The following is a 115,343-nucleotide window of genomic DNA, read 5'->3' as shown; positions in this document are numbered from 1 at the left end:
CGCGGCGTTTCGCCGGGCCTGCGATGACGATGAAGTGAAAGTCATCGTGTTGCGCGGCGCCGGCAAGCATTTCTCCGCCGGGCATGACATCGGCACCCCGGGCCGCGACGTCGACAATAGCTTCGATCGCGCCAGCCTGTGGTACGACCATGTGAACAAACCGGGCGGCGAGTTTCTCTATGCTCGCGAGCAGGAAGTCTATCTGGGCATGTGCCGGCGCTGGCGCGAGATGCCCAAGCCGACCATCGCCATGGTCCAAGGCGCGTGTATTGCCGGTGGGCTGATGTTGGCCTGGGTCTGCGACCTGATCGTTGCCAGCGAGGATTCGTACTTCGCCGATCCGGTGGTGCGCATGGGCATTCCCGGGGTCGAGTATTTCGCCCACGTGCATGAATTGAACCCGCGCATCGCCAAGGAATTCCTGTTCCTCGGCGAGCGCATGCCGGCACCGCGTGCCTATCAGATGGGCATGCTCAATCGTGTGGTGCCGCGCGACGAGCTGGAACAACAGACCCTCGACATCGCCGGGCGCATTGCCCAGATGCCGCGCCTGGGCCTGCAACTGAGCAAGCAAGCGGTGAACAACGCCGAAGACCTGATGGGCAAGCGCGCGACCATGGACATGGTGTTCGGCCTGCATCACTTCGCCCATGCCCACAACGAACTGGTGTCCGGTGACCGCCTCGGCGGCTACGACGCCAAGGCCATGGCCAGTTCCCAGCGCAAAACGGGCGAGGCGTGAGCATGGCGATTTCGTTGAATACCCGCCTGACCGAGCTGCTCGGTTGCCGCTACCCGATCATCCAGACCGCCATGGGCTGGGTCGCCGACCCGAAGCTGGTGGCGGCCACGGGCAATGCCGGTGGTTTCGGTTTTCTCGCCGGGGCGACCATCGAACCGCAGCAGATGGAAGCGGCGATCCTCGAAACCCGGCGCCTGACCGATCAGCCGTTCGGGGTGAACTTCCACATGTACCAGGCCAATGCCGGCGAGATCGTCGAGCTGGTGTTGCGCCACAAAGTCCGTGCGGTCAGCTACAGCCGTTCGCCGGGCAAGCAAATGATCAGCCGCCTGAAAGATGCCGGCGTGGTGTGCATTCCCACGGTCGGCGCACTCAAGCATGCGCAGAAAGCCGTGGAAATGGGCGCCGATGCGGTGACGGTGCAGGGCGGCGAGGGCGGGGGGCATACCGGTTCCGTGCCGACCTTGATGCTGCTCGATCAAGTGGTCAATGCGGTTTCGGTGCCCGTGGTGGCGGCCGGTGGTTTCAAAGACGGTAAAGGCCTTGTGTCGGCCCTGGCCTACGGTGCCGAAGGCATCGCCATGGGCACGCGTTTCCTGATGTGCGCCGACAGCCCGGTGCCGCAGGCGACGTTGGCGCGTTACCTGGCGGTCAAGGACCCGGCGGCGATCATCATCAGCCGCGCCATCGACGGCATGCCGCAACGGATGATCCGCAACGAATTGCTCAACCAGCTGGAAAACAGCGGCGGTCTCAAGCGCCTGTTGCTGGCCTTGCAGAGTGGTCTGGCCTACCGCCGCCATACGGGCATGAGCCTGACGCAACTGCTGACCAGCGCGCTGAAGATGCGCGGCAGCGGAGAGCTGACCGCCGCGCAAAGCATCATGGCCGCCAACGCGCCGATGGTGATCCAGAAAGCCATGGTCGACGGGCAACCGGCCGCGGGCGTGTTGCCCGCCGGGCAGATCGCCGCATCCATCGACAGCTTGCCCAGCTGCGCCCAATTGATTGAACAGATCGTCCGCGACGCCGAAGCGCGCCTGGGCGAGCTGTGCCGCCGTGTGTCGTGAAGGGGCCATGCATTGTGAAGGAAGGAAACCATGAAACCATTTAGCGTCAGCATCGATAACGGCATTGCCGAACTGGTGTTCAACCGGCCACCGGTCAACGCCTTCAACAACCAGGGCTGGGCTGATATCGCCAGCGAGATCGAGGGGCTGGGCCGCAACAACGATGTGCGGGTGATCCTGATCCGTGCCGAAGGTCGCGGCTTCTGCGCCGGGGTCGATATCAAGGAACTGGCCGCCGACGGCAACCTGATCGTCGCGGTGAACAAGGGCAACTACGACAGCTTCAAGGCCATCCACCGCAACCCGAAACCGGTGATCGTGGCCGTGCACGGCTTCGTGCTGGGCGGCGGCATCGGCATCTGCGGCGCTGCCGACATCATCGTCGCGTCCGAGTGCGCCACCTTCGGCGTGCCGGAAGTGGATCGCGGGGCCATGGGTGGCGGCGCGCATTTGCAGCGCCTGTTCCCGGTGCAGAAGGTCCGCCACATGTACTTCACCGGCGAGCCGATCGACGCCGCCGAGGCTTACCGTCTGGGCGCCGTGGAGCGGGTGGTCAAGCGTGAAGACTTGCGTGAAACCGCGTTGCAGATCGCCCGCACCATTGCCGCCAAGAGCCCGGGGATGATCAGCCTGGCCAAGGAAGCGCTGACCGGCATCGAAGACGGCAATCTGGAAGACAAATACCGCTGGGAGCAGGGCTTCACCCTCGAAGCCTACCGCTCACTGGACTCTCAGGAAGCACGCGACTCGTTCGTCGAGAAACGCGATGCCCGATTCAACGGCTGAAGGCATATCCATGGACCTGACCTATACCCCGGCCCAGCAGGCCTTTCGCGTTGAGGCGCGGACCTGGCTGGCGGCCAATGTACCGAGTGAACCGCTGCAATCGTTCGACACCGAACAGGGCTTTGCCGAGCACCGCGCCTGGGAAGCCAAACTCAACGAAGGCCGTTGGGGCATGGTCACCTGGCCGACCGAACTCGGCGGGCGCGGCTGCGACCTGATTGAATGGCTGATTTTCGAAGAGGAATACTACCGTTCCGGGGCGCCGGCACGGGTCAACCAGAACGGTATCTTCCTGCTCGGCCCGACCCTGATGGAGTACGGCAGCGAAGAGCAGAAAGCGCGATTCCTGCCGCGCATGGCCACCGGCGAAGACATCTGGGCCCAGGCCTGGTCCGAGCCGGGTGCCGGTTCCGACATGGCGGCGATCCGCTCCAAGGCGGAACGGGTGGGCGACCACTACGTGATCAATGGCCAGAAGACCTGGTCGACCCGCGCGGTGTGGGCCGATTGGGTGTTCGGTATTTTCCGCACCGATCCACAGTCCCAGCGCCATCACGGCCTGACCTTCATCCTGCTGCCGCTCAATACACCGGGCATCACTGTGCGGCCGATTCCGCAGCTCAACGGCTTGCCGGGCTTTGCCGAGATCTTCTTCGACGACGTCAAGGTGCCGGTGGAGAACGCCCTCGGCGGTGAAGGCATGGGTTGGCACGTGGCGATGTCCACCGCCGGTTTCGAACGCGGTTTGTTGCTGCGCTCGCCTGCGCGCTTCCAGGAAACCGCCAAGCGTCTGGTGCAGTTGTACCAGGCCAACCGCGAGCAGGCCGACCGCGACCCGGCTATCGGAGAGGCGGTGATGCGTGCCTGGCTCGATGCCGAGGCCTACACCCTGAGCACCTACATGACCGCCTCGCAATTGGTGCAGGGCGGCAAGATCGGGCCGGAGTCGTCGACCAACAAGATCTTCTGGTCCGAACTCGACCAGCGCATGCACGACACCGCCATGAGCATTCTTGGCCTGCGTGGCGAGCTGTTGCCGCAAGCCCCGGCCGCCGGTGACGTCGGCCATTGGCTGGAAGGTTTCCTGTTTGCCCAGGCCGGGCCGATCTACGCCGGCACCAACGAGATCCAGCGCAACATCATTGCCGAACGCATGCTCGGCATGCCGCGTGCCTGAGGAATAGACCATGGACTTTAGTTTCAGCCGCGACCAACTGCTGTTTCAGGACAACGTCCGCAGCTTCCTCATCAACGAAGTCACCCCGGAACGCATTCGCGAACTGTGGCAGAGCGATAGCGGGCGCAGTGAGCGACTCTGGGCGCAACTGGTGGAGCTGGGCCTGACCGCGCTGACCGTGCCCGAGGCGCAGGACGGCATGGGCATGAATGAATTGGATTTCGTGCTGATTGCCCAGGAATGCGGTTACGCCGGCCTGCCCGAACCGCTGGTGGACACCATGCTGGTGGGCGTGCCGTTGCTCGCCGCCCTCGATGAGCAACACATGGCGCTCAAGCAATACTGGTTGGCGCGGGTCGCCGAGGGCAGTGCACGGCTGGCCGTTTCCGAACCGGGTAACCCGCTGGTCAGCGATGCCCATGTTGCCGATCTGCTGTTGCTGGCCCATGGTGATGAAGTGCATGCACTGGAGCGCGATGCCGTGCGCCTGACCCGCAACGAGTCGGTCGACCCGAGCCGTCAACTGTTCCAGGTCGAATGGACGCCGACTCCCGCTACTTGCGTAGCCAGCGGCGAACAAGGCCGGCGCTTGTGGGCTGCCGCCTTCAACCGTGGCGCCCTCGCCAGCGGCGCGCAATTGCTGGGGCTGGCCAAACGCATGGTCGACCTGGCGGTGGACTACACCTTTGAGCGCAAGCAGTTCGGCAAGCCGGTCGGCTCGTTCCAGGCGGTCAAGCATTTGATGGCCAACGTCGCGGTACAGATCGAGTTCGCCAAAGGCCCGCTGTACCGCGCCGCTTATGCGCTGGCCGAGCAGCAACCGGGGCAGGACGTGCTGGTGTCCCACGCCAAGCTGGCAACGGCGGAAGCGGCCATGCTCGCGGCGAAGAACACCATCCAGGCCCACGGCGCCATGGGTTACACCTGGGAAGTCGACCTGCATCTGTTCATGAAACGCGCCTGGGCGCTGGACAAGGTCTGGGGCGATCGCGGCCGTCACAAAGGGCGGATTCGCGCGGCGCTGTTCGAGGGTAACCCGGCGCTGGGTGCGGGCAGTACGTTTTAACCCGTCAGTAAGGGTGACGCCCCCCCTGTGGGAGCGAGCCTGCTCGCGAAGGCGGCAGCACATTCAACATTTTTGTCGACTGAACTGACGCATTCGCGAGCAGGCTCGCTCCCACAGGTTATCGGCGCCTGATCTTAATTTTTATACCGAGGTAGACCATGCCTGAAGCCTATATCGTCGACGCCCTGCGCACCCCTACCGGGCGGCGCAAGGGTGGTCTGAGCCAGATCCACGCCGCCGACCTGGGCGCCCACGTATTACGCGCACTGGTCGAGCGCAATGACATTCCCGACGAGGATTACGACGACGTGATCTTCGGCTGTGTCGACACCATCGGCCCGCTGGCCGGTGACATCGCCCGCACCAGTTGGCTGGCGGCCGGCCTGTCGCAATCGGTGCCGGGCACCACCATCGATCGTCAGTGCGGTTCGTCCCAGCAAGCGGTGCACTTCGCCGCCCAGGCGGTGATGAGCGGCACCCAGGACGTGGTCATCGCCGGTGGCGTGCAGACCATGACCCAGATCCCGATTTCCTCGGCGATGATTGCCGCCGAGCCGTTGGGCTTCACCGATCCGTTCAGCGGCTCCGAAGGCTGGGTGCGGCGCTACGGCGCGCAACCGCCGACGCAGTTCCGTTCGGCGCAGATGATCGCCGAAAAGTGGGACCTGTCCCGGGCGCAGCTCGAAGCCTATTCGTTGGAGTCCCATCGACGGGCTCTGCAGGCCATCGAGCAAGGTCGCTTCAATCGCGAGATCGTGCCGTTGGCCGGTGTGCTGCACGATGAAACGCCGCGCCAGACCAGCCTGGAAAAAATGGCCGAGCTGGAATTCCTGTTCGGCTGCGACCGGGTCACCGCCGCGGTGTCGAGCCAGACCTGCGACGCGGCCAGCGCGATGCTGATCGTCTCGGAGGCGGCGCTCAAGCGTTACGGCCTGACGCCTCGGGCACGCATCCATCACCTGAGCGTGCGCGCCGAAGACCCGATCTGGATGCTCACCGCGCCGATCCCGGCCACGGCTTATGCACTCAAGCGCGCCGGGATGAAGCTGCAAGACATCGACCGTGTGGAGATCAACGAAGCCTTCGCTTCAGTGGCCATGGCCTGGCTGAAAGAGACCGGCTATCCGCACGAACAGACCAACGTCAACGGCGGCGCGATTGCCCTCGGCCATCCGCTGGGCGCCACCGGCACCCGTTTGATGTGCACCTTGCTGCATGAACTGGAGCGAAGTGGCGGTCGCTTTGGTATGCAGACCATGTGCGAAGGCGGTGGGCAGGCCAACGTGACCATCATCGAACGTTTGTAAACCAGGATGTACACCGATTCTGCAGGAGCGAGCCTGCTCGCGATGGACTCAAGAACGACGCGGTTATTCAGATACCCCGCGTATTCGTTAACGACCATCGCGAGCAGGCTCGCTCCTACAGGAAATTGTGTCGACCAGTAAAGAATTTGAAGGATGTAGAACATGAAAATCTGTGAAAACCGCGTCGTGATCATCACCGGTGCCGGCAGTGGTCTGGGCCGCGCCTACGCGATGGCCTTCGCCACCGAAGGCGCGAAGGTGGTGGTCAACGACATCAACCGCGAAGCGGCCCTGGCCGTGGTCGGCGAAATCCTCGGCCAGGGCGGCAGTGCCGTGGCCAACAGCGACGACATCACCCGTTATGACTCGGCGGGGCTGATCGTGCGCCAGGCCATCGAAACCTTTGGCGACCTGAACGTGGTGGTCAATAACGCCGGCATCTGCCGCGACCGCATGTTCGCCAGCCTCAGCGAAGCCGACTGGGACGCCGTGGTGGCCGTGCACCTCAAGGGCCACTTCTGCATTTCCAGCCACGCCGTGAAGTACTGGCGTGAGCAGGCCAAGGGCGGTGCCAGGGTCAATGCGCGGATCATCAACACCAGTTCCGGCGCCGGTTTGCAGGGTTCCATTGGCCAGTCCAACTACGCGGCGGCCAAGGGCGGTATTGCCTCGCTGACGCTGGTGCAGGCGGCCGAATTGCGCCGTTACGGGATCACCGCCAACGCCCTGGCACCGGCCGCACGGACCGGGATGACCGAGCAGGTGTTCGCCGACACCATGAAAAAGCCTGAAGAGGGCTTCGATTACTTCGCCCCGGAAAACGTCGCGCCGCTGGTAGTGTGGCTGGGTTCCGAGGCGTCCGCCGAGGTGACAGGGCAGATGTTCGAAGTCGAGGGCGGCAAGTTGTCGATCGCCGATGGCTGGCGCCGTGGCCCGCAACTGGATCGCCAGGGCCGCTGGGCGGTTGGCGAGATGGGCGATGCCGTCGCGCAACTGCTGACGCAAGCGGTCCCGGCGGCCAAAGTGTACGGCAGCTGAAAAAGACCGGTCTCGGGAGGGCGGCACGCGGCTATAATCGGCCCCTGATGCCGATCACCTGTAGGAGCGAGCCTGCTCGCGATGGACTTCGGCGCAACGCGTTCATCCAGACAGGACGCGTTTTCGTTAACGTCCATCGCGAGCAGGCTCGCTCCTACAGATGTACATGAACCACGTTCCCACACGAGACCTGCCATGACCATTTCCCTGTACGACGCTTCCGTGCCTGTTTTCCAGCAAATGCTCAACGCCCTGAGCGATGTTCTGAAAAAGGCCGAGGCTCACGCCACCGAAAAAAACATCGACCCTAACGCCTTCCTGCAAGCGCGCCTGTTCCCGGACATGTTCCCGCTGGTGCGTCAGGTGCAGATTGCCGTTGATTTCGCCAAGGGTGTTTCTTCGCGTCTGGCTGAAGTTGAAGTGCCGAAGTACGACGACACCGAAACCACTTTCGCCGAACTGCAAGCGCTGCTGAGCAAAGTTCTGGCTTACATCGGCGAGTTCACGCCGGAGCAGATCAACGGCAAGGAAGGCATCGAGATCGTCACTCGTCCGGGCACGCCTAAAGAGAAGCGCTTCAGTGGCCAAGCCTACCTGCTGACCTACGGCCTGCCGCAGTTCTTCTTCCATGTCACCACCACTTATGCACTGCTGCGCCACAATGGCGTGGAAGTGGGCAAGCGCGACTACATGGGCGCGTTCTAAACCGTCCGGGTACAAAAAAGCCCCCGCAACCTCAGGCTGCGGGGGCTTTTTCATGTGCCAGCATTCTTCACTTCACCGCAAACCTCTGTGGGAGCGAGCCTGCTCGCGAATGCGGTGTATCAGTCAACGGTTACGTTGAGGCTGACGGCCCCTTCGCGAGCAGGCTCGCTCCCACAAGTTTTGCGGTGTTAGTCAGGTCGCGTGTTGGGCCTTCTGCTCTTCACCCAGGCAAGCCGCCGCGGTGAACAGCACATCGGTGGAGGAGTTCAGCGCGGTTTCCGCCGAGTCCTGCAACACGCCGATGATGAAACCGACCGCCACCACCTGCATGGCGATTTCGCTCGGGATGCCGAACAGGCTGCAGGCCAGCGGAATCAGCAACAGCGAACCACCGGCTACACCCGAAGCGCCACAGGCGCAGATTGCTGCGACGACGCTCAGCAGGATCGCGGTCGGAATGTCCACGGCGATGCCCAGGGTGTGTACGGCCGCCAGGGTCAGCACGGTGATGGTGATCGCCGCGCCGGCCATGTTGATGGTCGCGCCCAGCGGGATCGATACCGAGTAGGTGTCTTCATGCAGGCCCAGGCGCTTGCTCAGTTCCAGGTTGACCGGAATGTTCGCCGCCGAACTGCGGGTGAAGAATGCGGTGATGCCGCTTTCGCGCAGGCAGGTCAGCACCAGCGGGTAGGGGTTGCGGCGCAGTTTCCAGAAGACAATGATCGGGTTCATCACCAGTGCCACGAACAGCATGCAGCCCAGCAGCACGGCCAGCAGGTGCGCGTAGCCGATCAAGGCGCCGAAGCCGGAGGTGGCGAGGGTCGAGGCCACCAGGCCGAAGATGCCCAGCGGGGCGAAGCTGATCACCAGGCGCACGATCACGGTCACGCCGTTGGATAGGTCGCCCAGTACTTCGCGGGTGGTGTCGCCAGCATGACGGATGGCGATGCCCATGCCGATGGCCCACGCCAGAATGCCGATGAAGTTGGCGTTCATCAGCGCGCTGACCGGATTGTCGACCACGCTCAGCAACAGGCTTTGCAGCACTTCGCCAATCCCGCCTGGTGCAGTGACCGCGACGTCCTGAGTCGACAGCACAAGGCTCGACGGGAACGTCATGCTGGCAACCACCGCGACCACGGCGGCGGCGAAAGTGCCCAGCAGATACAAAAACAGAATCGGCCGGATGTGGGTTTCCTGGCCGTGCTTGTGGTTGGCAATCGACGCCATGACCAGTACGAACACCAGAATCGGCGCGACGGCTTTCAGCGCGGAGACAAACACTTTACCGATGAACGCCGTGGACTTCGCCACGTCGGGGGCAAACAGGGCCAGGGCAATACCGGCGATCAGGCCGATCACGATCTGCGTGACCAGGCTCAAGCGTTTAAGGCGGTGCAATAGAGAAGGGGATGAAGCAGTCATAAAACAGCGTCTCTGATTTTTTATTAATGCATGGTTTCGCAGGTTTGCGGCAACAAACAGGGCAGGCCGCAGGCAGGAAACCGAGAAGGAAACACAGGGATCAATGTCTTTTAAGGTGTTGAACGTCGCATTTCTTGTGGGAGCGAGCTTGCTCGCGATGACGGTGGCACAGTCCATAGTTGCGTTGTCTGACAGTCCGCCATCGTCGGAACACCGCCCGGAGCAAGCTCGCTCCCACAGGTTTTGCCCTTAAATAATCGGCATTAACCACAGGGTGTACTTTTTCAGGGCGCGGACTTTATCACAGCGCAGGTACGATCCTTCAGGCCTGTGACGAACTGACGCCCTGGTCTTCAACGCGAATTGCAGGTTCGTGCAACCGCATCCGAAAACACTCTGTTAAGATTCGCCATCCTCATTTTCATGTCTGCCAGTGGGCCTTCGGGCTATCGCTGGTGTCGTCGTTTCTGGAGTTGTGCATGCGGTTGTTGCCCATTCTTCTGTTGTCTGCCGCCGGTTTCACGGTGCTGACCACGGAATTCATCATCGTTGGCCTGTTGCCGGCTATCGCCAGGGACCTGGAGGTCAGCATCCCGCAGGCCGGTTTGCTGGTGACCTTGTTCGCTTTCACCGTGGCCGCGTTCGGGCCGTTCCTCACGGCCTGGTTCGCCCGCTTCGAACGGCGCAAGCTGTTCATCTCGGTGCTGATCCTGTTTGGCCTGGCCAATACGCTGGCGGCGCTGGCGCCGAACATCTGGGTGATGGCGTTTGCCCGGTTGATCCCGGCGCTGGGGCTGCCGGTGTTCTGGGCGCTGGCCAGCGAGACGGCGGTGGACATCGTCGGGCCGGATTACGCCGGTCGCGCCATTGCCAAGATCGGTTTCGGCATTGTCTGCGCCACGGTGTTCGGCATTCCCGTGGGCACGCTGATTTCCGATGCGTTCGGCTGGCGCAGTGCCTTTGCGATTCTGGCGGTCATCGCCTTTGCCAAGGCGTTGCTGCTGTTTATCTATCTGCCCAGGACCAATCTGCACCAGCATCAGGTGAGCTTCCTGTCGCAGTTCAAGATCCTGCGCAGCCCGCTGATGCTCGGTCATGTGCTGCTGTCGGTGATCGTGTTCAGCGGCATGTTCACGGCCTATACCTATCTGGCCGACATCCTCGAGCGTCTGGCCGGCTTCAACGGTACCGTGGTCGGCTGGTGCCTGATGGGCTTCGGCGCGGTCGGGTTGATCGGCAACTCCCTGGGCGGCCGGGCAGTGGATCGGCATCCGCTGATGGCGTCGATGATGTTCTGCGCGTTCATGATTGCTGGCCTGGTGGCGCTGGTGCCGAACATCCATTCGCCGCTCGGTCTGGCGGCGGCGATGGGCATCTGGGGCGTGACTCAGGCGGCGTTGTTCCTGGTCAGCCATGTGCGCCTGATGAAAGCCGCGCCCGAAGCGCCGGCATTTGCCGCGTCGCTGAACATCGCCGGGGCCAACCTCGGCATCGGCCTGGGCGCGATGATCGGTGGCCGGGTGATCGACAGCGTCGGTCTGCAAGGCCTTGGCTTTGCTGCCGCCGCTTTCATCCTCGCTTCGATCCTGCTGGCCATCGCCCTGATGACGTTCAAGCCGCGCGAAGCGGTTACAGCGCTGTAAACAGCTCGCGTCGGGCACCTTCGGTAATGGCGACAATGCCGGGGTGCTTGACCTTGCGCTCCACTGAGATGGCATAGAACGACTCGCTCACCGCGTCGGTCTGGCCGATCACTTGCACGCCATACTGGCGTTGCACTTCATCGGCAATCACGCTCGGGCCGATGAAGATCCCGCTGCCGGATTGGCCGAAGGCCTGCATCAGGGCGCTGTCGTCGAACTCGCCGACAATCTGCGGCTGGATCTGCTGCTCGGCGAACCAGCGCTGCAAACGGCTGCGCACCACAGTTTCCGGACCTGGAATCAGCAGCGGCGCACCGTGCAGGTTGCGCGGGAAGTCCTGACCGAAACGGGCCGCCAGCTCAGGGGTAGCGAAGAAGCTGATCCCGCACTCACCCAGTTTCTGGCTGTAGCCCTTGATGTCCAGGTGCGACGGCATCGGGCTGTCGGAGATCACCAGGTCCAGGCGCTGGATCGCCAGGTCGGCCAACAAACGTTCAAGCTTGTCTTCGCGGCAGGTGATGCGCAGCGGTTCGCTCAACTCCATCGTCGGCGCAAGCAGGCGATAGACGATGGACTTGGGCACCACGTCGGCCACCCCGACGCGAAACAGAATCTGCTGCTCATTGGGTTGTGCCCGCAGCATCAGTTCCAGTTCACCGCCCAGCTGAAACATTTGCTCGGCGTAGGGCAGTGCCTGGCGTCCGGCCTCGGTCAGTTCGAGTTGCCGTCCGACGCGCCGAAACAACTCGATGCCAAAGGTCTGTTCCAGCAATGAAATCTGCCCGCTGATGGTTTGCGGCGTGAGGTTCAGTTGTTCGCAGGCGCGCACGATGCTGCCGGTCTTGGCCACCACCCAGAAGTAATGCAGTTGTCGGTAATTCAACATAGGTACGTAGTCCCTGTAGGAGCTGCCGAAGGCTGCGATCTTTTGATTTAAAGATCGCAGCCTTCGGCAGCTCCTACATAAAAGCAAGAAGGTCTGGATTCGTAAAAGCCGAAGTATAACCGCTGAAAATACGAATTTTCCTGAAGTGTTTGCTTCCCTAGAATGCATCGCTATCAACGGGCCATCGTTTAGGTCCCGTTCGTTCTATCGAGGGAGCATCATGAAAATTAAAGCCACGGCGCTGTTGATCACATCTTTACTGGTACTGGCCGGTTGCGACCAGGCCGAGAAAAGCGCCCAACAGTTGATGGGCAAGGCCGCCGAAAGCGCCAAACAGGCGATTGACGATACCCACAAGGCCGCCGAACAGGCGCTCAGCGATGCCACCGGCGGGTTGATCAGCAAAAAAGAATCATCGGAAAAAGAATCGGAAAAATCCGAATCTTCCTCCCAGGAAATCTAAACCGTATTACAACGAGTCAGGACTGACCCATGGACTACCTTTTACAACTTGCCGCCAGCCCCACTGCCTGGGTTGCCCTGGCCACCCTGGTGGTGATGGAAATCGTGCTCGGCATCGATAACCTGATCTTCATCTCGATCCTGACCAACAAGCTGCCCGAGCAACACCGGCAGAAGGCGCGGCGCATCGGTATCGGCATGGCGCTGATCCTGCGATTGGGCCTGCTGAGCACCATCGCGTTCATCGTCCAGTTGACCGCTCCGGTGATCGAGATTCTCGGCCACGCGTTTTCCTGGAAAGACATGATCCTGATCGCCGGTGGCCTGTTCCTGTTGTGGAAGGCGACCACCGAGATCCATCACAGCATGGACCCGGCCCCGGATGATCCGACGTCGAAGACATCCACCGTGACCCTGGGCTTTGCTGCGGCGATCGGCCAGATCCTGATGCTGGACATGGTGTTTTCCATCGACAGCATCATTACCGCTGTCGGCATGACCGAGCATTTGCCGATCATGATCATCGCGGTAGTGGTGTCGGTGCTGGTGATGTTGTTTGCGGCTGATCCGCTGGCCAAGTTCATCAACGACAACCCGACGGTGGTGATGCTGGCCCTGGGCTTCCTGATCATGATCGGCATGACGTTGATCGCCGAAGGCTTCGGCGCCCATGTACCGAAAGGCTACGTCTATGCGGCCATGGCATTCTCGGCTTCGATCGAGGTGTTGAACATGATGTCCCGCCGGGCCCGGCAGAAGCAGGTCAACGCTGACGCTTGACGGTAGATGAATGCGAAACGGCCGCCTGAACCCAGGCGGCCGTTTTCGTTTGTGTGAGGAAAGTCAGTGAGCGTTGGCGTGTTGGCTTCGCGTCTGGTCCGCCTCTGGCGCCGTGACGGGCGGGGCAGGGTGATGGTGGCGGCGAGTGATGCGCAGCACGCCCCACAGCATGGCGGCGGCTACCGCCAGCCAGCCGCAAATCAACATCACAATGATCATGGTCAGGCTCATCTGTGCCTCCTCTTTGCCCTGCTGCGGGCACACGCGCTTCGCTGTCGTCTCTTTAGCAATCAGTCTAGCCCTTGATGCATTTCAGACTATTGACCGAAAGTCGGCAGTCACCAACCAGTTCGCTCTATCGAATGCACTCGACTACCGTTTAGAGCTATACCCGGGCAGCGCGGCGACCTATGATCGACGACCGAGCCGGGAATGGGATTGCCTGGCGTCTGAACCTGAACAAGAGAGAGCTGATGGTGCGGGTATTTTCTCGAATTTTGTCGGCCATGCTGATGGCCGGTTGCGTGGCAAGTCTGGCGGGCTGCGCCGGGAGTGTTGCGCCCGAGATCAAGCGTTTGCCGGAGCGTGTCGAGCTCAGCGGCCGATTCTACCGGGGCGATGCGTATCAAAGCGGGCCGCAGGTGCTGGCCAGCATGCTGTCCCAGCAGGGCATCGTGATTACTCCAGGCTTGCTCGAAAAGCCCTTGCATTTGCCGGGGGGCGAAGCGCAGTTGCAACAGAACATGCAGAACCTGGCCCGTGAGTACGGGATGGTGGTTTATCCCCTCGACAGCAACCTTACGGCCCTGTTGACGCAGGTCGCCGCCGGTTATTCGGTGATGGTGCGCTTCACCGAGGGCTCGGCGATGTGGGCCGAACCGCGTTACGCCATTCTGGCCGGCTACAACCGCCAGAAGCAGACGGTCCTGTTGCGCGCGGGGATGGATCGCCGCGAACTGATGAGCTTCAGCGCCTTCGAGTCGGCATTCAAGGACGCCGGTGGCTGGGCCGTGCTGATCCAGAATCCCACGCAAATCCCGGCTCAGGTCGATCAGCAGCGTTGGCTCAAGGCCGCCAACGATCTGGCTCAGGCCGGGCAGGAGCAGGCTGCCGCCAAGGCGAAAAAGGCCTTGGCCGCACACTGAGTCCGTTGGTCACCCGGCGGGCACCATCGCTCGCCGCCAGCCTCTGATCTTCAAAGGCCCGGATCATTGTTCCGGGCCGAGATCAGGAGGCACCCATGGCTCACTCCACAACGCCCGTCGGTCCGCACTCGTCTGAACATTCCTCTGGCGATGAGCTGGGTTTCGATCCCGATTCCCCGGACCTTGCCGATCCTCAGGTCGACCCGATCGGGCCCGCCAAGGCACCGAGGGATGTGAAGCCGGGTGACAACCCCAAGGCTCCGGCCAAGCCCTACGATCCACTGGGTGATCTGAAACCTTAGGTCCAATGGAGGTGTGTATGTCTACCGATTCCAGTTTTGACGACAAAGGTCCGGAAACCGTCCCCACGACCCCCGAGCAAAGCACCGATCCGGTGATGGATCCGGACAGCCCGTTGAGGGATCCCCTGGCACGGCCAACGGTGGCGCCCACTGAAAAGCCGAAGGGTTGGAGAGATCCAAGTACCGGCGACGGCATCCCGGATGACGACCAGATGCCGCTGCCCAATGACTGAATAACCGGGTTCACCTGTAGGAGCTGCCGAAGGCTGCGATCTTTTGATCTTTTAAATGCAAGATCAAAAGATCGCAGCCTTCGGCAGCTCCTACAGATTGAAGTGCCAAAAAAAAAGCCCCGAGTGATCGGGGCTTTTTCATGTGTTTGCAGCAAGGTTACTTCGACGCTTCAACCACGCCGGTCTGCCGCTGCTTGAGGTTTTTGTCTGCCTTGTACTGCAAGGCTACGGAAGGCACCTCCGCGCTCTTTCCGCTCTCTACCCAATTACGCATGCGCGTGGCATCGGCAAAATGGGTGTACTTGCCATAGGCGTCAAGGATCACCAGGGCCACAGGGCGGTTGCTCATTCGGGTCACCAGCACCAGGCAGTGGCCTGCTTCGTTGGTGAAACCGGTTTTTGTCAGCTGGATGTCCCAGTCCGGCTTGCGGACCAAATGGTCGGTGTTGCGGAAACCCAGGCTGTAGTTCGGTTTGCGGAACGAAACGGTCTTTTCCTTGGTTGTACTCAGCTCGGTCAGCAACGGGTACTTGTGCGCAGCGATCAACAGCTTGCTCAGGTCGCGAGCGGTCGACACGTTGCGCGGAGAGAGACCGGTCGGCTCGACGAAATGCGTGTTGGTCATGCCCAGTGCCCGGGCCTTGGCGTTCATGGCCGCGATGAACGCGGCATAGCCACCCGGATAGTGGTGCGCCAGAGTCGCGGCGGCGCGGTTTTCCGAGGACATCAGGGCAATCAGCAGCATTTCCCGGCGCGGCAGTTCGCTGCGCAGCTTGACCCGGGAGTACACGCCTTTCATTTCCGGTGTGTCGCTGATGTTGACGTCGATGTATTCGTCCATGTTCTGTCGGGATTCAACCACGACCAGGCCAGTCATCAACTTGCTGACGGAAGCGATCGGCACCACCACGTCAGGATTGCTGGCATAGATGACTTTGTTGGTCTGCATGTCCAGCAGCAGGGAGCTGCCGGAAGCGAGCTTGAGTGTCTTCGTATCTCGTGGCGCTGCGGTGGTCTCGTCAGCACTGGCGAGGGGCGTGAGGAAAGTCCCTGTAACTGCAAAAAATAGGCTCAGGATGGAAAGACGGATTTTCACGCTGGCAGACTCACAAAGTGTTGATAAGCCGTTTTGTAACGGGCTATTTCTTAAAAAGCGCGACATTCTGGAGTATGGCTGAATAACTGTCGATGGTTGTTCAAACAACAGGCGAAAGTCCTGAGAAACATGAAAAAAATGTCATTTTCCGTCGGGTGGTCGAGCGTGTTTCACAGGCAAAAAAAACCCCGCCAAGGGCGGGGCTCTTCGATTCGCTGTCAGCGTCTGCGGTGAAACTCAGCTGTGCAGGGTTTCAGCGGCGTACAGGGTGTTTTCCAGCAGGCAGGCACGGGTCATCGGGCCAACGCCGCCCGGCACTGGAGTGATCCAGCCGGCGCGGGGCAGGGCGGTTTCGTAGATCACGTCACCGACCAGCTTGCCATCGTCCTGACGGTTGATGCCGACATCGATCACGATCGCGCCTTCCTTGATCCATTCGCCCTTGACCAGGCCCGGCTTGCCGGCGGCGACGACGACCAGGTCCGCACGGCCGACATGACCGGCCAGGTCCTTGGTAAAGCGGTGGGTGACGGTCACGGTGCAACCGGCCAGCAGCAACTCCATCGCCATCGGGCGGCCAACGATATTGGACGCACCGACGACCACGGCATTCATCCCGTAAAGATCGACCCCGGTGCTTTCCAGCAGGGTCATGATGCCTTTGGGGGTGCATGGGCGCAGCAGCGGGATACGCTGGGCCAGGCGACCGACGTTATAAGGATGGAAGCCGTCGACGTCTTTGTCCGGACGAATGCGCTCCAGCAGTCTGGAGGCGTCCAGGTGTTCGGGAAGCGGAAGCTGGAGCAGAACGCCGTCGATCGCGGGATCGTCGTTCAGGCGATCGATCAGCTCGGTCAGCGCTTCTTGAGTGGTTTCGGAAGGCAGGTCATAAGCTTGGGACAGAAAGCCGACCTCTTCACAGTCTTTACGCTTGTGCGAGACATAAACCTGAGAGGCAGGATCGCTACCGACCAGGATCACCGCGAGGCCGGGCGTGCGCAGGCCTTGCTGGCGACGCTCGGTGACACGTTGGGCGATCTGCTGGCGCAGGCTGGCGGCGATCGATTTGCCGTCGATTAGTTGTGCAGTCATTGCGCGTGATTAACCATCGAGAGGGGAAAAAAAGAGAACGCATTCTCGCATGTCATGCGGTGAGGGCAAAGGCGCTTGGTCTGCAAATTCCCCTAACTCCTTTAATTAAATGAATTTTTTTTAAAAAGGATTTGACGACCTTCGGGTGGCTCTATACTATTCGTCGCACTTGTCGGGCACAGCCTAGCACTGGTTAAGAAGGTTGAGCGGGATTACGGTCCTGCGAGACTGGAAAGCACTTAGTTTGTAGTCCTCCAAGGGTACAGCTAACAAGGCGCCCGTAGCTCAGCTGGATAGAGCATCCGCCTTCTAAGCGGATGGTCGCAGGTTCGAGTCCTGCCGGGTGCGCCATTAGGCAGCTTTGGCACAAGTAACGCGATATGGTGGGCGTAGCTCAGTTGGTAGAGCACGGGATTGTGACTCCCGTTGTCGTGGGTTCGATCCCCATCGTCCACCCCATATTTCGAAAGGCGCCAGATTAACAGTCTGGCGCCTTTGCTTTAAAGGCTTCACCCGCGGATGTGGTGGAATTGGTAGACACACTGGATTTAGGTTCCAGCGCCGCGAGGCGTAAGAGTTCGAGTCTCTTCATCCGCACCAATTAAAGCTTCACTCAGGCTGTTGGCCTGGCTGGAGCTTGATAAAGAAGTTTGTTTGGCTTCTTTAACAGGCAATATGGTGGGCGTAGCTCAGTTGGTAGAGCACGGGATTGTGACTCCCGTTGTCGTGGGTTCGATCCCCATCGTCCACCCCATATTTCGAAAGGCGCCAGATTGAAAAGTCTGGCGCCTTTTTTGTTTCGGCGGCCGCCGGTTCCGGGTCGCAGGGGCGGGGCGTTTCGTCGTATTTATGTTTCTCGATGATGCCGTCCTGCCCGCCGGCCTTGCTTGCGAGATCGGCTGTCAGGGAGATGATTGGCTGCCTTCTCTATATATGGAAAGGTTGGCGCAGAGCCCTGGCGTGATTGGTTGTATTTGCCATCGGGGCGAGGTGCATTCGTGCATTCGCACCTATAAATTGCCTGCTGCGTTTTTACCCGTTTTCAGTAGGGTGACTTCTTGAGTTTGACCCACTAGAATGCATGCCCTTGATTCTGGGGTCGGAAACGGCCGGCTAACGTCTGTGCAACGAGGAATATCCATGCAAGTTTCTGTTGAAAATACTACTGCTCTTGAGCGCCGCATGAGCGTCACCGTGCCGGCTGAGCGCATCGAGAGCCAGGTCAACAAGCGTCTGCAGCAGACCGCCCAAAAGGCCAAGATTGCTGGCTTCCGTCCAGGCAAAGTGCCAATGAGCGAAATCAAGCGCCGTTTCGGTGCTGACGCTCGCCAGGAAGCTGTAGGCGACGTGATCCAGTCTTCCTTCTATGAAGCTGTGGTTGAGCAGAAGCTGAACCCGGCTGGTCAGCCTTCGATCGAACCAAAATCCCTGGAAGCGGGCAAGGACCTGGAATACGTAGCCGTATTCGAAGTGTTCCCTGAGTTCACCGTTGCCGGTTTTGACGGTATCACCGTCGAGCGTCTGAGCGCTGACGTGACTGACGCCGATCTGGACAAGATGCTGGAAATCCTGCGCAAGCAGAACACCCGTTTCGAAGTGGCCGATCGCGCTGCCCAGAACGAAGATCAGTTGAACATCGATTTCGTCGGCAAGGTCGACGGTGAAGTGTTCGCTGGCGGTTCCGCCAAGGGTACCCAGCTGGTTCTGGGTTCCGGCCGCATGATCCCAGGTTTCGAAGATGGTCTGGTTGGCGCCAAGGCCGGTGAAGAACGCGTTCTGAACCTGACTTTCCCAGAGGATTATCAGAACCTGGACCTGGCTGGCAAAACCGCCGAGTTCACCGTAACCGTCAACACCGTTTCCGAGCCAAAGCTGCCAGAACTGACTGAAGAGTTCTTCGCTCAATTCGGCATCAAGGAAACCGGTCTGGAAGGCTTCCGTGCCGAAGTTCGCAAGAACATGGAGCGCGAGCTGCGTCAGGCAATCAAATCCAAGGTCAAGAATCAGGTAATGGACGGTCTGCTGGCCACCAACCCGATCGAAGTGCCAAAGGCGCTGCTGTCCAACGAAGTTGACCGTCTGCGCGTGCAGGCCGTCCAGCAGTTCGGCGGCAACATCAAGCCTGACCAACTGCCGGCCGAGCTGTTCGAAGAGCAAGCCAAGCGTCGCGTGGTGCTGGGCCTGATCGTGGCTGAAGTGGTCAAGCAATTCGACCTCAAGCCAGACGAAACCCGCGTTCGCGAGATGATTCAGGAAATGGCTTCGGCCTACCAGGAGCCTGAGCAAGTTGTGTCCTGGTACTACAAAAACGACCAGCAACTGAACGAAGTTCGTTCGGTTGTGCTGGAAGAGCAAGTTGTGGATACTGTTCTGCAGAAAGCTAGCGTGACCGACAAATCGGTCTCTTACGAAGAAGCAGTCAAGCCGGTAGAAGCACCACAAGCCGACTGATCACTTTTGCGGTAAGAAGCAAACACCATAAGCCAGCCTTCGTGCTGGCTTATGCGTATTCAAGACATAACTATTTGGGAGTGACTGCAGAGCATGTTCCGTAATTCGTATATTCAGCAGAACTCTGATATCCAGGCCGCAGGCGGCCTGGTCCCGATGGTTGTCGAGCAGTCCGCTCGTGGCGAGCGCGCCTACGACATCTACTCGCGCCTGCTCAAGGAGCGAGTGATCTTTCTGGTTGGCCCGGTAGAGGACTACATGGCCAACCTGATCTGTGCGCAACTGCTGTTCCTTGAAGCGGAAAACCCGGACAAGGACATCCATCTCTATATCAACTCCCCGGGCGGTTCGGTGACGGCGGGCATGTCGATCTACGACACCATGCAGTTCATCAAGCCCAATGTGTCGACCACCTGTATCGGTCAGGCGTGCAGCATGGGCGCGTTCCTGCTGACGGCGGGTGCCCAGGGCAAGCGTTACTGCCTGCCGAACTCGCGTGTGATGATTCACCAGCCACTGGGCGGTTTCCAGGGCCAGGCGTCGGATATCGAAATCCACGCCAAGGAAATCCTCTTCATTCGTGAGCGTCTCAACACGCTGATGGCCAAGCACAGCGGGCGCACGCTTGAAGAAATCGAGCGCGATACCAACCGCGACAATTTCATGAGTGCGGAAGCCGCACGTGAGTACGGGTTGATCGACGAAGTGATCAGTCAGCGCCCTGCTTAAAATAAGCAGCTCAAAATAAGGTTGGTCGGCGGGTCCGATCACCTGCGGGCTTGAAAAAGCCCGCAATAGCCTTCATCTTGTGTTGCAAGCCTATCGGATTTGGATCGAACGAATGACTGACACCCGCAACGGCGAGGACAACGGCAAGCTGCTCTATTGCTCCTTCTGTGGCAAAAGCCAGCATGAAGTGCGCAAATTGATTGCCGGCCCCTCGGTCTTTATCTGCGACGAGTGCGTCGACCTGTGCAATGACATCATCCGCGAGGAGGTGCAGGAAGCACAGGCCGAAAGCAGCGCGCATAAATTGCCTTCGCCTAAAGAAATCAGCGGCATCCTTGATCAGTATGTGATTGGTCAGGAGCGTGCGAAAAAGGTTCTGGCCGTAGCGGTGTACAACCACTACAAGCGCCTGAATCAGCGTGACAAAAAGAATGACGACGTCGAACTCGGCAAGAGCAACATCCTGCTGATCGGCCCGACAGGCTCGGGTAAGACCCTGCTTGCCGAAACCCTGGCCCGCTTGCTGAACGTTCCGTTCACCATCGCCGACGCAACCACCCTCACCGAGGCGGGTTACGTGGGTGAAGATGTCGAGAACATCATTCAGAAGCTGCTGCAGAAATGCGATTACGATGTGGAAAAAGCCCAGATGGGCATTGTCTACATCGATGAAATCGACAAGATTTCGCGCAAATCCGACAACCCGTCGATCACCCGGGACGTTTCCGGTGAAGGCGTGCAGCAGGCCCTGCTCAAGTTGATCGAAGGCACGGTCGCTTCCGTTCCGCCTCAAGGTGGTCGCAAGCATCCGCAGCAGGAATTCCTTCAGGTCGACACCCGTAACATCCTGTTCATCTGCGGCGGTGCGTTCTCCGGTCTGGAAAAGGTTATTCAAAACCGTTCCACCAAGGGCGGTATCGGGTTCAACGCAGAAGTGCGCAGCAAGGAAGAGGGCAAGAAAGTCGGTGAGTCCCTGCGTGAAGTCGAGCCTGACGATCTGGTCAAGTTCGGTCTGATCCCGGAATTCGTCGGTCGTCTGCCGGTACTTGCGACGCTGGACGAGCTTGACGAGGCTGCGTTGATGCAGATCCTCACCGAGCCGAAAAATGCTCTGACCAAGCAGTATGCCAAGCTGTTCGAGATGGAAGGCGTTGATCTGGAATTCCGTTCCGACGCTCTGAAATCGGTCGCCAAGCGTGCCCTGGAGCGTAAAACCGGTGCCCGTGGCCTGCGTTCGATTCTCGAAGGTGTATTGCTCGACACTATGTATGAAATCCCCTCGCAATCCGAGGTGAGCAAAGTAGTGATCGATGAAAGCGTGATAGAAGGCAAGTCCAAGCCACTGTATATCTATGAAAACAGTGAGCCGACCGCCAAGGCCGCGCCAGACGCCTAAGCGTCACGCAGCTTGAACAAAGAAGGGGCCTTCGGGCCCCTTTTCTTTTAGTGCGTTATAACACTGTCTTTGCGCTTGTTTTTTTTCAAGGCAGCCCCCATCTTGGTTTCAAGCTTACTTCCATCTGTTTACGGCCTTACGGCCGCCGTAGAGGCGAAATCATGAAGACCACCATCGAATTGCCTCTCCTGCCATTGCGTGATGTCGTGGTTTATCCGCACATGGTTATCCCGCTGTTCGTGGGGCGCGAGAAATCCATCGAAGCCCTCGAGGCTGCGATGACGGGTGACAAGCAGATTCTTCTGCTGGCCCAGAGAAACCCGGCTGACGACGATCCTGGTGAAGATGCCCTGTATCGCGTTGGTACGATTGCCACCGTTCTGCAGCTGCTGAAGCTGCCTGACGGCACGGTCAAGGTCCTGGTCGAAGGTGAGCAGCGGGGCGCCGTTGAGCGCTTCAGCGAAGTGGACGGCCACTGCCGTGCCGAAGTCTCCCTGATCGACGAAGTTGACGCACCAGAGCGCGAGTCGGAAGTGTTCGTTCGCAGCCTGCTGTCGCAGTTCGAACAATACGTGCAGTTGGGCAAGAAAGTCCCGGCTGAAGTCCTCTCGTCGCTCAACAGCATCGATGAGCCAGGCCGCCTGGTGGACACCATGGCCGCGCACATGGCCCTGAAGATCGAGCAGAAGCAGGAAATCCTCGAAATCATCGATCTGTCGGCCCGGGTCGAGCACGTTCTGGCGTTGCTCGATGCCGAGATCGATCTGTTGCAAGTCGAAAAACGCATCCGCGGCCGCGTCAAGAAACAAATGGAGCGCAGCCAGCGCGAGTACTACCTGAATGAGCAGATGAAGGCCATTCAGAAAGAGCTCGGCGACAGTGATGAAGGTCACAATGAAGTCGAAGAGCTGAAAAAGCGTATCGATGCCGCCGGCCTGCCCAAAGATGCCCTGGCCAAGGCGACGGCCGAACTGAACAAGCTCAAGCAGATGTCACCGATGTCCGCGGAAGCGACCGTGGTGCGTTCGTACATCGACTGGCTGGTTCAGGTGCCGTGGAAGGCCCAGAGCAAGGTGCGCCTGGATCTGGCGCGTGCCGAAGACATTCTGGATGCCGACCACTATGGCCTCGAAGAAGTCAAAGAACGTATCCTCGAATACCTCGCCGTGCAAAAGCGCGTGAAGAAGATTCGTGGTCCCGTGCTGTGCCTGGTCGGTCCTCCCGGGGTGGGTAAAACGTCCCTGGCGGAGTCGATTGCGCATGCCACCAACCGCAAGTTCGTGCGCATGGCCCTCGGTGGTGTGCGTGACGAGGCGGAAATTCGTGGTCATCGCCGTACTTACATCGGTTCGATGCCAGGAAGATTGATTCAAAAGATGACAAAAGTGGGCGTGCGCAACCCGCTGTTCCTGCTCGATGAAATCGACAAAATGGGCAGCGACATGCGCGGCGATCCGGCGTCGGCGTTGCTGGAAGTGCTCGATCCTGAGCAGAACCACAACTTCAACGATCACTATCTGGAAGTCGATTACGACCTGTCCGATGTGATGTTCCTGTGCACCTCGAACTCGATGAACATTCCGCCGGCGCTGCTCGACCGGATGGAGGTGATCCGTCTGCCGGGCTACACCGAAGACGAGAAGATCAACATCGCTGTGAAGTACCTTTCGCCGAAGCAGATCACTGCCAACGGTTTGAAAAAAGGCGAGCTGGAATTCGACGCCGAAGCGATTCGCGACATCATTCGCTACTACACCCGTGAAGCCGGTGTGCGTGGCCTTGAGCGGCAGATTGCCAAGGTTTGCCGCAAGGCCGTCAAGGAGCATGCGCTGGAAAAACGCTTCTCGGTGAAGGTCACCGCAGACATGCTGGAGCACTTCCTGGGCGTGCGTAAATTCCGCTATGGCCTGGCCGAGCAGCAGGATCAGATCGGTCAGGTGACCGGGCTGGCGTGGACTCAGGTGGGTGGCGAACTGCTGACCATCGAAGCCGCTGTGGTACCGGGCAAGGGCCAGTTGATCAAGACCGGTTCCCTGGGTGATGTGATGGTCGAGTCGATCACGGCCGCGTTGACCGTTGTTCGCAGTCGGGCGAAGAGCCTGGGCATTCCCCTGGACTTCCATGAGAAGCGCGACACGCACATCCATATGCCGGAAGGGGCGACCCCGAAAGACGGCCCTAGCGCAGGCGTGGGCATGTGCACGGCCCTGGTTTCGGCATTGACCGGCATTCCGGTGCGCGCGGATGTCGCCATGACCGGCGAAATCACCTTGCGTGGCCAGGTGCTGGCCATTGGCGGCTTGAAAGAAAAACTGCTGGCGGCCCATCGTGGCGGAATCAAGACAGTGATCATTCCTGAAGAGAATGTGCGCGATCTCAAAGAGATTCCGGACAATATCAAGCAGGATCTACAGATTAAACCGGTTAAATGGATTGACGAGGTCCTGCAAATTGCGTTGCAATACGCGCCGGAGCCCTTGCCGGACGTGGCTCCGGAGATAGTCGCGAAGGATGAGAAACGCGACGCGGATTCTAAGGAAAGAATTAGCACGCATTAGTACGTATTTGCCTGGGGGGGCTTCCTTGACAGTTTTTTAGAGCCCTTGTTATAAAGCGGCTCTTAAGTGTCTGTAGGCCATTCAGCACTCGTTTATGCTTTCACCAAAAAAACTTAGAATCATACTCAAATAGATATAAGGGGACTTAGAGTGAACAAGTCGGAACTGATTGATGCTATCGCTGCATCCGCTGATATCCCGAAAGCTGCTGCTGGCCGTGCGCTGGACGCTGTAATCGAATCCGTCACTGGCGCTCTCAAGGCTGGCGACTCTGTTGTTCTGGTTGGTTTCGGTACTTTCTCCGTTACCGATCGTCCAGCTCGCATCGGTCGTAACCCACAGACCGGTAAGACGCTGGAAATCGCAGCAGCCAAAAAACCAGGTTTCAAAGCCGGTAAAGCACTGAAAGAAGCTGTCAACTAAGTTCGATTCAGGTTTTTACCCATCCGGGTCGGGGTCATGCCTGACTTGGCAGCGGAGCGGCAGTCCTGACTGCAGGTCGCCGGTTCAAGACACCAAGGGTCGCCAGTTCGAGTCCTTGATCCGCTCCGCCAGTTACGAGAAGGCGCATCCTCGGATGCGCCTTTCTTCTATCCGGATTCTACCCACGCTCCACGGTTGCCTAATTTTGAAGTTCAACCGTTTCTGGGGGACGTATGCTGCAGAATATCAGGGACAATTCACAAGGCTGGATTGCCAAGACTATTATCGGGGTCATCGTTGTTCTGATGGCCTTGACCGGTTTCGACGCCATTTTCAAGGCCACGTCGCACAGTAATGATGCGGCCAAGGTCAACGGCGATGAAATCAGCCAGAACGAGCTGAGCCAGGCGGTCGATATGCAACGCCGCCAGCTCATGCAACAGCTGGGCAAGGATTTCGATGCTTCCTTGCTGGATGAAAAAATGTTGCGCGAATCGGCTCTGAAGGGCCTGATCGATCGCAAGCTGCTGCTGCAAGGCGCAGAGCAATCGAAGTTTGCCTTTTCCGAAGCGGCACTTGATCAGGTCATCCTGCAAACACCGGAATTTCAGGTTGATGGCAAGTTCAGCTCCGAGCGTTTCGACCAGGTGATTCGCCAGCTTGGCTATACCCGCATGCAATTCCGCCAGATGCTGGCTCAGGAAATGCTGATTGGCCAGCTGCGTGCCGGTCTGGCCGGTAGCGGTTTCGTGACCGATGCGCAGGTGCTGGCATTTGCCCGTCTGGAAAAGCAGACCCGCGATTTCGCTTCGCTGAACATCAAGGCTGACCCGGCGGCTGTGAAGCTGACCGACGAAGAGGTCAAGGCCTATTACGACGAGCACGCCAAGGAATTCATGACGCCGGATCAGGTGGTCATCGATTACCTCGAGTTGAAGAAGGCTTCCTTCTTCGACCAGGTCAGCGTCAACGACGAAGACTTGCAAGCGGCCTATCAGAAAGAAATCGCGAACCTGTCCGAGCAACGCCGGGCTGCGCACATTCTGATTGAAGTGAACGACAAGACCACCGAGGCACAAGCCAAGGCGAAGATCGAAGAGATCCAGGCCCGTCTGGCCAAGGGCGAGCAGTTCGAGGCGCTGGCCAAGGAGTTCTCCCAGGATCCGGGTTCGGCGAACAACGGCGGTGACCTGGGTTATGCCGGTCCTGGCGTCTACGACCCGGCGTTCGAAAAAGCCCTGTATTCGTTGGCCAAGGACCAGGTTTCGGGGCCGGTTCGCACCGACTTCGGTTTCCACCTGATCAAGCTGTTGGGTGTGGAAGCACCTGAAGTGCCAACCTTCGCCAGCCTGAAAGACAAGCTGACCCGTGGTCTGAAAACCCAGCAGGTCGAGCAGCGTTTCGTTGAGGCGAGCAAGCAACTGGAAGACGCCTCGTTCGAAGCGTCCGATCTGGCTCAGCCGGCGCAGGACCTGAAACTGACCGTACACACGTCCAAGCCGTTCGGCCGCGAAGGCGGTGAGGGTATTGCAGCCAACCGTGCCGTGATCACTGCCGCGTTCAGCCCGGAAGTCCTGGATGAGGGTGCGAACAGCACCGCCATCGAGCTCGATCCGGAAACCGTGGTCGTGGTGCGTGCCAAGGAGCACCTGAAGCCTTCGCAGCTGCCGCTGGAAAGCGTTGATGCGGCCATCCGCGTGCAATTGGCCAAGGAACACGCCAGCGCCGATGCCAAGACCAAGGCTGAAGCCTTGATCGCCAACCTGCGCGATGGCAAGACCCCGCTGGATCAGGCCGTCGACGGCCAGGCCTGGAAAGTCACCGAGGCGGCGACTCGCGCTCAGGAAGGGGTTGATCCTGCCGTGCTGCAAGCGCTGTTCCGCATGGCGAAGCCGGCGGCCAAGGACAAGCCGACCTTCACCAGCGTGACGCTGGCGGATGGCAGCCTGATGATCGTGCGCCTCAATGGCGTGAACGAAGCCGCGGCGCCTACCGATGAAGAGAAAGCGCAGTACCGTCGCTACCTCGCGTCGCGCATCGGCCAGCAAGACTTTGCGGCGTATCGCAAGCAGCTGGAAAGCCAGGCGGACATCAAGAAGTACTGATGCCTGACCAGGTTTAGCGCGACACAGGAGACCCCGGCCGAAACGCCGGGGTCTTTTTGTTTGGCCGTACGTCATTTGCCGCGGTGACGTTTACGCAAAACTGGGGTCAATCAGCCTGTAACCGTTTTAAGACACGATCGATGCTCCGCTAAGCATCGATCTGTTGCACAATACGCCCCGAACCGTTTTCCTCAGGATGTTCAATGTTTAAATCACTTCCCATGCGGGTTGTCGGGCTGGCAGCCGTGCTCGTCACAGCGGCTGGCTGTTCATCGAACAAAAGCGCCATCTACGAGCATGAGAACTTCGACGATTCCGGAACGTTTTCCCGCAATTACCCGGTCACCGATACCCAGAGTTGCGAAGCGGCTCGCCGCGCCTTGTTGAGTCAGGGCTACATCATCACCAGCAACGATCCGAAGCTGGTCAGCGGTCACAAGAGCTTCCAGCAGACCGGCGAGAACCACATGGAGATCAGTTTCAGTGTGGTGTGTGCCGATGATGGTAGCGAAGGGCACCACGCGACCGTGTTCGCCAACGCCCTGCAGGATCGTTATGCGCTGAAGAAAACCAACAACTCCGCCAGTCTTGGTGTGGGTGTGCTGGGTTCCGTGTCGATGCCGATCGGTTCCTCTGACGACTCGATGGTCAAGGTCGCCAGCGAAACCGTATCGTCTGCCAAGTTCTACGAGCGTTTCTTCGCACTGGTCGAGCTGTTCCTGCCGCCGGAAGCGAAAAAGGCTGCGCACATCACCGAAAAGCCGAAAACAGACCTGGGCATGCCTGAAGCCAAGGTGGCACCGGCTCCCCTGGCGCCCGCCGCGACCACTGCGCCGGCCGCAGAGCCAACCCCGGCGACCCCGGCACCTGCTCCAGTGGAACCCGCCCCAACGGTCTCTGAGCCGGTCATGCCGCCGCCTGAAGCGGCACCCATTACCCCGGTTCAGAACATGGATCCGGCACCGTCGGTAGAAACCATCACGCCACCGGCAAATCCGACCGACATGCCGCCGCCGAGCGAGGCGATTCCGGCGATGCCCGTCAGCGGCCAGTGATTGTTCGCGTTACGGGATCGGCCAAGGAGTCACGATCCCGTAGCGAGCGCATCGATTGATCCGCGTCAAACAAGGCCGCTGTCCTGCGGCCTCCCGCGAAAAAAACCAATGATAAATTCCTGACCAACTGCTACGTTTTATTCAGTAGCGACGGAGTGTCGTGTCCGCGTCATTTTTCTTTCATGCGGACACCTTATGCTCAAGGCATTGGTCATTTGATCAGACGTTTTTCAACACGGGTTGGGGGAATCAAAAATGGACGATTATCAAGAAGAACTGCTCGAGTACCAGGCTTTCGAACTGGACCCGCTGGAGCCGGCGGAAGACGCTACCGAGCTGTAGGCATCAGGCGGACTGGCGATGACTGCGGCGAAATTCGCCGGGTGTCTGCCCGTTCCAGCGTTTGAATGCGCGTTGAAACGCTTCGGCTGAGGCAAAGCCCAGCAGGTAGGCGATTTCCCCGAACGCCAGTTCGGTGTCGCGTATGTAGGTCATGGCCAGATCGCGACGGGTTTCATTGAGGATTGCGCGAAATTGCGTGCCTTCCTCGGCAAGTTTGCGGCGCAGGGTCCAGGTGGGCAGCTTCAGGCGTGCCGCCACTTCTTCCAGGTCGGGCTCCCGGCCACCATTGAGCAAGGGGCCCAGCAGCGCGATGATGCGCTCACGCAGGCTGCGGGTGCGTGTCAGTTGTTCCAGCTCCTGCTCACACAGTTGCAGCAAATGCCGCCAGGTGCTCGGGCAATGCTCGGGGTTGCGCTGGGCGAGACTTGCCAGGTTCAAGCGCAGTTGATTGCGTTCGCTGCCAAACTGGATCGGACAGTCACCCAGGACGTCATACGCCGCGCGGTAATCGGGTTCGTCGAATTCGATCTCGATACGTTCGGCGCGTAGCGGGCTGGCGCTGACGCTGGATAATTGCTGCAACCAGCCCGCAATGATCGAATCCACCACGAAGCGGTTGTAGGCGTTATAGGGGCTGATCGAATAGAAACGCAGCCAGGCGCCCTGGGCGTCTTCGTGAAAGCTTGATTGGCCGCGATAATTGGAACCGTACAAGGCTTCGAAGCGGATCAGGCAGCGCGCGGCTTCACGTACTGTGGGTGCCTGGGCGGCGGTGACCCCTGCGAGGCCGACCTGGCTCAGGCGACTGAGCTGCCCCATGCGCAAGCCAAGGGCCGGGTTGTCGGTCAGTTGGATGGCGCCGTGGCCCAGGCGCATGTAGCGCGGTATTGACAGGCGGGCACCGGCCTCGCTCAGTCGCGCTGTATCGAGGCCGTATTGATCGAGCAGTGGCTGCGGATCGACACCATGACTGCGCACGGCATCGGCCAGGCTATGAACAAAGCCCACCGACAGATCGCCGAGGCGCATCGGCTGCGGTTTCATGGCTTACAACCAGAGGTTCAGCAAACGCGCACCCTGGGCGTTGCCGTCGGCAAACTGCTGGCCGTTGCGGCTGAGGAAACTGTGCCCGGCGCTGCCCTGATCCCAGAATTGCCCCCGCAGGAACACACTCATGCCTGCGACAGCCTGGCTGGCCGGTACCCGGGTCGTGAGGGTCAGGCGCTGCCAAGCCTGGCCTTCGCTGACTTCTCCGGGCTTGAGGTTGACCGACGCCGGCTCCGATGACCCCCTGTAGCCACGCCACGGCTGCTCCCAGGTGCCACGGCCGGGAACAAAGGCCGGTACCGCAACCAGCTGTACGCTCTGGTCGTTGAGCCTGAGGTAGTTTTCCGGGTACCAGCTGTCGTGGCCGATCAATACGCCCAACTTGCCTGCGGGGGTATCCACGACATTGAGCGAGTGTTCGGCGTTCGCCTTGACCCCGTTCTGTTCTGCGAAGAACGGGTGCATCTGGCGCTGGGGCTGGCCGATCGGCAGGCCATCGTTGTTGAACACCACACTGCTGTTGTACAGCGCGCCGCGACCGATTTTCAAGGTGCCGTCGATGATGCTCGGTTCGGGCAGCACGATGGAGCCCGCGACCAGCGTCACGTGGAATTCCCTGGCCAATCCTCCGAACAATGCCTGGTAGTCTCTGGCCATCGCCTTGGCTTTCATGCGCAGGTGGGCATCGTCCAGACGGTTGCCACCCTCGGCGCTGATCAACGCTTTGGCGAACTTCAGGGGATTGCTCACCGCCAGCCAGTTCATGGCCTCCTTGAGGGTGCTGGCCTGATACAACTCATCCTTTTCGCCGCTGACCATCAGCCAGGTACCGACGTGTTCCGGCAACACGACGACGGTCTTGCCGTTCAACAAACCCTGGTCCCGGGCTGCTTGCAGATAGGCGGCGAGTTTGCGGTGCAAACGCTCGGGGCTTTGATAATCGGTAGGAAACAGTTCGGGCTGAATGCCCAGCAGATTGCCACGATCGGCAGGCGTACCCTGGTCGACAGCCAGGTTGATCCGCAGGTCCGAAAGGTAATGACCCACCGGCCGGTCTGCGGCCCACATCGCGTAGGTCGTGAGGGCGGCGAGCAATGCCATGGAGAATGTCAGGTACAAAAGTTTGCGCATGGGGACACAGTTTACAGCCTGGAGCCGGGCGTGGCTTTTCATTTGGAATCGGATCGAGCAAAAAGGGAATCAAGGGCTTGGTGGGCAAATTTCAACGCTGTCGGTTTTTTGCGGTCGGCGGCCTTTCTGCGTCGAGATGCAGTAATGAATGACCGGGTTGAACGCGAGGGAAATTGAAGGGGAGGGGGGGCGCACCGGTCAGCCACACTTTTGCTCGACCGGCCGGCAGGTGAACGTTATTTGGTGACCAGCAGTTCCGGGCCGAGGTAGTTGTTGATCTGGTCGATATCGTCGTCGCCCAGGCTGCCCACCGAAGAAGCCAGGCGCAGACGCGACAGCAAATAGCGCACTTTGGCCTCGAACAGATCGTGACGTGCAACAAAGAGCAGTTCTTCGGCATTGAGGACGTCCGAGTTGGTGCTGGTGCCGCCTTCCTTGAAGCCCTTGCGTGTCGATAACAGTGAGCGTTCGTTGGACACTACGGCCTTCTCCAGGGCGCGAATGCGTTTGGCGCCACTCAGTATGCCTTGATACTCACGGGTGGTTCCGGTGATGACTTCCTGACGCGCGGCGTCAAGCTCATCCAGGGCCTTGTTGCTATTGGCACTGGCCTGGCGTGTCAACGCGCTGACGCCGCCACCGCTGTACAGCGGGATATTGACTTCCAGCCCGATCGAGCCGTAGTGGTTGCGTTGGTTCAGCTCGGACAGTGATTGGCTCTCACCCGCGGTGTAGCCGGCAATGAAATCCAGTGTTGGCCAGTGGCCGGCGCTGGCACGCTTCACTTCTTCTTCGGCAAGGTCGCGGCTATAACGGCGCGCATGGATCAGCGGGCTGTCGGTCTGGGCTTTGACCAACCAGTCCTGCAGGTTGCTCGGCAGCAGCGGCGGTGTATCGAAGCTCGGACGCAAGGTGGTCAGGGATTCGGGCGTTTCACCGATATATTCCTCAAGCTTGGCGCGCGCGTTGACCAGATTGTCCTGCGCTTCGATCAGTTCGGCTTCGGCGAGGTCGCGGCGGGCGGCCGACTCGTCGATGTCGGTGATGGTGCCGGCCCCCAACTCCATGCGCCGTTTCGCCGAGGCGAGTTGCTCGTCGAATGCGCTCAGCTTGGACTTGGCCAAGGTGATGGTTTCGCTGGCCAGGAGCACGTCGAAATAGCTTTCGGCCAGGCGCACCGCGGCGTCCTGGCTCTTGGCATCGAATACCGCGTTGCTGTAGTCGGCACGCTGCTGACCCTGGCGGTACTCGGCCATCTTCTGTTTGTTGAACAGCGGCTGGCGCAGGCGCACGTTGGCGCCCTTCGAGTCGTAGTGCAGATCCCTCTCGATGCCACTCTGGCTTTGGGAGCCGTTGACCTTGTTGTCGTAGGCCGAGGCATTGATCTGCGGCAGCAGGCCGGCCTTGCCGATGGCGCGGTTTTCGCCGCCGGCTTCTTTTTCATGCACGGCGGCCTGGTAGATAGGGCCCTGGTACTGCAACAGATCCCAGGCTTGCTTGAGGTCCATTGCGTCAGCCGGCAGGGCCAACCCCAGCAGGCAGAAGAGCAAGCAATGACGTTCCATTTCATTGTTCCTTGAATGAGCTGTCCACGCGTTCGAGCATTGGTTTAAGAAGATAGCTCATCATGTTGCGTTCGCCGGTCTTGATGGTGACGCTGGCGGGCATGCCGGGGCGAATGTGATTGGTGCCAAGCAGGTTCATGCCGTCGGGCGTGACTTCCACCTGGGCCAGATAGAAGGGTTGCTTGCTTTCCTCGTCCATCAGGCGGTCGGCGGAGATGGTCATCACGCGGCCGGGGATGTTGGGCGTCCTGGCATGGTTGAAGGCCGGGAAAGAAATGTCCACGGGCAGGCCGGGGACCATCTTGTCGATGGCTTGCACGGGAATCATCGCGTCGACCTGCAGCGGTTCGTTGAGCGGAACGATTTCCATGATCTTGAAGCCGGGCTGAATGATCCCGCCGACGGTGGCAATGCTTAGGCCCTGGACCATGCCATCGATTGGCGAGCGAATCACCGTGTGGGTCACTTCATAGTCGAGCGCGCGCAAGCGGTCGGCCAGGGTAGTGTTTTCCTTGGCGGTTTCAGTCAGCTGCGATTCGACTTCCTTGAGGTAATCGTGCTGGCGCTGCAGGATGCGCAGCTTGATTTCAGTGGTCTGGCTACGCACGCGGGCGATGTTGTTGAGGTTCTCGGCCTGGCCGGCGGCGAGGTCGGCGTTGCTGCGTTCCAGCTCGAGCAGGCGATTGCGCGGCACATAGCCTTCAGCCGACAGCACGCGGGTGCCTTGCAGCTCCTGGTTAAGGAAACCGATCTGCGAGGCGCGGGCGCCGTAGACCTGTTGCAGGCCCTTGAGCTGCACAGCCGACGCTGCCAGGTTCTCCTGTAGGATGCTGATTTCGCCAGCGAGTCCGGCGCGGCGGGTGTCCAGCAGGCGCTGCTGCAGATCCATGGCGGACTCCAGGCGGTAATCACCCTTGAAGCGCTTGAGCAGATCGGGATCGTAGGTCACTACATCGCGACCGTCCCGTTCCGCTTCCAGGCGGTTTTCCACGGTCTTGCTGACGATGTACTGGGCGCTGATCGCACCTTCTTCGGCAGTGGCCCGCAACGAATCGAGGCGGACCACTTCCTGTCCTTTTTTCACCAAATCGCCTTCGCGAACGAGAATGGCCTCCACGGTACCGCCGGTGAGGTGCTGTACGGCTTTGCGATTGTTGGTGACTTTGACCGTGCCGGTCGCGACCACGCCCGCATCCAGCGGTGCCAGCCAGGACCACAGGAGGAAGCCGCCGAAGCCGGCGATCACCAGCCACACGCCCCATCGCGCGGGTCTTCCGACGTCCAGATCCACCATGCTGCGGGGATCGGCAGGAATCATCTCGGTATGTTGGCTCATTTGCATGATCGGTCACTCCCGTGCTTTGACGGAGGCCAGCGGAGTCGACGCGCCTGCAGGCATGACACTGGCCTTGCGCAGCGCTGCGAATACTTCATCGCGCGTGCCGAGCATCTGCACGCCGCCGTCACGCAGCATCAGCACCTTGTCGACGGCGCAGAGTACGTTGGGACGGTGGGAAATCAGGACCACGGTGGCGCCACGGCCCTTGAGTTCGGCCAGCGCATCGACCAGGGCTTTTTCGCCGATGTCATCGAGGTTGGCGTTCGGCTCATCCAGCACGATCAGATTGGGCTCGCCATACAGTGCGCGGGCCAGGGCAATGCGCTGCTTCTGGCCACCGGACAGCGGACTGCCATCGGTGCCCAGGCGGGTGTCATAACCCTGCGGAAAACGCAGGATCATCTCGTGCACCCCAGTGATCTTGGCGGCGCGGATGACCGCTTCACTGTCCACTTCGCCAAAGCGCGCAATGTTGTCGGCGATGTTGCCCTCGAACAGCTCCACGTCCTGTGGCAGGTAGCCGAGCCAGGGGCCCAGTTCGCCTTTGTTCCAGGTGAATATGTCCGCGCCGTCCAGGCGCACCTTGCCGGCCTGCGCCGGCCAGACCCCGACCAGCAGGCGGGCGAGGGTGGATTTGCCCGAGGCGGACGGACCGATGATGCCAAGGCTTTCACCGGGGACCAGGCTGAAGCCCACGCCGCGTAGAATCGTGTTAGTGGTACCTGGGGCACCGGCATACACATTCTCCACCGCCAGCATGCCCTGCGGCCGCTGCAGCGACATGCTCGGTGGCCGGCGCGGATAGTCGTTCAGCATTTCGTTGAGCCGGGACCAGGCCGAACGGCAACCGAGCAGTTGCTTCCACGAGGCGATGACCTGTTCCACCGGACCCAGTGCGCGGCCGGTGAGGATCGAACAGGCAATCATCATCCCCGGGGTGATCTTGCCTTCGATCGCCAGCAGTGCGCCGGCGCCGAGGATCAGTGACTGCAGCGTGATACGCACGAAGCGCCCGGTACTGCTGATCAAGGCGGCGCGGTCGGAGGCCAGGGTCTGCATTTCCAGAATGCGCAAATGGCTTTGGAACCAGCGCTTGCTGATCGACGGCAGCATGCCCATGGCCTCGATGACCTCGGCATTGCGCAGGTTGTTGTTGGCGTATTGGGCGGAGGACATGGCGGCCTGATTGGCTTCGGCCAGCGGTTTCTGCGTCGCCTTTTCAGTGAGATAAGCCAGGCCCATCAGAATCAGAGAACCGATCAGCGTGAGCAGTCCGAGCAGCGGGTGGATCAGATAGGCGACCAACAGGTAGATCGGCGTCCACGGTGCATCGAAGAACGCGAACAGGGAATTGCCGGTGACGAACTGACGAACCTGGGAGAGATCTTGCAGGGCCTGGGCCGGATTACCCCCGGCGCGGCTCAGGTTGCGTTCGAATGCAGCGTTGAAAATGCGTCGGTTGAGTTCCATGTCGAGGCAGTTGCCGACCCGGATCAGCACCTTGGTGCGGACCATTTCCAGCGTGGACATCAGCAAGAAAAGACCCACCACCAGCACAGTCAGCATCGTCAGTGTCGTGACGTTGCGACTGACCAGGGCTCGATCATAGACCTGCAACATATAAACGGCTGGCGTCAACATCATGACGTTTATGACGCCGCTGAACGCCGCCAGCATGTAAAAGCTGCGGCGCATGCGAAAAAGGGCGTCGGACAGTTCGGAACGGATGCTCGACTGCTTGGGCATGGTGATCCTCCCACTTCGAAAAGGCGGTTGCCCTAGGGGCGCAACAGCTAACAGTAAATGTAGTCCCTTAAACGACTTATGCACGCGCAGGCTGGTCGCTCTGTGGATGGCGAGTCTTCCGAAATCTCTGCGTTGCTCCCTTATGCAGGAGCGTAGGTCGCGTTGAAACACTCCGAAATAACATTTCGCTCTATACCTGCACTCAACTTTCTATATGTCTTTTAAAAACAGCTAGTTGTGACCACCAAACACCAGTCGTCTGTTTTAACGACGTAATATTGACAAAGATTTGCTATGGAACTTTAGTCTTAGTTATCGGGGGGGCCGCCCGCCGGAAGCTTGTCATCGTTTTGGCAACGCAAGGTGCGGTGATTTCCCGGAAGGAGCAGAGCATGTCGATCATTGCGTTCTTTTGCAGAGTGAAGGGGCTTACCAGCAAGTTTGCCTTTACCTCCTGTTTCCATGGCCCGCCCAGGGCGCGTACTCGCTCTGCCTGACCGTTCGGCGAGCCATTCACTACGCGAATTCCAGGCGCGTATCCCGGGTCCCGGGTAACGCCAGCTCTCTCGCTAGAAAACAAGACCAACAAACTGCACAAGCCAGCACGTGACTTGGCGCGGGTGGACCTTCTCGTCCCGTGCCTTTACCCAGACAGATCGAGGGCAATCCAAAATGGCCAATTTCAACAAGTCGGACCTGGAGTTCATCCTCAAGCAAATCTTCATCGCAGAGGCGAATGCCGATGGCGCCAGCCTCAGTGATTTGCTTCCCAACAGTCAGGTGCCATTCGGCCTGCGTACCGTCGATGGCAGCTTCAACAACCTGGTCAACGGCCAGAGTGAGTTTGGCGCCTCGGACAACGCCTTCCCGCGCCTGCTTGATCCTTCCTTTCTATCGCCGGCATACGCCGGGACCGGGACGGTGATCGACCCGCAACCACGGATTATCAGTAACCTGGTCGTCGACCAGACCGCCAACAACCCGGCGGCCTATGCCTCAGCTTTCGACCCTGGCTTGAACGGTCATCTCGACTTCGGTGTGGTGGGTGCGGGTAATGACGACGTACTCAAGGATGGCGTACAGATAGTCACCAGCCCCGGGCTGGATGGCGTGTTCGGCACGGCCGATGACAAGGACGTGTTCTTCATGCCCAACGTGTCGCCAGACGTCGGCCTGACCGCCAGTTTCAACTCGTGGATGACCTTCTTCGGCCAGTTCTTCGACCACGGTCTCGACCTGGTCACCAAGAGCGCTACCGACGTCGTGTTTATTCCGCTGCAGCCGGACGATCCATTGTTCGTAGCGGGCAGCCCGACCAACTTCATGGTGCTGTCACGTGCCGTGCGTACCGCAGGCGCGGACGGAGTCATTGGCACTGCCGATGATGGCCAGCCCAATACCACTTCGCCGTTCGTCGACCAAAGCCAGACCTACAGCTCGCACCCGTCGCATCAGGTGTTCCTGCGTGAGTACGTTCTCAACGCCGCAGGCGACCCTGTTGCAACAGGACGCTTGATTACCAACCGCGATCTCGGCGCCGATGGCGTATTCGGCACTGCCGATGATGGCGCCGGTGATGGCATGGCGACCTGGAAGGTAGTCAAGGCCCAGGCCCGTGACATGCTCGGCATCGACCTGACTGACGCCGATGTACACAACGTTCCGCTGCTGGCAACCGATGCTTACGGCAACTTCATTCGCGGGCCTAACGGCATGCCGCAGGTAGTGATTCGCGTCGGTAATGGTGCTGACGGCATCGCCGGGACGGCTGATGACGTCACTCAACTGGTCGAAGGCAACCGGGCTGCTCCGATCAGCCTGGCCAACGCCGTGAGCACCGGGCATGCCTTCCTCGACGACATAGCCCACAATGCCGCGCCGGTCGTCGTCGGCGGGGTTCTGCAGGCGGATACCGACATCGCTGTCGGCAATGCGCAGCCCGTTGGCCCGGGCGGCAACAACCTGACCTACGACAACGAACTGCTCGACTCCCACTATATTGCCGGCGACGGCCGGGTGAACGAGAACATCGGCCTGACCACCGTGCACCATGTGTTCCACTCCGAGCACAACCGCCTGGTCCAGCAGTCCAAGGACACCATCCTTGCCTCCGGCGACCTGGCCTTCCTCAATGAGTGGCTGGCTGACGACGTGACCGCGATACCGACTACACCCGCCGAGATCGCGGCGCTGGTGTGGGACGGCGAACGCCTGTTCCAGGCCGCCAAGTTCGGCACCGAGATGCAGTACCAGCACCTGGTGTTCGAAGAGTTCGCGCGGACCGTTCAGCCGCAGATCGACGGATTCCTTGCCCCCAACGGTTATGACACTTCGATCAACCCGGCAATCCTCGCCGAGTTCGCCCACGTGGTGTACCGCTTCGGTCACTCGATGTTGACCGAGACCGTCGATCGCTTCGACCCCGCGTTCAATCCGCTGCTCACTAACCCGGCCAACCCGGACTCGCAACTGGGGCTGATCGCGGCCTTCCTCAACCCGCTGGCGTTCGCCGGCAGCGGGGTGACTGCGGACCAGGCGGCAGGGGCGATCATTCGCGGTGTGACCCGCCAGGTCGGCAACGAGATCGATGAGTTCGTCACTGAAGCTTTGCGCAACAACCTGCTCGGTCTGCCGCTCGATTTGCCGGCCCTGAACCTGGCGCGTGGTCGCGACACTGGCATTCCCACCTTGAATGAGGCGCGCCGTGAGTTCTATGCATCAACCGGTGACAGCCAACTCAAGCCATACATCAGTTGGGCTGACCTGGCTGACAGCCTCAAGCACCCCGAGTCACTGGTCAACTTCATCGCGGCCTTTGGCACGCATAGCACGATCACGGCGGCGACCACGCTGGCAGAAAAACGCGCTGCAGCCATGGCGCTGGTACTCGGTGGTGCGGGTTCGCCGGCTGACCGCCTGGACTTCCTCAACAGCACCGGTGCCTATGCCAACGTAACGACGGTCGGCAAGGACGGGATACTGGGAACCGCAGATGACCAGACAGGTGTGACGATCACGGGCGTCGACGACATCGACTTCTGGGTCGGCGGCCTCGCCGAACAGAAAATGCCGTTCGGCGGCATGCTCGGCTCGACGTTCAACTTCGTGTTTGAAACCCAGATGGAGGCGTTGCAGAACGGCGACCGTTTCTACTATCTGTCGCGTACCGCGGGCCTGAACTTCGGCACGGAGCTTGAGAACAACTCCTTTGCCAAGCTGATCATGCTCAACTCCGATGTCACCCACCTGTCGAACACCGTGTTCCTGACGCCAACGTTCACCCTCGAAGTGGATCAGACCCATCAGTTCACCGGCCTGGGTGTGGGCGGCCGCGCCGATCCGACGGGCGGCATCATGATCGACGGCGTGGAGATCGTGCCGCTGGTGATCCGCGACAACCCGGACACCGTTGGTCCGGACACCAATTATCTGCAGTACACCGGTGAAGACCATGTTGTCATGGGCGGCACCGCCGGCAATGACATCATCATCTCCGGTGACGGCGATGACACCCTTTACGGCGATGCCGGGAACGACCGCCTCGAAGGCGGTGCGGGGAACGATGCGGTGCTGGGTGGCGCGGGTGATGACATCATCTCCGACTCGTTTGGCGACAACCGTCTGGAAGGTAATGCCGGTAACGATGTGATCGTGGCCGGCAGCATGCTGGTTGCTGGCAACCTGATCCTGGGGGGCGATGGCCAGGACTTCATCATCACCACCGAAGACATCACCACCACCTTCGGTGGCCAGGGTGACGACTTCATCCTCGGTGCCAAGACCAACCTGCCTCCTACCGGCAACGCAGGTGATGACTGGATCGAGAAGGGCACCCAGGACGGTGCGCCTGGCGACAACTTCTCGCCATTGCTCACTGACGATGTGATCGGCAACGATATCTTTGTCGGTGGCGGTGGCTTCGACGAAATGATCGGCGAGGGTGGCGACGACATCTTTGTCGGCAGCGATGCCCAGGACAAGATGGACGGCATGTCCGGCTTCGACTGGGTCACCTACAAGAATGACAAGATCGGCGTGACCGTTGACCTGAGCCTGGCCGCGCTGGCGCAGCCACACGGCAATGCACCAAACCAGAATGCCGGGGTGTTCAATCCGGTCGGCGCCTCGCCGGCCTCGATTCTCGACCGTTTTGCCGAGGTCGAAGGTCTGTCCGGTTCGAGTTTCGGTGATGTGCTCAAAGGCGATGATGTTGATGCAGTCACAATCGTCAACCACGGTGGTGCCACGGGCAGTGCGCTGACCAATGTGGCGTTGATCCGCGGACTGGACCAGTTCCTGGCCGATGCCGGCTTGCCGGTCACCGGTTTTGCCACTGGCAATATCATCCTCGGCGGCGATGGCAGTGACCTGATCGAAGGTCGCGGCGGCGATGACCTGATCGACGGCGACAAATGGATCAACGTCAGGATTGCCGTTTATGATCCGGCTGACGTCAACCATACCGGTCCCGAAATCGCCTCCTTCGACAGCATGGTCGATATGATTCCGCTCATGCTGGACGGTACCATTAACCCCGGTCAGCTCAAGGCCGTGCGGGAAATCCTGCCCGGCACTTCGACCGGCGGGGCGGCCTTCGACACTGCCATTTACTCCGGGCTTCAGAGCGAGTACACGGTGACCGTCGACGATCGCGGCACCGCCGATCTGGCGGACGACGTCTATACCGTGACAGACAGCGTAGCGGGCCGTGACGGCGCCGATACCCTGCTGCATATCGAACGCCTGCAGTTCGCCGATAACCAGCAAGTGCTGGTGGACGGGCTCAATGCCCAACCGACTGGCAGTCCGACTATCACCGATGGCAACGGCGGCGCGATCGTCGTGGGCGACACGCTGACTGTCAGCGTGGCCGGGCTGCGCGATGCCGACAACATCACGGCGGGTAATCCGCTGGGCTTGATCAACAGCTCCGTGTCCTACTACTGGCAGTTCGAGGCAACTCCAGGCAGTGGCATTTTCGAGGACATCATCCTGTTGCCGGCCGGTGACCTGGCGTTCCAGAGTGCCGATGGCACCTCGTTCAAGGTCTCTCCCGACCTTGCCGGGCTGTCGTTGCGCGTCAAGGCGATCTATCAGGATGCCCATGGCACCACTGAAATGATGTTCTCGCAGCCGACCTCCGTGGTGGCTCCGGGCACACCGGTCGTACCGACGGCGCCAGTACCGGTCGTGGATGCCACCGCGGGTGGCGCGGGCCTGCACATGGTTCGCTCCGACCTCAACTTCATTCTTGACCAGATCAAGATTGCCGAGGCTGAAGCGTCTGGTCAGGACATCCTCTCGCTGATCCCGAACATTCGCGCGCCATTGGGCCTGCGGGCGGTCGACGGGTCGAACAACAACCTGCTGAACCTCAACGGCAATAATCACACCGAGTTTGGTGCTGCCGACAACGTCTTTCCGCGCTTGAGCGATCCGGTCTTCAATCCTGCGGAAGGGGGAACGACGTATGCGAGCAACGGCGGCCTTGTGATTGACTCACAGCCGCGCACCATCAGTAACCTGATCGTCGACCAGACGTCGAACAACCCGGCGGCCTATGCCACGGCATTCGACCCGGGCTTGAACGGTCATCTCGACTTCGGCGTGGTGGGTGCGGGTAATGACGACGTACTCAAGGATGGCGTACGGATAGTCGCAAGCCCAGGCATGGATGGTCAGTTCGGTACTGCCGATGATCACGATGTGTACCTGTTCGAAAACACCGCGGCGGATGCGGGGCTGTCAGCTCCGTTCAACGCCTGGATGACCTTCTTCGGGCAGTTCTTCGACCATGGTCTGGACCTGGTGACCAAAGGCGGCTCGGGCACTGTCTTCATCCCGCTGAATGAGGATGATCCACTGTTTGTCGCAGGTAGCCCGACCAACTTCATGGTCCTGACCCGCGCGACCAACCAGCCAGGGCCTGATGGTGTTCTCGGCACCGCCGACGACATCCATGAGCAAACCAACACCACCACGCCGTTCGTGGACCAGAACCAGACCTACAGCTCGCACCCGTCGCATCAGGTGTTCCTGCGCGGTTATGAACTGACCGCCGACGGCCCTGTCGCGACAGGCAGGTTGATCACTAATGTTGACCTGGGGCTGGATGGCAAGTATGGAACCGCAGACGACACCGAAATCGGTGGCATGGCGACCTGGAAGGTGGTCAAGGCGCAAGCACGTGACGTTCTCGGTATCAATCTGACCGACGCCGATATCGACAGCGGTCCGCTGCTGGCGACTGACGCCTATGGCAATTTCCTCAAGGGGCCGAACGGCTTCCCGCAGATTGTCATTCGGGTCAACAACGGGGTAGACGGCATTGCCGGCACCGCCGATGACGTCACTACGCTTGTCGAAGGCAATCCGGCCAGTCCGGTCAGCCTCGTGAACGCAGTGCGCACCGGCCATGCCTTCCTTAACGACATCGCTCACAACGCTGTGCCGGTCGTTGTCGGTGGGGTTCTGCTGGCGGACGCTGACGCCGATGTCGGCAATACGCAGCCTGTTGGCCCTGGCGGCAACAACCTGACCTATGACAACGAACTGCTCGATGCTCACTACATCGCCGGCGACGGTCGGGTCAACGAGAACATCGGCCTGACCGCGGTGCATGCGATCTTCCACTCCGAGCACAACCGCCTGGTCCAGCAGACCAAGGACACCGTGCTCGATTCGGGTGACGTGGCCTTCCTCAACGAGTGGCTGCTCAATCCGGTGACCGCATTGCCTGCCACCCAAGCCGAGTTCGATGCGCTGCAGTGGAATGGCGAGCGCTTGTTCCAGGCTGCCAAGTTCGGCACCGAGATGCAGTATCAGCACCTGGTGTTCGAGGAGTTTGCGCGGACCATCCAGCCCAACATCGACCTGTTCTTCGCACCGACCCAGGTCTATGACGTCGACCTCGATGCCTCGATCGTCGCCGAGTTCGCCCACACCGTGTACCGGTTTGGCCACTCGATGCTGACCGAGACTGTCGATCGCTACGATATCGACTTCAACGTGATAGGCGATCCGGCCAGCGCCAATCCCGATCAGCAAATGGGCTTGATCGCGGCGTTCCTCAACCCGTTGGCGTATGCCGCCAGTGGCGTATCGCCAGAGGATGCGACCAGTGCAATCGTGCGTGGGGTGACTCGGCAAACCGGTAACGAAATCGACGAGTTCGTCACCGAGGCGCTGCGCAACAACCTGCTCGGCCTGCCGCTTGACCTGCCGGCGCTCAATATCGCCCGTGGCCGCGACGTGGGGATTCCTTCACTCAACGCGTTCCGCCGCGACATCTACAGTCAAACCGGTGACACCCAACTCAAGCCGTACAACAGCTGGGTCGACCTGGTGCAGCACCTCAAGCATCCGGAGTCGTTGATCAACTTCATCGCCGCCTATGGCACGCATGACACGATCACCGGGGCGACCACACTGGAAGGCAAACGCGCTGCAGCGCTGGCGCTGGTATTTGGTGGTGCGGGGGCGCCGGCTGACCGCCTGGACTTCCTCAACGGCAGCGGTGCCTGGGCCAACGTGACACTGCCTGGCAGGGATGGGATCGCGGGTACTGCCGATGACCTGAAGGGGGTGACGATCACAGGCGTCGATGCCATCGATATGTGGATTGGCGGCCTGGCCGAACAGAAAACTCCGTTCGGCGGCATGCTCGGCTCGACCTTCAACTTCGTGTTCGAGAACCAGCTGGAAAAACTGCAGGACGGCGATCGCTTCTACTACCTGGAGCGTACCTCTGGCCTGTCGATGAATGCCGAACTTGAAAGCAACTCGTTCGCCAAGCTGATCATGGCCAACACGTCGGCCACGCACTTGCCGGGCCTGGTGTTCTCGGATCCGGGGTTCTACCTGGAAGTGGACCAGGGCAAGCAATTCAACGAAGGCCTGGTCTCCGTTGATCCGCTCGGCCCGAACGGCGAGCAGGTGGTGTTCCGCGACAACCCGCTGACCGTGGGGGCAGACACCAACTACATCCGCTACAACGGTGCCGAGCACATCGTGCTGGGTGGCACCGATAACAACGACATCCTCATCTCCAGTGAAGGTGATGACACGGTCTGGGGCGATGGCGGCAACGATCGCATCGATGGCGGTGACGGCAACGACCAACTGCGTGGTGGTACCGGCGACGACATCATCACCGACACCGGTGGCGACGATAACATCCAGGGTGGCGACGGCAACGACGTGCTGCACGGAGGCAACGGCGTCAACCTGATCATTGGCGGGTTCGGCAACGACTTCATCGTGACCGGTGAGGACGCCTCCGAAGCCATTGGTGGCCAGGGCAACGACTTCATCCTGGGCAGCAAGGCCAACGAACAGGACATGGGTAACGAAGGCGACGACTGGATCGAGAAGGGCACCTCGGACGGTGCACCTGGCGACAACTTCGACCCACTCGGCAACGACCCTGTGATCGGCCACGATGTATTCGTCGGCGGTAACGAGAACGACAAGTTCAACGGCGAAGGCGGTGACGACATCATGGTCGGCAGTCTCGGCATGGGTGACCGCTATATCGGCGGCTCCGGCTATGACTGGTCGACCTTCAAGGATCTCGCCCAGGGCGTGACCATCGATTACAGCGATCGCTTCTTCGATGTGCCACCGGTGCCGGGTTCGGGTGCTTCGGCGCTGGTGCGGTTCGACATCATGGAAGGTCTGTCGGGATCGTCCCACGGTGACTTCCTGCGCGGTGACAACGAAGATGCGACATCGCTACCCACCGCGGGTGCAACCGGCAGTGTGCTGACCAACATCAACCTGATCAACGGTCTGGCGGGTCTGTTGCCAGTCGGAGCGACGTTCTTCGACGGCGGCAACATCATCCTCGGTGGCAGCGGCAGCGACCTTATCGAAGGTCGCGGTGGTGACGACATCATCGATGGTGACAAGTGGTTGAACGTACGCATCAGCGTACGGGCCAACGCTGATGGCACTGGTGCGGAAATCGCCACGTTCGACAGCATGGCGCCGATGGTCCAGGCAATGCTCAATGGTACTTACAACCCGGGCCAGTTGGTCATCGTGCGGGAGATTCTGACCGGCACTGACAACTTCGACACCGCGGTGTATTCCGGTAATGCGTCGGAGTACAGCGTCACCCTCGACGGCAATGCCGTCATCGTGACCGACCTGGTGGCGGGCCGTGATGGCGTCGATCGCCTGACCGGCGTCGAGCGTCTGCAGTTCGCTGACCAGGCGCAGGCGTCCGGCGTCGGCACCGCGGTAAACAGCGGTCCTGTGGGGCGTCTGGCGATCCTTGATAATGCCACCGGTGCGCGTGAGGATACGCCTGTCGCCGGCCAGTTGTTGCGCGTCAGCGATCAGTCGATCCGCGACCTGGACAACGTGGGAGCGGGCAATCTGACCGGCGCGGTTACCGGTCCGGTGGCTTACTACTGGCAGGTCGAAAACGTTGCGGGCTCGGGTGTCTATGAAGACATCACCTTTGTCGCCGCCGGCGAGGTATCGCGGGCGATCGGCGCCACCTATCTGGTGGCGGATGATGTCGCCGGTCTGAACATCCGTGTTCGGGCGGTGTATCAGGATGCCAAGGGTACGCTGGAGTTCGTCAGTTCGTCGGCGAACAACGCACCGACTGCCGGGCCGACCGTTACTGGCCTTGCGACGCAGAACCAGGTGTTGACCGCTGACCCGTCGACCATCATCGATGTCGATGGACTGAGCAATCCGCAGTTCACCTTCCAGTGGCAGGTGACCAACGGCGTCAACTTCGTCAACATCGCCGGGGCCACCGGTAGCACGCTCACGCTTGCCCAGGCTCAGGTCGGTAATCAGGTGCGGGTGGTGGTCAGTTACGTCGATGACTTCGGTGTCGCCGAAAGCGTTGCGTCCGATGCCACTGCACCGGTGGTCAACGTCAACGATGCACCGACAGGCGCGTTGCTGATCAGCGATACCACACCGACTCAAGGTCAGGTGCTGACCGCACAGACGGCCGGGATCGTCGATCCGGACGGGGTGGGCACATTCAGCTACCAGTGGCAGCAAGGTACCGGGACTACCTTCACCAATATCGCCGGCGCGACTGGCGTGAACTTCACCCCGGGCGCGGCGCAGATCAACCAGCAACTGCGGGTGATCGCACGCTACACCGATGGCTTCGGCACGCTGGAGTCGGTGACCTCTGCGGCGACGGCGCTGGTCGTGCTGCTGGGTGCGGTGCAAACGGGTGACGCCCTGGCGAACACCCTCAACGGTACCGCAGGTAGCGATGTGCTGTTTGGCTTGGGCGGGAACGATACGCTCAATGGCCTGGGTGGTGTCGACCAGTTGTTTGGCGGCCTTGGCAACGACCTTCTCAACGGCGGGGACGGCAACGACTTCCTCAATGGCGAGGAAGGCAATGACGTGCTCAATGGCGGTACGGGCAATGACGCGATGATCGGTGGAGTCGGCAATGATGGCTACATCGTCGATTCAGTCGGCGACCAGGTGGTCGAGTTGGCGGGTGAGGGTGAGGATTCCGTACAGACCACGCTTGCCAGCTTCACGCTGGGCACTAATGTCGAGCATCTGCTCTACCTCGGCGCCGCCAACTTCGTCGGCACCGGCAACGCGTCGAACAACGTCATCACCGGTGGGACGGGTAATGACACCCTCAACGGCGGAGCCGGTAACGACACCTTGATGGGGGGGCTCGGCAACGACCTCCTCATTGGCGGTGCGGGTAATGACGCGATGGTCGGCGGAGCCGGCAACGATGGCTACATCGTCGATTCAGCCTTCGACCTGGTGACTGAGTCGGCGGGTGAGGGTGAGGATTCCGTACAGACGTCGCTGAACAGTTACACACTGGGCGCCAATGTCGAGCATCTGCTCTTCACCGGAACCGGCAACTTCACCGGCAACGGCAACGCGTCAAACAACGTCATGACCGGTGGAGTGGGTAATGACAGCCTCAACGGCGGAGCCGGCAACGACACATTGCTGGGTGGCGCGGGCAACGACATCCTCAATGGCGGTGCGGGTAATGACGCGATGATCGGTGGCGTCGGCAACGATGGCTACATCGTCGATTCAGCCTTCGACCTGGTGGTTGAGTCGGCGGGTGAGGGTGCGGACTCCGTACAGACGTCGCTGACCAGCTACACACTGGGCGCCAATGTCGAGCATCTGCTCTACACCGGAGCCGGCAACTTCACCGGCAACGGCAACGCGTCGAACAACGTCATGACCGGTGGGGTGGGTAATGACAACCTCAACGGCGGTGGCGGCAACGACACATTGCTGGGTGGCCTTGGCAACGACATCCTCACTGGCGGTACAGGTAATGACGCGATGATCGGTGGCGTCGGCAACGATGGCTACATCGTCGATTCAGCCTTCGACCTGGTGGTTGAGTCGGCGGGTGAGGGGGCGGATTCCGTACAGACGTCACTGGCCAGCTACACACTGGGTACCGATGCCGAGCATCTGCTCTACACCGGAGTCGGCAACTTCGTCGGCAGCGGCAACGCGTCGAACAACGTCATCACCGGTGGGGTGGGTAATGACTCCCTCTTCGGCGGCGACGCCAACGACACATTGCTGGGAGGGGCCGGCAACGACTTCCTCGATGGTGGTGCCGGCAACGACAGTGTTGCTGGCGGGGCAGGCAACGACACGATGGATGCCAGCAGTGGTAACGATATGTTCGTGTTCGGACTGGCCTTCGGCAACGATCGGATCATCGGCTTTGATGCCAACGCGGCCGGAGGCCAGGATCTGCTCAATTTCGCCGCACTCAACATCACGGCTGCGACCTTCAACACCAGTGTCAATGTCGTCGATCTCGGTGCGGATACGTTGCTCAACTTCGGCGCTGGCTCCATCACCCTGGTAGGTGTGGCCGACCCGAACACCGTCTCGGCCGCCGACTTCATTCTGGCCTCTTGAGGTTCTGACAAACACTGTCGCAAGGAGCGTGGACCACGGAGGGAGGGCAATGGATGCCCTCCCTTTTTTCTTCCACTCAATGACCCATCGTGAATCGGGGTGCCAGCAGCGTACTGGAGCTCAACAAAGCAGGCTGGAACCGAGCTGCGAAATCAAAAAAATGGAAAAGGGGAACCTGGCCGTGAACATTTCAGCCATCTGCATCTTGAGCAGCCTACTGGTTTCGGTCGCGGCTTCTGCTACCGGGGCCGCTTCGGTCTTGGACCTGGACTTCACCAGGTCAGCCATGGAAACGCTGGAAAAACTGGATATCAATGACGCTTGCATTATCTCCGTATCAAGCCCTGCCGCGTTTACCTTCTGCCGAGAAGGATCGTCAACACTCTGGAAGTATCAGGTGCTGGATCTGGAGCAACAGGCGGCGATCCAGATGGGGCAAAAGCGCTCTTCGACGGACTATCAACGAATTACCGTTGTGCAACTCAATAGCGTTGCCTGCGAGCAGGATCACCTTGCAGCCTTGGCTAAACCGGCTATCAGGCGAGGACTTGCCCTTGGTCTGATCACCCTGTTTCTGTTGGTCGGCCTGCGGCAAACCTACCGGGCAATCAGGCTGGGTTATTACGTACAGGCCGGTGTTGCGAGGCCCGGTTTTCAGCGATTGAGCGAATCCGGGTTGCCGCAAAATTCAACGGTCATGGCGTTGCTCGCGTGGGGTATGGCGGCAGCCACGGCATTTGTGTACTTCGGCTTTTGAGTCTGAGGCGAACAGTATTCATCCATCAGGCGGTGTGAATTCGCTGGCTCACACGCTTGAGCACCTGCCAGTAAGTGGGCGGTGGCGGCACGATGCCGCGCTGTCGCAAAAGAGCATGCAACTTCGGCAGGCGAAAATACGGCACCGATGCCATCAGATGGTGCTCAATGTGAAAGTTGACCCGGATAGGCGCCACGCAAGCGCGGGCGATCAAACCGGCCTGTGTGGTTCGCGTATTGCGAAGGACGTCCGTGCCTGATTCCAGGCAGGCATGTTCCGCCATGGAGCGAATGCGGATGAACAACGGGAACGGCGTGATATAGGCCAGCACCCACACGCCGTACAACCACGCCTGTCCACTGATCCAGAATGCGGCAAGGAGCAGGCCGTTAGTGAGCAGCATGCCGCTGGCGTTTCTGAAGAAGGTCCGTGGGTAGTCCCACCAGCGACGACCTGCCTGCGGCAGGCGGCGGATATCGCTGGTGAGCGACCACTGCAGCACGCCGGCATCCATCAGCACGCGTCCCGCCAGGAACTTGAGGCCGGTAATACCTGAAAGATCACGCAGGCACTTGCGCATCATGGAGCTGCGCGTCGTAGGCAATCCGGCAACCAGGCAGAGATCGGGATCGTCGACGCAAGAGGTCTTGGCGTGATGAGTCAGGTGATAGGGACGATATTTGCGCAGCTCGTTCCAGATCGGCCGGGCGCACATCCAGTCGACCAGTACGTCATTGCACCATTTGCTCTTGAACAATGTCCCGTGCGCGGCGTCGTGCTGCAAAATGCCAAAGCACAACTGGCGTCCGGCAATAATCACGACAGCCACGATCAGGGCGAGACTGAATCCCCACCAGGGCAGGAGTTCGCGGGCCCAGGCCAGGCTTGTAAAGGTCAAGGCCAACACGCCCCAGGTAGACACCACCGCCCAGGCACCCCAGAGGTCTGAGCGTTCGCTGAAGGATTTGATTTCGTCGCGGCTGAGAATATCGCTGATTTTGGTTTTGTTATGCATGTCTATCCTCGACATCAAGGGCCAGGTACCGGTCCGGGTGATGAGTCAGTTGAGTCTTCAGGGCTGTTGCAGAAAGGTGCGCCAGATCTGGTGGCCGTGATCCACGAAACGCTGGGTGCAGGCAAAGAACTCCGTGCGCAGCGCCACATCGACCATAGGTTCCGGTAGCAGGGGATCGAAGACGATCTGGCGGATGCCTTCGCGGCCGAGGATGAAAGATTCGCGTGCGGCCATGTCCGGTTTCAGTTGCCCGGCGCGCAGCGTCCAGCTTTCCAATTGCTCGCAATGGCGGCGGTAGCTGTCGTCGAGCAACTCACCCTTCCACAGGTTTTGTATTCGCTGCGTCTGCGCCTCTTCGAAGCCCAGGGCCTGGAAAACCAGTGCTGCCGGTTCCAGGCCGAGTTCGATCAAACGTCGACGCAACGACTCGATATCAGGCGAGATATTGTTCGGGCGCGCGTACAGGTCTTTGTCCAGCTCCGCGAAACCCAGCATGTGCAGGGCACGTTCACGCTGGCGCAAGATGTTGCGATCACTGCGCCCCAGGGCGTTGCACGCCACCATCAGATAACTGCCGTCCCACGGCCGCAGATACTGCTCCACGTTGCGCCACTCGAACAACTGCGCCGAGATGTCCCTGGCCTTTGGCCCCAGCTGATAACTTCCTCGGCCCGCACCTTCCAGCAATGCTTCGATAGTGAGGCGCGCCAAGGTGACCCGGACGTTGTTTTCACTGATGCCGAATAGCTCGCAGGCGACGATGGCTTCCCTGACCTGCAAGGGAACGCCGTTTTTAGCCACCAGCAGTTCGAGCACCAGGCTTTTTACGCAAGGTTTCATTGTCTTTCCAGGTCATTACAGATTGCGAATGAATCTATCGTGCTGAGTAATATTACACAATGGTAAGTTAATTCATTTTTGTTGTAATGATTAGGTTGACGGCCTTATGTCATGCGCCGGCCTGGAAAACGCCTTCGCCGGCAAGCCGGCTCCCACAGGGTTTTGCGTCGCTCACAAAACGAGGGTGAACACGCGTTCTCTGTGGGCGCTGGCTTGCCAGCGAAGATACCTTGGGCTGCCTGATCAACGGCGGTTTACCGCTCCAGGCGTGGCCACTACCCGCCCTGTGGCAGCACCCGGGCATTATTCCCCGAGCCTTCGATGTAAACGTTCATGCCTTTGCTCAGGGCCGGATTGATCGGTTGGGTGATCGATACCAGTACGCCACTTTTCACCCGCACGATGACCTGCTGCGCCGCTACCGGCTGGTCATACTTTTTCTTCTCTGCGTAATTGCCGCCCACCGCCCCGGCGAGTGCGCCGGCGACCATGGCGACGTCGCGCCCGGTGCCACTGCCGATCAGGCTGCCGATACCGAGGCCGCCAAGGCCTCCGAGTACGGCGCCGACGCCACTGTCGTGATTGGTCTGCATCTGCGTCAGCGATATCTGCTCGATCTTGCCCGAGCGAATCTCCATTTCACCGGCACCGCCATCGTTCGATCCCACGGCGGAACAGGCACTGATCAAGACAGTCGCCAAAGTGACCGTCAGCCAGGACAGGATTGCTTTCATTGCTGTGCACCTCGTCATTGGTATTTGATGGCAATGCCTTTGAGCTTGCGGCCCTGGATCGTATCGATGTCGCGGTTCCACAAAGGACCGGTCACGTAAGCGGCGACGGGTTGGATTTGGTCGTAAACCACCACCACCGCGTCTGCACCCAGTTTGGCGCCTTCTTCGCGCAGCTTCTGTTCGACCTGGGTGATGGGAGGTGCCGGGTCGACACTGGCGTCGATCAGGATTTCGCCCAAACGCACACTGGGTCGCGTCGGTTCCGTGCGTAGTATCTGGACTTCGCTGGGCAGGGTCGGGGCAGGGTGCTCGACCCCGACGTAGGCGGTCGTCTGGGCATCCACCGTTGCGCAAGCGCTCAACGCAAGCGCGCTGGCGATGAGCGCTGCGACGATTAAAGGTCTGTGCAGATTTGTGAGTCGAAGCAATGCATGGGAAGCCATGTCAGCTATTCCTCTACTGGGAAGCGATTCAACCGCCAACGTCGATTGGCGGTTGAATCAGGGGTTCAACTGCGGATGAATGCCCAGAGATCGACGTTCAACTTGTCAATCGCCGCCTTGAAGTCCTGGGCGGTGATTTTCTGGGTTTCGTTGGACAGCTGCTTGCCGAACACCTTGCGCACGACCCTGGCCACGGTCTGGTTGTCTTTCGCGTCGATGAGCTCGGCCTCGATATACAGCTCGGTGTCCTGATCGCGGTGACCGGTGGCCGCCTGTGTCGCCCCGACGACGGCCGCGATGGGCACCACTTCATACCATTTCATGCCTTCGTTGGAGGCGCTCACACCGGTAATCGCGGCGCGCAGGATCAAGGTTTTCGAACCTTTTGGCGCGGCACTCGTGTGGTGGACCATCCGGTATTTCTGCCCCAGCGTCGCCTTGACCCTGTTGGACATGTAGTCCCGGATGTCATCGAGTGTCTGCTGGTTGACCCGCTCATTGGGCTTGGGCGCCGGATACAGTTCCAGTCGCTCGAACGCTACCGTGTCATAGGCATTGGGGTTCCACGACGGGCTCACCCAGCGCATCGCCGTGCCGCCGCTGGGCGTGGTGACTTCCTGCAGATTGTCGTAGTTGGACAGGTAGCCGGAGTACTGCGCCTGTTCAGTGACTTTGGAGGTGCAACCGCCGAGCAAAAGCCCGGCCACGGCGGCACCGATGAGCAAGTTTCGGGACAGATTCATGATGCAGTGTGCTCCTTGGCTGAAGTCGCTTTGGTGTGGCAAGAAACTCCCCGCACTGCGATATCGCCGAATTCCGACCGTAAAGGCAGGCAGTGCACCTATTCTGATTTGCATGGATCAAATCCCGGCAAGTGTGCATTTTCGAATAAAGGTGAATTAACGAACGTCGAAAAACCTGAATTACGTTTAACCGGCCTGGCGGGGTCACACATAAGTGGTAGTTCATATTCTCGATATTGGAAGGAACAACTTATGAATAGCACCATCCTTGCTCGTTATTGTTTATTCAGGGTCGCGAAGTAGAGCGCCAAAGCGCTTCACCCCGGCGCAGGATGAAGCGCAGCCCTTGTTGATTACTGCTGGGTGCCTGGCAGTAGTTCAAAGGTCGGGGTAAACGGGGTGATCGCCGCCATTAACATTTCGAACGGTTTGCGGTTGCCTTCGACGGTGGCCTTGCCGGCTGCGACGAGTTGATCGAATCCGGTCTTGCGGGCCATCACGCCTTCCAGATCAGCACGGTCAAGGGTGATGGTGAGGTCGGCATTGCTGGCTTGTTGCCCCTTGATATTGGTCAATGTCGAGTTGCTTAACTCCACCACGAACTGCTCGCCGTTATCGGGCGTCTTGAGATTGAAGATGAAGTGTTGATCGGCGACTTTACTGCCATCAAGGGCGATGCCCAGGTATTCGAGCCATAACTCGGTGCTCATGCCGCGAATCATGTCGGGGCCGCCGGTTTTTGGCGGCAGCCCCTTGGGCATGCCATGGCGCAGTTCATAGGCGGCCGAGAGGAAACTGTTGCGCACGCCGGCACTTTCCTTCTGATAACCGACTTGCTCATAGACATCCGCGAGCAAGTCCTTGGCCTTGCTGTTCTGCGGTTCGGCATACACCAGCTTGTTGAGGATTTCATAGGCTTCGCGGTACTTGCCCTGGTCGAACAAGGATTGCCCCTTGGCCATGATCTTGTCGGCGCCTCCCATCATTTCGACGTAGAGCGGGGCCGAGTCCTTTGGCGACAGCGGCATCAGCGTCGCCGGATTGGCATCCCAGTAACCCAGGTAACGGTTGATCACGGCACGACTGTTGTGTTCTTCAGAGCCGTGGTAGCTATGGGTGGCCCAGTTGTTTTTCAGGCTTTCGGGCAACTTGTAGACGTTTTGAATCTCGTTGATGGTGACGCCCTGGTTGGCGGCATGCAGCACGGCGTTGTTCAGGTTGGCATAGGCATCGCGTTGCGCGCGCATCACATCCTGAATCCGCTCGTTGCCCCAGCGTGGCCAGCTGTGGGAGGCGAACATGACGTCTGCCGTTTGACCGTAGCGATACAGGGCATTGTTGATGTTCTTCGACCAGACCAGTGGGTCGCGGACGAGGGCGCCGCGCAAGGTATAGATGTTATGGATGGTGCCGGTGATGTTTTCGGCGGCCCAGAACGCCTTGAACTGTGGGAACCAGGTATTCATCTCCGCAGGCGCTTCAGTGCCCGGCGTGCTCTGGAACTCCATTTCGATACCGTCGATGGTCAGTGTTTCGAAATCTTTGGCAATGTAACGGTTAGGCTCGATCAGCCCCATGTTGCCAATCGAAGCATTTTTACCAATGGCCATGTCGACATGACCGTACGGGCTGTGCGGCAACAGCAAGCCATATTGCAAGAACGCGCGCCGGTTCATGGCGTTGCCGGCATAGACGTTTTCAGCCACGGCATGCTCCATGAAGCCTTGCGGCGCAATCAGCGGGATCTTGCCGCTGCGCACATCGGCCTCGTCGACCACGCCGCGGATTCCGCCAAAGTGATCGGCATGGGAGTGGGAGATCACCACCGCCACGACCGGGCGCTTGCCCAGTTTTTCGTTGATGAAGTCCAGGGCGGCCCTGGCGGTCTCCTTCGACAGCAGCGTGTCGAAGACAATCCAGCCGGTGTCGCCCTTGATGAACGTGATATTGGCCAGGTCAAACCCGCGCACCTGGTAAATCCTTTCCGGAACGACTTCATAGAGGCCATAGGCCGTATTGAGCACCGCCTGACGCTGCAGCGACGGATTGATGCTGTCGTAATCCTTGCCTTCATTCAGGAAGTTGTAGCTCCCCATGTTCCACGCGACGTTCCCGGCGTCGGCCATGATCTTCTTGTAGGGCGGTGCGGCGATGAAGCCTTTTTTCGCTTCTTCAAGGTCGCGCTTGTCTGCAAAGGGGAGTGTCTTGCGCACAGTGTTCTGCATGTCGACCGTGTAGGACGAAGGCGCCTTGCCCTTGCTGTCGAAGTGCACGTTTTGCGATGGAGCCGGATCGGAAGCTGCGCCGTTTGCATCGGCAGCGAAAACGCAAGGGCTGATGCCACCGCCCAGTGCGATCGCCAGTGCCAGATGGAGGGTCTTGTTGTACATGAAAGGTTCCTGCGCCAGATGAAATGTCCAGGGGCGTCAAGGCAACGCAAGTGTTCTGCGTTCTCGGCTTGACCCGTCGAACCATGAATAGCATATTGATTTAATTCCGAAAAATTCTGTTTTAAAGGCTTTCGATAACATAAAGGTTATGAGATGACGCCGAACCGTCTACGTCAGTTTTTGGCATTGATCGAGCACGCACATTTTGGCCGGGCAGCGAAGGCATTGGGTGTTTCTCAGCCGGCGCTGAGTAAAAGCATCCAGTTGCTGGAGCGCGAACTCGGGGTCACGTTGTTCGATCGACGCACCGATGGAGTTGTATTGACTGCATTTGGTCATTTGCTTCAGGAGAAGAGTCGGCGCCTGTTGGTGGCGGAGCAGGACCTGCGGCGTGACATCGCCTTACTGGCGGGTGGGGATATCGGCGCACTGAAAGTCGCTTTCGGTCCTTACCCCAGCATCATCAGCGGCTACGCCGGCATCGCGCGGATGCATGCCCGACATCCGCAAATCAGGGTGACGGCCCATGTGGCCGGGTGGCGGGAGGTGGCTCACCAGGTCACAACCGGCGTGGTGGATCTGGGCATCGCTGAAATCAGCACGTTGCAAGGCCGGGAAGAACTCACCTGCGAGCTGTTGGGGGAGCATGAAGGCCGCCTGTTCTGCCGCCCGGACCATCCGCTGCTTGCGCAAAACCGTTCCCTGACGCTGGCACAAACACTCGATTACCCCTGGGTGGCCTCGCGCATTCCCTTGCGATTGGCGACCCATTTGCTTCCGGCAACGCTGGGCTGCGCCGGTGCCTATGATGCGCTGACCGGAGACTTCGTACCGGCCATCGAAATTGATGTCCCCATGCAAATCGTGAAGTTCGTCGAGAACAGCAACTCCCTGGCGCTGGGGAATCTGTCGACGTTCGAGCGCGAATTGTCGGCGGGTGAAATCGTGCCGTTACCTGTTCAGGACCTCGCACTGCGTACCCGGTACGGCTTCATTTATCTCAAGGAACGTTCGCTGCCACCCGCGGTAGAGGTGTTCATGAAAGAAGTGAGGGCAGTGGAGGCCGACGTTTGCCAGCGCGAAAGTCTGTTGGTCAAGATCATGGAGGCGTGAAAGCCAGGGACAGATGACACTGTCAGCGTTTCTTCTATTTTTTGCCTGATCGCCGGGTGACAGGTGCGAAGTTGTCCAATGCGGATTTATTGAGGTACAGCCCATTTATTAATGAGCTATACCCAATGTTCCCCCATGCACTTCTTCCACTTTTGGAGGTTGTTATGAATACCCGCATCGTTCCACTCGCGCTACTCATGGCAGGTCTTTTCGGTTGCAGCACGGCTTCAAACCATTCAATGAATCTGCCTCTGGCTGCCACCCACCGCAATGCGGGCCAGACGGGCAACGCCACACTGACAGCCGAAGGCAACCAAACCAATTTTGATTTCTATATCACTGGCGTTCCGACCGGAACCCTCCTGCCGCCGCGCATTTACACCTTCATCAACAAAGGCAGCTGTCAGCAACCCGGACCTGTCGCCTATGCAATGAACGATAAGGTCAATACAAAAAATGAAGCCGGGTCCAATGGTTGGAGTTTTTACCGTAATGCGCCTATCGCCACGTCAGAGTTGCTTTCCGGAAAATATTCCATCGTCGTGCGTACATCACCCGAAGATGGCAGCGTCGATATTTTCTGCGGCGATGTCGCGCAGGCAAAGCGCTGAAATGATGTGATCCATGGAGGGGCGGCTTTGCGGCCGACTCCTTGTAAAGGCGCGTCTATACTCACCATCCGGTTAATGGTAGGGCTGAACACTGGGTATGCATAGGACTGGAGCCAAACGCCATTGCGGTCAAAGCTCAACATATTTAAGGAAGCCGCACCCGTGACGGATGACCGTCAGTATTAAGGATGGGGCAGTTGAAGTTTTTGAGCCTTGAGAGATGAGAGCACGACGTATCCGAGATGGGTAGTTATGTGAATCAACTGGAAGAGGATCAAGTTCATGAAACTGAGAAAACTTGTACTGACGGGATTGGCGTTAAGCAGTCTTGCCGGTGCAGCCAGCCTGTCGACAGTGACTCAAGCGGCCGACAAGAAACCCAACATCATGTTCATCATGGCCGATGACATCGGCTGGATGCAGCCGAGCATCTATCACCAGGGCCTTGCAGTGGGTGAAACGCCGAATATCGATCGCATCGCCCAGGAAGGCGCGAAATTCATGACCTACTACGCCGAGCAGAGTTGTACGGCGGGGCGCAACGCTTTCTTTACCGGGATGCACCCGCTGCGAACCGGCATGATCCCGCCGCAATTGCCCGGCAGCCCGTCATGGCTGCGCCCAGGCACCCCCGCACTGTCCAAGTTCCTGCTAGATCTGGGCTATAACACGGGCGAATTTGGCAAGAACCACCTGGGTGACAATTTTGAGGCACTGCCGACTTCCCACGGCTTCCAGGAGTTCTGGGGTTACCTCTATCACCTCGACGCGATGCAGGGCGTGAGCTTTGTCGACATCAACAAGACGCCGCAGGTGCAGGGCATCGCCCCACCCTGCAAGGCCACACCGATCAACGGGCTGCCGGACGTGCCTGGCGCCATCGATCCGCGGGAAGGTACCTGCCTGACGCCACCTCGTCCGGTCATGTCCTGCGTCTCCAGCGACGGTACGCAGAAGAACACCACATGCAAGGACGAAGGGCCGCTGACGCTGGAACGCTCGAAGTCCGTGGATGAAGAAATCTCCGCCAAGGTCATCGACTTCCTCGACCGCAACGATCCGAAGAAGACCAGTAAACCCTTCTTCGTCTGGTACAACCCGGCACGCATGCACATCACCACGGTACTGCCACCCAAGTATGACGCCATGGTCGGTGAGCCCGGCGGAAAAGACTGGGGCACCAACGAAGCGGGCATGAAACAACTGGATGACAACATTGGTTATGTCCTGAAGAAACTCGAGGACATGGGCCAACTGGACAACACCATTGTCGTCTTCACCACCGACAACGGCGCGGAAACCATTACCTTCCCCGACGGCGGTACGACCCCGTTCAAGGGCGGCAAGCTGACCACCTGGGAAGGTGGCATGCGCGCTCCGCTGGTCATCCGCTGGCCTGGGGTGATCAAGCCAGGCACGGTCCTGACCGACATCTTTGCCTCACTCGACTGGGTGCCGACACTGGTCAGTATCGCTGGCGGCAAGAAGGGCACTGAGCTGAACGAGCAGATCATGGCGGGCAATTACCCCGGCATCGTCAAGACCAAGCTCGATGGCGTGGATCAGACGGACTACCTGACCGGCAAGTCCGACAAGTCGGCGCGCGACACCTTCTTCTACTACACCGGCTCGCAACCTTCGGCAGTGCGCTACAAGAACTGGAAGATGTACTACACCATGGTGCCGGATACCGCCACGGGCGGGTTGTATGGCGCGACCACTTTCCACTGGACCCAACTGCTCAACCTCAAGCGCGACCCTTTTGAAACAACCGTCGGTGCTGACGCCAAGTCCATCACCGGCTATGGCGGTGCCTTGGGCTCACCGGGTAACGCCTATATCTACAACTGGAACATGCTGCCGATCGGACAGTTGCTCTGGGAGAAGGAGTTGATGTCGTACAAGGACTTCCCTCCCATGCAGGCGCCGGAAACCTACAACCTGGACGGCATTCTCAAAGCCATGCGGCAGAGTGGTCATAACGGACACGATTAAACAGGCGTAAGGCCGATCAGTTAAGCGTGAGAAAACGGCAATCACTGTAGGAGCCGGCTTGCTGGCGATAGCGCTTGATCAGACGACAATTGTGTCGACTGTACCTGCGCAATCGCCAGCAAGCCGGCTCCTACAGGTTTATCTCCTTAACTGACTGACATTACCCAGACAGGCGCCCGTTTTTTTGCGGGAGAGCTTTCAGTCTTACTTCGCTACACCGTTGAGTAACACCCCATACGACTGGAGAAACTCCACCGTCCCGTGAAAGATCAGCCCCACGCCCATCGCCGAAACGAAGAAACCGACGATGCGGGTCGCGGCATCGATGCCTTGCGGGCCAATCTTCTTGAGGATGTTGTTGGCGTAGGCCAAAGAGAGGTAAGTGACCAGCATGGTGGCGCAGATCGCCAGCGCCACGACGGCGAAGGACAGTATGGCGCGGTCGGAGTCCTTGATGGTACTTGTCAGGCCAATCACCGTGGCAATGGCGCCGGGGCCGAACATGATCGGCATGGCCATGGGGATGAAAGATACGTCCTCGTCGCCTTTGCCACCGCTTGGAATCAGGCTGCTGTCGGGCGAGGGCGCAAAAAGCTCGAACCCGATCCGCATCAGGATCACCCCGCCGACCACCCGAATCATACTCAGCGGAACTTCAAACAAACGCAGCAGCAGGTTGCCGAAAATCAAAAAGAAAAACATCAACAGCAGCGCATAAAGGCAGGCCTTGCGCGCCACCTGACGCTGTTCGGCGGCATCCTTGTCTTGCAACAGACCCAGGAACACCGGGATGGCTTCCAGAGGATTGATGATTGCCAGCAGGGTAGTGAACATGCCGAAGAACAGGGTGAAGTAGGCGTTCATGGATGATCTGCCCAAACGGGTGGTTGACCCAGTTACCTTAGCTGATCAGGAACAAATCACCTCAAAGCACTGCCGCACTGTTCGGAACGTTTTGTACCGAAACCGCTGACCTCCAGCAGTAACGCCGAAGGTCTATTCGACAGCAGGATCACCCACTCGTGGACACCCAGTGCGCCGCGCGTTCGGCGATCATGATTGAAGCGGCGTTGGTGTTGCCGCCCACCAGCGTCGGCATGATCGAGGCATCCACCACCCGCAGCCCCTCGATGCCATGCACGCGCAATTGGCTGTCCACCACCGCATGCTCGTCGTTGCCCATCTTGCAGGTACCGACCGGGTGATAAATGGTGTCGGTACGCTGGCGCAACAGTTCGATCAACTGTTCATCGCCGTACAAGCCCGCGCTGAACATATCCTTCAAGCCATAACGCGCCATCGGCGCTTGTTGAATGATATTCCGGGTCATGCGGTAGCCCGTGAGCAGGGTCTCGACATCGTCGTCATGCCCGAGAATGTTCGGGTCGATGCGCGGTGGGGCGCTCGGGTCGTTTGATTGCAAGCCGACGCTGCCGATGCTCTTGGGCCGTAACACGCAGACGTGGCAACTGAAGCCGTGACCCCAGTGCAGCTTGCGGTTGTGGTCGTCGATCATCGCGATCACCGAATGCAGCTGGATATCCGGGCGTGCAAGTGTGGCATCGGTTTTCAGGAAGCCGCCACCTTCGGCGAAGTTGCTCACAAAAGGGCCGCGCCGATGACGGGCATAGTCGATCAATGCCCTGCCCATCTTCACACTGCCGCGCAGTGAGACACCCATCAATGACGTATCCTGGCTCCTGTAGCTGAGCACGACATCCGGATGGTCCTGCAGGTTTTGCCCGACACCGGGCAGTTCGTGCTGCACCGTGATGCCTTGGGGTTTGAGTTCCTCTTGCGGGCCAATCCCCGAGAGCATCAGCAATTGTGGGCTGCCGAAACAACCGGCACTCAGCAGGACTTCCCGGCGTGCTTTTATGGTCTGGCGATTGCCCTTGAGGCGCAGCTCGACACCGACGGCTTTTTTGCCTTCGAGCACAATGCGTTCGGCCGCGGCCGAAGTCAGCACCGTGAGGTTCTTGCGCAGGTGTCGAACCGGTTTGAGGAACGCGGTGGCCGTGCTCCAGCGCCGACCGTTGCGGATCGTCACATCGAACTGGCCAACGCCTTCCTGGTCGACGCCATTGAAGTCGGGATTGTGGCGGTGTCCGGCCATCTGACCCGCCTCGATGAACGCTTGCGTGACGGGATGCATCGGGTTCTTGCCGACATAGAGTTCACCCTGCGCCCCGTGGTAGTCGCATGCGCCGCGGTGGCTCATTTCACTCTTGCGAAAGTACGGCAGTACATCGGCGAACGACCAGCCGGGATTGCCCAGCGCCTGCCAATCGTCGAAGTCACTGTGGTGGCCACGGATATACACCATGCCGTTGATCGAACTGCTTCCGCCCAGGACCTTGCCGCGTGGCTGGTAGCCGCGACGTCCGTTCAAGCCGGGTTGCGGTACTGTGTGAAATGCCCAATTGACGTGTCGGCTCGGCAGGATCGCCGCGACGCCCACCGGGGCATGGATCAAAGGCGAGCGGTCTTCCGGACCGGCCTCCAGCAAACATACCGTGATTTCGGGATTTGCACTCAAGCGGTTGGCCAGGACACAGCCGGCTGAACCGGCACCAATGATTACGTAGTCGAATTCCATCACACAATGATCCCGAGCGAGCGAACAGGGGCTGCTTCACCAGGAAGCAACAAAGGTACCTGGGACCGATTGTTGGCTGAAGGCGGTAGAAAATTATTGACCTCTCATGCCAATTATTTGATCTTTGACGACATGACTACATTGATCAGATCAAGCTCGTTGACCGGATTCCGTGAGGTGGCAAGCCAGCTTGGCGGGCAAGCTGACCTCATGCTCGAGCGCTTCCGCATCCATCCGGACGTGCTGATGGACGAGGAGGCACGGGTACCGTTGCGTTCGCTGGTCGGGCTGCTGGAGTTTGCCGCACGAGAGCTGGATTGCCCTGATTTTGGCCTGCGCATGGCCGAGTACCAGGACTTGCACGTCTTGGGGCCGATTGCGGTCATCGCTCGGACGTGCGCAACGGCAGGGGAGGCGTTGGAGCAGATCATCCGTTTTATCGGCTACCACAGCCCGGGCATCCAGCTTGATCTGGACCTGAGCGAGAACCACGCGCCGCGCCTGTTGATCGACATCCGCCTGACCGGACCGACCCCGCGACGGCAAATGGTGGAGCTGGCAATGGGGGTGGCGCATAACGGTATGAAGTTGCTGTATGGCGACAACTTCGTTGCCCAGGCCGTTCTGTTTTCCGCCAATCACTCAGTGGCTCAAGCACGGTACCGGCGCTATTTCAAAACCGTGGTTTGCACCGGTCAATCCTGCAACGCCCTGGTACTTCGTGACGAACAACTCAATCAGCGGATCGAACAGCAAGCGCCCTACCTGCATCGCGCACTGGAACAGTATTTCCAGCAGTTCGACTTGCAAGCGACGTCGGATGTCGTCAGTCAGGTCGAGCGCCTGGTCTTGCGCATGATGCCGATACAGCGTTGCCGTTTGCCATTGATTGCCGAGCAACTGGGCATGCACGTGCGTATGTTGCAGCGAAGGCTGGCCGAGCAGGGGCGAAGCTTCGATGAAATCGTCGAGAGCCTGCGGCGTGACCGTGCCGACCACTATCTGGCGGAGCGGCACATGCCGATGTCCCAGGTTGCCGGTCTGCTCGGCTATAGCGAACAGAGCGTGTTCAATCGCGCTTGCCAGCGCTGGTTTTCCATGTCGCCGGGAGCCAGGCGCCGTCAGTTGTTCGAATGAAAGGTTATCGATCTTCGCGCGGGACCTGATGGCTGGCGACATCGAGACCGTCGCCGAAATGGCCGCTTTTGCGAATCACAGCCTTTAACCAGCGCCGCAGCCGCAAGACTTTGGGAGACATCTCATTGCCATTGAGACACAGCAGGCGGTAGGCAGACACTCGCTCCAGCCTCTCCTTGAAAGGCAGGACCAATTGGCCATTCTTCAGGTGCTTTTCGATAAGCCCCAGCGGAGCCATCATCAATCCGTGACCGTCAATGGCCGCCTGCAGGCCATCACTCAGATTTTCAAAAAGCAGCTCACGCTGTGGCGGGATATCCATGCGTCCGGCGGCTTGATTCCAAAGCGTCCAGACCCCAGGCGCCTGGGCTAGCGCAATGCGAGGGATACTCTCGATACGCTCCCCGGCAACGAGTCTTGCCCGTATTTGCGGTGCACAGACAGGCGCACCGGAAACATCCGCCAGTTTTTCCGAAAATACGTTGAATCGGGTTTGCGTGGTGTGGCGAATGGCAATGTCCAGCTCGCGGGCTTCCAGATCGGCCACTCTGGATGAAAACTCCATATGCACGGTGATATCCGGGTTCTCACGTTCGAACTGCGCCATGCCCGCACTCAGGTAGGTAGCCGCGAAACTGGGCGCCACACTGATGCGTAAAGGGCTGGTGTCACTGGCTTGTTTGACCGCCTGAAGCCCGATAGAGATTTCGGCCAACCCCCGGCTGACGTGAAGCTGCAGCTTGCGACCGCTTTCGGTCAATTCGATTTGACGATTGCGTCGAACAAAAAGCGCCACACCCAATACGCCTTCCAACCTTCGAACCTGGTGACTGATTGCCGAAGGCGTCAGGTGCAGGAACGTCGCGGCCTCTTGAAAGGAGCCCAGCCGCGCAGCGGCTTCAAAGGCATTGAGCGCGGGTAGTTGTCGCACGCTTTCCGCAGGGATGAGGATCTTCTTTTCACGTGACATTTTGTCATCCAAGTAAAACCAATGTCGTTTGTCGAGCTCACGACCCCGCTCGTACTGTTGTTCACGAGATCGATGACCCGTAAGGCGCACCAACGTGCCTCGGAACACGCGATGACCAATACCACGAGCGGGGTAAATACATGAATTCATTTCTGTCGCAAAGGCCTTTGGAAGTACCCGTCGGTTCCTTCGCGGGGCTATTTCTGGAGCGAATCCAACACTACGCAGACAACCCGGCGCTGATCGACGGGCTGAGCGGTGAACAACTGACCTATGCCGAACTGTCCCGGCATGTGCGTGTGCTTGCCGCCAACCTGATAGAGCGCGGTCTGGAGCCTGGGGAGGTCACCGCCATCATCGCGCCGAACAGCATTTGGTTCCCGGTGGCTCTGTACGGTATAGCCTTCGCCGGCGGCGTGTACTCCACACTCAATCCCATGTCCTCGCCGGAGGACGTGCGAGAACTCCTCAAGCTGGTGGGGGCCACGCGTTTGATCGTCACCCCGCAAGTCTTCGAAAGGCTGCGCGACACCTTGATCACGTTGCCGTTGAAAGACATTTTCGTGCTGGGTGTGTCTGAGGGCCTCACGCCGTTTGCCTCGTTGCTGGTGGGCAAGCCTCTGGCCGAAGAGCGCTGCCGTGATCTGCAAAAAGACCTGTTGGCCCTGATGTTCTCCAGTGGCACCAGCGGCTTCCCCAAGGCGGTGATGCTCAGCAATCGCAACTACGTCGCGGCGACCGAACAGGTGACCGCCGCCCAGGTTTTCCGCAGGTCCGACACCATCCTGGCGGCGCTGCCGTTTTTCCATATCTATGGACAAACCAGCTTCATAGGCTCGGCTCTTTCTCAGGGCGCGCGCTTGATCGTGCTGCCCGCGCTCGACCTGGAAGTGACTTTGCGCGTGATTCAAGACTACAAAATCACTGTCGCTCCGGTCGTTGCTCCCGTGGTGTTGCAGTTTGCCAAGCATCCTTTGGTCGATCACTTCGACCTGTCGAGCCTGCGCTTGGCTATCTCCGGTGCTTCACCCATCAGTGCCGACCTGCTGAAAAGCGCTGCCGATCGGCTGAAAGTGCCGGTGCTCAACGGCTGGGGCCTTACCGAATCCACCACCACCGGCGCTGTTTCCGAGCCAGGCATGCCGAAAGAGGCCGAAGGTTCGGTCGGCCGGGTGATGCATGGCATTGAGGTGCGGGTCGTGGAAATCGGCGGCAACCAGGACGTGGCGCCAGGTGCGGATGGCGAGCTGCTGATACGCGGTCCCAACGTGATGCTCGGCTACTTCAACAATCCGGCGGCAACCGCCGAAACGATCGATGCGCAGGGCTGGCTGCGAACCGGGGATGTAGGCCGGATCGATGAGCACGGCAATCTGCGAATCATCGACCGTGCCAAAGAGTTCATCAAGTTCAAAGGCTTCCAGATCAGCCCGGTCGAACTTGAAAGTGTGTTGTTGATGCACCCGGCGGTGGCGGATGCCGGCGTCGTGCCCAGCCCTGACACCGAATCCGGTGAAGTTCCCAAAGCCTTCGTTGTGCTGCGCTCACCTGTGACAGAAGCCGAACTGATCGACTTCGTCGCACAGCGTGTAACCCCCTACAAGAAACTGCGCGACATCGAGTTCATCGACTCCATTCCAAAAACACCTGCAGGGAAAATCCTGCGGCGGATCCTGGTGCTGCGCGAGCGCGAAAAACGCGAAACCCATGCCGTGTCCGGCGACCGCCTTGAGGATCGGGTCGTCATCACCCGCCACGGTAATGTGCTGTCGATCTGCCTGGACCGTCCGCGCAAGATGAACGCCTTCGACCGCGACATGTTCATCGGCCTGGCCAAGGCCATGGCGATCTACGAAGACGATCCAGGCCTGCGTTGTGCGGTGTTGCATGCCAATGGCCTGGTCTTCACTTCGGGCATGGACATCGTCAGTTCTGCGCCTCTCGCCGCGCGGGGAGAGTTGCGTATCGGCGATCCATCGTTGGTGGATATGCTCGAAATCGACCCGGCCGTTCGCCGCCGGAGCAAACCGGTGGTTCTCGCCGTTCATGGCAAGTGCATGAACCTGGGGGTGGAGCTGGCGGCAGCGGCGGACATTGTTATCGCCGCGCAAGATGTCACGTTCATTCAACGCGAGGTGGCAGTCGGGTTGTTCCCGTTCGGGGGTGCCACCGTGTTCTTGCCGGCAAAAATCGGTCTCGGTAACGCGCTTCGCTACATCCTGACGGCGGAAGAGTTCGATGCTCAGTCCGCTTGCCGGATGGGGCTGGTGCAAGAAGTCGTCCCGCAGAGCCAGCTGATGACGCGCGCTTTCGAATTCGCACGGCTGATTGCGCAGAACTCACCGTCCGGGGTTAAAGCAGCGCTTGCGTCGGTGCGCCTGGCCCGCGAAAAAGGCCCCGAGGCGGCGCTCGCAACGCTGCTAAGAGAAGTCGCCCGGTTGACCGGCGCAGAAGACTTCAAGGAAGGCGCTGCAGCCTTCCTGGAAAAACGAGCGCCGAACTTCAAGGACGCGTGAGCGCCACACCGGATGCATTGAATCCTTTGCAATAGAAGGGGGGCGGCTGCGCGACAAGCGTAGCCAACCCCATTTGCCGCTTTTCAATCACTACACAAGGACCTCGGCATGAGTGCCCTGAATATTGCCCAGCCCATCGTTCCCCCCGCCATGCAATCCTGCTTCGAGCACCAACGCGCCGCCTACCTCGCCACGCCCGAGCGCAGCTATGCCCAGCGCGTGGAAGACCTTAAAAAGTTGGCGCGGATGCTGAAGGACAACCGCCAAGCACTGATTGAAGCGATTAACCAGGACTACGGCAACCGTTCCACCTTCGAGACGCTGTTCGCCGAGTTTTTCGTGGTGCTGGGAGATATCAAATCCACCATCAAGCACCTGAAGAAATGGATGAAGCCGCAGAAGCGCCACATCGATCTGATGGTCTACCCCACCTCCAGCAACCGTGTCATTCCCCAGCCGCTGGGCGTGGTCGGCGTGATCGTACCCTGGAACTTTCCGCTGATGCTGTCGTTCGGGCCACTCACCGCCATCTTCGCCGCCGGCAACCGGGCGATGGTCAAGATGTCGGAAAACTCGAACAATCTGACGCGTCTTCTGATGTCCATCTCACCGAAATACTTCCCGCCGCAACAGCTTCAGTTCTTCGAAGACAGCAGCGCCAATGGCTCGGTGGGCCCGGCTTTTTCCTCGATCCGCTTCGACCATCTGTTCTTCACGGGTTCGGGTCAGACCGGCCGCGCCGTGATGGCGAATGCTGCGCGCAACCTGACCCCGGTGACACTGGAATTGGGCGGAAAATCACCCGCCGTGGTCGCGCCGGATTTCCCGATGACCCTGGCCGTCGATCGCATCATGTGGAGCAAGGCCTTCAATGCAGGCCAGATCTGCACCAACGTCGACTATGTCTTCATTCCCGCCGGCTCCGAGGCGGACTTCGAACGCGAAGCCCAGCGGGTAATAGCCGAGCGATACCCCGACATCAATCATGCCGATTACACGTCCATGATCGACCAGCGCGCCTATGACCGCATGCAGGCCACGCTGGATGACGCTGTGGCCAAGGGCGCGCGCGTGGTCAATCTTTTCCCCGGCCAGACGCCGGACAAGACCCTGCGCAAATTCCCGCTGACCCTGGTATTCGACGTCAGCGACGACATGGTCATCATGCAGCGCGAGATCTTCGGCCCGCTGCTGCCGGTCAAGACCTACACCAGCCGCGAAGAAGTGGCCGGTTATATCAACAAGCACGACAGACCACTGGCGCTGTATCCCTTCACCAGGGACCGCGCCCTGCAGGACTACTACGTGACCCACATCATGTCGGGCGGCGTATGCATCAACACCGCGCTGCTGCACGTGGCTCAGCACGACATGCCCTTCGGCGGCGTCGGCGCCAGCGGCATGGGCCATTACCACGGTTACGAAGGCTTTCAGACCTTTTCCAAAATGCGCCCCGTCTATCGTCAGGGCTTCTTCGCCGCCACCAGGATGATGCTGCCGCCCTACGACAAAGGACCGCTCAAGCCCAACAAGCTGATCGAACTGATCATCAAGTTGAAGGGCTGAAGCCCTGTGTACCTGACTGTTCCAAAACGTCTTCAAAGGAGTTTTCCATGCCCCTCTATGAATGCCAGACCGTCAAGGGAACGCTCAGTGAGCGTCAACGCCAATCGCTGGCCGAGTCCATCACATCCATTCACACCCAGGAGACGGGCGCGCCGGCCAGCTATGTGCACGTGCTGTTCAAGGAGCTTGAAGCGGGAAGCGCATTCACCGCCGGCCAAGTCGCGACCCCCGCGATAATTCGTGGCCAGATACGTGCAGGACGATCACAGGCGACGCGCCACGCCATCCTGCGCGCAATCACCGACGTTTACATGGCCGTCACCGGGGCCGATGCGAATGCAGTGGTGGTGGCAGTGGTCGACATTCCCGCTTCATGGGCCATGGAAGGCGGTCATATTTTCCCGGAACCGGAACAGCCCCCTGAAGTGGCCTGACACGCTTCGCTGCGACGAAAACATTTGCGCATTTTTTGACGGCCGACAACTTTGCGACCGTCGTAGGCACCCCTTACAAAAAAAAGGAATCACCCATCATGTCCAACGAAAACCCCCTGTTGATCACGCGCCACGGCGCCGTTATGTCCATCAGCATCAATGACGCACCGATCAACCGAATGAGCTTCGCTTTCATCGACGCTCTGGAAGCGGCGGTTGAAGAGGCCGCCACCGATTCAAGTGTACGTGCCCTGCTTTTCACGGGTGAAGGCGAGGCCAATTTCTCCGTTGGCATGGACCTCAAGGAGGCGATGCGCGAGGTTCCAGCCCGCGGTGGTTGGGACACCGTGCTCGACCAGCGCCTACGCGTTCTGGCGCGCATCGAGTCCATGGGCAAGCCGTCGGTTGCCACTATGTTCGGCTACTGCCTGGGCGGCGGGCTCGAATTGCCCCTGGCCTGCCATTTCCGTCTCGCCGCCGATACTGGCACTCAGATAGGTCTGCCCGAGATGGATCTGGGAACCGTGCCGGCATGGGGTGGTTCGGTGCGTCTGACTCGCTGCATCGGTCGTGACAACGCGCTCGATATGGTGTTGCGTGCCCGCAGGATTGACGGTCACGAGGCCTTGCGCATGGGGCTGGTGCGTTCCGTTCATCCAGTCGCCGAACTCAAGGCAGCAGCGATGGCGCTGGCGCAGGAACTGGCTGAGAAGGCGCCACTCGCCGTGGACGGTGTACTGCGCTGTATCGTAGGCGCCGACGAGAGGACGCTGGACGAAGGACTGCGTGAAGAGCGCAAGGCTTTCCTGCACTGCGCGGCGAGCAAGGATCAGGCTGAAGGTGCACGCGCCTTTTTCGAGAAGCGCAAGCCGGTATTTACGGGGAATTGACCTTATGGGGGGGGCCACTCCCGTCACCCCCTGTTGCTGCACATTTCGATCATTAAGTTGTCAGTTACGGTCATTGAGCGACGGCGTCGCGACTCTTAGTCTGTCGAACATGACTGATGGGGGCCGTAGAGCTCCTGCACTTTCCGTGATCGATCGATGTGGAGTTACCGATGACCGCCGCTCAATACCCGCACCTGTTGGCTCCGCTGGACCTGGGTTTCACCACGCTGCGCAATCGCACCCTGATGGGTTCGATGCACACGGGCCTTGAGGAGAAACCGGGTGGTTTCGAACGCATGGCGGCGTACTTTGCCGAACGTGCCCGTGGCGGTGTCGGCCTGATGGTTACCGGCGGTATCGGCCCGAACGACGAAGGTGGCGTGTATTCCGGTGCGGCCAAGCTGACGACCGAAGAAGAGGCGCTCAAGCACCGTATCGTCACCCGTGCCGTTCATGACGCGGGCGGTAAAATCTGCATGCAGATCCTCCACGCCGGCCGTTATGCCTACAGCCCGAAACAGGTTGCACCCAGCGCCATTCAAGCGCCGATCAACCCGTTCAAGCCCAAGGAGCTGGACGAGGAAGGCATCGAGAAGCAGATCAGCGATTTCGTCACCTGCTCGGTACTGGCGCAAACCGCCGAGTACGATGGTGTGGAAATCATGGGCTCCGAAGGTTATTTCATTAACCAGTTCCTCGCCGCCCACACCAACCACCGTACCGACCGCTGGGGTGGCAGCTATGAAAACCGCATGCGCCTGCCGGTGGAAATCGTTCGCCGCGTGCGTGAAGCGGTCGGCCCGAACTTCATCATCATTTTCCGTCTGTCGATGCTCGACCTGGTCGAAGGCGGCAGCACCTGGGAAGAGATCGTTCAACTGGCCAAGGCCATCGAGCAGGCCGGCGCGACCATCATCAACACCGGTATCGGCTGGCACGAAGCGCGGATTCCGACCATCGCCACCAAAGTGCCGCGTGCGGCGTTCAGCAAGGTCACGGCCAAGCTGCGGGGTTCGGTGAATATTCCGCTGATCACCACCAATCGCATCAACACGCCGGAAGTCGCCGAGCAGATCCTCGCCGAGGGCGATGCCGACATGGTGTCGATGGCGCGGCCATTCCTCGCCGACCCGGATTTCGTCAACAAGGCCGCTGAAGGTCGCGCCGATGAGATCAACACCTGCATCGGCTGCAACCAGGCCTGCCTCGACCACACCTTTGGCGGCAAGCTGACCAGTTGCCTTGTGAACCCGCGTGCCTGCCACGAAACCGAACTCAATTACCTGCCCGTGCAGCAACTGAAGAAAATCGCCGTGGTCGGTGCCGGCCCTGCCGGTTTGTCCGCCGCGACCGTGGCGGCCGAGCGTGGCCATCAGGTGACGCTGTTCGATTCGGCCAGCGAAATCGGTGGTCAGTTCAACATCGCCAAGCGCGTTCCGGGCAAGGAAGAGTTCTTTGAGACCCTTCGCTACTTCAACCGCAAGCTGCAGACCACCAACGTCGAGGTGTGCCTGAACACCCGCGTCGACGTGGCACAGCTGGTCGAAGGCGGCTACGACGAGATCATCCTGGCCACCGGCATTGCGCCGCGCGTGCCGGCGATTCCTGGCGTGGAAAACCCCAAGGTGCTGAGCTACCTGGATGTGATCCTGGAGCGCAAATCGGTCGGCAAGCGTGTCGCGGTGATCGGTGCCGGTGGTATTGGTTTCGACGTCTCCGAGTTCCTCGTTCATGAAGGTGTCGCTACCAGTCAGGACCGCGCCGCGTTCTGGAAGGAATGGGGCATCGATACGCACCTTGAGGCACGCGGTGGTGTTGCCGGTATCAAGGCTGCACCCCATGCGCCGGCCCGCGAGGTGTTCCTGCTGCAACGCAAGAAGTCCAAGGTCGGCGACGGCCTGGGCAAGACCACCGGCTGGATCCATCGCACGGGTCTGAAGAACAAACAGGTACAGATGCTCAACAGCGTTGAATACCTGAAGATCGACGACGAAGGCCTGCACATCCGCATCGGCGAAACCGGCGAGCCGCAGGTGCTGCCAGTGGACAACATCGTGATTTGCGCCGGGCAGGACCCGCTGCGCGAGTTGCATGAAAGCCTGGTGGCGGCGGGGCAAAGCGTACACCTGATCGGTGGCGCGGATGTCGCGGCAGAGCTGGACGCCAAGCGGGCGATCAATCAGGGTTCGCGGTTGGCGGCGGAGTTGTAACAGACAGGTATGTGGCGAGGGAGCTTGCTCCCGCTGGGCCGCGAAGCGGCCCCAAATCGGTAGGTCCGGCACATCAGAAGTATCGAGTGTTCCGGGTTTGCGCCTGCTGCGCAGGCGAGCGGGAGCAAGCTCCCTCGCCACAAATCAGGTGATAACATGCCGGCTCTTCACACAGAGCCGGCATTGATGCTTCTCCCTCCCGACACCTGGCTACCCCAGGCCCCCCTCGAACCCCTTCACCTCGACTGGCTCACCCGCGCCGGCATCGAAGTGGCGATCCTGCGTCTGGACCGGATCGACCCGCTGATCAGCGGCAACAAATGGTTCAAGCTCATCGAACACCTGAATATCGCCGACCGCGCGGGGGCCGAAGGCATCATCAGTCTCGGTGGCGCGCACTCCAATCACCTCCACGCCCTGGCGGCGGCGGGCAGGCGTTTCGGCTTTGCCACCGTCGGCCTGTTGCGCGGCCACCCTCAGCAAACCCCGACGGTCAAAGACTTGCAGGCGTTCGGCATGCAGTTGCACTGGCTGGGTTACGGCGGCTATCGAGCGAGGCATGAAGCAGGTTTCTGGCATCCCTGGCAAACCCGCTACCCGACCTTGCACTCGGTGCCTGAAGGGGGAGGTGGTTTGCCAGGTGCCCTGGGTTGCAGGCCATTGCGGGCTGCTGTCTGCGCACAATTGCAGAACCTGGGCTGGAACGACTACGACGGCTGGTGGCTGGCCTGCGGAACCGGCACGACGCTGGCTGGCCTGGTGCTCGCAGAAGCGGGGGATCACCCGGTGTACGGTGCCCTGGCGGTGCCTGACGATCATGGGGTGGCGCAGCAGGTCGAGCGAATCGTGCAGGAAGCCGGTGTGGTCGATGCGGCGTATGAGCTGTTTGAAGCCAGTCGCGGCGGCTTCGCGAAGGTCGATCCGCCACTGCACGCGTTCATCGAAAAGACCGGGCAGGCCAGCGGCATCCCCCTGGAACCGCTGTATACCGGAAAAGCGCTGCTGGCACTCAAGCAGCAAGTCGAAGCGGGCCGGTTCGCCCAAGGCACGCGGCTGATCTTCGTCCACACCGGCGGCTTGCAGGGGCGGCGAGGGTTTGATTCACAAGCCTGAAACGCACCGCAAATCAATGTGGGAGCGAGCTTGCTCGCGATGAGGGCATTGCATTCAGCACATTTGTCGACTGACACACCGCCATCGCGAGCAAGCTCGCTCCCACATTTTGGGTTGCCGTCAAGTTCAGCTATCGCGGGTTTCGCCTTTGGGCATCATCCGCAGCAAGGTGTTATCGCCCACCACATAGTGGTGATACAGCGCGGCCACGGCATGCAGGCCGATCAGCCAATAGCCGATAGTGCCGCCGAGCTCGTGCCAGTCCTGGAGTTGTTTGGCCAGGTCCTTGTTTTCCGCGATCGGCATCGGCAGGTCGAAACCGTAGAACATCACCTGGTTGCCTTTGGCGCTGGTGACCAGCCAGCCGAGAATCGGCGTGACGATCATGAAAATGTACAGCGCCCAGTGCATCAGCCTGGCCAGCGTCGTTTGCCACTGCGGCGAGGCGGGGAAGACTTGCGGCGCCGGGCCAAGACTGCGTGCGAACAATCGCAGCCAGACCAGGACGAATACGGTCAGGCCGAGCATGAAGTGTGATTCGACGATCAGCGTGCGCCCGCCACTGCCCTTGGGAAAGAGCCCGCGAAACTCGATACAGGCGTAAACCAACGCCAGCAGGACCAGCATCAACCAATGCAGCGTGATCGATACGGTGCTGTAGCGCGAGGCAGAGTTTTTCCACGGCATTCGGTGTTCCTCAGAGGTCCGGTTTAAAGCCACCGCTCTTGTTCGACGGCGTGCCTTAACTGTAATCCTGTTTCACCGGGTTTGCCTGAGGTGATCGATCGCTCGTTGCTCTGGATCAGGTAATTGACGGCAAAAACGCATCGGCCCCTGTAGGAGCTGCCGGAGGCTGCGATCTTTTGATCTTCAGGTCCCCAATGACGCCGAAAATCAAAAGATCGCAGCCTGCGGCAGCTCCTACAAAGGCGGTGCGGTTTTTAGCTCGATTGCGGCATTTCGCCGTTGGCCAGGCGCTTGTTGATGTCGGTGATCACTTGCGGCAGATCGGTGATGGTGTCGATCATGTAGTGCGGGCGCGAAGCTTCGAACATCCCATGGATGCGCTTGCGCTCGCTGTCCAGTTGGTCGCTGCCCAGCGCGCGATAACCTTCGTAATCCAGGCCCAGGGCGTTGCCCGAGCAGATCAGCGCCACTGTCCACATGCCGGCGCGGCGACCTTCGAGAATGCCTGGCACGGTGTCATCGATCTTCACGCACGCGGCGACATCGTCGATGCCCAGGGCGATGACGTTGGCCAGCGCCTGGGCCGGCCATGGGCGGCCATTCGGGACTTCGTCGGTGGCGACCACGTGATCGGCCACATAGCCGTTGGTGGCAGCGAGTTCGACCACCTTGTCCATGACCTGTTTCGGATAGCCGGAGCAGGAGCCGATCTTGATCCCTTGCTCGCGCAGGTTGGCGATGGTCTCCAGAGCGCCCGGAATCAGCGCCGAGTGTTCGGCGATTTTTTCGATCTGCAGCGGCATGAAACGCTGGTAAATCGCGGTGACGTCGTCGTCGGTCGGTGTGCGGCCGAACACTTTGCGATATCGCTCGGCAACTTCCGGCAGATCGCACAGGGTGCGGATGTGGTCCCACTTGCCCATACCCATCGGGCCACGGGCTTCTTCGATGGACACCTGGACGTCGAACTCGGCGAACGCCTCGACGAAAATCTGCGTCGGGGCGAAGGAGCCGAAGTCGACCACGGTGCCGGCCCAGTCGAGGATGGCAGCCTGGAGTTTGCTTGGGTTGGAGTAGTTCATGGTGATCTGAATCCTGTAATAACTGGCTCTTTAGGAAAACTGTTCTTTGTGGGAGCGAGCCTGCTCGCGAAGGCGGTATATCTGCCGACATTTATGTTGAATGTCAGACTGCATTCGCGAGCAGGCTCGCTCCCACAGGGGATCGGGGGGAATCAGATGTCGAGCACTTCCATCTCGCGCAACACCTCGCCGATCGCGGCCACGGCTTCGCGCATCTCGGCCGGTTGCACATGTCCGATGCACCCGACGCGGAAGGTTTCGACCTGGGTCAGTTTGCCGGGGTAGAGGATGTAACCCTTGGCCTTGACCCGCTCGTAGAATTCCTTGAACTGGTAGCGAGGATCTTTCGGGGCGTGGAAGGTGGCGATGATTGGCGCCTGAATGGCCGTCGGCAGGAAACTGCGCAACCCCAGGTTGCCCATCTCTTCCATGAGTGCCTGGCAGTTGGCGGCGTAGCGTTCGTGCCGGGCCGGCAAGCCGCCTTCTTCGTTGTACTGCAGCAGGGCTTCGTGCAGCGCCGCGACCACGTGGGTCGGCGGGGTGAAGCGCCACTGGCCGGTCTTGGCCATGTAGGCGTGCTGGTCCTGCAGGTCCATCGCCAGCGAATGCGAGTTGCCGGCGGCACTGGCCAGGGATTCTTTGCGAGCGAAAACGAAGCCCATGCCTGGCACACCCTCCAGGCATTTGCCCGAGGCGGCGATCAGGGCGTCGAACGGCACTTGTTGCGCGTCCACCGGCAGGGCACCGAAGGAGCTCATGGCGTCGATGATCAGGCGCTTGCCGTGTTCTGCAACGACCTGGGCGATCTCCGGCAGCGGATTGAGGATACCGGTGCTGGTTTCGCAGTGAATCAGGGCGACGTGGGTGATGCCGTTGTCGGCACGCAGCAGGCGGTCGACGTCGGCGGCGGTGGTCGGTTCGTCTTCGGCGGTTTCGAAGGTGCTGAAGGAACGGCCCAGCACTTCGCAGATTTTCGCCAGGCGTTTGCCGTAGGCGCCGTTGATCAGTACCAGAACCTTGCCATCGCGAGGCACCAGGGTGCCGATCGCTGCCTCGACGGCGAAGGTGCCACTGCCTTGCAAAGGCACGCAGTGGTGGGTAGCGGCGCCGTTGACGATCGCCAGCAATTGCTCGCAGAGGCTGGCGGTCAGTTGATTGAAGCGGTCATCCCATGAACCCCAGTCGATCATCATCGCCTGGCGGGTGCGGGCCGAAGTGGTCAACGGGCCGGGGGTGAGCAGGATGGGTTCGACAGCACTCATGTTCGTGTCCTCGCATTCGATGGGATGAAGCTACGGGGCTTAAATTGCAATTTGCCGAGCTATCAATCAAATTGTTTATTGTTATGCCAGCCATCAGTGAGGGTTATTCATGAACCTGTTTCAGCTCCGCGCCTTCGATGCAGTGGCCCGGGAAGGCAGTTTTACCCGGGCGGCGGCGCGGCTGTTCATCAGCCAGCCGGCAGTCACCGGGCACATCAAGGCGCTGGAAGAGCACTACCAGATCACCCTGCTGCGCCGCACCGCCCGACGTGTGGAGCTGACGGAGGAGGGCACCAAGCTGGCGGCGATCACCCGGGCGATGTTCGGCCTGGCCGAAGAGGCGCAGGTGATGCTCGAAGCCAACCGGCAATTGCTGACCGGGCGCCTGGAGGTGGCGGCGGACGGTCCGCACATGGTCATGCCGATGCTCGCCAGCCTGCGCGCGCGCTATCCGGGGATCACGGTGAACCTGCGCCTGGGCAACGCCCAGGAAACCCTGGCGGCGCTGCTGTCCGAACATGCCGACGTGGCGGTGCTGACCGAAGTCGAGCCGCGCAAGGGCTTGCATCTGCAGGCACTGAACGAATCGCGGATTTGTGCGCTGGTGCCCGACGGGCACCCTTGGGCGCAGAAGACCAATGGCGTACAGCTCAAGGAACTGGATCAGGTGATCATGGTGCTGCGCGAACCGAGTTCGATTACCCGGCGCACCTTTGATGAGGCTTGCGCCCAGGCCAGGGTCAATCCGCGGGTGCTGCTGGAACTGGACAGCCGCGAAGCGGTGACCGAGGCGGTGGCCGCCGAACTGGGGGTGGGGGTGGTGTCGTCGGTGGAAGTCAGCCACGACCCGCGAGTGGCGGCGGTGCCGATCATTGGCGAGGGGTTGGTGAACCGGCACATGATCGGGTGCATGGAGCGGCGGCGGGATTTGCGGTTGATTCAGGCATTCTTCGGGTTGGCGCCGAATCTGAATTGACCCATTCCCCTGTAGGAGCTGCCGAGTGAAACGAGGCTGCGATCTTTTGATCTTGCAAGTCAAAAGATCGCAGCCTCGTTTCACTCGGCAGCTCCTACAGAGGGTCAGTCGAGGCTTTCTCGTACCATCTCCAGAAACGTCGCCACGATTCGCCTCGAACTCTGCTCGCGCAAGCACACCAGCGTTTCAGTCAGCCGCCGTTTGCAATCGGTAATCGGCAATGAGCAAACCCGTGAGTCGGCGCCGAACTCGGCCGCCGACACCACGCCGATGCCAATCCCGACCACCACCGCTTCACGCGCCGCTTCCCGGCCTTCAACCTGGATCGCCGGACGAATGCGGAACCCGGCACCGGCCATTTCCTCCTCCAGGGTCTGGCGCGTCACCGAACCGATTTCCCGCAGTACCAGCGGTGTGTCATCGAGGTCGGCGAGGGTGATGGATTCACGGTCGGCCCACGGATGATTGCGCGACACGAACGCCACCATCGGGTCATTGCGCAGGGGCAGGGAGATCAGGCGTTCGTCACTGACGTCACGGCCCAGCAACGCCAGGTCGGCCTGATAGTTGAACAGTCGGAACAGCGACTCATCGGTGTTGCCGGTTTCGATCTTCACGCTGATTCCGGGGTAGCGTTCGCAGAATCGGGCAATCTGCGGCAGCACGTGCACCGGCGCATCCACCGCCAGAATCAGGCTGCCGGTCTGCAGGGCCTGGGAATCCTGCAGCAGTTCCTGGGCTTCGGCCTCAATCACAAAAAGCCGCTGGGTAACGCTCAGCAGGCGTTCGCCCAGATCGGTCAGGCGTACCGAACGCTTGTTGCGGTGAAACAGCAAAACACCGTAGCGCTCTTCAAGTTTGCGCACCTGGTCGGAAATCGCCGGCTGCGTCAGAAAAAGCCGCTCGGCGGCTTTGGTAAAGCTTCCATGTACCGCGACGGCATGGAACGCTTTGAGTTGGGCGTGGGAAACCGACATCGATATCTCCAGTAACAAGCAAAGCTTATTTTGGAAATACGATAAATCGATTTCACTTATTAAACAGTAATTGTTTTTATCACTCTCAGCCCCGCTGACCGGTCAGTCGAACCGCAGCGGGTGCCATGAGCCTGGGCGTGCAAAACAGGACTCATCTGACCGGTATCCGCCGTAGGGACAGGGCGATATCGCAGTGCTCAACAATAAAAAAACAGGCGTTTGCTTCCAATTCTGCCGGCACACTCACACCCTGAGGTCAGAACCACAATGAACAAGCACATCGGCACCATCAAGCGTTGGCGCGTGCAGATCTTCGCGATCACCTGGCTCGCCTACGCCGCTTTCTACTTCACCCGCAAAGCGTTCTCGGTGGCCAAACTCGGCATCGCCGAAGACCCGACCTTCATGCTCGACAAAATGGCCATGGCCAACCTCGATGCCATCTACCTGACGGCTTACGCCGTGGGGCAGTTCACTTGGGGCATCCTGGCCGACCGTTTCGGTCCGCGGGTGGTGGTACTCGGCGGCTTGCTGATTTCCGCTGGCGCGGCGCTGGTGATGGGTAACTTTGCGACGTTACCGATTTTTGCGACCTGCATGCTGATACAAGGCCTGGCGCAGTCCACCGGCTGGTCGGGATTGTGCAAGAACCTGGGCAGTTTCTTTCCCTCCGAACAGCGTGGTCGGGTATTGGGCCTGTGGAGTTCCTGCTACGCCTTCGGCGGGCTCGTGGCCTCGCCGTTTGCCGGCTGGTGGGCGTATACGCTCATCGGCACCTGGCATGCGGCGTTTGTTTCCAGTGCGGCGGTGGTTGGGCTGGTCGCCGTGCTGTTTTTTATTTTCCAGCGCAACAAACCTGAAGACGTGGGCTTGCCGGCTGTGGAGCCGGAGCCCGAACTGACCGCTGAAGAAGCCCTTGCCCAAAGCAAAATCAGTATCTGGGTGCCACTCAAGGAAATCCTGCGCAACCGCACGGTACTGGTGCTGGGGCTGGCGTACTTCATGCTGAAACCGGCGCGCTACGCGATTCTGCTGTGGGGGCCGGTGATCGTCTTCGAACAGATGCCTTCGGTGGGCAAGGTCGGTGCGGCGATCATTCCGACCTCGTTCGAGCTGGCCGGGTTGCTCGGGCCGATCATGATCGGCCTGGCCTCGGACAAACTGTTCGGCGCCCGGCGCATGCCGGCTTGCGTACTCAGTCTGTTGGCACTCACCGTGACCCTGGCATTGTTCATGGGTGCCCTGCATACCGGCAGTGTGGTCCTGGTGGTAGCGCTCTTGTTCGTCATGGGCCTGACCCTCTACGGGCCGGACTCGATGATCAGCGGCGCGGCGGCGATCGATTTCGGTACGGCCAAGGCCGGTGCGACGGCGGCCGGGTTCGTCAACGGTTGCGGTTCCGTCGGGGCGGTGCTCGGCGGATTGCTGCCGGGTTACTTCGACTCGGTCACCGTGTTCATTGTCTTCGCCGGTTGCGCGATGTTCTCGGCGCTGGTGCTGATCCCGCACTGGAACAGCCGCCCCGGCGGCCTGAAAACCAACCATCCCTCCGTGCCCAACCGGGCGATGAACATCAAACCCCTGCGTACCTGAATCCTGTTTCTCGTCGCCGATGTGTGCATCGTCGGCGGCGGTTACTCCGGGCTGTGGACCGCGATTATGCTCAAAGACGGTGGAGCAGCCAGTCAAACAGCAGGCGGGTATCGCCCCGGGGTTCACGGGGCGGGGGGTTCAGCGGTTGTGGCCGAGGGCCCAGCGCCGTACAGAGCACCGGGCGATCCGGGTCACTGTCGAGGAAAATCACCTGTATCTCACTGCCGGCCACGGGCAAGCGGGACGGATCGATCCAGTCCTCGGCAGTGGTCAGCGCCAAGGGCAACCACAAGCCGCTGGACAACGACTCTGTGGTTGAATCTGTGGCGGGCCAGAGGAGCACCCGAATCCGACCATCCTCGTCCACTGTAGGCGGTTGTCCGACCGGGCCGCACACCTGGCCGGGCTGATACCCGGGGACGCTCGGCCTGGGTTGTTTAAGCGCGGGCCTGAACACCGTCGACCAGGGGATGGCGCTGAATTGATTGCGGTAACCCGGGGCCATGCCCGCTGAGTCGTCGAGCAGAATCGATTGCTGGCCCCCCTGATGGCTTGTTTCGGTCACCAGCCATTGATCATTGAAACTCGCCAGGGGATGCCCGGCCACCTGCACGATCCGGCCGCTGCGTAATGCTCCCAGGTTGCTTTGACCGTGGATCTGCAGGTGCTGGCACCGCAGGCGTTCCAGTTGTCGCCGGCTGAGCTGGTCGCGATGCTGCTGTTCGCGAGCGAGAACCGGTCTGGCCGTGGTGAACGAGTGATTGGCTGCGCCGTCGCTGATGTCCGCTGCCCCAGGATTCCTCGCACCCGGGCGCACAGGGGGGAGCGAGGCATCATGGCGCTGGAACAATTCGCTGATCACGGGTTCGTGATCGTCGAGTGCGTCGCTGCGCAGCGGCATGAGCAGCGGCTCCTGGGGGAAACTCAGGCTGTCATCGGCCAGTACCAACACATGGCCGTCGCGTTGATGCTCGAAGTGGTAGTGGATGCCTTCTTCCTCACACAGTCGTTGCAACAAAGCGAGGTCGGTTTCTTCGTACTGAATGCAAAACGGGCGCTGGGGATAGTGCCCGGTTGCCAGATCAAAGCGATAACTGCTGGTGGGCAACCCATGTTCCTCGAGCAACTGGCGCAGGATCATGGGCACGCTGGCGCGCTGGAAAACCCGTCGGCGGCGTTGCTGCTCCAGTGCCTGGAGACGGGACACCAGCACCAGTTTGTAAGCGACCCGGTGTGCGCTTCGATGTTCACAACCAGCGCTGTGCAGCACGCCATGCAGGCCTTGGTCGTGGCCGAACTCGAGGAACGCCGGCTGGTGCAGCAATCGTTCAAGGTTCAGGGCCGGTGCCAGCCCGATAACCTCGATGTCGAATCGATAGGGCTGGTTGAGTGCTTCATGACCGCTGAACCGGACCACCTGGAAACTCAGGTCGTCATCGAGAAGCGTCAGGGTGGTGGGACTTTCCTTGTCGTTGTGCATCGAACACGCTGCTGCCGTTGAATAGGGTGCAAAGCGTACGAAACCCCGGCGCATTGCGGGCAGGCTAAAGCGGCATTTCAGAATCCCCCTACAACCGCTGGTGAAGATGTCGATGCCAGTCGGGATTTTTTGGTCGATTGCCAACTTTAGGCCGTATAAACTTGCGCAAAGCGTCGGCCAATGGTTGTCTCGACGCCACAGATGTCACAGATAAGAGAGTGAGAAATGGGCGCACAGTGGAAGGTTAAACACAAAGAAGCGGCAGCCAATGCCAAGGGCAAGATCTTCGGCAAACTGGTGAAGGAAATCACCATTGCTGCGCGCAATGGCGCTGATATTGCTACAAACGCACACTTGCGTCTGGTCGTTGAACAGGCCAAGAAAGCTTCGATGCCCAAGGAAACACTGGATCGTGCCATCAAGAAAGGCGCTGGCCTGTTGGGCGAGACCGTGCAATACCATCGCGTGACCTATGAAGGGTTTGCCCCGCATCAAGTGCCGTTGATCGTTGAGTGCGTGACCGACAACATCAACCGCACCGTCGCCGAAATCCGCGTGGCGTTCCGCAAGGGCCAACTGGGTGCTTCCGGTTCGGTGGCCTGGGACTTCAACCATGTCGGCATGATCGAAGCGTCGCCGGACACCCCGGACGCCGATCCGGAAATGGCCGCCATCGAAGCCGGTGCACAGGATTTCGAACCGGGTGAAGAAGGTGCAACCCTGTTCCTGACCGAACCGACCGACCTCGACGCGGTACAGAAAGCCCTGCCGGAACAAGGCTTCACCGTGCTGTCGGCCAAACTGGGCTACCAGCCGAAAAACCCGGTCAGCGGCCTGAGCGATGAGCAGATGGCGGAAGTCGAAGCCTTCCTCGAAGGGCTCGATAACCATGACGACGTGCAGGACATGTTTGTCGGGTTGGCGGGTTAAGCCGCATTGTTTTCGCTCTGACTTGTGGCGAGGGAGCTTGTCGGACCGCCGCACCGTCCCGTTCGGCTGCGCAGCGGCCGTCGCTTTTGGGGATGGCTACGCCGTCCAGCGGGAGCAAGCTCCCTCGCCACAGGTCCTGTATTTATTTATTGAGCCCAGCCAATTCCTGAACGATCGCTTCAAACCCCGGCCGCTCCAGCACTTGCGGCTGGCAGCAACGCCGCTCCAGATCTTCCAGCACCCCACGCCGTTCATCGCTCAACCCCGAGTCGATCCGCGCCAGCAATTCCCCCAGCAATACCCCGAACGCCCGCACTTCGATCCGCTGCAAGGCACGGCTTTCAAGGCTGTCGGATATCCCGTGGAACGAGGCCGCACCAAAGTCCCCCAGCAAGCAATCTCCCTGCTCATTCCACAGGATATTGTGCCCATAGAGGTCGCCATGGGTGATGCCATGGCTGTGCAGGTGTTCGGCCACCGAGGCAATGCCCGAGGCAATGCGCAACGCCACGGCCGCACAGAAGCGCAAATCGTCGGGGTAGATGTCGCGGCTGCACGACGCCAGGCTCGGCAGCGCGGCGAGGTTGCGGTAACTCGGTGTGATCAGTTGCATCACCAGCCCGGCGGTTTGCTGTGGGTGATCGACAATCCGCCCCTCGACGCGGATCAGGTTCGGGTGCAGGCCGGCGGTGATGCAGGCGTTCATCTCGTGCAGCGGTGAACCATCGCTGGTCATTTCGCCCTTGTAGAGCTTCACCGCAACGGCCATGGGCGGCTGCTCAGCCGGTTGCCAGACGGCCTGATGGATCACCCCGGACGCCCCTTCGCCGAGTTTTTTCTCCAGTCGCAATGCCGACCAGTCAATGCGCGGTGTCGCGTCGAGGGCCGCGGCGTCGGCTTCGGTTTCCAGCGGATTACCGGCGTACGCCAGCCAGGTCAGGCTCGGCAATTCCAGCAACCAATGCGGCAGCTCGGTCAACTGGTTGGCGGCGATGCGGATCAACTCCAGCCGATGGCACTGACGCAACGACTCCGGCAGCGCGTGCAAACGGTTGCCGGCGAGCATGAGCTTTTGCAGGCATGGCCGCTCTCCCAACTCGCTCGGCAGTGTCTCGATGCAGTTGTCGGTCAGGATCAGCCAGCGCAGCAGCGGTGGCAGCGCCGCAGCGGGCACGTGGGCGATGCGGTTGGCCTTGAAGCCGATCATCGTCAGTGCGGCGCATTGGCCCAGGCAGGCCGGCAACTCGGTGAAACGGTTATCGGAACAGAACAGCACGCGCAGACGGGTCAGGCGATGCAAGTCTTCCGGCAGGGCGCTCAAGGCATTGCCGCTGAGGTTGAGTACTTCCAGCGAGTCCGCCAGATCGAAAATTTCCCGAGGGAATTCGCTGAGGCCGTCGACCAGATCCAGCCGCGTGATGCCTGACAACTCGCCGGCACGCAATTGAGCAAGGGTATGCATGAACAGATTCGCCATTAGCCAAGGGGAGGACGCGTGGCCCTGGAAATGGGCGACATGATAGCGGGAAAGATGTGGCGCCTGTCAGACCGCTTTCGCGAGCAGGCTCGCTCCCACATTGGATCACTCCCGCCCGGGCAATTCGGTCAACTGTGGGAGCGAGCCTGCTCGCGAAGGGGCCAGTCAATGCAACAAAAAGATATCGATCAAACTGGCTCGCTGACTTCGACCAGTTGCCCCAGTCGACTGCGGGTGCGGGCCAGATCAATGGCATCGCCCTCCAGACTTTCGCGTAGGGCGTGTGGTCCGAGCAGTGTCAGGTGCTTGTCCTGGTCGTACAGTACGTCGATGAGGTTGATGAAGCGCTGTTGGGCGGCCATCGAGCACTCACCGAGCCGCGGCAGGTCATCGATGATCCAGTGATCGAAGCGGCGGCACAGCTCCAGGTAGTCCATCACGGCCACAGGCTGGTCGCACAGGTCGGCGAAAGTAAATCCGATGCGGCGCTCATCGCACAAACGCGCCCGGAAATGCCGGGTGCCCACGGGGAGCGACAGGGGCGGGGCGCCGCGATCCGGCAGATTCAATGAACGCCGCTGCACCGCGCTGGCCGGCCACACATACTGGCCTTGGGTGAACAGCTGTTGCGCGTGGCTGCGGACCTGGCTGCGATAGTCGTGCGGACCACCGACTTCCATGACCTGCATGCGTGCATTGATCAAGTCGATCACCGGTTTGAAGCGGGCGTGGTACAGCGGATTGGGCAACAGGCCTGCGGGTGGGTAATTGGAGGTGACCAGCACCAGGATGCCGCGCTGAAACAGTGCCTTGAACAACCGGGTGATGAGCATCGCATCGCCGATGTCGTGCACATGGAACTCATCGAAACACAGCACCCTGCAATCGCTGAGCAGGGCATCCAGGGTGATCGCCAGGGCGTCGGGCTGTTCGCGATGCTCGAACATGCCCTGGTGCAGTCGGGCGAAAAACTCATGGAAGTGCAGGCGTTGTTTTTGCGCGAGGGGAACGGCCCGGAAAAATCCGTCGAGCAGCCAGCTCTTGCCGCGCCCCACGGCACCATGCAGGTAAAGGCCCGGAAGGGTTTGCGCCGAAGCGCCCATCAACAGGCAGGCATGCCGGGCCATGCAGTCGATCACGCGTAGCTGGCTGTGACTGAGGGTGTAGCCCCGGGAATGAGCCTGGTGACGAAAGTAGTCGTGGATAGCCTCGCCTGCCTCGGTGCTGCCGGCGGTCGGTGCCTTGCCGAGAAGGCGACGCAACGATTGCCAGCGCGATTTGATTCGCGAACGATTGGGCGGTCGAACGGCCACTGAGATGTCACCTCTGGTGTGCGGGCAGGCTCCCCGAGCTGCGGCGGCATAGTGTAACCAGATGAGGGAATTTGCCTCCAGTTGTGTCGGCATATTCCGAGCCATCGTAACCGGGTTCAAAAGGAACACCGTAAACCCTGTGGGAGCGAGCTTGCTCCCCCAGAGGGGGATCAGAACTGCACGGTCTGCTTGAGCATCTGCGCCGCCGCTGTGTCCGCCGGGCTGACCATCGCATAGTTGTAGCCACCACCGGACCAGTACTCGGCCTGCAGGTCTCCATCGCTCCGGCTGCCACGGGGCAGCAGGAAGTTTTTCGGTCCTGGCGGGCGCACATAGAAACTGATTTTCTGCCCGCCCTGGTTCTCGTAGACCACCATGGCTGCCGGGCCTTGCTCGGTACTCAGCAAACGCCCGCTGGCCGGCTTGAACCCGGCACCCGAGAGGTTGGGCAGGCGATTGGCCCGGGTGAAGTAGCGGTCGAGCCAACCTTGCATGTCACCGTCGTCGCCGGCCTTGTAATCCGCCGGCAGGATGCCTTGCTGGGCAATCAGGCGATACGCCTGCAGGGCATCGGTCATTGGAAGCTGGGGGCTCGCGAGTGTCATCTCCCGCGCTTGCCAACCGCTGAAACCGCCGACGCTGACGGCGATGAGCAACACCGCGGCACTGGCCAGGTGTCGACGGGATTGGCGTTTGAGGCGCTGGCGTATGACCGCCGGATCAAGGTTCGGGTTAGACGGTTGTTGCAAGGCGCCACTCAAGGCTGCGCGCAGTGCCTGGGCATCCTGCTGCCAGGCGCGTACTTGCGCCGCCACCTGCGGGTTAGTGGCCAGAAAAGTCTCCACCAGGCGCCGGTCGGCGTCGCTCAGTTGGTGGTCGACGTAGGCGTGCAGGTCTCGCTCGCTGGGGGGCATGCTGATCATTTGAGTCTCCGCAGGGATGGGCGGTTGATTTCGCCATCGCTGAGTTGGCGCAGGGCCTGGCGAGCCCGGGACAGGCGGGACATCACGGTGCCGGTGGGGACGTCGAGAATCTCGGCGACCTCCTTGTAACTCAAGCCTTCTACCGAGACCCAGAGCAGCAGCGCACGTTGTTCGGTGGGCAGTTGATCGAAGGCATTGAGGGTCGATTGGGCAATGACGGTGCGCTCCACCGAGGGCTGGGCATCGTCGCGGCCGGTGAAAAAATCGAGCATGCGCGCGTAGCGCCGGGAGCGGCGGTGCGCATCGAGAAACTGCCGATACAGAATCGAGAACAGCCAGGCGCGCAAGTCGCCCTCGGCGCGTTTGCCAGCCCAACTCGACAGTGCCCGCTCCAGGCTCGCCTGCACCAAGTCGTCAGCGCTGCTCGGGTTGCGCGTCAGCGACACAGCGAACCGTCGCAATCGGGGAATGATTTCTCTGAGTTGTTCGTCGATATCGTTCATGAAGTCCTGACTAGTCACTACGCTGGACAGTGGACCAGGAAGACGCTCGGTATTCGAGGTTATTCCACGTCAGAAAAAATAAATACCGTGCGTGGGAATAAACCTGTGTGCGGTTCGTCTGCTTGATTCTTCTCACTTGTGGCCGATGGCCCTGGAGTCTTTCATGGTAGATCGATCATCACCGCCAACCCGGCCACCCTTGAGTGCAGGGAGCCTGACGTTGCGTCTGGCAGGCATTGCCGTGGTCGTTGCCGCACTGGCAGGGGCGTTTGCCTACGTCAACGGCACCTTCGACCCACAGCGCCTGACCCCGAAGAAACTGATCAACGTGCTGGAAACCAACAACGGCGTACATCCGGGTTTTCGCCGCAACCATTCCAAAGGCGTGTGCGTGATCGGGCATTTCGAAAGCAGTGGTGAGGCGCGCAGCTATTCCACCGCTCAGGTGTTCAATGAGGCGCAGACGCCGGTGGTCGGGCGTTTCGCCTTGCCGGCCGGCAACCCCTACGCGCCGGACAGTGCCGTGCCGATCCGCAGCATGGCCTTGCGTTTCACCCAGGCCAACGGCCAGCAGTGGCGCACCGGGATGAACAGCATGCCGGTGTTCCCGGTGGGCACGCCCGAGGCGTTCTATCAATTGCAAAGCGCCCAGTCGCCAGACCCGGCCACGGGCAAGCCGGACCCCAAGGCCGTGCCCGCATTCTTTGCTTCGCACCCGGAAGCGGCACCCTTCCTGGCCTGGATCAAAACCGCCAAACCGTCGGCCAGTTACGTGACCGAAAACTACAACAGCGTCAATGCGTTCTACCTGGTCAACGCGGCGGGTCAACGCCAGGCCGTGCGCTGGAACATGGTGCCTCTGGCCCAGGACGCACCCGGGGCCACGGCGCCGGAGGGCAGTGATTTCCTGGAGAAAGACCTGGTCCAGCGAATCGCCGCAGGCCCCTTGCGCTGGCAACTGAACATCACCCTGGCCAACCCCGGCGATCCGGTGAACGACGCCAGCAAGGCCTGGCCCGAAGGACGCAAGGTGTTGAACGCTGGCACGCTGGTGCTTGAAAAGACTCAGCCGCAACTTAACGGCGAATGCCGTGACATCAACTACGACCCGCTGGTGTTGCCTGCCGGAATCGAAGGTTCCGACGACCCGTTGCTCGCCGCGCGTTCAGCCGGTTACGCCAATTCCTACCTGCGTCGCACCAGCGAAGTCAGCCAGTTGCCCGCCGCCAAGCAGGAGGTTCAGCAATGAGCACCCAACCGAACCACTTCGCCCCGCTGGCGCGCCTGCTTCACTGGCTGATGGCGCTGATGATCATCGCCATGCTGTTTATCGGTGCCGGCATGGTCGCCTCGGTGTCCGAGCGGCATGAATGGCTGATCCATTTGCACAAACCCTTGGGGGTCGCGATTTTGCTGTTGGTGATTGTGCGTCTGGTGGTGCGCTTCTCCACCACGCAGCCACCGCTGCCGGCGGACCTGCCGGGTTGGCAAGCGCTGGCGGCCAAGGCTTCGCATGTCTTGTTGTATGCACTGATGCTGGTCTTGCCGCTGCTGGGCTGGGCGATGATTTCGGCATCGGGCGAACCGGTGATGCTCAGCAGTTCGTTGCAACTGCCGTCGATTGTGTCGGCGAATGCGCAGCTGTTTGCGTTTTTGCGCAAGGCGCATGGCTATCTGGCGTATCTGCTGTTTCTGACCGTGTTGCTGCATCTGGCGGCTGCGTTGTTTCACGGTTGGGTGCGGCGTGATGAAGTGCTGGACAGTATGTTGCGGGGTAAGGACCGCGGTTAATAGCCGCCTGAAAAAAGATCGCAGCCTTCGGCAGCTCCTACAGAGATACACCGATTTCTGTAGGAGCTGCCGGAGGCTGCGATCTTTTGATCTTGAAGGGTGATCAGCGCAAGGTATCGACCATATCGGCAAGCGTGGTCAGCACATCCTTGCCCAACTGCTTCGACCGCTTGCCCGACCAGCCCGTCAACGGATTCGGATGGTCGTCATGATCCTTGAACGGCATTTCCAGGGTCAGTGACAGGCAGTCGTACTTCTGGCCGACGCTGTTGCAGGCCAGCGTCATGTTGGCCTGGCCCGGTTCGTCGCGGGTGTAGCCGTACTTGGTCTGGAAGTCTTTGGTGGTGTGCTTCAGGTGGCTGCGGAAGTGCTCTTCGAGCTTTTCGATCCGTGGCGTGTAGCCTGGATTGCCTTCGCAGCCGGCGGTGAACACGTGAGGGATTTCCTCGTCGCCGTGAACGTCGAGGAACATATCGACGCCGTACTTTTCCATCTGCTGCTGAACGAACAGGACCTCCGGGCTGATTTCCTGACTGGCGCTCTGCCAGGCACGATTGAGGTCCTGGCCCATGGCGTTGGTGCGCAGGTGGCCGTGGAAGGCACCATCCGGGTTCATGTTCGGTACCAGGTACAGGTCGGCGCTGGCCAGCAGTTTGTTCAGCACAGGGTCGTCGTGTTTTTCCAGGCGTTCGATCACGCCTTCCATGAACCACTCGGCCATGTGTTCGCCCGGATGTTGCTGGGCGATCATCCACACCTTGCGTCGGCCTTCGGCCCCGGTGCCTTTGCGCAACAGCTGGATGTCACGGCCTTCGACGCTCTTGCCGGTGGCAAGCAGTTCGGTACCGGCCTTGCTCAGCGCCTGCTCGATCAGCCAGTCGTGACGGCCACGGCTGTAGGGTTCGAAGTAGGCGAACCAGGCGTGGGTCTGTTCGGCTTCGAGGCTGAAACGCAGGCAGTCGCCTTCGAAAATGGTGGGTACGCGGAACCAGTTGACGTGATCGTAGGACGCCACCGCCTGATAGCCGGTCCAGGCCTTGTTATAGGAGGATTGGCTGGCATTGTTCAGGCGAAACCAGTGGTCCTGGCCGACATGCAGGCCGCTGGCCTTGAAGTGGAACCACTGGAAATGGGCACTGCGGGTGTCCGGACGAATGGCCAGAAGCGGTTTGAGCGGATCGCTGATGTCGATGACTTGGATGTTGCCGCTGTCGAAGTTGGCACTGATGTCGAAAGAGGATTTGGCCACGGTCATAATCGGGTCCTGAATATGATTTTTATCGCGGCTACTTTACACGCAAGAGAGGGGTGAAACCGAGGGAAATTGCGGGGTGCAGAGGTGGGGGCGTCCTCCTTGACGCTGACGCAGCTTAGAGACTATGCGATTGATTCTCAAGTGCTATCTGTCGCTGGTTTGAACCCATGATGCCGGGCTTCTCTTGCCAACTGGAATTCTTTTGATATCATCCGCGCCATCGAATTTGCGGCACCCAAAGACTTCATTAGCCTGAAGCCAAAGCCAGAAAAAACTGGCAAAAAAAGACCCGGCAAAAAGCCGGGTCAAAAACCGTGATTAGCCTGATGAGGAGATAGTCCAGGAGACCGACCTAAGGTCACCTGGTCCATCGACTGATCTCGCGACCAGTTGATGCAATAATAATCATTCTCGTTTGCGGGTCAAGCGTTTTTACCTGCGCGACAGGAAAATTCTTTCCTGTCCTCTTGATCTGCCTTCTCACCTCAAGCGTTTTCATACTTTTCCAGCGATCGATCGACCATCGCCTTGGCCATGTCGATCATGTGCACCGTCGAAAACGCCAGGTCACGGTTTACGCCTTGCAGGTGACTGGCTGATTCGTACGCGGTGGCGGCAGCGCAACGCAACAGGTCCAAGGCATGGACCAGCGCCTCTTCGCCGCTGATGTTGCGGTTGACATCAAAAAAACGCGACTCGGCCACTTCCTCCGAAACGGCAGGTTTCAGGTAATAGTCCAGAGCGCGTTGTGCCGCCGCCGAGTCCAGGGATGAGGTGAGGGTAGTGTCGATTTGCATGTCCGGCAGGTCATTGGCGGGTGGGTTCATGGCGATGGCAAGCTCCGTGTTAGATTCAGATCCGTGAGTCGATCCTAATACGAAATGTATTTGTGACGAGGATTTAAATACTACAATTTGTGTTTTGATGGTCGGAGGCGCCCACGTATCGTGCCGCACATGGATAAATGGATTGAATTGGTCAAGGCCAAGATGAGTGAACTCAAAATCACTCAAGAGATACTCGCCGAGCGCCTCGGGATGTCCCAGGGCGGCATTGGTCACTGGCTCAACAAACGTCGTGAACCCGGCATCGAAGACATGAACCGTGTGCTGCAGGCGCTGGGCCTGGAGTTTCTCGAAGTGGCGCTGGTGATCCGGGAGCCGCAGGCGTCAGCGGAGGACGAAATCCCCCTGGCCCACAAGTACAACCCGTACTTTCGCTACCCGATCAGTGACTGGCACGAGCCTGCCGAAGTGCGCGACGGCGAGGTCCCGGTGTATGGCAAGGCGCGCTATGAACTGTCCGATTACCACGCCCGGGGGCCGGCATTCTGGTTGAGAGTGGCGGGCGATGCGATGACCGCGCCCAATGGCATCAGCATCCCGGAAGGCATGCTGATTCTGGTGGACCCGGCCATGGAAGCCGTGCCTGGCAAACTGGTCATTGCCCAGTGGCCGGACAGCGCCGAAGCCACGTTTCGCAAGCTGATCGAAGAGGGTGGTCAGCGTTATCTGGTTCCGCTCAATCCGACGTATCCAAAAACCTTGTACGCCGACGAGTGTCGAATCATCGGCGTAGTGGTTCAGGCAACAGCCAGGTTCTGATCAGATCGGTCCTGGCAATGCGCAGGACCGATCTTCATTTCACGCTTCTTCCAGTTCGACCAGCGCACTGCCTTCGCTGACCATCTCGCCTTCCTGGCAATACAGCGCCTTGATCACCCCGGCATGGGGCGCGCGAATGCTGTGCTCCATCTTCATCGCTTCCAGTACCACCAACTGCGCCCCGGCCTCGACCGATTGCCCGGCCTCCACCAGCACGCGGACGATGCTGCCGTTCATCGGTGCGGTCAGCCCGCCCTGATGGCTGTGGCTGGCCTCGACGGCGCTGATCGGGTCGTAGGCCTCGATGCGGTGCAATTCGCCATCCCACTGCAAATACACCTGCTCGCCACGGCGTATTGCGCGGTGTTGACGGCGCACGCCAGCCTGCTCGGTCAACAGATGCTCACCCTTGAGCCGCGCGCTGTGGGCATTGATGTCGCCCAGGGTCAACGCACGGTCCTGGCCTTCACAACTCAAGTGCAGAGTGATTTCTCTCGGCAAACCGGCACGCAGACCATTTGGCACCGCCCACGGTGAACCCGGGTCATCGGCACGGGTTGCGTGCGGCTGGCTCTGGGCAAATGCCTGGGCGGCGGCTTGCCAGAATTCATCGCCGAGTTCCGCTGGCGCCGGCAGCAACTGTTCCTGATAACGCGGAATGAAGCCGGTATCGAGTTCGGCAGCGGCGAACGCCGGGTGACCGATGATGCGCCGCAGGAAATTGATGTTGGTCTTCAACCCGCCGATAGCGAACTCGTCGAGCATGCTCAGCAGGCGCAACCGTGCCTGTTCACGATCCTCGCCCCAGGCAATCAGCTTGCCGAGCATCGGGTCGTAGAACGGCGAAATTTCATCGCCTTCTTCAACGCCGCTGTCCACCCGGCGCCCGGGCCCTGGGGCGGATTCGCGATACAGTTCCAGGCGACCGGTCGCCGGCAGGAAATCATTGCCCGGATCTTCGGCGTACAGCCGCACTTCGATCGCGTGACCCACCAGCGGCACCTGATCCTGAGTCATCGGCAACGCTTCGCCGCGTGCCACGCGAATCTGCCAGGCCACCAGGTCGAGGCCGGTGATGGCTTCGGTGACCGGGTGTTCGACTTGCAGGCGGGTGTTCATCTCCATGAAGAAGAATTCGCCGCGTGCATCCAGCAAAAACTCGACGGTGCCGGCACCGACGTAGCCGATGGCCTGCGCCGAACGCACAGCCGCTTCACCCATGGCGCGCCGCAGTTCCGGGCTCAGGCCCGGTGCCGGGGCTTCTTCGACGACTTTCTGGTGCCGGCGCTGAATCGAGCAGTCACGCTCGTTGAGGTACAGGCAGTTGCCGTGCTGGTCGGCGAACACCTGGATTTCCACATGACGTGGCTTGAGCAGGTATTTCTCCACCAGCATCCGCGAATCGCCGAACGACGATTGCGCCTCACGCTGGGCCGAGGCCAGGGCTTCGGCCAGTTGGCTGACGTCCTCGACCACTTTCATGCCTTTGCCGCCGCCACCTGCGGTGGCCTTGAGCAGAACCGGGTAGCCGATACGTTCGCAGGCATCGCGGAAGGTTTCCAGGTCCTGGGCTTCGCCGTGATAACCAGGCACCAGTGGCACGCCAGCGGTTTCCATCAAGGCTTTGGCCGCGGACTTGCTGCCCATGGCGTCGATGGCCGAGGCAGGTGGGCCGAGGAATATCAGGCCAGCGTTTTCGATGGCGCGGGCGAATCCGGCGTTCTCCGACAGAAAGCCATAGCCGGGGTGAATCGCCTGGGCGCCGCTGGCCTTGGCGGCGGCGATCAGCTTGTCGATCTGCAGATAGCTGTCGGCGGCTTTGCTGCCACCGAGGTCAACGCGAATGTCGGCTTCGCGGCTGTGCCGGGCGTCACGGTCGGTGGCGCTGTGCACGGCCACGGTCGTCAGGCCCAGGGCCTTGGCGGTACGCATCACCCGGCAAGCGATTTCGCCACGGTTGGCCACCAGCAGGGTGGTGAGGACAGGTGCGCTCATCAACGGGGCTCCTTGGTGGTTTCGGCTTGCCAGCTCGGCGGACGTTTTTGCAGGAAGGCACGCAGGCCTTCCTGCCCTTCGGGGCTGACGCGGATGCGGGCGATGGCGTTTTCGGTGTAGCGGCGCAATGCCGGGGTCAATGAGCCGTCGCCGACTTCTCGCAACAGATCCTTGCTGGCGCGCATGGCCGCCGGGCTGTTGAGCAGCAGGTTGTCGATCCATTGCTCGACTTTCTGTTCCAGCTCGGCACTGGCATAGCTCTCCGACAACAGGCCGATTTCCCGTGCCCGTTGCCCGCCAAAGCGCTCGGCCGTCAGGGCATAACGCCGGGTTGCGCGCTCGCCGATGGCTTGCACCACGAATGGGCTGATCACCGCGGGTGCCAGGCCGATGCGCACTTCCGACAGGCAGAACTGCGCGTCATCGGCACCGATGGCCATGTCGCAGCAACTGATCAGGCCCAGCGCGCCGCCGAAGGCTGCGCCTTGCACCACGGCCAGGGTCGGCACTTTCAGTTTGGCCAGGTTGTACATCAACTCCGCCAGTTCCCGGGCGTCATCGAGGTTGGTGGCGTAATCGAGTTCGGCCGATTGCTGCATCCAGGCAAGGTCGGCACCGGCGCTGAAATGCTTGCCACGACCGCGCACGATCAGGAAGCGCAGGCTGGCATCGCTCGCGACTTTGTCGAGGGCGATGATCAGTTCGCGGATCATTTCGGCGTTGAAGGCGTTGTTCTTTTCTTCACGGCTGAGCCAGAGAGTCGCAAAACCCCTTGGATCGCTCAGCAGTTCGAGGGTGTTGAAGTCGCTCATAGTGTCCGTCTCCACGGCTCTTGTGTAGGAGCGAGCTTGCTCGCGATGGGCTACAGGGCGGCGCGTTTTTTCAGAAACCACGCGTTATCGTTAACGTCCATCGCGAGCAAGCTCGCTCCTACAACAAAAAAATCACATCCGGAACACGCCGAAGCGGCTCGGTTCGATTGGCGCGTTCAACGACGCGGACAAGGCCAGGGCCAGTACGTCGCGGGTCTGGGCCGGGTCGATGACACCGTCGTCCCACAGGCGCGCGCTGGAATAGTAGGGATGACCCTGTTCTTCGTACTGGTCGAGGATCGGTTGCTTGATCTCGGCTTCCTGCTCGGCACTGAAACCATGGCCGCTGCGTTCGGCCTGTTCGCGCTTGACCTGCACCAGCACGCCGGCCGCCTGTTCGGCGCCCATCACCCCTATGCGCGCGTTTGGCCACATCCACAGGAAACGCGGATCGTAGGCGCGACCGCACATGCCGTAGTTGCCGGCACCGAAGCTGCCGCCGATGATCACCGTGAACTTCGGCACCTTGGCGCAAGCCACCGCCGTCACCAGTTTCGCGCCGTGCTTGGCAATACCGCCGGCTTCGTATTTCTGGCCGACCATGAAGCCGGTGATGTTTTGCAGGAACAACAACGGAATGCCGCGCTGGCACGCCAGTTCAATGAAGTGCGCGCCTTTCTGCGCCGCTTCGGCGAAAAGAATGCCGTTGTTGGCGAGGATCGCGATCGGGTAACCGTGCAGGTAAGCAAAACCGCAGACCAGCGTTGTCCCGAACAGCGCCTTGAACTCGTCGAACACCGAACCGTCCACCAGCCGCGCGATGACTTCGCGCACGTCGAACGGCTGCTTGGCATCGGCCGGAACCACGCCGTACAACTCGTCGCTGCTGTAGAGCGGGGCGATTGGTGTGCGTTGCTGAACCTCACCTTGCTTGCGCCAGTTGAGGTTGGCGACGCTGCGGCGTGCCAGTGCCAGGGCGTGCTCATCGCTCTCGGCGTAGTGGTCGGCCACCCCGGAAATCTTGCAGTGCACATCGGCCCCGCCGAGGTCTTCGGCGCTGACCACTTCACCGGTCGCAGCCTTCACCAGCGGCGGGCCGGCGAGGAAGATGGTCGCTTGCTCGCGGACCATGATCGCTTCGTCGGCCATCGCCGGCACGTAGGCGCCACCAGCGGTGCAGGAGCCCATGACCACGGCAATCTGTGGAATGCCCATGGCGCTCATGTTGGCCTGGTTGAAGAAGATCCGCCCGAAGTGCTCGCGGTCCGGAAACACTTCATCCTGACGCGGCAGGTTGGCGCCGCCGGAGTCCACCAGATAGATGCACGGCAGGCGGTTCTGCTGGGCAATGGTCTGGGCGCGCAGGTGTTTTTTCACGGTCAGCGGGTAATACGAGCCACCTTTTACCGTGGCATCGTTGGCGACGATCATGCACTCGACGCCTTCCACACGACCGATCCCGGCAATCACGCCCGCAGCGGGGACGTCTTCGCCATACACCTCATACGCCGCCAGTTGGCTGATTTCCAGAAACGGCGAGCCCGGATCGAGCAAACGGTTGATGCGCTCGCGAGGCAGCAGTTTGCCCCGTGAGGTGTGGCGCTCTTGCGCCTTCAGCCCGCCACCCTGCGCCACTTGGGCGAGCAGGGTGTGCAGGGCGTCGACCTGCTTGAGCATCGCCGCGCTGTTGGTGGCGAACTCCGCTGAACGAGGGTTGAGCTGGGTATGCAGGGTAGCCATGGACAGCTCCGTTTAGCGGGTTTCGTTGAACAGTTCGCGACCGATCAGCATGCGACGGATCTCACTGGTGCCCGCGCCGATTTCGTACAGCTTGGCGTCACGCAACAGACGGCCGGCCGGGAATTCATTGATGTAGCCGTTGCCACCGAGAATCTGGATCGCGTCGAGGGCCATTTGCGTGGCGCGTTCGGCGCTGTAGAGGATCACGCCGGCGGCGTCCTTGCGCGTGGTTTCGCCGCGCTCGCAAGCCTGGGCCACGGCGTACAGGTAGGCGCGGCTGGCGTTGAGCTGGGTGTACATGTCGGCGACTTTGCCCTGGATCAGCTGGAATTCGCCGATGCTTTGGCCGAACTGCTTGCGGTCGTGGATGTACGGCACGATCAGGTCCATGCACGCCTGCATGATCCCGGTCGGGCCACCTGAAAGGACGACGCGCTCGTAGTCGAGGCCGCTCATCAGCACTTTCACGCCGCCGTTGAGTACGCCGAGGATGTTTTCTTCCGGGACTTCGACGTCATCGAAAAACAGCTCGCAGGTGTTCGAACCGCGCATGCCGAGCTTGTCGAACTTGTTGCTGCGGCTGAAGCCTTTCCAGTCGCGCTCGACGATGAACGCGGTGATGCCGTGAGGGCCTTTTTCCAGGTCGGTCTTGGCGTAGATCACGTAGGTGTTGGCGTCCGGACCGTTGGTGATCCAGGTCTTGCTGCCGTTGAGCACGTAGTGGTCGCCACGCTTGTCGGCGCGCAGTTTCATCGAGACCACGTCGGAACCGGCATTCGGCTCACTCATGGCCAGCGCGCCGATGTGCTCGCCGCTGATCAGCTTCGGCAGGTATTTGGATTTCTGTTCGTGGTTGCCGTTGCGGTTGATCTGGTTGACGCAGAGGTTGGAGTGGGCGCCATAGGAAAGGGCCACCGAGGCCGAGCCACGGCTGATTTCTTCCATTGCGACCACGTGAGCCAGGTAACCCAGGCCAGCACCGCCGTACTCTTCCGGCACGGTAATGCCCAGCAGGCCCATGTCGCCGAATTTGCGCCACAGGTCGGCGGGGAACAGGTTGTCGATGTCGATCTGAGCGGCGCGCGGGGCGATCTCCTTGGCGACGAAGGACTGGACCTGATCGCGCAGCATGTCGATGGTTTCACCGAGGGCAAAGTTCAGGGATGGATAGTTCATGGGTCACCTTTTGGCTTTTTTGTCGGTTGGTGGGACTGTCAATGGGTTCTCACCTTTACGTTAACGTAAGCCTGTGACGAATGGCTGTCAATCACCCTTTACGTTAACGTCAACTTGAGCGAGAGTAGAGCCAGTTCAAGATAGAACGCGGATCAGTCCTGTAGGAGCGAGCTTGCTCGCGATGAACTTGAAGGCGACGCATTTTTCATGCGGTACGCGTCATCGTTGACCTCCATCGTGAGCAAGCTCGCTCCTACAAGAGACCGCCGGTAGCCCATAAATAAAGACAATAGGGGTCGTCATGGATCAACCCAGTGCAAGCCCGCAACGCAGTTACACCCGTGGTTCCCAGGACAAAGCCTTGCTGGCGATGACCATCGGCCAGGCGTTTGACAACACGGTTGCGCAGTACCCGGACGGGGAGGCGCTGGTGGTGCGCCATCAACAGCTGCGTTACACATGGCGGCAGTTGGCCGAGGCCGCGGACCTGCACGCCAGAGCGCTGCTGGCGCTGGGGCTGCAAGCCGGGGACCGCCTGGGGATCTGGGCGCCGAACTGCGCGCAGTGGTGCATCAGCCAGATTGCCACCGCGAAAATCGGCGTGATCCTGGTCAATATCAATCCGGCGTATCGCAGTTCCGAACTCGAATACGTACTCAAGCAATCCGGCTGCCAATGGCTGGTGTGTGCCGGCGCCTTCAAGTCGTCGAACTATCACGCGATGCTGCAGGGCCTGGTGCCCGAGCTGGCCGAGCAATCCATCGGCAAATTGCAGAGCGAGCGGTTGCCGGAGTTGCGTGGCGTTGTCAGCCTGGATGCCCAGCCTCCGTCGGGGTTCCTGCCGTGGTCGCAACTGGCTGGTCTGGCGGAGAGCGTGACGGTCGAGCAACTGCATGAGCGCCAGAACAGCCTGCATTTCGATCAGCCGGTGAATATCCAGTACACCTCTGGCACCACCGGTTTTCCCAAGGGCGCGACCCTCAGTCACTACAACATTCTCAACAACGGTTACATGGTCGGTGAAAGCCTGGGCCTGACGGCGGCCGATCGCCTGGTGATTCCGGTGCCCTTGTATCACTGCTTCGGCATGGTCATGGGTAACCTCGGCTGCATCACCCATGGCAGCACGATGATCTATCCGAACGACGCGTTCGACCCGTTACTGACCCTCGGCACTGTGGCTGACGAAAAAGCCACGGCGCTGTACGGCGTGCCGACCATGTTCATCGCCATGCTCGATCAACCGCAACGTGCCGAATTCGATCTGTCGAGCCTGCGCACCGGGATCATGGCAGGCGCGACCTGTCCTATCGAAGTGATGCGCCGGGTCATCAGCGACATGCACATGAGCGAAGTGCAGATTGCCTACGGCATGACGGAAACCAGTCCGGTGTCATTGCAGACCGGTCCTTCAGACGATCTGGAACTGCGCGTGACCACCGTCGGCCGTACCCAGCCGCAGCTCGAAAGCAAGATCATCGACGAAGCGGGCAACCTGGTGCCGCGGGGCACCATCGGTGAGCTGTGCACTCGCGGTTACAGCGTGATGCTGGGTTACTGGAACAACCCCGAAGGCACCGCAGAAGCCATCGACCAGGCAGGCTGGATGCACACCGGTGATCTGGCGAGCATGAACGATGAGGGGTACGTGTGTATTGCCGGGCGCAACAAGGACATGATCATCCGTGGCGGTGAGAATATTTACCCGCGGGAGCTGGAAGAGTTTTTCTTCACGCATCCGGCCGTTGCGGATGTTCAGGTGATCGGCATTCCATGCTCGCGCTACGGCGAAGAGATCGTCGCCTGGATCAAGTTTCACCCCGGCCACAGCGCTACCGAACAAGAACTGCAAGCCTGGTGCAAGGAGCGCATCGCGCACTTCAAGACACCGCGTTACTTCAAGTTCGTGGAAGAGTTTCCAATGACCGTGACCGGCAAGATCCAGAAATTCCGGATGCGCGAGATAAGCGTCGCGGAGCTCAAAGCGAAGCTGTAGGAGCTGCCGAAGGCTGCGATCTTTTGATTTTCAAGGGCAAGATCAAAAGATCGCAGGCTGCGCCAGCTCCTACAGATGTATGTCGGAAACCTGAATGCCAAACAGCACAAAGGGGAGCCGAAGCTCCCCTTTAATTTGTCGTTGCGCGTGCTCTTTTTTTATTATTGAGGGTCGGTCTGTTTTTGTTATTGGCAACCGTTGCCCTTTACCGCTGTTTTTGGCGATCCCCATCCGGGATCAAGAGCAAACGTATTTTTTTGAGCGCTGATCTGCTTTTTCGCTGAGCGATCCAACCAGTACGGGAGCTACCTGAAGGTAGTTTTATTATTCTCTGTCTGGCCGCGGGTCACTTCGAAAAGCACCCTGAAAAGCACATCTTCTCCAAAAAAATCTGTTAGCTGCGTCTCTGCCGTGTTGTTTTTGTTATGTCAGAGTCGTTACGTCTTGTTTTTATTAGGGTTGCCGCAATTTTTTTATTCTTGTTATGCGATAGATATAGCAGGAGCCGTGCCAACTTTTTAAAAGCCTTTAAAATCAATGCTTTGCGATTTTGTAAGGTTTTTCGCTTCAGGCAAAACCCTACATTTTGTTTCCGTGTTACTCGCTTGTGCCCACGTTTGAGTCTGCGCGGTAACACCCGGACACACTCAACGCACTCACTGTGCGCTGCGAGCCCTGGCCACGCGGGAACCGGTAGGGCGACCCAACACGGTGCAAATCTGTTGACCGGCGAGCATCAGGGCGTCGAGGTCGATTCCGGTGTCGATACCCAGGCCGTTCAGCAGGTAAACCACGTCTTCGGTCGCGACGTTACCGCTGGCTCCCTTGGCATAGGGGCAGCCGCCGAGACCGGCGATGGAGCTGTCGAACACCGAGATACCTTCCAGCAGGCTGGCGTAGATGTTGGCCACGGCCTGGCCGTAGGTGTCGTGGAAGTGCCCGGCGAGTTTTTCACGGGGTACATCCCTTGCTACCACTTCGAACATTTTCCGGGTCGCCCCAGCGGTGCCGGTGCCGATGGTGTCCCCCAGCGAGACCTCGTAGCAGCCCATGGCATAGAGCTCGCGAGCGACCAAAGCGACTTGCTCCGGGGTGACGTGACCTTCATAGGGGCACCCCAGCACGCAGGACACATACCCGCGCACGGTCACCCCCTGCTGTCTGGCGGCGTCCATGATCGGCGCGAAACGCTCCAGGCTTTCGCTGATCGAGCAATTGATATTGCGCTGGGAAAACGCCTCGGACGCTGCGGCGAACACGGCCACTTCCTTGACCCCGGCGGCGAGGGCATCTTCGAAACCGCGCAGGTTGGGAGCGAGCGCGCCATAGACCACACCCGGTTTGCGCTGGATCTGCGCGAAAACCTCGGCGGAGCCGGCCATCTGCGGCACCCACTTGGGCGACACGAAACTGCCGACTTCTATATAGCCGAGTCCGGCTGCGGTCAGTGCATCGACCAGTTGCACCTTGTCGGCAACACTGATGGGTTGGGCTTCGTTCTGCAGGCCGTCGCGCGGGCCGACTTCGACAATGCGTACGTGGGAGGGGAGGGACATGGGCTTCGACCTGTGCTGATTGTTCGGAGAACTCTGTAGGAGCGAGCCTGTTCGCGATGGGTTCTCAGGCACCGCGTTTATCCAGCAAACACGCGTTATCGTTAACGACCATCGCGAGCAGGCTCGCTCCTACAGGGGGCGGTGTGGATTTATTGAATCGATTCCTGGCTTTTGAGGGTCTGCTCCAGCGCCTGTACGCAGCGCTCTTCGGCAGTATCCAGCTCCAGTTTCATCTGTTCGATGTCCAGCAACTGCTGTTCAAGCTGCTCACGGCGCTCGCTGATTTTCGCCAGCATGCTGTGCAATTGTTTGGTGTTACCGCTGGACGGGTCGTAGAGCTCGATCAGCTCGCGGCATTCAGCCAGCGAGAAACCGATGCGTTTGCCCCGCAGGATCAGCTTCAGGCTGACTTTGTCGCGGGGCGAGTAAATGCGTTCCTGGCCACGGCGCTCGGGGCTGAGCAGGCCTTGCTCTTCATAAAAGCGAATGGCGCGGGTGGTGATGTCGAGCTCGCGGGCGAGGTCGGAAATGCTGTAGGTCTGGCTGCTCATGGAAGCGCTCGCAAAAGGTCATGGCGCTAAGCTAATGGCAGGTTGACGTTTACGTCAAGGGGCAGGGGTTTTCGTTGCATTTACTGGCCTCATCGCGAGCAGGCTCGCTCCCACAGGGGATCTTTGTAATACACGGATATTGTGTTCACTGGATATCTATTGTGGGAGCGAGCCTGCTCGCGAAGAAGTCACCGCGATATCAAGTCCTACACCTTCTCGAGCTTCTTCTCCTGCGCCGTCACCTGCTGGCACAGCTCGATCATCTGCTCGCGCATCCAGCGGTTCGCCGGGTCCTGGTCAGTGCTTTCGTGCCAGTAAAGGTGGGTTTCCACCGGCGGCACATCGTTGACCGGCAGATAAAAGGCGTGCAGGTCGTTGCGGCGGGCGAAGCGTTCCGGCACGGTCATGACCATGTCCGTCTGCTGCAACACCTGCGAGGCCATCAGGTAATGCTGGGAACGCAGGGCGATCTTGCGCTGGATGCCCATCTTGCCCAGCGCCAGGTCGACATAGCCGAGGCCGCTGCGACGGCTGGAAATATGGATGTGGGTCAGGCTGAGGTAATCATCCAGTGTGAGTTTTTCCTTGCCCGCCAGCGGATGCCCCTTGCGCATGGCGCACACGTAGCGGTCTTCCATCAACTTGACGTGACGTACCTGCGGGTCGGTGTTGAGCGGCGCGTCGACTGCAAAGTCCAGGCGGCCGGCCGCCAGCTCCTTGGTGGTCTCGCGGCGTTTGGACAGAAAACTCTCGATGATCACCGTCGGCGCCAGGCGGCGCAGGCGCTGGAACAGCGGCGGCAGGATCACCGCTTCGGTGAGGTCGGTCATGCTGATGCGATAGGTCTTGACCGCTTGCTGCGGGTTGAAAATGCGGCTTTCCTGCACCGACACGCGCAGCAGTGAGAGCGCATTGCGCACTGGGCCGATGATGTTCTGCGCCATGGGCGTCGGCACCATGCCCTGGGCCGTGCGTACGAACAGCGGGTCGTTGAAGGTCTCGCGCAGGCGGGCCAGAGCGTTCGACACCGCCGGTTGGGTGATGCCGACAATCTGCCCGGCACGGGTCAGGTTGGCTTCGGTGTAGATCGCGTCGAAGACGATGAAAAGGTTGAGATCGACCTTGCTCAGATTCATTACGCGGCTCTCTTATTGTGTGGGCGGGCTGACCTTGACGATCAGCCGATCATATATCGGTGATGAATGTTTATACACGCCGAGAATAGGCTAGGTAAATTTTCATGGCTGTTCTAGCATCGATTGCATGATCTAAACAACCTCCCCCAAGAAGGTATCTTGCTCATGGATTTCGCTTATTCGCCAAAGGTTCAGGAACTGCGTGAGCGCGTGACTGCGTTCATGGACACCTACGTTTATCCCGCCGAAGCCGTGTTCGAGCGCCAGGTTGCCGAGGGCGACCGCTGGCAGCCGACCGCGATCATGGAAGAACTCAAACTCAAGGCCAAGGCTGAAGGGCTGTGGAATTTGTTTCTGCCTGAGTCTGAACTCGGTGCCGGCCTGACCAACCTCGAATACGCGCCGCTGGCGGAAATCATGGGCCGCTCGCTGCTGGGGCCAGAGCCGTTCAACTGTTCGGCTCCGGACACCGGCAACATGGAAGTGCTGGTGCGTTATGCCAACGAAGAACAGAAGCAGCGCTGGCTCGAACCCTTGCTGCGCGGCGAGATCCGCTCGGCATTCGCCATGACCGAACCGGACGTGGCATCCTCCGACGCCACCAACATGGCCGCCCGTGCGGTGCGCGATGGTGATGAGTGGGTGATCAACGGCAAGAAATGGTGGACCTCGGGTGCTTGCGACCCACGCTGCAAAATCCTGATTTTCATGGGACTGAGCAATCCGGACGCACCACGCCACGCCCAGCACTCGATGATTCTGGTGCCGGTCGATACCCCCGGCGTGAAGATTGTGCGTCCGCTGCCGGTGTTCGGTTACGACGATGCGCCCCATGGTCACGCCGAAGTGCTGTTTGAAAACGTCCGGGTGCCGTACGAAAACGTCCTGCTGGGCGAAGGGCGTGGCTTCGAAATCGCTCAAGGTCGCCTTGGCCCGGGCCGGATTCACCACTGCATGCGTTCGATCGGCATGGCCGAGCGTGCACTGGAACTGATGTGCAAGCGCTCGGTGAGCCGTACGGCTTTCGGCAAGCCCCTGGCGCGGCTGGGGGGTAACGTCGACAAGATCGCCGATTCGCGGATGGAGATCGACATGGCACGCCTGCTGACACTGAAGGCGGCGTACATGATGGACACCGTTGGCAACAAAGTGGCCCGTAGCGAGATCGCGCAAATCAAGGTCGTAGCGCCAAACGTTGCGTTGCGGGTGATCGACCGGGCGATCCAGATCCATGGCGGGGCAGGGGTTTCCAACGATTTCCCGCTGGCCTACATGTACGCGATGCAGCGCACCCTGCGCCTGGCCGACGGTCCGGACGAAGTGCACCGTGCGGCGATCGGCAAATTCGAAATCGGCAAATATGTGCCGAAAGAGATGATGCGTAGCGGGCAGTAATACCGCGTCATCGTTCTTCGCGAGCAGGCTCGCTCCCACAAGGGAACTCTGTGGTCACAGATAGTGTGCTCACTGAAGATCCACTGTGGGAGCGAGCCTGCTCGCGAAGGCGTCCGTACATTCACCGCAGCGCTTTCAATACACCCAAACCTCAACCCGCCGATTCTTGATCCTTCCCTCATCGGCGCTATTGGCCGCCACCGGCATCTGCGCTCCAAACCCGCGAATCTCGCGAAACACCACACCGCTTTTCACCAACTCCCGCCGCACTGCCATGGCCCGCAGTTTCGACAACAGATCGGCGCGCGCCGGGTCGCTCTTGGCATCGCCAAAGCCCACCAGTGTTACCTGGCCATTGGTTTTGTCGTGCTGCTTTATATAGTCGAGTACCCGGGACAAGTCTTGTTGCGCCTTGTTGTCCAGCGTTGCGCTGCCTTCTTCGAAACGAAAGTTGACCGACAAACGTTGCGCATGACGGCTGAGGGCCTGATAGCCCTCGGGCATCAACGCATTGGGTGTCACGCTCATGGCCTGGACGGTCTGGGCGATGAAGCCGTTGGCGGCGACAATCGCTTGCCCTTCACTGCTTTGGGCGAACGCCACCAGTGCATCGGCCCAAGGGTTCTTTGCGCTCGGCGGCAGATAAAAAAACAGTCGACGGGACAGCGGATAGTCTTCCGTGGCAATCAGGTTGTTCAGTGGCGGCATGGCTTGTGATTGCCCATCGACAATCGCCACGGCTTTGGCCTGACGCACGTAGGGCAGGCCGATAAAACCAATGCCTTGTGGGTCTGCACTCACGGCGTCGGACAGTTGTTCACTGGATTCAAAGCGTTCCGCCGTGCTACTGAGACTTTTCCCTCGATCACTCAGGACCAGTTCCTTGAAGGTGTCGTAGGTACCGGACTGATCATCCCGCGCATACAGATGAATCGGCCCGCGGCGGCCGCCGATGTCTTCCCAGGTTCTGACTTCGCCACTGAAAATGCGCGCCAGTTGCTCGGTGCCGAGTTGAGTCAGCGGATTGTCCGGGTGAAGGATGATCGCCAGGCCATCGATGGCGATGACTTGTTCGGCCCCCGGGCTTTTCAGATCGCCCAGGGATTCAAGGCTCACCCGTTCGCTGTCCTTGATCGGGCGCGATGAGGCGGCGAGGTCGGCATTGGCGGTTTTCAGGGCGGCAAAACCAGTGCTCGAACCGTGGGCTGCGACTTCAACGACAACCCGGCTGCCCTGATCGGTTTCACCCACGATGCGCAGTTCGTTGGCGGTAGTCAGGGTTTCGCGGTGAATCCTGCGCAGGCCCTGTTCGCCCAGCAGGCCCTCGACCAGCGCCGGGCCCAGGGCCGCGCCGATGGTGTTGGAGCCCTGAATGCGCAGCACCGGGCCTTGTCCGGATGTCGGCAAATTGCCGGCAGCCGCCAGGTGTGGCAAGCCAAGGCACAACATCAACAGGAACAACACGCGCAGCGTCATGCCGGCACCTTATATAGCCAAAGGAGGTGTCGGGAGATTAAGTCAGTAAGGTTTCCAAAAAATGACACTTTCCCATGTGGGAGCGAGCCTGCTCGCGAAGAGGGCGTATCAGTCGACATCATTGTTGAATGACACACCGCTTTCGCGAGCAGGCTCGCTCCCACAGGGAATTGATGCAGCCGTCAGGGATCAGCTCAACTCAAGCCAGATCGGCGCATGGTCCGAAGGTTTTTCCATGCCGCGCAGTTCGTAGTCCACACCTGCGGCCTTCACCCGCGGCAGCAAGCCGTGGGAGGCGAGGATCAGGTCGATGCGCAGGCCTCGCTTGGGTTCGTCTTCGAAGCCACGGCTGCGGTAGTCGAACCAGCTGAAGGTGTCGGTCACGTCCGGGTTCAGGTGACGGAAACTGTCGACCAGGCCCCAGTTCTTCAGGCGGGCCATCCACTCGCGCTCTTCAGGCAGGAAGCTGCATTTGCCGGTCTTCAGCCAGCGCTTCATGTTGTCCGGGCCGATGCCGATGTCGCAGTCTTCCGGGGAAATGTTCACATCGCCCATCACCACCAGCGGCTGGTCGTTCTTGAACTGGCTTTCCAGCAATTGCTGCAAGTCGCCGTAGAAACGCTCCTTGGCCGGGAATTTGGTCGGGTGGTCGCGGCTTTCGCCCTGTGGGAAATAACCGTTCATGATGGTGACCGGCACACCGTTGGCGTCGGCGAAGGTGCCCCAGATGAAACGCCGCTGAGCATCTTCTTCGTCGGTGGCAAAACCTTTATGCAGGGCCAGCGGTTCCTGGCGCGAGAGCAGGGCGACGCCGTAATGGCCTTTTTGCCCGTGGAAATACACGTGGTAGCCCAGCGCCTGCACCTCGGCCAGCGGGAACTGTTCATCGTGGACCTTGGTTTCCTGCAAGCCGATCACATCGGGCTGGTGCTTTTCGATCAGCGCCGCCAGCTGATGGGGACGGGCGCGCAGCCCGTTGATGTTGAAGGAGACGATCTTCATGGTCGGCAGTCCTGGCAAAAGGGCGATGCTAGCTGACATGGGGGAATCGGGCCAGTGTGGGGTGAGGGGATTCGGATTTGCCAGTCAGTCTTGTGTTGGCAGTGATGGCCCTTTCACGAGCAGGCTCGCTCCCACAGGGAATGGATGGGGCCTGTACCCTTGTGGGAGCGAGCCTGCTCGCGAAGGCGATTTCATTGCCTACACTCATTTCGGATCTGTAAGGAACTGTGTCAGCGCCGATCAGCTCGTAACAACAAGAGCGCAGCCATCCGAGCTGTGCCGGGGAGATCAACCGTCATGCCCGAAACCTCGACCGCCATCGCCGATATTCACATGCTCGACAGCGGCTACGCCCGTGAAGCCCGCTCGCTGCTGTACCAGGCTTATCGACACGAACCGACCTTCGGCTATCTGTTCGAAGCCGAGCGCCCCGGTTACGAACAGCGGGTTCGCGCCACGGTGCGCGAACTGGTGACCCAGCATTTTCTCCAGGACCTGCCGGCCATCGGTCTGCTGGTCAACGACCGCCTGATCGGCATCGCCCTGATCGCGCCGCCGCAACGTCGCCTTGGGGTCACCGAAAGTTGGGCGTGGCGCCTGCGCATGGTGCTCAGCACGGGATTTCGCTGCACCCGTCGCTATCTGGAGTATCACGCTGCCGTGGAGGCCTGCGTGCCGAACGACTCGGTGCACGTCTTGCCGTTGCTGGGGGTTCACCCGCAGTTCCAGGGCCAGCATTTCGGCGAACAACTGTTGCAAGCCGTGCACAACTGGTGCGCGGTGGATGAAAACTCACAGGGCGTGATCCTCGATACCGGGAATCCTCGCTATCTGGAGTTCTATAAACGTCAGGGCTATGAGGAAATCGGTGAAGTCGCCGTAGGGCCGGTTCGCGAGCACGTGTTTTTTCACCCCAATCCCCAGGTGTTACAAACAGCAACGGCTTAGCCCACGAACTTTCTTTGCATGTCAGGCTCTATCACGCTTCCATGTTCATGAACCATGCTCGTGATAGCATCCGCGCCTATGAAGTTTCCAGGAAGATTTACCAGTGGCGTGCTCATGCTGTTATCCAGCTGCACGGCGCTGGCGCAAAGTGAATTGGATGTGCGGATCAAACCGTCCAACGATGAACTGAAGGCCAATATAGAGGGCTATATCGGCAGCCTCGGCGATCGTGACGAAGAAGCCTTGCAGCGCTTCAGTCGTGGCGCCGAGGAACAGGCGCGCAAGGCCGCCCAGGCCTTGGGTTATTACCAGCCGCACATCGACAGTGAAGTGAAGGGCGGCGAAAAGCCGCGCCTGGTGTTGAAGGTCGACCCCGGCGAGCCGGTGCACCTGCGCAATGTCACGGTGCGAGTCGAAGGACCCGCAGCGTCCCTCAAATCCTTTCGAATCCCCAAAAGCGACGCGCTCAAGCCCGGCGCCGTACTCAACCACGGGCATTACGAGGACGCCAAGCGCCTGATCCAGAATCAGGCTTCGCGTTATGGCTTTTTCAGCGGCCACTTCACCCGTTCGACACTGTCGGTCGACCCGCGGGCCGGCGTTGCCGATATCGAACTGATCTATGAAAGCGGTCCGCGCTATACCTTGGGCAAGGTCAGTTTCGAGGGCGATACGCCGTTCGATGACGAGCTGCTGCAACGCATGGTGCCATTCAAGGCCGGTATACCCTATGACTCGGAGCTGATTGCCGAACTCAATCAGAACCTGCAATCGAGTGGCTACTTCGAAGGTGTGCGCGTGGACGCGGCACCCGCGGCGTCAAAAGAGAATGCGATCCCGGTGGACGTCAAGCTCGAAACCCGCAAGCCACGGACCATGGGCCTGGGCCTGGGTTTCTCCACCGACGTCGGCCCACGGGCCAAGGCCAACTGGACCCGGCACTGGGTCAACGCGCAAGGGCACAGTTACGGCTGGGAGGCCGAAGTCTCGGCGCCTCGGCAGAACGTCGGGTTGTTCTACGACATTCCGCTGGACCCGCCGCTGACGGACAAACTGCGTTTTGCCGGCGGCTATCAGAATGAAGACATCGCCGGCACCGACACCCATAGCAAACTGTTGACCCTCGGCCCCGAATGGCACAGCAAACTGCCCAGCGGCTGGCAACGGGTGGTATCGCTGAAATGGCAGCGCGAGGATTACCAACTGGGCGATGACTCGGGACTCAGTACCTTGCTGATGCCCGGTGTGAGCTATTCGTTCCTCAAAAGCGACAACCGCATCGACCCGCACAACGGCTATCGCCTGCAATTCGAATCCAAGGTGGCCAAGGAAGGCCTGGGTTCCGACAGCAACCTGCTCTACGGCACGGCATTGGTCAAAGGCCTGACCACGGTGTTCGATAAACACCGCTTCCTCGGGCGGGTGCAGGTCGGCGGCAGTGCTACCAACGGCTTCAAATCGGTGCCGCCATCGTTGCGCTTCTTCGCCGGTGGCGATCAGAGCGTGCGTGGCTACGACTATCAGAGCCTGTCGCCGGAAAATTCCGACGGCGACCGCATCGGTGGCCGCTATATGGTGGCCGCCAGCGCGGAGTATCAGTATTCGGTCGCCGAAAAATGGCGAATCGCGACCTTTGTCGATCAGGGCAACGCCTTCAACACCCTCGAGCTGCCGAGCCTCAAGACCGGGGTCGGTATCGGCGTGCGCTGGGTCTCGCCGGTGGGGCCACTCCGCCTCGACCTGGCCCATGCGCTGGACGACGATGGCGGTATTCGATTGCACTTTTCCATGGGGCCTGAGCTGTGAAGCGTGGTTTGAAAATAACGCTGCTGGCGATAGCCGCACTGTTGATGCTGGTTGTCTTGTCGCTGGCCACGGTGCTCGGCACGGCGCCGGGCAGCCGCTGGGCCTTGGGCTTCGTACCGGGTTTGACCCTGGACAATTTCCAGGGCCGGCTGGGCGGGCAGTGGAGTGCCGACCGGGTGCTGTGGCAGCAGGACACCAGCCGGGTTGAACTGAACCAGGTGATTTTCGCCTGGTCGCCGTTGTGCCTGACCCGCATGACCTTGTGCATCGAGCAATTGCAGGCCGAGCAGGTCAGCCTGACATTCCCGCCGGGTGGCGAAGAACCGGACAGCGGCCCGATCACGCTCCCGGAGCTCAAGTTACCCTTGGCCATCGAACTGGGAGAGATCAAGGTCGGCAGCCTGGTGTTCAATGGCAGCGAGGAGCTCAAGGGCTTGCAACTGGCGGCGCACTGGACGGCTGCCGGTTTGAAGATCGATTCGGTATCGTTACAGCGCGATGACTTGAGCCTGAACCTGTCCGGCCTGCTGCAACCCAGCGGCAACTGGCCGCTCGGCGCCGAAGGTAAGCTGACCCTGTTGTCGACGCCTGAACCCTTGGTGCTGGCGTTGAAGGTCGACGGCGACCTGCTCAAGACCCTGAACCTGAAAGCCGATAGCAGCGGTTACCTCAACGGGCAACTGACCGGCGAGCTGCAACCCCTGGTGGACAACCTGCCGGCCAAGGTGCGGATCACCGCCGATGGTTTCAAACCCGGTCCCGATCTACCGGACACCCTGCAACTCAATCAGCTTGAACTCACCGGCGCTGGCGACTTGAAGAACGGCTACGCGCTGCTCGGCAAGGCCACGCTGCCCGCCGAGCAAGGGCCGGTCGCGCTGGCGCTGCAAGGCAAGGTCGATGCCAACGGCGCGCAGATCGCCGCGTTGGACCTGACCGCCAACGACAAGCAAAGCCTCAAGCTCACAGGGCTTGTGGATTGGAGCAAAGGCCTGAGCGCCGAAGCGAAAATCGACTGGCTGGACTTCCCCTGGCATCGTCTCTATCCATTGATCGACGAGCCGGAAGTGGCGTTGCGTCGCTTCACCGGGGAGGTGTCCTACACCGACGGCAAGTACCTCGGTCATTTTGAAGCCGCGGCGGATGGTCCGGCCGGCGCCTTCACCCTGGCCAGTCCGTTCGCCGGCGACCTGACGAAAATCTACCTGCAACAGATTCAACTCCAGGCCGGGCAGGGCAAGGCTGAAGGGCACCTGAACCTGCAGTTCGCCGACGGCATTGCCTGGGACACCGCGCTGGACCTGTCGGCGATCAACCCGGCGTACTGGGTCGCGGAGCTGCCGGGCACGCTGGCGGGGCCGTTGCGCAGCACAGGCGAACTGAAAAACGAAGTGCTCAGCCTCAATGCCGACCTGGACCTCAAGGGCAAACTGCGCGGCCAGCCGGCGGTGATCCAGGCCAAGGCCGATGGCCGTGGTGAGCAATGGAACCTCAACGCCCTGCAAGTTCGCCTGGGCGAGAACAGCATCAGCGGCAAGGGCAGCCTGCAACAGAAACTCGCCGGGCAGATCGATCTCAAGCTGCCGCGCCTGGCCCAGCTCTGGCCAGAGCTGCGCGGCCAACTCAATGGCCGCGTGGATGTCGCCGGCACGCTCAAGGCGCCCCAAGGCAAGCTTGACCTGCAAGGCTCGCAATTGGTTTTCCAGGACAATCGCCTGCAAAGCCTGAACCTGGACGCCACGCTGGACAGTGCGCAAAGGGCGAAAATCGACCTCAAGGGCAGCGGCATCCAGGCCGGTGACACTTCCCTGGGAACCCTGACCGCCAGCGGCCAGGGCGACATCAAGAACCAGAAGCTGAGCCTCGATCTGCAAGGGCCGAAGCTGAAACTGGCGCTGGGTCTGGACGGTGCGCTGGATAAAGGCAATTGGCGCGGACGCCTGGCCAGCGGTGATATCCAGGCCGGTGGCCAGGACTGGAAGCTGCAAGGGCCGGCGAAACTCGAACGTCTGGCGGACGGCAAAATCAACTTCGGTGCCCATTGCTGGGCATCCGGCCAGGCCAGCCTGTGCGGGGAAGACTCGCGGCTGATGCCCGAGCCGAAGCTGCGTTATCACCTCAAGCAGTTCCCGATCGACAGCCTCGCGCAGTGGTTGCCGAAGGATTTCGCCTGGCAGGGCCGGCTCAATGCCGACCTGCAACTGGACCTGCCGGCCAGTGGCCCGAACGGCCAGGTCAGTGTCGATGCCGGCGGCGGCACGTTGCGCATCAAGGAAAAGGACCAGTGGCTGGACTTCCCGTACCAGACCCTGAAACTCACCAGCAGACTCACGCCCAAACGTATCGACACCGAACTCGATTTCGTTGGCGGCAAACTCGGCGAACTGATGGTGCAGGCGCAGCTCAATCCGTTGCCGAAGAACAAACCATTGAGCGGCTCGTTCCGCTTGAGCGGGCTGGACCTGTCGGTGGCGCGACCGTTCGTGCCGATGGTCGAGAAGCTGGCCGGGCGCCTGAATGGCAGCGGCACGATTTCCGGCGGGCTTTTGGCTCCGCAGGTCAATGGCAGTCTGCAACTCAGTGACGGCGTGGTGGCCGGGCCTGAATTGCCGATGGAGCTGCAAAACCTGCACGTTCAGGCGATCATCGCCGGCGAAAGCGTGCAACTGAATGGTGGCTGGAACAGCGGCAAGGCCGGGCAGGGCAGCTTGAACGGCAACATCGCCTGGGGTCAGGCACTGGTGGTGGATCTGGCACTCAAGGGTTCGCAATTGCCGGTCACCGTCGAGCCTTACGCCAAGCTTGAAGTCGCTCCGGACCTGAAGATTTCGATGAAAGGCGATGAGCTGGCCATCGCCGGTAAGGTGCTGGTGCCCAGGGGCGAAATCACCATTCGTGAATTGCCGCCGTCGACGGTCAAGGTCTCCGATGACACGGTGATCGTCGGTCAGCAGACCGAGGAGGGCAAGCCACCGCTGGCGATGAAGATGGACATCGAAGTGCTGGTCGGCGAGGACAAGCTGAGCTTTGCCGGATTTGGCCTGACGGCGAATGTGCAGGGGCATGTGCACATCGGCGACAACATGGACACCCGTGGCGAGCTGTGGCTCAACGACGGGCGTTACCGCGCCTATGGCCAGCGGCTTTCAGTGCGCCGGGCACGTTTGCTGTTTGCCGGGCCCATCGATCAGCCGTACCTGGACATCGAAGCCATTCGCAAGACCGACGACATCATCGCCGGCATCCGTTTGAGTGGCAGCGCCGAACAGCCGACCACGCAAATCTTTTCGGAACCGGCCATGAGCCAGGAGCAGGCCTTGTCCTATCTGGTGCTCGGGCGTCCACTGAGCAGCAATGGCGAAGACAACAACATGCTCGCCCAGGCGGCCCTCGGGTTGGGTTTGATGGGCAGTTCCGGTGTGACCGGCGGCATCGCCAAGAACCTGGGCATCCAGGACTTCCAGCTCGACACCCAGGGCAGCGGCAACACCACCAGTGTGGTGGCCAGCGGCAATATTTCCGAGAAGCTCAGCCTGCGCTATGGCGTCGGTGTGTTCGAACCGGCCAACACCATTGCCTTGCGCTACAAACTGAGCAAAAAGGTCTACCTCGAAGCCGCCGGCGGCGTGGCCAGTTCGCTGGACATCTTCTACAAGCGGGATTTCTAGGCTCCCGTTTTCTCTCCAATCCGAGTCGCTGCCATCGCGAGCAGGCTCGCTCCCACAAGGGTTACGCAAGAACCTGTGGGAGCGAGCCTGCTCGCGAAGGCGTCGGCGTGGACAGCACAAAATCTGATGCCATTAGTCAACTATTTACCAAGCATGCTAACTATTGCGTTGACATTCGCTGCCTAGGCAGTAACATCTCGACATACATTCACTGCCTAGGCAGCTAACGGGTAATCAGATGAAGCATTTCTCTCCAGACGATTTCCACAATTGCCATCTCGGCCTGCTGCTCGGACGCGCCGCGCTGCTCAAGGACCGGATCATCGACACCCACATGGAACCCCATGGCATCACCGCCGCGCAGTTCAAGGTGTTGATCATCATGGCCCAGTACGGTGTCGATTCGCCGGGCGAGTTGTGCCGCCACCTGTCCCTGGACAGCGGCTCGATGACTCGCATGCTCGATCGTCTGGAACAGAAGGGGTTCCTCGCCCGCCAGCGCTCCGAGGCGGATCGCCGTCAGGTGCAACTGGTACTCACGGACGACGGCCAGAAGCTCGCCGGGCTGTTGCCGCACATCGGTGCCGAAGCCATGAATGAACTGGCCGGTGCCATCACTCCGGAAGAGCTGAAAACCCTGGAGATGATTCTGAAGAAGATTTTGGTAGCAGCCGGTGACTCGATCACCCTGCTGCGAGTAGGTGATAAATGAGCAGTAAACCCTTGCGTGCCGGCCTGAGCCTGGTGCTGTTGGCCATGAGCCTGGCCGGTTGCGCCAGTTACAGCGGCCTGAAAACCGAAGGTGTCAGCCTCGAGGCGAAAAACCTCAAGACCGGGCAATCCCTCGGCGGCGTGACCCTGTCGCCGGCCGCCTGGCCGAAGAGTGACTGGTGGAAAAGCCTCGGCGATCCGCAACTCGACGGTCTGATTCGCGAGGCCCTGCGCGACAGCCCGGACATGCAGATCGCCGACGCCCGTGCCCACCAGGCAAGCGCTGCCGCCTACGCCGCCGACGCCGCGCGAATGCCGACCCTGGATGCCAGCGTCGGTGTCAGCCGCTCGCGCCTGGCCCGGGACCAGGACCCGCTCGGGCAGGGTGACGCTTACGCCACCGTGCGTAACATCAGCACCAGTTTCAACTACAACTTCGACCTGTGGGGCGGCCAGCGTGATGCCTGGGAAGCGGCCCTCGGCCAGGCCCGTGCCGCCGAAGTCGACCAGCAGGCCGCGCAACTGACCCTGGCTGCCGACGTCGCCCGGGCCTACAGCGATCTCGGTCAGGCGCACATCGTCTATGACCTGTCCAACGAAGACCTCAAGCGCACCCGGCAAATGCTCGAGCTGAGCCAACGCCGCCTGACGGCCGGGATCGACAGCCAGTACCAGTTCCAGCAGACCGAAAGCCTGGAAGCCACCTCCCAGGCCAATTTGATCGACGCTGAAAAGCGCCTGAACAGCGCGAAGATCGCCCTTGCGGTGCTGCTCGGCAAAGGTCCGGACCGCGGCAATGAAATTGCCCGGCCGAACATTCTTCAGCCGAGCGCGGTAGCGCTACCTTCGGTGCTGCCGGCCGAGCTGCTCGGGCGTCGCCCGGACCTGGTTGCCGCGCGCTGGCGGGTCGAGGCAGCGAGCAAAAGCATCGACGCCGGCAAGACCCGGTTCTACCCCAACTTGAACCTCAGCGCCGCTGCCGGCGCCGAGTCCTTGTTGGGCGATGCGATGTTTGGATCGGCCAGCCGCTTCTTCAGCATTGCACCGACGATTTCTGTGCCGATTTTCGACGGTGGCCGCTTGCGCGCCGACCTCGATTCGCGCGACGCCGACTACGACCTCGCGGTGGCGCAGTACAACAAAAGCCTGGTGAAGGCGCTGGGGGATGTCAGTGACAGCATCAACCAGCTGCGCGATATCGGCCGGCAGATTGCTGCCCAGCAGCACGCCACCGACATCGCCCAGGATTCCTACAACACCGTGGTCCAGCGTTACGGTTCCGGCATCGGCAACTACCTGGACGTGCTCAGCATCGAGCAGCAATTGCTCCAGGCCCAGCGTCAGTTGGCCAACCTGAATGCCGAGCAGATCGACCTGTCGATCCAACTGATGCAGGCGCTGGGCGGCGGTTTCCAGCCTGAGGCCATCGCCTCGGCCAACCCCACGCCAGCCACGCTGACCCACTAATTCAAGGTACTCGTCATGGCCACTGCCGAAACAACTCAACCTCCGGAAAACACCCAAGGCAACCCCAACTCGGGCAAGCGCAAATTCATGCTGCTGGTCCTGGCTGCCGCCGTCGTGCTCAGCGGCGCGGGCGTCTGGGCCTACCACGAGTTCTACGGGCGCTGGAGCGAAAGCACCGACGACGCCTATGTGAACGGCAACGTGGTGGAAATCACCCCGCTGGTCACGGGTACCGTGGTCAGCATCGGCGCCGACGATGGCGATCTGGTGCATGAAGGCCAGGTGCTGGTGAACTTCGATCCGAACGACGCCGAAATCGGTCTGCAAAACGCCCAGGCCAATCTGGCGCGTACCGTGCGTCAGGTGCGCGGCCTGTACAGCGATGTGGATGGCATGAAAGCCCAGGTCAATGCGCAGAAAGCCGAAGTGCAAAAGGCCCAGGACAACTTCAGCCGGCGCAAGAACCTCGCCGCCGGCGGGGCGATTTCCCAGGAAGAACTGTCCCACGCCCGCGACGACCTGACCTCGGCGCAAAACGCCCTGGCCAACGCCGAACAAAAGCTCAAGACCACCAGCGCGCTGGTCGATGACACCGTGGTTTCTTCGCACCCGGACGTAATGGCCGCCGCCGCACAACTGCGTCAGGCCTACCTGAACAACTCACGCAGCGTCCTGATTGCACCGGTTACCGGTTACGTGGCCAAGCGTTCGGTGCAACTGGGTCAGCGCGTGCAACCGGGCACCGCGCTGATGGCGGTGATTCCGCTGGATCAGCTGTGGATCGACGCCAACTTCAAGGAAACCCAGCTGCGTGACATGCGCATCGGCCAACCGGTGGAGATCGAGACGGACCTGTACGGCAGCAGCGTCAAATACAGCGGCACCATCGACAGCCTCGGCGCCGGGACCGGCAGCGCCTTTGCCCTGCTGCCGGCGCAGAACGCCACGGGTAACTGGATCAAGATCGTGCAGCGCGTGCCGGTGCGAGTCCACGTCAATGCCGAGGAACTGGCCAAACATCCGCTGCGGGTCGGCCTGTCGACCATGGTCGACGTGGACCTGCACGACCAGAGCGGGCCGGTGCTGGCACAACAGCCGCCGCAGAAGGCGTCGTTCAGCACCAACGTCTACGACCGTCAGTTGGCCGAGGCCGACGCGATGATCACCCAGTTGATCCACGACAACAGCGCCGCGGTCAGCAAAACCGCGCAACGCTGAAATGCCATTACCTCGACCCTGTGGGAGCGAGCCTGCTCGCGATAGCTGACTGACATTCAACATCTATGTCGACTGAATCGACGCCTTCGCGAGCAGGCTCGCTCCCACAGGGTTAGCTGCGCCCGTCTGGTTTCAAAGGATTCGCCATGAGCAATAACGCCTCTTTCACGCCCCCCAGCCTGCTGCTCAGCACCATCGGCCTGTCGCTGGCGACCTTCATGCAAGTGCTCGACACCACCATCGCCAACGTGGCGTTGCCGACGATCTCCGGCAACCTGGGCGTGAGTTCGGAGCAGGGCACCTGGGTCATCACCTCGTTTGCGGTGAGCAATGCCATCGCCTTGCCGCTGACCGGTTGGCTCAGTCGGCGTTTTGGCGAGGTGAAGCTGTTTGTCTGGGCGACGCTGCTGTTCGTGCTGGCCTCGTTCCTGTGCGGGATATCCACCTCGATGCCCGAGCTGGTGGGTTTCCGGGTGCTGCAAGGGGTGGTGGCGGGGCCGTTGTACCCGATGACCCAGACGTTGCTGATCGCAGTTTATCCGCCGGCGAAACGGGGGCTGGCCCTGGCGTTGCTGGCGATGGTCACGGTGGTCGCGCCGATTGCCGGGCCGATCCTCGGCGGCTGGATCACCGACAGCTACAGCTGGCCATGGATTTTCTTCATCAACGTGCCGATCGGCTTGTTCGCGGCATGGGTGGTCACCCAGCAGATGAAAAAGCGCCCGGTGGTCACCAGCCGCCAGCCGATGGATTACGTCGGTCTGATCGCGCTGATCATCGGTGTCGGCGCTTTGCAGATCGTGCTCGACAAGGGCAATGACGCCGACTGGTTTGAATCCAGCTTCATCGTCATCGGCAGTGTGATTTCGGTGGTAGCCCTGGCCTTCTTCATCATTTGGGAGATGACCGACGAACACCCGGTAGTCAACCTGCGCCTGTTCGCCCACCGCAACTTCCGCTACGGCACCATCGTGCTGATCTTGGGCTATGCCGGGTTCTTCGGGATCAACCTGATCCTGCCGCAGTGGCTGCAGACACGCCTGGGCTACACCGCGACCTGGGCCGGTTTTGCCGTGGCACCGCTGGGGATCCTGCCGGTGTTGCTGGCACCCTTTGTTGGTAAGTACGCACCGAAATTCGACATGCGGTTACTGGCGGGCGGGGCGTTCCTGGCCATCGGCCTCAGTTGCTTCATGCGCGCCGGGTTCACCAATGAAGTGGATTTCCAGCACATCGCCATGGTGCAGCTGTTCATGGGGATCGGCGTGGCGTTGTTCTTCATGCCGACCCTGACCATTCTGCTCTCGGACCTGCCGCCGAGCCAGATTGCCGACGGTTCCGGATTGGCGACGTTCCTGCGGACCCTGGGCGGTAGTTTCGCGGCGTCGCTGACTACATGGATCTGGATTCGTCGTGCCGACCAGCACCATGCCTACCTGACCGAAAGCATCACCCCGTTCGACCCGGCGACCCGTGAAGCACTGAGCAACCTGGGCGGGGCGGGGGCCAAGGCCTACACGCAACTGGATCAAATGGTGATCAGCCAGGCGTACATCATGTCCACGGTGGATTACTTCACCTTGCTGGGCTGGATGTTCATGGGCCTGATCCTGATCGTGTGGCTGGCCAAGCCGCCGTTTACGGCGAAGGCCGGGCCTGCGGCGTCCGCCGGGCATTGATTCAGCTTTAAAAAGATCGCAGCCTTCGGCAGCTCCTACACAGGCATGTGTACACCTGTAGGAGCTGCCGAAGGCTGCGATCTCTTGACCTTCAAGGCGTTGCGAAATCAAACGGCGCCAGCGCAAACCCTTGTTCGTCGACCTGCAACGCCCAACCCTGACGATCCCAATCCCCCAGCACGATGCGCCGGGCTGCCTGGTCGCCCAACTGCAACTTGTGGATGGCCGGACGATGGGTATGCCCGTGGATCAAGGTCTTCACCCCGTACTCCTGCATGATCCGCGGAATCTCTTCGGGGGTGACGTCGACGATGTCATTGGCCT

The 115,343-nt window shown here is 60.3% G+C and carries 88 protein-coding genes and 4 tRNA genes (2 of these 92 cut by a window edge); 52 read left to right on the top strand and 40 right to left on the bottom strand.

Annotation, left to right across the window (positions count from 1 at the left end; all coding sequences use genetic code 11):
• The 8 genes from CD175_RS04770 to CD175_RS04730 form a co-directional block, all read left to right on the top strand.
• A protein-coding gene (locus CD175_RS04770) for an enoyl-CoA hydratase (RefSeq protein ID WP_104447867.1) crosses the window boundary here: on the top strand, nucleotides 1-742 show its 3' portion. 131 nt of this gene lie to the left of the window's left edge; 742 of the gene's 873 nt are visible here — the last part of the coding sequence; the start codon falls outside the window, past its left edge; its stop codon occupies nucleotides 740-742.
• 2 nt (nucleotides 743-744) lie between these two features.
• Nucleotides 745-1,812 carry an NAD(P)H-dependent flavin oxidoreductase gene (locus tag CD175_RS04765; RefSeq protein WP_104447866.1) on the top strand — a complete coding sequence of 356 codons (1,068 nt, stop codon included), beginning with the start codon at nucleotides 745-747 and terminating at the stop codon, nucleotides 1,810-1,812.
• Between the two features lie 30 nt (nucleotides 1,813-1,842).
• Complete coding sequence (locus CD175_RS04760) at nucleotides 1,843-2,598, top strand: enoyl-CoA hydratase family protein (protein WP_104447865.1); 756 nt, start codon at nucleotides 1,843-1,845, stop codon at nucleotides 2,596-2,598.
• 10 nt (nucleotides 2,599-2,608) lie between these two features.
• Nucleotides 2,609-3,775, top strand: a complete 1,167-nt coding sequence (locus CD175_RS04755; RefSeq protein ID WP_104447864.1) for an acyl-CoA dehydrogenase family protein — start codon at nucleotides 2,609-2,611, stop codon at nucleotides 3,773-3,775.
• A gap of 10 nt (nucleotides 3,776-3,785) precedes the next feature.
• Nucleotides 3,786-4,841 (top strand): acyl-CoA dehydrogenase family protein, encoded by a 1,056-nt coding sequence (locus CD175_RS04750; protein WP_104447863.1) that lies wholly within the window; start codon nucleotides 3,786-3,788, stop codon nucleotides 4,839-4,841.
• Between the two features lie 158 nt (nucleotides 4,842-4,999).
• Nucleotides 5,000-6,148, top strand: a complete 1,149-nt coding sequence (locus tag CD175_RS04740; RefSeq protein WP_104447862.1) for an acetyl-CoA C-acetyltransferase — start codon at nucleotides 5,000-5,002, stop codon at nucleotides 6,146-6,148.
• Between the two features lie 162 nt (nucleotides 6,149-6,310).
• The gene (locus CD175_RS04735) at nucleotides 6,311-7,186 is read left to right on the top strand and encodes an SDR family oxidoreductase (RefSeq protein ID WP_104447861.1); all 876 of its coding nucleotides are present in this window, start codon (nucleotides 6,311-6,313) and stop codon (nucleotides 7,184-7,186) included.
• 195 nt (nucleotides 7,187-7,381) lie between these two features.
• Nucleotides 7,382-7,891 carry a DUF1993 domain-containing protein gene (locus CD175_RS04730; protein WP_007977144.1) on the top strand — a complete coding sequence of 170 codons (510 nt, stop codon included), beginning with the start codon at nucleotides 7,382-7,384 and terminating at the stop codon, nucleotides 7,889-7,891.
• A gap of 192 nt (nucleotides 7,892-8,083) precedes the next feature.
• Here the strand turns inward: CD175_RS04730 and sstT are convergent, their stop codons facing one another.
• Nucleotides 8,084-9,316 (bottom strand): serine/threonine transporter SstT, encoded by a 1,233-nt coding sequence (gene sstT / locus CD175_RS04725; RefSeq protein ID WP_104447860.1) that lies wholly within the window; start codon nucleotides 9,314-9,316, stop codon nucleotides 8,084-8,086.
• A 479-nt stretch (nucleotides 9,317-9,795) separates the two neighbouring features.
• Between sstT and CD175_RS04720 the strand changes: the two genes are divergently transcribed.
• The gene (locus CD175_RS04720; RefSeq protein ID WP_104447859.1) at nucleotides 9,796-10,959 is read left to right on the top strand and encodes an MFS transporter; all 1,164 of its coding nucleotides are present in this window, start codon (nucleotides 9,796-9,798) and stop codon (nucleotides 10,957-10,959) included.
• Here CD175_RS04720 and nhaR read toward each other — a convergent pair.
• Entirely contained in the window at nucleotides 10,946-11,845 is a 900-nt protein-coding gene (gene nhaR, locus CD175_RS04715) for a transcriptional activator NhaR (RefSeq protein WP_104447858.1), read from the bottom strand. The genes CD175_RS04720 and nhaR overlap by 14 nt on opposite strands.
• Before the next feature lie 220 nt (nucleotides 11,846-12,065).
• Here nhaR and CD175_RS04710 point away from each other — a divergent pair, with 220 nt between their 5' ends.
• Both CD175_RS04710 and CD175_RS04705 read left to right on the top strand, forming a co-directional pair.
• Complete coding sequence (locus CD175_RS04710; protein ID WP_104447857.1) at nucleotides 12,066-12,308, top strand: hypothetical protein; 243 nt, start codon at nucleotides 12,066-12,068, stop codon at nucleotides 12,306-12,308.
• Between the two features lie 29 nt (nucleotides 12,309-12,337).
• Nucleotides 12,338-13,087 (top strand): TerC family protein, encoded by a 750-nt coding sequence (locus tag CD175_RS04705; RefSeq protein WP_007977136.1) that lies wholly within the window; start codon nucleotides 12,338-12,340, stop codon nucleotides 13,085-13,087.
• 63 nt (nucleotides 13,088-13,150) lie between these two features.
• On the opposite strand, the gene CD175_RS31295 is transcribed toward CD175_RS04705, so the two are convergent.
• Complete coding sequence (locus CD175_RS31295) at nucleotides 13,151-13,318, bottom strand: hypothetical protein (RefSeq protein WP_167399497.1); 168 nt, start codon at nucleotides 13,316-13,318, stop codon at nucleotides 13,151-13,153.
• A gap of 179 nt (nucleotides 13,319-13,497) precedes the next feature.
• Between CD175_RS31295 and CD175_RS04700 the strand changes: the two genes are divergently transcribed.
• The 3 genes from CD175_RS04700 to CD175_RS04690 all read left to right on the top strand — a co-directional run bounded on the left by CD175_RS04700 (nucleotide 13,498) and on the right by CD175_RS04690 (nucleotide 14,767).
• Nucleotides 13,498-14,232, top strand: a complete 735-nt coding sequence (locus tag CD175_RS04700) for a C39 family peptidase (RefSeq protein ID WP_104447856.1) — start codon at nucleotides 13,498-13,500, stop codon at nucleotides 14,230-14,232.
• A 95-nt stretch (nucleotides 14,233-14,327) separates the two neighbouring features.
• Entirely contained in the window at nucleotides 14,328-14,534 is a 207-nt protein-coding gene (locus CD175_RS04695) for a DUF6021 family protein (RefSeq protein ID WP_015094297.1), read from the top strand.
• A 17-nt stretch (nucleotides 14,535-14,551) separates the two neighbouring features.
• Nucleotides 14,552-14,767, top strand: a complete 216-nt coding sequence (locus CD175_RS04690; RefSeq protein WP_102702180.1) for a hypothetical protein — start codon at nucleotides 14,552-14,554, stop codon at nucleotides 14,765-14,767.
• A 157-nt stretch (nucleotides 14,768-14,924) separates the two neighbouring features.
• On the opposite strand, the gene pbpG is transcribed toward CD175_RS04690, so the two are convergent.
• On the bottom strand, nucleotides 14,925-15,863 hold the full coding sequence (gene pbpG, locus CD175_RS04685) for a D-alanyl-D-alanine endopeptidase (protein ID WP_104447855.1): 939 nt from the start codon (nucleotides 15,861-15,863) through the stop codon (nucleotides 14,925-14,927).
• 237 nt (nucleotides 15,864-16,100) lie between these two features.
• Nucleotides 16,101-16,955, bottom strand: coding sequence for a bifunctional methylenetetrahydrofolate dehydrogenase/methenyltetrahydrofolate cyclohydrolase FolD (gene folD / locus CD175_RS04680; protein ID WP_008001570.1), 855 nt, complete (start codon nucleotides 16,953-16,955; stop codon nucleotides 16,101-16,103).
• A gap of 274 nt (nucleotides 16,956-17,229) precedes the next feature.
• Between folD and CD175_RS04675 the strand changes: the two genes are divergently transcribed.
• From CD175_RS04675 to CD175_RS04625, 11 genes are all read left to right on the top strand, one after another.
• A tRNA-Arg gene (locus CD175_RS04675) sits at nucleotides 17,230-17,306 on the top strand.
• A gap of 32 nt (nucleotides 17,307-17,338) precedes the next feature.
• A tRNA-His gene (locus tag CD175_RS04670) sits at nucleotides 17,339-17,414 on the top strand.
• 56 nt (nucleotides 17,415-17,470) lie between these two features.
• Nucleotides 17,471-17,555 (top strand) — tRNA-Leu (locus tag CD175_RS04665).
• A 78-nt stretch (nucleotides 17,556-17,633) separates the two neighbouring features.
• A tRNA-His gene (locus CD175_RS04660) sits at nucleotides 17,634-17,709 on the top strand.
• A 386-nt stretch (nucleotides 17,710-18,095) separates the two neighbouring features.
• The gene (gene tig / locus CD175_RS04655) at nucleotides 18,096-19,406 is read left to right on the top strand and encodes a trigger factor (protein ID WP_104447854.1); all 1,311 of its coding nucleotides are present in this window, start codon (nucleotides 18,096-18,098) and stop codon (nucleotides 19,404-19,406) included.
• A 93-nt stretch (nucleotides 19,407-19,499) separates the two neighbouring features.
• Nucleotides 19,500-20,135, top strand: coding sequence for an ATP-dependent Clp endopeptidase proteolytic subunit ClpP (gene clpP, locus CD175_RS04650; protein ID WP_007970761.1), 636 nt, complete (start codon nucleotides 19,500-19,502; stop codon nucleotides 20,133-20,135).
• A gap of 112 nt (nucleotides 20,136-20,247) precedes the next feature.
• Entirely contained in the window at nucleotides 20,248-21,531 is a 1,284-nt protein-coding gene (clpX, locus tag CD175_RS04645) for an ATP-dependent Clp protease ATP-binding subunit ClpX (protein ID WP_007982210.1), read from the top strand.
• 161 nt (nucleotides 21,532-21,692) lie between these two features.
• A complete protein-coding gene (lon, locus tag CD175_RS04640; RefSeq protein ID WP_104447853.1) occupies nucleotides 21,693-24,089 on the top strand; it encodes an endopeptidase La in 2,397 nt (798 codons plus the stop codon).
• 150 nt (nucleotides 24,090-24,239) lie between these two features.
• Nucleotides 24,240-24,512 carry an HU family DNA-binding protein gene (locus CD175_RS04635; RefSeq protein WP_002552737.1) on the top strand — a complete coding sequence of 91 codons (273 nt, stop codon included), beginning with the start codon at nucleotides 24,240-24,242 and terminating at the stop codon, nucleotides 24,510-24,512.
• Nucleotides 24,513-24,745: 233 nt separating this feature from the next.
• Nucleotides 24,746-26,617: a SurA N-terminal domain-containing protein gene (locus CD175_RS04630; RefSeq protein ID WP_104447852.1), complete on the top strand. Its 1,872-nt coding sequence runs from the start codon at nucleotides 24,746-24,748 to the stop codon at nucleotides 26,615-26,617.
• 203 nt (nucleotides 26,618-26,820) lie between these two features.
• Nucleotides 26,821-27,672, top strand: a complete 852-nt coding sequence (locus CD175_RS04625; RefSeq protein ID WP_104447851.1) for a DUF2242 domain-containing protein — start codon at nucleotides 26,821-26,823, stop codon at nucleotides 27,670-27,672.
• A gap of 345 nt (nucleotides 27,673-28,017) precedes the next feature.
• On the opposite strand, the gene CD175_RS04620 is transcribed toward CD175_RS04625, so the two are convergent.
• The 5 genes from CD175_RS04620 to CD175_RS04600 form a co-directional block, all read right to left on the bottom strand.
• Nucleotides 28,018-29,058 carry an AraC family transcriptional regulator gene (locus tag CD175_RS04620; protein WP_104447850.1) on the bottom strand — a complete coding sequence of 347 codons (1,041 nt, stop codon included), beginning with the start codon at nucleotides 29,056-29,058 and terminating at the stop codon, nucleotides 28,018-28,020.
• Between the two features lie 3 nt (nucleotides 29,059-29,061).
• Nucleotides 29,062-30,192, bottom strand: coding sequence for a carbon-nitrogen hydrolase family protein (locus tag CD175_RS04615; protein WP_104447849.1), 1,131 nt, complete (start codon nucleotides 30,190-30,192; stop codon nucleotides 29,062-29,064).
• Between the two features lie 236 nt (nucleotides 30,193-30,428).
• Nucleotides 30,429-31,757, bottom strand: coding sequence for a TolC family outer membrane protein (locus CD175_RS04610; RefSeq protein WP_104447848.1), 1,329 nt, complete (start codon nucleotides 31,755-31,757; stop codon nucleotides 30,429-30,431).
• 1 nt (nucleotide 31,758) lies between these two features.
• On the bottom strand, nucleotides 31,759-33,099 hold the full coding sequence (locus tag CD175_RS04605) for an HlyD family type I secretion periplasmic adaptor subunit (RefSeq protein WP_104447847.1): 1,341 nt from the start codon (nucleotides 33,097-33,099) through the stop codon (nucleotides 31,759-31,761).
• Between the two features lie 6 nt (nucleotides 33,100-33,105).
• Complete coding sequence (locus CD175_RS04600) at nucleotides 33,106-34,842, bottom strand: type I secretion system permease/ATPase (protein ID WP_104447846.1); 1,737 nt, start codon at nucleotides 34,840-34,842, stop codon at nucleotides 33,106-33,108.
• A gap of 672 nt (nucleotides 34,843-35,514) precedes the next feature.
• Between CD175_RS04600 and CD175_RS04595 the strand changes: the two genes are divergently transcribed.
• Both CD175_RS04595 and CD175_RS04590 read left to right on the top strand, forming a co-directional pair.
• Entirely contained in the window at nucleotides 35,515-46,758 is an 11,244-nt protein-coding gene (locus tag CD175_RS04595; RefSeq protein WP_104447845.1) for a peroxidase family protein, read from the top strand.
• Nucleotides 46,759-46,807: 49 nt separating this feature from the next.
• Complete coding sequence (locus tag CD175_RS04590) at nucleotides 46,808-47,515, top strand: hypothetical protein (protein WP_338066198.1); 708 nt, start codon at nucleotides 46,808-46,810, stop codon at nucleotides 47,513-47,515.
• Between the two features lie 25 nt (nucleotides 47,516-47,540).
• On the opposite strand, the gene CD175_RS04585 is transcribed toward CD175_RS04590, so the two are convergent.
• From CD175_RS04585 to CD175_RS04560, 6 genes are all read right to left on the bottom strand, one after another.
• Nucleotides 47,541-48,530: a fatty acid desaturase family protein gene (locus tag CD175_RS04585; RefSeq protein ID WP_104447844.1), complete on the bottom strand. Its 990-nt coding sequence runs from the start codon at nucleotides 48,528-48,530 to the stop codon at nucleotides 47,541-47,543.
• Nucleotides 48,531-48,587: 57 nt separating this feature from the next.
• Nucleotides 48,588-49,370, bottom strand: a complete 783-nt coding sequence (locus tag CD175_RS04580; RefSeq protein WP_104447843.1) for a PaaX family transcriptional regulator C-terminal domain-containing protein — start codon at nucleotides 49,368-49,370, stop codon at nucleotides 48,588-48,590.
• A 275-nt stretch (nucleotides 49,371-49,645) separates the two neighbouring features.
• On the bottom strand, nucleotides 49,646-50,104 hold the full coding sequence (locus CD175_RS04575; protein ID WP_104447842.1) for a glycine zipper 2TM domain-containing protein: 459 nt from the start codon (nucleotides 50,102-50,104) through the stop codon (nucleotides 49,646-49,648).
• A 14-nt stretch (nucleotides 50,105-50,118) separates the two neighbouring features.
• Nucleotides 50,119-50,547 (bottom strand): hypothetical protein, encoded by a 429-nt coding sequence (locus tag CD175_RS04570; RefSeq protein ID WP_104447841.1) that lies wholly within the window; start codon nucleotides 50,545-50,547, stop codon nucleotides 50,119-50,121.
• A gap of 65 nt (nucleotides 50,548-50,612) precedes the next feature.
• On the bottom strand, nucleotides 50,613-51,290 hold the full coding sequence (locus tag CD175_RS04565; RefSeq protein ID WP_104447840.1) for a DUF3313 domain-containing protein: 678 nt from the start codon (nucleotides 51,288-51,290) through the stop codon (nucleotides 50,613-50,615).
• Nucleotides 51,291-51,643: 353 nt separating this feature from the next.
• Nucleotides 51,644-53,680 carry an alkyl/aryl-sulfatase gene (locus CD175_RS04560; RefSeq protein WP_104447839.1) on the bottom strand — a complete coding sequence of 679 codons (2,037 nt, stop codon included), beginning with the start codon at nucleotides 53,678-53,680 and terminating at the stop codon, nucleotides 51,644-51,646.
• A gap of 153 nt (nucleotides 53,681-53,833) precedes the next feature.
• Here CD175_RS04560 and CD175_RS04555 point away from each other — a divergent pair, with 153 nt between their 5' ends.
• The 3 genes from CD175_RS04555 (at nucleotide 53,834) to CD175_RS04545 (ending at nucleotide 57,399) form a co-directional block, all read left to right on the top strand.
• Nucleotides 53,834-54,793, top strand: coding sequence for a LysR family transcriptional regulator (locus CD175_RS04555; RefSeq protein ID WP_104447838.1), 960 nt, complete (start codon nucleotides 53,834-53,836; stop codon nucleotides 54,791-54,793).
• Between the two features lie 164 nt (nucleotides 54,794-54,957).
• The gene (locus tag CD175_RS04550) at nucleotides 54,958-55,404 is read left to right on the top strand and encodes a hypothetical protein (RefSeq protein WP_104447837.1); all 447 of its coding nucleotides are present in this window, start codon (nucleotides 54,958-54,960) and stop codon (nucleotides 55,402-55,404) included.
• Nucleotides 55,405-55,686: 282 nt separating this feature from the next.
• Complete coding sequence (locus tag CD175_RS04545; protein ID WP_167399496.1) at nucleotides 55,687-57,399, top strand: arylsulfatase; 1,713 nt, start codon at nucleotides 55,687-55,689, stop codon at nucleotides 57,397-57,399.
• A gap of 204 nt (nucleotides 57,400-57,603) precedes the next feature.
• Here the strand turns inward: CD175_RS04545 and CD175_RS04540 are convergent, their stop codons facing one another.
• Both CD175_RS04540 and CD175_RS04535 read right to left on the bottom strand, forming a co-directional pair.
• Nucleotides 57,604-58,263, bottom strand: a complete 660-nt coding sequence (locus CD175_RS04540) for a MarC family protein (RefSeq protein WP_104447836.1) — start codon at nucleotides 58,261-58,263, stop codon at nucleotides 57,604-57,606.
• A gap of 148 nt (nucleotides 58,264-58,411) precedes the next feature.
• Nucleotides 58,412-59,998: a GMC family oxidoreductase gene (locus CD175_RS04535; RefSeq protein ID WP_104447835.1), complete on the bottom strand. Its 1,587-nt coding sequence runs from the start codon at nucleotides 59,996-59,998 to the stop codon at nucleotides 58,412-58,414.
• A 132-nt stretch (nucleotides 59,999-60,130) separates the two neighbouring features.
• Between CD175_RS04535 and CD175_RS04530 the strand changes: the two genes are divergently transcribed.
• Nucleotides 60,131-61,135: an AraC family transcriptional regulator gene (locus CD175_RS04530; RefSeq protein WP_104448076.1), complete on the top strand. Its 1,005-nt coding sequence runs from the start codon at nucleotides 60,131-60,133 to the stop codon at nucleotides 61,133-61,135.
• A 4-nt stretch (nucleotides 61,136-61,139) separates the two neighbouring features.
• Here CD175_RS04530 and CD175_RS04525 read toward each other — a convergent pair whose 3' ends face one another.
• A complete protein-coding gene (locus CD175_RS04525; RefSeq protein WP_104447834.1) occupies nucleotides 61,140-62,105 on the bottom strand; it encodes a LysR substrate-binding domain-containing protein in 966 nt (321 codons plus the stop codon).
• Nucleotides 62,106-62,245: 140 nt separating this feature from the next.
• Between CD175_RS04525 and CD175_RS04520 the strand changes: the two genes are divergently transcribed.
• The 6 genes from CD175_RS04520 (at nucleotide 62,246) to CD175_RS04490 (ending at nucleotide 70,834) form a co-directional block, all read left to right on the top strand.
• Complete coding sequence (locus CD175_RS04520; protein ID WP_104447833.1) at nucleotides 62,246-64,621, top strand: crotonase/enoyl-CoA hydratase family protein; 2,376 nt, start codon at nucleotides 62,246-62,248, stop codon at nucleotides 64,619-64,621.
• Nucleotides 64,622-64,729: 108 nt separating this feature from the next.
• Entirely contained in the window at nucleotides 64,730-66,187 is a 1,458-nt protein-coding gene (locus CD175_RS04515) for a coniferyl aldehyde dehydrogenase (protein WP_104447832.1), read from the top strand.
• A gap of 47 nt (nucleotides 66,188-66,234) precedes the next feature.
• The gene (locus CD175_RS04510) at nucleotides 66,235-66,621 is read left to right on the top strand and encodes a tautomerase family protein (RefSeq protein ID WP_104447831.1); all 387 of its coding nucleotides are present in this window, start codon (nucleotides 66,235-66,237) and stop codon (nucleotides 66,619-66,621) included.
• A gap of 98 nt (nucleotides 66,622-66,719) precedes the next feature.
• Nucleotides 66,720-67,511, top strand: coding sequence for an enoyl-CoA hydratase/isomerase family protein (locus CD175_RS04505; RefSeq protein WP_104447830.1), 792 nt, complete (start codon nucleotides 66,720-66,722; stop codon nucleotides 67,509-67,511).
• Between the two features lie 170 nt (nucleotides 67,512-67,681).
• Complete coding sequence (locus tag CD175_RS04500; RefSeq protein WP_104447829.1) at nucleotides 67,682-69,721, top strand: oxidoreductase; 2,040 nt, start codon at nucleotides 67,682-67,684, stop codon at nucleotides 69,719-69,721.
• Nucleotides 69,722-69,907: 186 nt separating this feature from the next.
• Nucleotides 69,908-70,834: a 1-aminocyclopropane-1-carboxylate deaminase/D-cysteine desulfhydrase gene (locus CD175_RS04490; protein ID WP_104447827.1), complete on the top strand. Its 927-nt coding sequence runs from the start codon at nucleotides 69,908-69,910 to the stop codon at nucleotides 70,832-70,834.
• Nucleotides 70,835-70,960: 126 nt separating this feature from the next.
• On the opposite strand, the gene CD175_RS04485 is transcribed toward CD175_RS04490, so the two are convergent.
• From CD175_RS04485 to CD175_RS04470, 3 genes are all read right to left on the bottom strand, one after another.
• Complete coding sequence (locus tag CD175_RS04485; RefSeq protein ID WP_104447826.1) at nucleotides 70,961-71,521, bottom strand: cytochrome b; 561 nt, start codon at nucleotides 71,519-71,521, stop codon at nucleotides 70,961-70,963.
• Nucleotides 71,522-71,775: 254 nt separating this feature from the next.
• Nucleotides 71,776-72,603, bottom strand: coding sequence for a phosphonoacetaldehyde hydrolase (gene phnX, locus CD175_RS04480; protein WP_104447825.1), 828 nt, complete (start codon nucleotides 72,601-72,603; stop codon nucleotides 71,776-71,778).
• Between the two features lie 152 nt (nucleotides 72,604-72,755).
• Nucleotides 72,756-73,865 (bottom strand): 2-aminoethylphosphonate--pyruvate transaminase, encoded by a 1,110-nt coding sequence (locus CD175_RS04470; RefSeq protein ID WP_104447823.1) that lies wholly within the window; start codon nucleotides 73,863-73,865, stop codon nucleotides 72,756-72,758.
• Nucleotides 73,866-73,974: 109 nt separating this feature from the next.
• Between CD175_RS04470 and CD175_RS04465 the strand changes: the two genes are divergently transcribed.
• Nucleotides 73,975-74,841 carry a LysR substrate-binding domain-containing protein gene (locus CD175_RS04465; protein WP_104447822.1) on the top strand — a complete coding sequence of 289 codons (867 nt, stop codon included), beginning with the start codon at nucleotides 73,975-73,977 and terminating at the stop codon, nucleotides 74,839-74,841.
• Between the two features lie 104 nt (nucleotides 74,842-74,945).
• Here CD175_RS04465 and CD175_RS04460 read toward each other — a convergent pair whose 3' ends face one another.
• A complete protein-coding gene (locus tag CD175_RS04460) occupies nucleotides 74,946-75,818 on the bottom strand; it encodes a LysR family transcriptional regulator (protein ID WP_104447821.1) in 873 nt (290 codons plus the stop codon).
• 267 nt (nucleotides 75,819-76,085) lie between these two features.
• Between CD175_RS04460 and CD175_RS04455 the strand changes: the two genes are divergently transcribed.
• The gene (locus CD175_RS04455; RefSeq protein ID WP_104447820.1) at nucleotides 76,086-77,411 is read left to right on the top strand and encodes an MFS transporter; all 1,326 of its coding nucleotides are present in this window, start codon (nucleotides 76,086-76,088) and stop codon (nucleotides 77,409-77,411) included.
• Between the two features lie 70 nt (nucleotides 77,412-77,481).
• Here CD175_RS04455 and CD175_RS04450 read toward each other — a convergent pair whose 3' ends face one another.
• Nucleotides 77,482-78,891, bottom strand: a complete 1,410-nt coding sequence (locus tag CD175_RS04450; RefSeq protein ID WP_104447819.1) for a type VI secretion system Vgr family protein — start codon at nucleotides 78,889-78,891, stop codon at nucleotides 77,482-77,484.
• A gap of 225 nt (nucleotides 78,892-79,116) precedes the next feature.
• Between CD175_RS04450 and CD175_RS04445 the strand changes: the two genes are divergently transcribed.
• Nucleotides 79,117-79,821 carry a YebC/PmpR family DNA-binding transcriptional regulator gene (locus CD175_RS04445; RefSeq protein WP_008051121.1) on the top strand — a complete coding sequence of 235 codons (705 nt, stop codon included), beginning with the start codon at nucleotides 79,117-79,119 and terminating at the stop codon, nucleotides 79,819-79,821.
• 142 nt (nucleotides 79,822-79,963) lie between these two features.
• On the opposite strand, the gene CD175_RS04440 is transcribed toward CD175_RS04445, so the two are convergent.
• The 4 genes from CD175_RS04440 to CD175_RS04425 form a co-directional block, all read right to left on the bottom strand.
• A complete protein-coding gene (locus CD175_RS04440) occupies nucleotides 79,964-81,283 on the bottom strand; it encodes a leucine-rich repeat-containing protein kinase family protein (RefSeq protein ID WP_104448075.1) in 1,320 nt (439 codons plus the stop codon).
• Between the two features lie 203 nt (nucleotides 81,284-81,486).
• Nucleotides 81,487-82,611, bottom strand: coding sequence for a cell division protein ZapE (gene zapE / locus CD175_RS04435; protein ID WP_104447818.1), 1,125 nt, complete (start codon nucleotides 82,609-82,611; stop codon nucleotides 81,487-81,489).
• Nucleotides 82,612-82,781: 170 nt separating this feature from the next.
• Nucleotides 82,782-83,534 (bottom strand): anti-sigma factor family protein, encoded by a 753-nt coding sequence (locus CD175_RS04430; RefSeq protein WP_104447817.1) that lies wholly within the window; start codon nucleotides 83,532-83,534, stop codon nucleotides 82,782-82,784.
• Nucleotides 83,531-84,037 (bottom strand): RNA polymerase sigma factor, encoded by a 507-nt coding sequence (locus CD175_RS04425; RefSeq protein WP_095966533.1) that lies wholly within the window; start codon nucleotides 84,035-84,037, stop codon nucleotides 83,531-83,533. The genes CD175_RS04430 and CD175_RS04425 overlap by 4 nt, the downstream gene beginning before the upstream one ends.
• A 163-nt stretch (nucleotides 84,038-84,200) precedes the next feature.
• On the opposite strand from CD175_RS04425, the gene CD175_RS04420 reads away from it, so the two are divergent.
• Together CD175_RS04420 and CD175_RS04415 are read left to right on the top strand one after the other, a co-directional pair.
• Complete coding sequence (locus tag CD175_RS04420) at nucleotides 84,201-85,286, top strand: catalase family peroxidase (protein WP_104447816.1); 1,086 nt, start codon at nucleotides 84,201-84,203, stop codon at nucleotides 85,284-85,286.
• Nucleotides 85,283-85,828 carry a cytochrome b gene (locus CD175_RS04415; RefSeq protein WP_007976988.1) on the top strand — a complete coding sequence of 182 codons (546 nt, stop codon included), beginning with the start codon at nucleotides 85,283-85,285 and terminating at the stop codon, nucleotides 85,826-85,828. The genes CD175_RS04420 and CD175_RS04415 overlap by 4 nt, the downstream gene beginning before the upstream one ends.
• A gap of 103 nt (nucleotides 85,829-85,931) precedes the next feature.
• On the opposite strand, the gene CD175_RS04410 is transcribed toward CD175_RS04415, so the two are convergent.
• Both CD175_RS04410 and CD175_RS04405 read right to left on the bottom strand, forming a co-directional pair.
• Nucleotides 85,932-87,083 carry a M14 family metallopeptidase gene (locus CD175_RS04410; RefSeq protein ID WP_104447815.1) on the bottom strand — a complete coding sequence of 384 codons (1,152 nt, stop codon included), beginning with the start codon at nucleotides 87,081-87,083 and terminating at the stop codon, nucleotides 85,932-85,934.
• Nucleotides 87,084-87,568: 485 nt separating this feature from the next.
• Complete coding sequence (locus CD175_RS04405; protein WP_104447814.1) at nucleotides 87,569-87,910, bottom strand: DUF6124 family protein; 342 nt, start codon at nucleotides 87,908-87,910, stop codon at nucleotides 87,569-87,571.
• Nucleotides 87,911-88,039: 129 nt separating this feature from the next.
• Here CD175_RS04405 and CD175_RS04400 point away from each other — a divergent pair, with 129 nt between their 5' ends.
• Complete coding sequence (locus CD175_RS04400; protein ID WP_104447813.1) at nucleotides 88,040-88,687, top strand: LexA family protein; 648 nt, start codon at nucleotides 88,040-88,042, stop codon at nucleotides 88,685-88,687.
• A gap of 39 nt (nucleotides 88,688-88,726) precedes the next feature.
• On the opposite strand, the gene CD175_RS04395 is transcribed toward CD175_RS04400, so the two are convergent.
• From CD175_RS04395 to CD175_RS04380, 4 genes are all read right to left on the bottom strand, one after another.
• Entirely contained in the window at nucleotides 88,727-90,682 is a 1,956-nt protein-coding gene (locus tag CD175_RS04395) for an acetyl/propionyl/methylcrotonyl-CoA carboxylase subunit alpha (protein WP_104447812.1), read from the bottom strand.
• Entirely contained in the window at nucleotides 90,682-91,494 is an 813-nt protein-coding gene (locus CD175_RS04390; RefSeq protein ID WP_007981004.1) for a gamma-carboxygeranoyl-CoA hydratase, read from the bottom strand. The genes CD175_RS04395 and CD175_RS04390 overlap by 1 nt, the downstream gene beginning before the upstream one ends.
• A 132-nt stretch (nucleotides 91,495-91,626) precedes the next feature.
• On the bottom strand, nucleotides 91,627-93,234 hold the full coding sequence (locus tag CD175_RS04385) for a carboxyl transferase domain-containing protein (protein WP_104447811.1): 1,608 nt from the start codon (nucleotides 93,232-93,234) through the stop codon (nucleotides 91,627-91,629).
• Between the two features lie 12 nt (nucleotides 93,235-93,246).
• The gene (locus CD175_RS04380; protein WP_104447810.1) at nucleotides 93,247-94,410 is read right to left on the bottom strand and encodes an isovaleryl-CoA dehydrogenase; all 1,164 of its coding nucleotides are present in this window, start codon (nucleotides 94,408-94,410) and stop codon (nucleotides 93,247-93,249) included.
• A 301-nt stretch (nucleotides 94,411-94,711) separates the two neighbouring features.
• Here CD175_RS04380 and CD175_RS04375 point away from each other — a divergent pair, with 301 nt between their 5' ends.
• A complete protein-coding gene (locus tag CD175_RS04375; RefSeq protein ID WP_104447809.1) occupies nucleotides 94,712-96,406 on the top strand; it encodes an AMP-binding protein in 1,695 nt (564 codons plus the stop codon).
• A 656-nt stretch (nucleotides 96,407-97,062) separates the two neighbouring features.
• Here CD175_RS04375 and CD175_RS04365 read toward each other — a convergent pair.
• The 3 genes from CD175_RS04365 to CD175_RS04355 all read right to left on the bottom strand — a co-directional run bounded on the left by CD175_RS04365 (nucleotide 97,063) and on the right by CD175_RS04355 (nucleotide 99,649).
• Nucleotides 97,063-97,962 carry a hydroxymethylglutaryl-CoA lyase gene (locus tag CD175_RS04365; RefSeq protein WP_104447808.1) on the bottom strand — a complete coding sequence of 300 codons (900 nt, stop codon included), beginning with the start codon at nucleotides 97,960-97,962 and terminating at the stop codon, nucleotides 97,063-97,065.
• Nucleotides 97,963-98,111: 149 nt separating this feature from the next.
• Nucleotides 98,112-98,513, bottom strand: coding sequence for a MerR family transcriptional regulator (locus CD175_RS04360; RefSeq protein WP_007980992.1), 402 nt, complete (start codon nucleotides 98,511-98,513; stop codon nucleotides 98,112-98,114).
• 206 nt (nucleotides 98,514-98,719) lie between these two features.
• On the bottom strand, nucleotides 98,720-99,649 hold the full coding sequence (locus CD175_RS04355; RefSeq protein WP_007970503.1) for a LysR family transcriptional regulator: 930 nt from the start codon (nucleotides 99,647-99,649) through the stop codon (nucleotides 98,720-98,722).
• A gap of 165 nt (nucleotides 99,650-99,814) precedes the next feature.
• On the opposite strand from CD175_RS04355, the gene CD175_RS04350 reads away from it, so the two are divergent.
• The gene (locus CD175_RS04350; protein ID WP_095966522.1) at nucleotides 99,815-101,044 is read left to right on the top strand and encodes an acyl-CoA dehydrogenase; all 1,230 of its coding nucleotides are present in this window, start codon (nucleotides 99,815-99,817) and stop codon (nucleotides 101,042-101,044) included.
• Nucleotides 101,045-101,179: 135 nt separating this feature from the next.
• Here the strand turns inward: CD175_RS04350 and CD175_RS04345 are convergent, their stop codons facing one another.
• Both CD175_RS04345 and xthA read right to left on the bottom strand, forming a co-directional pair.
• Complete coding sequence (locus CD175_RS04345; protein ID WP_104447807.1) at nucleotides 101,180-102,520, bottom strand: substrate-binding domain-containing protein; 1,341 nt, start codon at nucleotides 102,518-102,520, stop codon at nucleotides 101,180-101,182.
• A gap of 189 nt (nucleotides 102,521-102,709) precedes the next feature.
• The gene (gene xthA / locus CD175_RS04335; protein ID WP_007970500.1) at nucleotides 102,710-103,522 is read right to left on the bottom strand and encodes an exodeoxyribonuclease III; all 813 of its coding nucleotides are present in this window, start codon (nucleotides 103,520-103,522) and stop codon (nucleotides 102,710-102,712) included.
• A 297-nt stretch (nucleotides 103,523-103,819) separates the two neighbouring features.
• Here xthA and CD175_RS04325 point away from each other — a divergent pair, with 297 nt between their 5' ends.
• From CD175_RS04325 to CD175_RS04295, 7 genes are all read left to right on the top strand, one after another.
• Nucleotides 103,820-104,470: a GNAT family N-acetyltransferase gene (locus tag CD175_RS04325; protein WP_104447805.1), complete on the top strand. Its 651-nt coding sequence runs from the start codon at nucleotides 103,820-103,822 to the stop codon at nucleotides 104,468-104,470.
• A gap of 78 nt (nucleotides 104,471-104,548) precedes the next feature.
• Entirely contained in the window at nucleotides 104,549-106,276 is a 1,728-nt protein-coding gene (locus CD175_RS04320) for an autotransporter assembly complex protein TamA (RefSeq protein WP_104447804.1), read from the top strand.
• A complete protein-coding gene (locus CD175_RS04315; protein ID WP_104447803.1) occupies nucleotides 106,273-109,944 on the top strand; it encodes a translocation/assembly module TamB domain-containing protein in 3,672 nt (1,223 codons plus the stop codon). Before CD175_RS04320 ends, CD175_RS04315 begins: the two co-directional genes overlap by 4 nt.
• A gap of 238 nt (nucleotides 109,945-110,182) precedes the next feature.
• A complete protein-coding gene (locus CD175_RS04310) occupies nucleotides 110,183-110,656 on the top strand; it encodes a MarR family winged helix-turn-helix transcriptional regulator (protein WP_104447802.1) in 474 nt (157 codons plus the stop codon).
• Complete coding sequence (locus tag CD175_RS04305) at nucleotides 110,653-112,122, top strand: efflux transporter outer membrane subunit (protein ID WP_104447801.1); 1,470 nt, start codon at nucleotides 110,653-110,655, stop codon at nucleotides 112,120-112,122. Before CD175_RS04310 ends, CD175_RS04305 begins: the two co-directional genes overlap by 4 nt.
• 15 nt (nucleotides 112,123-112,137) lie before the next feature.
• Entirely contained in the window at nucleotides 112,138-113,340 is a 1,203-nt protein-coding gene (locus CD175_RS04300) for an HlyD family secretion protein (RefSeq protein WP_104447800.1), read from the top strand.
• A gap of 146 nt (nucleotides 113,341-113,486) precedes the next feature.
• Nucleotides 113,487-115,019, top strand: coding sequence for a DHA2 family efflux MFS transporter permease subunit (locus tag CD175_RS04295; RefSeq protein WP_104447799.1), 1,533 nt, complete (start codon nucleotides 113,487-113,489; stop codon nucleotides 115,017-115,019).
• 91 nt (nucleotides 115,020-115,110) lie between these two features.
• Here CD175_RS04295 and lpxH read toward each other — a convergent pair whose 3' ends face one another.
• Nucleotides 115,111-115,343, bottom strand: partial view of a UDP-2,3-diacylglucosamine diphosphatase gene (lpxH, locus tag CD175_RS04290; RefSeq protein ID WP_104447798.1) — the 3' end only. The gene runs 496 nt beyond the window's last position; the window shows 233 of its 729 coding nt (coding positions 497-729); its start codon lies beyond the right edge, outside the window — the gene reads right to left on this strand; the stop codon is at nucleotides 115,111-115,113.

The organism is Pseudomonas laurylsulfatiphila, from assembly GCF_002934665.1.
Lineage (GTDB): Bacteria > Pseudomonadota > Gammaproteobacteria > Pseudomonadales > Pseudomonadaceae > Aquipseudomonas > Aquipseudomonas laurylsulfatiphila.
This window is presented reverse-complemented; position numbering and strand designations above follow the sequence as displayed.

Excerpts from the sequence above, each read along its gene's own strand:
- CD175_RS04765 (WP_104447866.1), top strand. The coding sequence starts at position 745 with ATGGCGATTTCGTTGAATACCCGCCTGACCGAGCTGCTCGGTTGCCGC.
- CD175_RS04760 (WP_104447865.1), top strand. The coding sequence starts at position 1,843 with ATGAAACCATTTAGCGTCAGCATCGATAACGGCATTGCCGAACTGGTG.
- CD175_RS04755 (WP_104447864.1), top strand. The coding sequence starts at position 2,609 with ATGGACCTGACCTATACCCCGGCCCAGCAGGCCTTTCGCGTTGAGGCG.
- CD175_RS04750 (WP_104447863.1), top strand. The coding sequence starts at position 3,786 with ATGGACTTTAGTTTCAGCCGCGACCAACTGCTGTTTCAGGACAACGTC.
- CD175_RS04740 (WP_104447862.1), top strand. The coding sequence starts at position 5,000 with ATGCCTGAAGCCTATATCGTCGACGCCCTGCGCACCCCTACCGGGCGG.
- CD175_RS04735 (WP_104447861.1), top strand. The coding sequence starts at position 6,311 with ATGAAAATCTGTGAAAACCGCGTCGTGATCATCACCGGTGCCGGCAGT.
- CD175_RS04730 (WP_007977144.1), top strand. The coding sequence starts at position 7,382 with ATGACCATTTCCCTGTACGACGCTTCCGTGCCTGTTTTCCAGCAAATG.
- sstT (WP_104447860.1), bottom strand. The coding sequence starts at position 9,316 with ATGACTGCTTCATCCCCTTCTCTATTGCACCGCCTTAAACGCTTGAGC.
- CD175_RS04720 (WP_104447859.1), top strand. The coding sequence starts at position 9,796 with ATGCGGTTGTTGCCCATTCTTCTGTTGTCTGCCGCCGGTTTCACGGTG.
- nhaR (WP_104447858.1), bottom strand. The coding sequence starts at position 11,845 with ATGTTGAATTACCGACAACTGCATTACTTCTGGGTGGTGGCCAAGACC.
- CD175_RS04710 (WP_104447857.1), top strand. The coding sequence starts at position 12,066 with ATGAAAATTAAAGCCACGGCGCTGTTGATCACATCTTTACTGGTACTG.
- CD175_RS04705 (WP_007977136.1), top strand. The coding sequence starts at position 12,338 with ATGGACTACCTTTTACAACTTGCCGCCAGCCCCACTGCCTGGGTTGCC.
- CD175_RS31295 (WP_167399497.1), bottom strand. The coding sequence starts at position 13,318 with ATGAGCCTGACCATGATCATTGTGATGTTGATTTGCGGCTGGCTGGCG.
- CD175_RS04700 (WP_104447856.1), top strand. The coding sequence starts at position 13,498 with ATGATCGACGACCGAGCCGGGAATGGGATTGCCTGGCGTCTGAACCTG.
- CD175_RS04695 (WP_015094297.1), top strand. The coding sequence starts at position 14,328 with ATGGCTCACTCCACAACGCCCGTCGGTCCGCACTCGTCTGAACATTCC.
- CD175_RS04690 (WP_102702180.1), top strand. The coding sequence starts at position 14,552 with ATGTCTACCGATTCCAGTTTTGACGACAAAGGTCCGGAAACCGTCCCC.
- folD (WP_008001570.1), bottom strand. The coding sequence starts at position 16,955 with ATGACTGCACAACTAATCGACGGCAAATCGATCGCCGCCAGCCTGCGC.
- tig (WP_104447854.1), top strand. The coding sequence starts at position 18,096 with ATGCAAGTTTCTGTTGAAAATACTACTGCTCTTGAGCGCCGCATGAGC.
- clpP (WP_007970761.1), top strand. The coding sequence starts at position 19,500 with ATGTTCCGTAATTCGTATATTCAGCAGAACTCTGATATCCAGGCCGCA.
- clpX (WP_007982210.1), top strand. The coding sequence starts at position 20,248 with ATGACTGACACCCGCAACGGCGAGGACAACGGCAAGCTGCTCTATTGC.
- lon (WP_104447853.1), top strand. The coding sequence starts at position 21,693 with ATGAAGACCACCATCGAATTGCCTCTCCTGCCATTGCGTGATGTCGTG.
- CD175_RS04630 (WP_104447852.1), top strand. The coding sequence starts at position 24,746 with ATGCTGCAGAATATCAGGGACAATTCACAAGGCTGGATTGCCAAGACT.
- CD175_RS04625 (WP_104447851.1), top strand. The coding sequence starts at position 26,821 with ATGTTTAAATCACTTCCCATGCGGGTTGTCGGGCTGGCAGCCGTGCTC.
- CD175_RS04620 (WP_104447850.1), bottom strand. The coding sequence starts at position 29,058 with ATGAAACCGCAGCCGATGCGCCTCGGCGATCTGTCGGTGGGCTTTGTT.
- CD175_RS04615 (WP_104447849.1), bottom strand. The coding sequence starts at position 30,192 with ATGCGCAAACTTTTGTACCTGACATTCTCCATGGCATTGCTCGCCGCC.
- CD175_RS04610 (WP_104447848.1), bottom strand. The coding sequence starts at position 31,757 with ATGGAACGTCATTGCTTGCTCTTCTGCCTGCTGGGGTTGGCCCTGCCG.
- CD175_RS04605 (WP_104447847.1), bottom strand. The coding sequence starts at position 33,099 with ATGCAAATGAGCCAACATACCGAGATGATTCCTGCCGATCCCCGCAGC.
- CD175_RS04600 (WP_104447846.1), bottom strand. The coding sequence starts at position 34,842 with ATGCCCAAGCAGTCGAGCATCCGTTCCGAACTGTCCGACGCCCTTTTT.
- CD175_RS04595 (WP_104447845.1), top strand. The coding sequence starts at position 35,515 with ATGGCCAATTTCAACAAGTCGGACCTGGAGTTCATCCTCAAGCAAATC.
- CD175_RS04590 (WP_338066198.1), top strand. The coding sequence starts at position 46,808 with ATGGATGCCCTCCCTTTTTTCTTCCACTCAATGACCCATCGTGAATCG.
- CD175_RS04585 (WP_104447844.1), bottom strand. The coding sequence starts at position 48,530 with ATGCATAACAAAACCAAAATCAGCGATATTCTCAGCCGCGACGAAATC.
- CD175_RS04580 (WP_104447843.1), bottom strand. The coding sequence starts at position 49,370 with ATGAAACCTTGCGTAAAAAGCCTGGTGCTCGAACTGCTGGTGGCTAAA.
- CD175_RS04575 (WP_104447842.1), bottom strand. The coding sequence starts at position 50,104 with ATGAAAGCAATCCTGTCCTGGCTGACGGTCACTTTGGCGACTGTCTTG.
- CD175_RS04570 (WP_104447841.1), bottom strand. The coding sequence starts at position 50,547 with ATGGCTTCCCATGCATTGCTTCGACTCACAAATCTGCACAGACCTTTA.
- CD175_RS04565 (WP_104447840.1), bottom strand. The coding sequence starts at position 51,290 with ATGAATCTGTCCCGAAACTTGCTCATCGGTGCCGCCGTGGCCGGGCTT.
- CD175_RS04560 (WP_104447839.1), bottom strand. The coding sequence starts at position 53,680 with ATGTACAACAAGACCCTCCATCTGGCACTGGCGATCGCACTGGGCGGT.
- CD175_RS04555 (WP_104447838.1), top strand. The coding sequence starts at position 53,834 with ATGACGCCGAACCGTCTACGTCAGTTTTTGGCATTGATCGAGCACGCA.
- CD175_RS04550 (WP_104447837.1), top strand. The coding sequence starts at position 54,958 with ATGAATACCCGCATCGTTCCACTCGCGCTACTCATGGCAGGTCTTTTC.
- CD175_RS04545 (WP_167399496.1), top strand. The coding sequence starts at position 55,687 with ATGAAACTGAGAAAACTTGTACTGACGGGATTGGCGTTAAGCAGTCTT.
- CD175_RS04540 (WP_104447836.1), bottom strand. The coding sequence starts at position 58,263 with ATGAACGCCTACTTCACCCTGTTCTTCGGCATGTTCACTACCCTGCTG.
- CD175_RS04535 (WP_104447835.1), bottom strand. The coding sequence starts at position 59,998 with ATGGAATTCGACTACGTAATCATTGGTGCCGGTTCAGCCGGCTGTGTC.
- CD175_RS04530 (WP_104448076.1), top strand. The coding sequence starts at position 60,131 with ATGACTACATTGATCAGATCAAGCTCGTTGACCGGATTCCGTGAGGTG.
- CD175_RS04525 (WP_104447834.1), bottom strand. The coding sequence starts at position 62,105 with ATGTCACGTGAAAAGAAGATCCTCATCCCTGCGGAAAGCGTGCGACAA.
- CD175_RS04520 (WP_104447833.1), top strand. The coding sequence starts at position 62,246 with ATGAATTCATTTCTGTCGCAAAGGCCTTTGGAAGTACCCGTCGGTTCC.
- CD175_RS04515 (WP_104447832.1), top strand. The coding sequence starts at position 64,730 with ATGAGTGCCCTGAATATTGCCCAGCCCATCGTTCCCCCCGCCATGCAA.
- CD175_RS04510 (WP_104447831.1), top strand. The coding sequence starts at position 66,235 with ATGCCCCTCTATGAATGCCAGACCGTCAAGGGAACGCTCAGTGAGCGT.
- CD175_RS04505 (WP_104447830.1), top strand. The coding sequence starts at position 66,720 with ATGTCCAACGAAAACCCCCTGTTGATCACGCGCCACGGCGCCGTTATG.
- CD175_RS04500 (WP_104447829.1), top strand. The coding sequence starts at position 67,682 with ATGACCGCCGCTCAATACCCGCACCTGTTGGCTCCGCTGGACCTGGGT.
- CD175_RS04490 (WP_104447827.1), top strand. The coding sequence starts at position 69,908 with ATGCTTCTCCCTCCCGACACCTGGCTACCCCAGGCCCCCCTCGAACCC.
- CD175_RS04485 (WP_104447826.1), bottom strand. The coding sequence starts at position 71,521 with ATGCCGTGGAAAAACTCTGCCTCGCGCTACAGCACCGTATCGATCACG.
- phnX (WP_104447825.1), bottom strand. The coding sequence starts at position 72,603 with ATGAACTACTCCAACCCAAGCAAACTCCAGGCTGCCATCCTCGACTGG.
- CD175_RS04470 (WP_104447823.1), bottom strand. The coding sequence starts at position 73,865 with ATGAGTGCTGTCGAACCCATCCTGCTCACCCCCGGCCCGTTGACCACT.
- CD175_RS04465 (WP_104447822.1), top strand. The coding sequence starts at position 73,975 with ATGAACCTGTTTCAGCTCCGCGCCTTCGATGCAGTGGCCCGGGAAGGC.
- CD175_RS04460 (WP_104447821.1), bottom strand. The coding sequence starts at position 75,818 with ATGTCGGTTTCCCACGCCCAACTCAAAGCGTTCCATGCCGTCGCGGTA.
- CD175_RS04455 (WP_104447820.1), top strand. The coding sequence starts at position 76,086 with ATGAACAAGCACATCGGCACCATCAAGCGTTGGCGCGTGCAGATCTTC.
- CD175_RS04450 (WP_104447819.1), bottom strand. The coding sequence starts at position 78,891 with ATGCACAACGACAAGGAAAGTCCCACCACCCTGACGCTTCTCGATGAC.
- CD175_RS04445 (WP_008051121.1), top strand. The coding sequence starts at position 79,117 with ATGGGCGCACAGTGGAAGGTTAAACACAAAGAAGCGGCAGCCAATGCC.
- CD175_RS04440 (WP_104448075.1), bottom strand. The coding sequence starts at position 81,283 with ATGCATACCCTTGCTCAATTGCGTGCCGGCGAGTTGTCAGGCATCACG.
- CD175_RS04430 (WP_104447817.1), bottom strand. The coding sequence starts at position 83,534 with ATGATCAGCATGCCCCCCAGCGAGCGAGACCTGCACGCCTACGTCGAC.
- CD175_RS04425 (WP_095966533.1), bottom strand. The coding sequence starts at position 84,037 with ATGAACGATATCGACGAACAACTCAGAGAAATCATTCCCCGATTGCGA.
- CD175_RS04420 (WP_104447816.1), top strand. The coding sequence starts at position 84,201 with ATGGTAGATCGATCATCACCGCCAACCCGGCCACCCTTGAGTGCAGGG.
- CD175_RS04415 (WP_007976988.1), top strand. The coding sequence starts at position 85,283 with ATGAGCACCCAACCGAACCACTTCGCCCCGCTGGCGCGCCTGCTTCAC.
- CD175_RS04410 (WP_104447815.1), bottom strand. The coding sequence starts at position 87,083 with ATGACCGTGGCCAAATCCTCTTTCGACATCAGTGCCAACTTCGACAGC.
- CD175_RS04405 (WP_104447814.1), bottom strand. The coding sequence starts at position 87,910 with ATGAACCCACCCGCCAATGACCTGCCGGACATGCAAATCGACACTACC.
- CD175_RS04400 (WP_104447813.1), top strand. The coding sequence starts at position 88,040 with ATGGATAAATGGATTGAATTGGTCAAGGCCAAGATGAGTGAACTCAAA.
- CD175_RS04395 (WP_104447812.1), bottom strand. The coding sequence starts at position 90,682 with ATGAGCGCACCTGTCCTCACCACCCTGCTGGTGGCCAACCGTGGCGAA.
- CD175_RS04390 (WP_007981004.1), bottom strand. The coding sequence starts at position 91,494 with ATGAGCGACTTCAACACCCTCGAACTGCTGAGCGATCCAAGGGGTTTT.
- CD175_RS04385 (WP_104447811.1), bottom strand. The coding sequence starts at position 93,234 with ATGGCTACCCTGCATACCCAGCTCAACCCTCGTTCAGCGGAGTTCGCC.
- CD175_RS04380 (WP_104447810.1), bottom strand. The coding sequence starts at position 94,410 with ATGAACTATCCATCCCTGAACTTTGCCCTCGGTGAAACCATCGACATG.
- CD175_RS04375 (WP_104447809.1), top strand. The coding sequence starts at position 94,712 with ATGGATCAACCCAGTGCAAGCCCGCAACGCAGTTACACCCGTGGTTCC.
- CD175_RS04365 (WP_104447808.1), bottom strand. The coding sequence starts at position 97,962 with ATGTCCCTCCCCTCCCACGTACGCATTGTCGAAGTCGGCCCGCGCGAC.
- CD175_RS04360 (WP_007980992.1), bottom strand. The coding sequence starts at position 98,513 with ATGAGCAGCCAGACCTACAGCATTTCCGACCTCGCCCGCGAGCTCGAC.
- CD175_RS04355 (WP_007970503.1), bottom strand. The coding sequence starts at position 99,649 with ATGAATCTGAGCAAGGTCGATCTCAACCTTTTCATCGTCTTCGACGCG.
- CD175_RS04350 (WP_095966522.1), top strand. The coding sequence starts at position 99,815 with ATGGATTTCGCTTATTCGCCAAAGGTTCAGGAACTGCGTGAGCGCGTG.
- CD175_RS04345 (WP_104447807.1), bottom strand. The coding sequence starts at position 102,520 with ATGACGCTGCGCGTGTTGTTCCTGTTGATGTTGTGCCTTGGCTTGCCA.
- xthA (WP_007970500.1), bottom strand. The coding sequence starts at position 103,522 with ATGAAGATCGTCTCCTTCAACATCAACGGGCTGCGCGCCCGTCCCCAT.
- CD175_RS04325 (WP_104447805.1), top strand. The coding sequence starts at position 103,820 with ATGCCCGAAACCTCGACCGCCATCGCCGATATTCACATGCTCGACAGC.
- CD175_RS04320 (WP_104447804.1), top strand. The coding sequence starts at position 104,549 with ATGAAGTTTCCAGGAAGATTTACCAGTGGCGTGCTCATGCTGTTATCC.
- CD175_RS04310 (WP_104447802.1), top strand. The coding sequence starts at position 110,183 with ATGAAGCATTTCTCTCCAGACGATTTCCACAATTGCCATCTCGGCCTG.
- CD175_RS04305 (WP_104447801.1), top strand. The coding sequence starts at position 110,653 with ATGAGCAGTAAACCCTTGCGTGCCGGCCTGAGCCTGGTGCTGTTGGCC.
- CD175_RS04300 (WP_104447800.1), top strand. The coding sequence starts at position 112,138 with ATGGCCACTGCCGAAACAACTCAACCTCCGGAAAACACCCAAGGCAAC.
- CD175_RS04295 (WP_104447799.1), top strand. The coding sequence starts at position 113,487 with ATGAGCAATAACGCCTCTTTCACGCCCCCCAGCCTGCTGCTCAGCACC.